The sequence below is a fragment of the Streptomyces fulvoviolaceus genome (assembly GCF_000718165.1).
In the GTDB taxonomy this organism is placed as follows: Bacteria; Actinomycetota; Actinomycetes; order Streptomycetales; family Streptomycetaceae; genus Streptomyces; species Streptomyces fulvoviolaceus.
On the sequence record NZ_JOEY01000035.1, the window covers coordinates 1 to 105,342 of the forward strand.

Sequence of the window (105,342 nt, forward strand, 5' to 3'; positions counted from 1 at the left end):
GTGAGGGACCCCGCCCCCGCATCCCCGGACCACGGACACGATCCGTGCCGCCGGACCGCGGAGCGAACGCGGGCAACCAGAACGCCCAACACCGTTCGGGGCGTTCGGCTGAGCATGAATCCTGGCAACAGGACTCACTCCCGCTCAGTCTCTAGGAACGGTTCGTGACCGCCCCGGGAGTTCGCGAACAGATCGGTGAGCTGCGCGTCGCTCAGGCCCGCGGCGAGGTGGGACAACTCGTCGCCGACGAAGAAGTGTTTGCGGATGTAGGCGGCTTCCCGCGCCGCGTACGTCTGGAGCTGGGCGTCGGGTATCTCACCGAGGCGGCGGACCAGAGAGCCGTCCGTGTCCTGCCGCAGCACGGAGTCCCAGGCCTCGCCCCAAAGGGTTTTCACGACATGCCAGCCCGCACCGCGGAACCGCGCCTCGAGCTCCTGCACGATCTTGGAGTTCGACCGCACCGGACCGTCCAGCCGCTGCAGGTTGCAGTTGACGACGAAGGTGAGGTTGTCGAGACCTTCACGGGCGGCGAGTTCCAGCGCGGCCGTCGACTCGGGTTCGTCCACCTCTCCGTCTCCCAGGAAAGCCCATACCCGTGACCGGGACGTGTCCTTGATGCCCCTGTCGTGCAGGTAGCGGTTGAACCTGGCCTGGTAGACGGCGGCAAGGGGGCCGAGCCCCATCGAGACGGTCGGGAACTCCCACAGCCACGGCAGACGCCGGGGGTGCGGGTAGGACGGCAGGCCGTGACCGTCGGCCTCCCGCCGGAAACCGTCCAACTGCTCCTCGCGCAGCCGGCCCTCCAGGAACACCCGCGCGTAGATGCCGGGCGAGGCATGCCCCTGCAGGTAGAGCTGATCGCCGGAACCTCCCCCACTCTCGGCTCCGCTCGAGCGGGAGGTGCCCCCACCGTCCTTGCCCTTGAAGAAGTGCTGGAACCCGACCTCGTAGAGCCATGCCGCCGAGGCGTAGGTCGAGATGTGGCCGCCCAGACCCAAGCGTGAACCCCGGGTCACCATCGCGGCCGCGTTCCACCGGTTCAGCGCGGTGATACGGGACTCCATGGCGAGGTCGCCCGGGAAGACCGGCTGGGACGACGCCGGGATCGTGTTGATGTAGTCCGAGGACAGCAGCCCCGGGAGGGCCACCCCGGACCTGGCCGCGTACTCGTGCACGCGCCGCAGCAGGTACACGGCGCGATCGGGCCCGGCGTGCCTGATGACGGCGTCGAGCGACGCCTGCCATTCCGCGGTCTCCTCGGCGTCACGGTCGGGCAGTTGGTCGAGTTCGCTCATCGCGGGGAACTCCGCGGGCTGGGCTGGGTCGCTCATGACAGCCTTCTGTGTGGGGCGGGGAGGGGAGAAGGTCGGCTGTCGGTTGGGCTCGCTTCCGACGGCCTGTGACGCGGGGACGTACGCGGGGCCCGGCCGGTCACCCGTGCGTGTGGACAACGGGCTGCGCGAGCCACTCGGTGAACGACATGTGGCCCAGGCGGGCGTTCTCTCCTGGCAGCAGCGTCCGTTCCCGCAACTCGGCACCGAAGTACCGGGCCTGGGCATCGGGGACGACAACTCGCTGGTCACCGCGGGCAGTCAGCACCTCGCCCGCCAGGTCGTCGAGGTGACGCACTTCCGGGCCGGCGACCTCGAGGATGCCGAACAGCGGAAGACCTACGGCGACATGTGCGACGGCGACGGCCACATCCTCCGTCGACACGGGACGGACGAGGACCGGCGGCACGTGGACACGGTCGTAGAAGGTGTTCTTCTCCACCATGATCTCGATGGATTCGAAGAACGGAGTGGCCCGCACGAGCGAGTGAGGAACAGGCGAGTTCCGCACCATGTCCTCCTGGATCAGCTTCGCGCGGAAGTAGTCCGACCACAGCCAGTTGGCTCCCACGGCGGAGAGGACCACGTGGTGCTCGACCCCGGCCGCGACCGCTGCGGTGAGGAGGTTGGTCGTGGCGGTACGGAAGAACTGCAAACCCGCCCCCTCGGTGCGCGCGGGCGCGTCGGTGACGTCCACCAGCACCTCGGCGCCCCGCAGAGCTTCGTCGAGACCGTCCCCCGTGATCACATCCACACCGTGGCGGCGTGAGACGGGCACGACCTCCACACCGTGGTCACGGAGCCTCGCCACCGTCCTGGAGCCGATCCGACCGGTGGCCCCTGCGACAACTACCCTCATCTGGATCCCTTTCCATCGACCCGGGCCGGCGTGCCCCTGGTGTCCTGGTGACGGCGAAGTCACCGCATGCACTACATACGACAGACCACTCACCACTGTTGTGACACCTGTCCGCGCCGCGACCTGAGCTCCGCAGCGCGAGAACTGTCACAGGAGCAGGGCGTGTCCGGTCTCCTCATCGAGGCAGCGTTGAAAAGCCTCGAACGGAAGAGCCGATGGAGGTGCAACAGTGTCAAGCAACGACTCGACGGGCACGACGACCGACGGCAAGCCGCGTTCCGAGGCCTGGAAGACGGCGGCGAGGATGCTCCAGGACGCCGAGCCGCCCCACATCCCCGAGGGCGCCTCGGCGATGACCGTCCTGATCGAGTGGCCGCCCGGTGACCCCGGCACTCCGCCGCACCGTCACTCGGGGCCGGCGTTCGGGTACGTGATCGAGGGCGCGGTGCGCTTCGAGTTGGAGGGAGAGCCGGAGCGTGTGGTCAAGGCCGGGGAGACGTTCTGGGAACCAGGCGGTGACGTCATCCACTACCAGGACGGCAACGCCCTGCCGGACGCGCCCTGCCGGTTCGTCGTGACCATGCTGTGCGCGCCGGGCGAGCCGATGCTCACGCTGGTCGAGGAGGAAGAGCTGGCTGGGCGGGCCCACCTGCGTGCACCGCGTCCTGCGGACTGACCTGCGTCTTCCGGTCCGCGCAGGTCGGCTCTGACCGCAACGGACCCGCTCCGTGGGAGGGCACGAGGAGCATGAGCGCCACTGAGGTTGTATGTGCTCCATGCTGACGTCGCTGTTCGCGGCCGTGACGATCCATGAGCTGCGGCACCGTGTCCTGCCACGGGGTTCAGGGCGGCGCAGGCGGATCGATGGTCTCCCGCACACCGTCATGGCTGTGGCCATGTCCGCGATGGCCTGGATGGCTTGCCCGACGGTGAGTTCGGGCATCCTGGAACGGCCGCGATGCCAAACGGGTCAGCAGATACCTCAGCCGCTCGAGTTCGCCGGGCCGGTTGTGCGCGTGTGACACCGTGTGAGGAGACGCGCTGAGCGTTGGGGGTGACGTCGGCAGTCCGTCTCCCCGCCGTAGGTCGGGGCGGCGTGGAGACGGACCGTGCGCACCTGGCCGGTGAGGGCTAGCCGAACTGGCCGGGCTGGTAGTCCCCGGCAGGCTGCTGGTTGATGACGTTGACGCGGTTGTAGGCGTTGATGACGGCGATGAGGGAAAGCAGGGAGACGAGTTGCTCCTCGTCGAAGTGCTTGGCGGCGTTCGCCCAGGCCTCATCGGTGACACCACCGGCCGCGTCGGCGATGCGGGTGCCCTGCTCGGCCAGTTCCAGTGCGGCGCGCTCGGCTTCGGTGAAGACCTTGGCCTCGCGCCAGGCGGCGACCAGGTTGAGACGCTGCGGGGTCTCTCCCGCCACTGTGGCGTCCTTGGTGTGCATGTCGGTGCAGAAGCCGCAGCCGTTGATCTGGCTCGCGCGAATCTTCACCAACTCCTGGACCGCGGTCGGCAGTGTCGAGTCCGAAACCACCTTGGCGGCCGAGTTGATGTGCTTGAGCACCTTGCCCGCGAGGGGGTGGCCGAAATAGTTGAGACGCGATTCCACGGTGATCTCCTTGCCGCGTTGCGGATACACACTAATGACCGGGATGGCCCGGCAAGGTGTGACAGGAAGTCTGGTGTGACGTGCGTCTCATCGGTTCCGGTCTCGATGGCCCTGGTGCCTCGGACCTGTCTACGGCCTCCTGGTGGCCGGAGCCGCCTGCAGCGGGTTCTTGAACAGCGGGTTCAGGACGATCGTGGCGGCCGCCACGAGCAGCACCGGCGGCCCGGCATGGGGGACCACGATCCGGCCGGGGTCGTCGCAGACGTGCGCGTGCGCGATCGCGGCGCTCCGGATCTCGTCGAGGTACTCGGGCTGGATCGAGCTGGACGTCTCGGTGATCACCACCAGGTCCGGGTTGAGCACGTCGAGCAGCAGCCCGGTCGCCCGGCCCACCGCGTGCGCCCGCTCCCGCAGCAGCGCGTCGGCACGCCGGTCGCCGACCGCCGCCGCGTCCACGAGCAGACCGACGAGGGGTTCGGGGATGATGCCCCGCTCCACCGCGCGCCGGGTGAGACGGGTGTCGGAGACGGTCGCCTCCAGACATCCGGTACGGCCGCACGGGCAGGCCACCGTGCTGTCCGGCACCGGCAGATGCGCGACGTCCCCCGCGCCCGAGCGCGGCCCACTGTGCACCACGCCGGCGATGGCGAGGGCCGCGTCCACCACGTTGCCCACGAACAGGTGCAGCAGGGAACGCCGGGCCGCGGGCCGCCCGAACAGCAGCTCCGACTGCGCCACGGCACGGGCGTGGTTGTCGACCCGCACCGGCAGTCCGGTGCGCCGGTGCAGCTCGGCCGCCAGCGGGTGCTGGTGCCAGCCGAGGGCGTCATGCCGTACGACGGTTCCGGTCTCGGGGTCCACCCAGCCGCCGATCGCCGCGCCCACCCCGAGAAGCCGGCCGCCGTCCGGGGTGTTGTCGGCGATGAAGCGCGCGAGCGCGGGGCCCACGTGGTCCGCGAGTTCGGCGGGGGGAATGCCGTCGTGCCCGAACTCCTGCCGGGCCACCACCGTGCCGCGCAGATCCGTCAGGCCGAAGACCGAGCCGGGCACCCCGATGTGCACGCCCGCGACCAGCGGCCCGCCCGAGCTGCCGGTGCGCAGGTCCACCGGGATCTGCGGCCGGCCCACCCCGCTCGCCGCGACCAGCTCCGGCACCTCGCGCACCAGGCCGAGTCGGGCCAGGTCGGTGCACTGCCGGGAGACGGCAGCCGGGCTCAGCCCCGACAGCCGGGCGATACCGCTGCGGGCGACCGGACCGTGATCGAGGACGGCCCGCAGCACGGACGCGGCATTGGCCTCCCGGCGACCGTCGCCCGAGGCGCGGGCGGCGGGGGGAGCGGTGCTCGACATGAAGGGTCCTTCCGTGCACGTGAGGGGTCCAACATGCCGTGTGCCGGGATGCTTTGGCGACCCAGGAACGACCAGGAACGACCAGGAGCGACCGGGAACGGCCGAGACCACGGCCGGGATGTCGGGGGTGTTGCAGGGCCGTGAAAGGGCTCGGAGAAGTCTTGACCGGCTACGGCCGGGCGCCCAAGCTGAGTGCGGACCACCTCCCCACCATATTCGACTGGCACGGCCTTCACCTGCTCGGATTTCCTTCCGCTCAGAAAGCAACTAATCATCGGCCTCGCGAAGGGACCCTCCCCATGACCTCCATCGCCCCCGCCGCACCCCTCGTCCTCACCGTGGACAAGGTCGGCGGCCGCATCGGCGCCGTGATCTCCGGAGTCCGTCTCGGCGGCGACCTGGACGGGGCCACCGTGGCCGCGATCCGTGCCGCGGTCCTCGAGCACAAGGTCGTCTTCTTCCGCGACCAGCAGCACCTCGACGGCGACCAGCACGAGGCGTTCGGCCGGTTGCTCGGCGAGCCCGTCGCCCACCCGACCGTGCCGTCGGTCGACGGCAAGTACGCCTTCGCCGTCGACAACGACCACGGCGGCCGCGCCAACCAGTGGCACAGCGACGTCACCTTCGTGCCCGCGTTCCCGGCCTTCTCCATCCTGCGCGCCGAGGTCGTCCCGCCGTACGGCGGCAACACCCTGTGGGCCAACACGGCGGCCGCCTACGCCGGACTCCCGCAGCCGCTGAAAGTGCTGGCCGAGAACCTGCGGGCGGTGCACACCAACGACTACGACTACGCGGCCGTGCGGCCGGAGGCGCCGTCCGCGGAACTGCTCCAGCACCGCAAGGTGTTCACCTCGACCAAGTTCGAGACCGAGCACCCCGTGGTGCGGGTCCACCCGGAGACCGGTGAACGGGTGCTGCTGCTCGGCAACTTCGTGAAGAAGCTCGCCGGCCTGCGCGGCAGCGACTCACGTGCCCTCATCAACGTCCTCCAGTCGCACATCGAACGCCCGGAGAACACCGTGCGCTGGCAGTGGCGCACCGGTGACGTCGCCCTCTGGGACAACCGCGCCACCCAGCACTACGGCGTCGACGACTCCGACGCCCACGAGCGCACCCTGCGCAGGGTCACCATCGACGGGGACGTCCCGGTCGGCGTGGACGGCAGCCGCTCGGTCCTGCTGGCACCCCGGACGGTGCCGGATCCGTCGTACGGGATCGCCTCGGGCGCCTCCACCGACGCGACGGTCACACAGGCCTGACCCCTTCCGTGTGCTCACGCAGGGGATGCGGAACAGTCACTGGTCTCCTCCGAGGGAGGCGATCCACGTCCGAACGGCCGCCACCGTGGTCGCCGCGTGCCCCTGCATGAGCGAGAAGTGGTCGCCGGGCACGTCGACGCGCGTGTGCGGCAGCGGCCAGGACGTCGGCCACTCGTCCGGGGCCGCGCTCGCCGCCATCTCAGGGGTGGGCGAGGTGGCCCGTACCAGCAGGGTGGGGGTGTCGACCGGTTCCGGGTCCCAGCCGAGGAACATACGGGTGTACGCGCCCAGCGCCGCCACGCCGCTGTCCTCGTCCCCGCTGAACTCGTTGCCGCCCAGGCGTGGCGCGATGCCCGCCGGCAGGGACAGCAGCCAGTCCTTGTCGCTGTTGCCGTCATGGACGAGGTACGTGTCGAGCAGCACCTGACCGAGGGGAGCGTTCCCCATGGCTTCGAGTCGCCGGGTCACGGCATGGGCGACGACACCTCCGGTGGAGACACCGGCGACCACGAAGGGCCGGTCGCCCACGTGGCGCAGCACCGACTCGGCGTGGGTGAGGGCCAGCGTCTCCCGGTCGGCCGGCACCGCAGCACCCGCACCGATGCCGGGGTGCGGGAACTCCAGAACGTCCAACTCGCCCTGGAAGCAGGCATGGAAGCGGGCGAACTCGCCACCCGGCGCGGCGAAGGGCGGATGGTGTCCGCCGAAGAGGACGAGCACCGGACCCTCGCCGGACCCCTCGGCCCGCCGCAGCGGCGGGAGCGCGTGCCGCCCGCTGTCGGCCGTGTCGAAGGTCGGCACCGCCCAGGACGCCGTGACCAGCATGTGCATCGCGGCGACGACCTGACCGGCCTCGCAGACCCGCCGGTAGAGCGAGGACAGGGTCTGGGCGGGGCGGTCCTCCGGTGCCGTGGGCCGCGGCTCCGGTGCGTCGTGGGGCAGGTCGTCGTCGAGCAGACCGAGGACGTGACGTGCCAGCCCCTCAGAAGTCGGATACTCGAACACCACGGCGGCGGACAGTTGGAGCCGCAGGGCCGTGCTCAGCCGGTTGCGGACCTGAACCGCCATCAGGGAGTCGAAGCCCAGCTCGTCGAAGGCCTTGCCGTCCGGCAGCGCGTCGGCGTCCGGGTAGCCGAGCACCGCCGCCACGTCGGCGCGCATCAACTCCGCGAGCGCGGACTCCCGTTGAGCGTCGGGCAGCGCGGCCAGCACCTTGCGCCACGCTCCCGGCTCCCACGGCTGATCCGCGCCGGGCGGGGAGTCGGCCCCGGCCTCGGACCTCCGCTGCACCAGTCCGCGCAACAGCGGCGGCAAGGGCCCTTGCGCGGCACGGAGGTTGGCCCGGTCCAGCAGGATGGGCGCGAGCACGGGCTCGCCTGTGCGCAGCGCCGCGTCGAACAGTGCCAGGCCCTGTTCGGCGGACACCGCCCGGAGCACCTCACCGGGCCGCCGCGTGTGGGGTGCGGAGGCCATGCCGCCCGCGGACTCCCACGGGCCCCACGCCAGGGAGACCGCGGGAAGTCCCAGCGAGTTGCGGTGGTGGGCCAGGGCGTCCAGGTACGCGTTCGCCGCCGCGTAGTTGCCCTGTCCGGCCCGGCCCAGCAGACCGGACACCGACGAGAACAGGACGAACGCCGACAGGTCCAGGTCCCGGGTCAGCTCGTGCAGATGCCAGGCAGCGTCCGCCTTCGGCCGGAGCACCGCCGCCATCCGCTCGGGCGACAACGAGGCCAGCACGCCGTCGTCCAGCACCCCGGCCGCATGCACTACGGCGGTCAGCGCGGGCGCACAGCCCTTGATCACCTCGGCCAGCGCGCCGCGGTCGCCCGCGTCACAGGCCACGATCCGTACCTCGGCGCCCAACTCCTCGAGCCGACCGCGCAGTTCCTCGGCACCCGGAGCCCGGGAGCCGCGGCGCCCGGTGAGCAGCAGGTGCCGTACGCCGTACGACGTGACGAGATGACGGGCGAGTTCGGCACCCAGCGCACCGGTACCACCGGTGATCAGCACGGTGCCGTCGGGGCCGAAGGCGCCGCCGGCACCGGACGAGGTGTCGAGTGCGGCGACGAGTCGTGGTGCCGTCAACCGCCCGGCGCGAAGGGAGAGTTGGGGCTCACCGGTCGCCACCGCCGTGGGGATCGTCCGCAGCGACTCGGGCCGTCCGTCCACGTCGACCAGCAGGACGCGCCCGGGCAGCTCCGCCTGGGCCGCCCGCACCAGCCCCCACACCGCGGCCCCGGCCGGATCCGGATCCGCAGCGGTGGCGTCCCGCGTCACGACCACCAGGCGCGACCCCGCCGACCGCGGATCGTCCTGCCAGTCCTGCAGCGTGCGGAGCACCTTGGAGGTCAGCAGGTGTACGGCGGTCAGCGGGTCGGCATCCCTCGTCGCGCCGACCGCCGTGACGACGACGGTGTCCGGCTCGGACGTGGCGGAGTCGAACACGTCGGGAAGCGCCCCGCGCAGGCCCAGCTCGTCGTCCAGGAGCACCCAGCTTCCGGTCGCCGGGGCCCCGGTCTGCTCCACGGCGGTCCAGTCGGGGCGGAGGAGGGCCCGGCGCACCAATTCGGCCGTCTCGGTGGGGAGTTCCCGCGTGGTCAGAGAGTCCACCCGAGCCACCAGGCGTCCCGTCGAGTCGGTGAGTGTCACCGTGACCGTGTCCGTCCCGCCGGGGGAGACCCGCACCCGGACCGCCGACGCGCCCACCGCGTCCAGGCGGACACCGTTCCAGGCGAACGGCACCCGGATCGCGTCGGACTCGGGTGCGGAGCCCATGAGCAGCGGAGCGTGCAGGGCCGCGTCCAACAACGCCGGATGGATTCCGAACCGGGCGGCGCCCGCCGACTCCGCTTCGGGCAGGCGGACTTCCGCGAACACCTCGGCACCGCGTCGCCAGAGCCGCCGTACGCCCCGGAAGGCCGGTCCGTAGGCGAGGCCGGTGTCCGCGAGACCGTCGTACGCGTCGGTGAGGTCGATCTCGGTCGCGTCCTGCGGGGGCCACGCGGTTTCCTGCGGCTCCTGCGGTGGGGCGGCCGGGCCGAGCATCCCGGTGGCATGCCGGGTCCAGGCGGGGTCCTCCGCCTCGGGCTCCTCGGGCCGGGCGTAGACGCCGATCGGGCGTCGCCCGGACTCGTCCGACCGGCCCACCACGACCTGGACCCGTACGCCTCCGGCCGGGGGCAGGGTGAGCGGGGCAAGGATCACGAGCTCGTCGAGCGTGCCGCAGCCGACCTCGGCGCCCGCCCGTACGGCCGACTCCACGAACGCCGTCGCGGGGACGAGGACCGTCCCGCCGATCACATGGTCGGCGAGCCACGGCTGGACGGCGGGGGAGAGCACACCGGAGAACACGGTCCGGTCGGTGTCCGGCACGGCGAACCCCGGACCGAGCAAAGGGTGGCCGTGGGGGCTCGCCGCCGGGCCCGGGGTGCGCGGGGCGTCCAGCCAGTACCGCTGCCGCTGGAAGGCGTACGTCGGCAGGTCCACCCGCCGGGCCCCGGTGCCGGCGAACACCGTCGGCCAGTCGACTCGGGCCCCGTGCACATGGAGCCGGGCCAGCGCGGACAGGAGGGTCTCCGGCTCGCGTTCGCCGGCACGGGCGGGGGCGGCGAACAGGGCGCTCTCGGCCAGGCATTCCTTGGCCGCCGCCGTGAGCGCGGGACCCGGGCCGATCTCCAGGAACGCCGAGACGCCGTTGGCCCCGAGCCACCGCACGGTGTCGGCGAACCGCACCGGCAGGCGGGCGTGCCGTACCCAGTACTCGGGCGAACACAGCTCGTCGGCCTCGGCCCGGCGGCCCGACACGGCCGAGACCACCGGGATCCGGGGCGGCCGGAAGGTCAGCCCCTCGGCGACCCGGCGGAAGTCGTCGAGCATCGGTTCCACCAGCGGAGAGTGGAAGGCATGACCGACCCGCAGGCGTACGGTCCTGCGGCCGCGCGTCTCGAACCCGGCCGCGACGGCGAGCACGGCATCTCGCACGCCCGAAATCACCACCGAGCGCGGCCCGTTGACGGAGGCGATCACCACCGGGCGCGGGCCGTCGACGGAACCGGCCGCTTCCTGGTCGCCGAACTCCGCGAGCGCGGCGTGGACTTCCTCCTCCGTCGCGTGCAGTGCCACCATCGCCCCGCCCTCGGGCAGGGCGTGCATCAACCGGCCGCGGGCCGCGACGAGTTCGGCCGCGTCGGGCAGGTCCAGCACTCCGGCGACGTGGGCCGCCGCCAGTTCCCCCACGGAGTGGCCGGCCAGGAAGTCGGGGTGTACTCCCCAGGATTCCAGTAGCCGGAACAGTGCCACCTCGAAGGCGAACAGCCCGGCCTGGGTGAAGTCCGTACGGTCGAGCAGGGCGGCCTCCGGCGAGCCCGGCTCGGCGGACAGCACCAGGCTCAGCGGCCGCTCCAGCCGGTCGTCCAGCTCCCGGCACACCTCGTCGAAGGCGGCGGTGAAGGCGGGGAACGCCGTGCACAACTCCGCTCCCATGCGGGCGCGTTGGGCTCCCTGTCCGGTGAACAGGAAGGCCGTACGCAGACCCGGATCCGCGACCGCCCGTACCGGGTCGATGCCGTCCCTGCCCTCGGCGAGGGCCGTGAGTGCGGCCAGCATCCGCGCCCGGTCGCCGGCCGGCACCACGGCCCGGTGGGCGAGCGCCGACCTCGACACGGCCAGGGTGAGACCGACGTCGGCCGTCAACAGGTCGGGCTGGGCGACGAGATGGTCGGTCAGCCGACGGGCCTGGGCCCGCAAAGCACCCTCGTCGGCGCCGGAGAGCAGCCACGGGACGTTCCCGACGGACCCCGTGGGCGGGCCGGGCGGCGGCGGAGGCTCCTCCAGGATCACGTGCGCGTTCGTCCCGCCGATACCGAAGGCCGACACACCGGCCCGGCGCAGCCTGCCCTCGGCCGTCGGCCACGGCCGGGCCTCGCTCAGCAACTCGACCCGTCCGGCGGACCAGCCGACGTGTGGGGTGGGCGTGTCCGCGTGCAGGGTGCGGGGGAGTTCTTCGTGCCGCATGGCCTGCACCATCTTGATGACCCCGGCGACTCCGGCGGCCGCCTGGGTGTGCCCGAGGTTGGACTTGACCGAGCCCAGCCACAGCGGCGGCCGGTCCTCGGCCCGCTCCCGGCCGTACGTGGCCAGCAGGGCCCGCGCTTCGACGGGGTCGCCGAGCCGGGTGCCCGTGCCGTGCGCCTCCACGACGTCCACGTCCTCCGCGCGGAGCCCGGAGTCGGCCAACGCCCCTGTGATCAGCCGCTGTTGGGCCTGGCCATTGGGGGCCGTCAGACCGTTGGAGGTGCCGTCGGAGTTGACGGCGGAGCCGCGCAGCACGGCCAGGACCGGGTGACCGTGGCGCCGGGCGTCGGACAGCCGCTCCAGCAGCACCAGCCCCGCGCCCTCGCCCCAGGCGGTGCCGTCCGCCGTGGCCGAGAACGACTTGCAGCGGCCGTCGGCCGACAGGCCCCGCTGGCGGCTGAACGCGGTGAACGACCTGGGAGTCGCCATCACCGTGACCCCGCCGGCCAGGGCCAGCGAGCACTCGCCCGAGCGCAGCGCCCTGGCCGCCCAGTGCAGCGCCACCAGCGAGGAGGAGCATGCGGTGTCGAGTGTGATCGACGGCCCGCGCAGGCCGTAGACGTAGGAGATCCGGCCGGAGGCCACGCTGCCCGCCGAGCCCAGGGCCAGATGGGCCTCCAGCTCGTGAGGGGTGGTGAAGCGGGCCGCGTAGTCGTCGTGCATCACGCCGACGAACACGCCGGTGTCGCTCTCGTGCAGCGCGGCCGGGTCGATGCCCGCCCGCTCCCAGACCTCCCACGAGGTCTCCAGGAGCAGCCGCTGCTGCGGGTCCGTGGCCAGCGCCTCGCGCGGCGAGATCCCGAACAGGCCCGCGTCGAACTCCGCGGCCCGGTGCAGGAATCCGCCGCTGCGGGTGTACGAGGTCCCGATCCGGTCCGGGTCGGGATCGTGCAGGGCAGCCAGGTCCCAGCCCCGGTCGGTGGGGAAGTCCGAGATGGCGTCCCGGCCCTGCGACACCAACTGCCACAGGTCCTCGGGGGAGTTGACGTCGCCGGGATAGCGGCAGCCCATGGCGACGATCACGATCGGGTCGTCCGCCGACGCTTCGGCGACGGAGTGCGGCGCGGCCGCGGACTCCGGGGTGAAGAGGGTGTCGTACACATGCCGGGCCAGCGCGGCCGGTGTGGGGTGGTCGAAGACCAGCGTGGAGGGGAGCCGCAGCCCGGTCGCCTCGCCGAGCCGCTCGATCAGCGCGACGGCGCCCGCGGACGTCAGTCCGAGATCGGTGAAGGGGCTGCCCGCGTCGAGCCGCTCGTCCGGACCGCCGCCCCAGACCTCGGCCGTCTCGGCCAACACGGCCTCGAGCAGGGCGCGTTCGCGTCCCTCCGGTGGCAGGGACAGGAGCTGGCGGCGCAGGGAACCGTCGGTCGCCTTGGGGGAGGAGGGCGCCGTGGGGCGGATGTCGACCTTGTGGCGGGCGATCTTGCCGGATGCCGTACGCGGGACGGCGGCGATCTCGTGGATCTCGACGGGCAGCTTGTACTCGGCCAGGCGGGTGCGGCACGCGTCCAGTACCCGCCGCGGGTCGACCCCGTCCGGGCCCGGCACGACGAAGGCCACCGGGACCTCGCCGAGCACGTCGTGCGGCCTGCCCACCACCACCGCGTCCCGCACGCCGGGACAGCGCAGCAGGGCCTCCTCGACCTCCGTGGGGTGGATGTTCTCCCCGCCCCGGATGATCAGTTCGCTGACCCGGCCGGTGAGGACGAGATGGCCGTGCTCGGCGCGCCGGCCGAGGTCTCCGGTGCGGTACCAGCCGTCCCGCAGCGCGGCCGCGGTCTCCTCGGGCCGGTTGTGGTACCCGGTCATGAGGCTCGGCCCGCGCACCCAGATCTCGCCCTCGTCGCCGTCGGCGACATCGTTGCCAGAGCGGGGATCGACGATCCGTACGTCCATCCCCGGCGACGGGGTCCCGCAGGAGCCGTCGACGCGCGGTCCGTCCGGCCGGTTCACCGCGATCATCCCGCAGGTCTCGGTACTGCCGTACGCGTCGAACAGCGGAGCCCCCAGCAGTTCCTCCACCGCCCGACGCAGCGCCGGGGAGCTCGGCGCGCCCGCCACGAAACAGGTCCGCAGACCTGTCGGGGCCGGGGTCTCCTCGGCGAGTGCCACCAGTTGGTGATAGACGGCGGGCACCCCGGCCAGCAGGGTGTAGGGGCCGCCCAGGGCTTCGTGCGGTGTGCTCAGCTCCCTCAACAGCCCACCGGGTGAGAGGAGTTCGCCGGTGATCGTGGCGCTCGCGCCCACGGCGGTGACGCCCAGGATCGCGAGGGAGTGCCCGAAGCTGTGGAACAGCGGGAGCGGCCACAGCAGCCGGTCCTCGGCGGAGAGCCCGAAGACCGGGGCGTAACAGGCCGCCACCGACCACAGCGCGGCACGTTGTGTGGACAGCACGCCCTTGGGGTGGTGGGTGGTGCCGGAGGTGTAGAGCATCCAGGCGGGCTCGTCGAGACCGAGGTCGTCCCGAGGCGGTTCGGGCTGCTCGGCGGCGGCCACGCTCTCGAACAGGACCATGCCGTCGGGGACCGGTCCGTCGCCGGTGAGCACGATGTGCGTACGGCGGTGCTCCGGGCCCAGGCGGTCCAGCCGGGCCGGGTCGGTGACCAGGACCGAAGCGCCGCTGTCCGCGAGGAACCGGGCGAGCTCGTCGTCGGAGGAACGGGGGTTGAGCGGCACGCCGACCGCTCCCGCCCTGACGACGGCGAGCAGGCTCTCCACCATCTCCACGCGGTTGCCCAGGCAGATCGCGACCCGGTCGCCGCGCCGGAGCCCCGTCCGGGCGAGATACGCGGCCAGCCGGCCGGTGCGCCGCTCCAACTCGGCGTAGGTGACGCCGCGCACATCGTCGGCGAACGCCACCCGCGACGGCACGTTCTCGGCGTGCGCCTTCAGCAGCTCGGACAGTGGCCGGATCAGCTCGTGCTGGGTCATGTTCCCGCCCCTCCGGAACGGCCGTACTCAATCTCCGTGCAGATCATCGGTGTTGAGCCTACGGGCACGGTTACCGGGTGATCGAAATATCTCCCCGATCGACGGCAACCCTCGCGGGGCGGGCGGCAACTGGTGGGACAAGGGCATTCCCGGAACATCCCCCGAACCTCCCCGATCTTCGAACGAGAGTCACCACATGGGCACCAGAGCCACCCTGCGCAAGCCGCACCGCAAGAGTTCCAACCGCCGCCGCAGCGTGATCATCGGCGCGCTGACCACCAGCCTGGTGGGCGGCGCCGTCGTCGGCGGTGTGCTGATGTCGGCGTCCGCCTCCGGCCCGGGCGCGGGCACCTACCGGCTGGTGAACGCCGCGGACGGGACCTGCCTGGACGTGCCGTCCGCGAGCACCGCCGACGGTGTGCAGCTGACGCAGACGGACTGCACCGGCTCCGCCGGCCAGACGTGGCAACTCGCCTCCTCCGGCGAGGGGTTCACGCTCAGGGCCGCGCACAGCGCGCTGTGCGCGGGAGTGAAGGGTGACTCGACGTCGGTCGGCAAGGCCGTGCAGCAGCAGACCTGTGACGGCGGCGCCTCGCAGGTGTGGAAGGTCAGCGCGGTGGGAGAGGCGTACCACCTGGTCAACTCAGGCAGCGGCAAGTGCCTGAACGTCAAGGCCGGGCTGTCGCAGCAGAACTCCTGCGACAAGGCGAGCAGCAAGAGCTGGAAGCTGGAGTCGGCGAGCGGCGCGTCCCCGTCGGCCTCCGCTTCCGCCACCAACGCGTCCCCGTCCCCCTCCGCGTCGAAGACGTCGGCCGCCCCGTCCGCCTCGGCCTCGGCGACCAAGAGCGCCACGGCCTCGGCCTCCGCCACTCCGACGGCTACGGCCACGGCGACGTCCGGCACCGGATTCGCCGCCTGGCCCACCGCCACCGGCAAGCAGGCGGTGACCGCCACCATCGAGGTCTCCGGCAGCTACGACGGCAGCCTCAAGCAGTTCTACGGCGCGGGCAGCCTCGGCAGCGACAGCCAGGACGAGGACCAGGGCCCGCTCTTCGAACTCGCCGACGGGGCGACGCTGAAGAACGTGATCCTCGGCTCCCCGGCCGCCGACGGCGTGCACTGCCTCGGCAGCTGCACCCTGCAGAACGTGTGGTGGCAGGACGTCGGCGAGGACGCCGCCACCTTCAAGGGCAAGTCGGCCTCGGCGACCTACCTCGTCGACGGCGGCGGCGCCCAGAAGGCGGACGACAAGGTCTTCCAGCACAACGGCGCCGGAACCCTGACCATCAGGAACTTCCAGGTCTCCGACTTCGGCAAGCTCTACCGCTCGTGCGGCAACTGCAAGACGCAGTACGAACGCCACGTCGTGATCAGCAACGTGAAGGTCACCGCCCCCGGCAAGGCCGTCGCCGGGATCAACTCCAACTACGGTGACACCGCCACGCTTTCCGGCGTGACGATCGTCGGCGACAGCAGCAAGAAGATCGCCGTCTGCGAACGCTTCCAGGGCAACTCGACCGGCGCGGAGCCGTCGTCCCTCGGCAGCGGACCGGACGGCACGCACTGCAAGTACAGCGAGTCGGCCATCACCTACCAGTGACGGCAGCGCCCTCGCCCGGGGAAACCGGGCGAGGGCGGCTGTGTCGCCCCTCAGGGGCGGCTCACCTGGGCGTGTGATTCAGAAGCCGCCGGGGGTGCGGCCGAGGGTGTTGTCGGGGTCGCCGGGGTCGACGCCCTTGACCTGGCCGAAGTACAGCTCGACCTGGGAGCGGAAGCGCTCGACCGACGCGCGGTCGGACATGAACTTCGCGAACGCCTTCGGGTCGGTGTTCTTGTACGACGCCAGCGGCTTGAGGCCGGTCGGCGGAGCGACGTCCTTGCGCACGGACCAGGTCCACGTCGCGATCGCGTTCTCCTGCGTGGCCTCGGAGTTGAGCCAGCTCATGAAGAGCTTGGCGCCCGCCTTGTGCGGGGCCTTGTCGAAGATCGCGCCGCGCTGGGCCCAGGAGTTGAAGCGCTCGGTGTCGGAGAAGACCTGGGTGCCGCTCGGGCGGGTGTCGCCGCCGACGGCGATCGAGGCGAGGTAGTCGCCGCTTGCCACGCCGGCGGCCGCGCCGGGGACTCCGCGGATCAGCTTGGGGTTCTGCTGGACCAGCTTGGCCAGGTAGTTCCAGCCGTACTTGTCGACGATCTGCTTGTAGCCGAACAGCACGGCGTCGTCGTCATTGGGATAGGTCAGGATCAGCTTGTTCTTGTATGCCGGCTCGAGCAGATCGGTGCCCTTGAAATCGCTCTGCTTCGACGGGAGTTGCTCGGTGTTGACGAGGTAGGAGAAGGCGCCGTAGAAGACACCGGTGTAGTAGCCGTCCTTGTCCTTGTCCTTGGCGTTGGTGAACACCTTGTCCCAGCCGACCGGCTTGTACTTGAGCAGGTCGCCGTGGGCCTTCCACCGGTCGAAGTCCTGGGAGGTCTGCAGGATCGCGGCGTCGGCGGTCAGCTTCCCCGTGGCGAGCTGGTTGTCGATGCGGGCGTTGTGGTACTTGCTGAGATCGGTGACCAGGTGGATCTTCATGTCGGGGAACTGCTTCGTGAAGGCGTCGGCCAGCGAGTCCCACTGGCCGGGCGCGTCGCCGCCGATGTAGACGGTGACCTTGCCGCCCTCCGCCTCGGCCGCCTTGTACAGCGCCTGCAGCTGGTCCTGCTCGGAGGCGGGGGCCGCCGGGGAGGTGGTCTGGGCGATCGCGGTGGTGGCGACGGCGGACAGGGCCAGGGCGGCGGCGACGGCCGTACCGAGCCTCTGCTTCTTGCTGAGCTTCATGGGATGTGCTGCCCTTCGTGCTAATGCTTGACAGTTCAAACATCTCGACGAGGGTCGAGACTATCTCTTGTGATTGAAAGTTCAAACGGAATCGGGTAGGGTGTGGCCATGAACACGACGCCGCGCTGGCTGGACGCCGAGGAGCGACGGGCCTGGATGGCCTACATCGACTTCTCCACGCTCCTCGGCGACTACCTGAACCGGCAGCTGCGGCGCGACGCCGGGATGACCCACGCCGACTACACGCTGCTGTCACACCTCTCGTCGGTGCCCGACCACGTCCTGGGCATGTCCGAGCTGGCCCGGCGGCTGAAGATCACCCGCAGCCGGCTCACCCACGCGGTGACCCGGCTGCGTGACGCCGGCCTCGTGGACCGGCGGGAGGATCCCGCGGACGGACGCGGCCAGCTCGCCGTCCTCACGGAGGAGGGGATCGCCGTGCTGGAAGAGGCAGCTCCCGGTCATGTGGACGCCGTACGCCGGGCGGTCTTCGACGCCCTCAGCCGCGAGCAGGTCCGCCAGCTCGCCGAGATCGGCGAGGCGATCGGCGACGCCCTGCACCGCGTCGAGGCCGTCGAGACGGACCCGGCGGTGCTGCCCTGGCGCCGGCGGTAGGGGACGCTAGGCGCTCGGCTCGAAGCGCCGCATGTGCCGTCGTTGCGCTGCGGCGCCGTCGTGGCTGGTCGCTACCCCACTCTCGGCTTCGCTCGAGCGGGGGCCCCATCGCGGCGGAGCCGCATATCGATACGGCCCCGCGCCCCTTCAGGGCGCTGCCGAACCGCACCGGACTTCGCCCGCGCCGCTCAGAACCAGTCGCCTCGACGGGCCGGCTCGGGACGGTGGACGCCCTCGGGCCGGTAACCGAGGTCGTCGGAGAGGCCCAGCAGATCCGCCAGGTACCAGATGATGGCCAGCCACATCTCGGTGCCCTGGAGCCCGGGTTCCGGACCCGGACCGGCGGTGCCCGGACCGAAGCCGAACCCCCGTCCCTCCCGCCAGCGGGGCAACGCCGTGGCCAGCTGCCGTTCCGCCCAGGTGCGTATCTCGGCCGACCGGTAGCCGTCACCGCCCGCGCCCGCCCCGAGCTGCCGGGTGCACAGCCACAGGGGATGGGCGACGTCCAGCACGTTGCAGGCGTTCTCCTGTCCCGCCCCGAAGTGCCGGGAGTCGCGCGCGTGGTCCAGGACCGCGTCCACCACCCGCTCCGGGTACGGCACCGGCACCCCGAACTGGGCGAACGAGCCCCGCGTCAGCCGGTAGTAGCCGTTGACCACCTGGAGCCGGCCCTCCTCGAGTGACGGGCTGCCCCACATCCCGGTCCACGGGTCGGCCCGCGTCAGCAGCCAGCCGAACAGGGCTTCCGGCCCCGCCTGGCCGTCGTGCGCGTGCCGCGGGTTCCAGTGGGCCGCCGTCGCCCAGCTGTCGATCCAGGCGCCGGCGCCCCACGCGTCCTTGCGCCAAGGCAGCCCGTCGAGCCGTGCGACGAGTTGACGAGCCGTCATCTCCCTTACGCCGCGCACCGGATGGGGGAGAGAGCTGCCCAGCAGGTCGAGGGCGTAGCCGACGGACAGGACGTGGTACAGCGCGGCCCCGGTGCCGACGAAGCCGTCGTCGTCCGGCACCGGCAGGGCCTCCCCGAACTCCGGCACCAGGCCGGTGTCCGGGTCCTGAAGCCCGGCCAGCCGCCCGACATGTTCGTTCGCGTCCAGCTGTTCCGGTGCGGCGCCCAGCAGCAGGCCGGCGATCTCCACGGCGTCGCAGTGCGCCCGTACGGTGGGTGCCGCGCCGGGGCGGTCGACGTACCGCTCGCCGTCCCAGCACCGGGCGAGGAGCTCGGTGGCCTGGGCGCGGGCGGTGTCGGCGAAGCCGGCCAGGGTGTCCCTGCCGGACGCCGGTCGTGCCCCCTTCGCCTCCCGCCGGTCCCGAAGACGCCGTGCCGGGTTCCCGGCGGCCACCGACCACGCCGGCAGATCCTTGGTGACCACCGCCCCCGCACCGATCACACAGTGGTCCCCGATGGTCACACCGTCCACCACGACCACGTGCGAGCCGATCCACACGTCGTCCCCGACCTTGATCCCCCGGCTGGTGAGCGGCTGCCGGAACACCGGCAGGTCGGTGGCCATCGTGTGGTTGAAGCCGAGCAGCGAGGTGTGGGCACCGATGCGTACGCCGCTGCCCAGCGCGACGGTGCCCCGCACCGTACTGAACGGGTTCAGCGTGCAGTCCGTGCCGGTGGTCAGCTCCCCGGTGACATAGGCGTGCGCGGCGATGTACGAGTTGTCGCCGAGGCGCAGCCGGTCCGGGAACGCCGCCGCGGACTCGGCGACGTAGCACCGCTCGCCGATCTCGCTGTCGCCGCAGACGGACCGTTGCCGGTCCCGCTGCGCGGCGCGTTGCTCCTCGGTCGCCGCCTCCGCGAACAGCCACGGACAGTGGTCGAAGTGCCGTACGGACTGCTCCTGGTGGTGATCCATGCGCCGAACGCTAGCTAGGGCCTGTCCGGCGGATCATGCCGGCGTCGCGGGGTCTGGCACGCGCTCCCCCACTGCCTCAAAGTCGTGGGGGGACCCCAGCGGCGTTGTCGTCGGTTGCCGCCCCCCCACACGCTCGAACAACCTCGCGCGGGTGGACCCTCATCGCGTCGCCGCCCTCCTCCGCCTTGCAGCTGCACGCACCAGACCCCGCTCGGATTGCCTGACAAGCACCGTTCCTTGCAGCCGGCCTGATCCGCCGGACAGGCCCGGGGCAACCGGTTGGCCACACGGGAAGAGTGCGTGTCGCGACGTCCGGCGGCCCGGGATGGTAGAGAAGCGGGCATGACCAACTTGCTCTTCCCCGCCCGCCCGGCAGGTGTCCGATGACCGCGGGCATCGACACCCCCGACCGCCGGGGCCGCACCGGACTCGACCGCACCGGCCTGGACCTCACCGGCAATCCACGGGTCAAGGTCCGGGACGTGAAACTGCTGTCCAGCCACTGGTACGTCGAGCGCGCCACCACCTTCGACCTCCAGCTGGCCGACGGCACCTGGAGCACCCAGCAACGCGAGACCCACGACCGCGGCAACGGCGCCACCATGCTGCTGTACGACGCGGAACGCGAAACCGTGCTGCTCACCCGCCAGTTCCGCTTCCCGGTGTACGTCAACGGACACCCCGACGGCATGCTGGTCGAGACACCGGGCGGACTGCTCGACGACGATGACGAGCACCCGGAGATCGCCGTACGGCGCGAGGTCGTCGAGGAGACCGGGCACACCATCGGCGAGGTCCGGCACGTCTTCGACGTCTACATGAGCCCCGGCTCGGTCACCGAACGCGTCAGCTTCTACGCCGCCGCCTACGGCCCGTCTACCCGTACCCACGAAGGCGGCGGCCTGGACGAGGAGGGCGAGGACATCGAGATCCTCGAACTGCCCTTCCGCAGAGCCCTGGAGATGATCCGTACCGGGGAGATCGCCGACGCCAAGACGATCATGCTGCTCCAATGGGCCGCACTGGAGGGGCCGTTCGCGCGCCCTTGACTTGAAGTGCGCTTCAAGATGAAGACTCCCGTTCGTGCGCCCCGGACGAGGGCGCGAACGGGAGGACGACCATGAAGTACCGCACCATCGGCACCGATCCGGACCACCGCCGCGAGGTCAGCGTGCTCGCACTCGGCGCGATGCTGTTCGGCTCACGGACCGACGAGGAGACGTCCTTCGCCATCCTCGACCGCTATGTCGAGGCCGGCGGCAACTTCATCGACACGTCCGACAACTACGCCTTCTGGGAGGACGGCGGCCAGGGCGGCCAGAGCGAGGAACTCCTCGGCCGGTGGCGGCGCAGCCGCGGCATCGGCGACGAGATCTTCATCGCCACCAAGCTCGGCGCCCGCCCGCTCGCCCCCGGCACGAGCTACGTCGACAACGCGGAGGGCCTGTCCGCCAAGGCGATCCGCGAGTCGGCCGGGAGCGCCTCGGCGTCGAGAAACTGGACCTGCTCTACGCCCACATCGAGGACCACGAGGTCCCTCTCCGGGAGACCGTCGAGGGATTCGCCGAGCTGGTGGCCGAGGGCACGGTCGGACTCCTCGGCGTCAGCAACCACGCCGCGTGGCGGGTGGAGCGGGCCCGCGCCCTGGCGACCGGCGCAGGCCTGCCCGGTTACGAGGTGCTCCAGTACGAGCACAGCTACCTCAGGCCTCGGACCGACATCCCCGGCGACCTCTTCCCGGACGGCAGTCTGGGCGCCGCGGGACCGGACCTGCTCGGCTATCTGCGGGCCGAGCCCGGCCTGACCCTGGTCGCCTACTCGCCGCTGCTCAAGGGTGCTTACACGAACCCCGACCGACCGCTGCTCACCGGATACGACCATCCGGGAACCCCGCCCCGGCTCCAGGCCCTGCGGGAGATCGCGCGGGAGGCCGGCGCCACCGCCAACCAGGTCGTACTGGCGTGGCAGTTGGGCGGCGAACTCCCGATCGTCCCGCTGGTCGGCACGTCCTCGGTGGCCCAACTGGAGGAGAACCTGGCCGCGGTGGACCTGGAACTCACCCCGGAGCAGCGGGCACGGCTCGACGCGGCCCACTGAGCCCGTCGTTCCGCTTCCCCGGCCGAACATCGGTGGTGAACGACCTGCCGAGGCGGGGAAGAGATTCCCTCCGGGGTTCGGCCGAGGGGGCGGGGCGTGGACTGGAACCAGTGGTCGGCGGTGGCGGGCCTCTCGTCCGCCGGACTGGCCTTGGCGGCTGTCGGCATCGCGATGCAGGCGCACCGGACGGAGCACCGGCGCTCCAGGTTCGAGACGGCCCGGAGCCTGCTCCACGAGCTGACCGCCGGGGAGGGCGCCGCGGCCCGCAACTACATCGCGCGGCTGCACTACGGCCTGTCCTACACCGGTACAAGCCCGGATCTCAGCGCCACGGCCGAGGCGGACCTGTACTTCGCCGCTTACTACATGATGCTGTGGTCCTTCGAACGGGTCGAGGCGGGACGCACCTCACTCCTCGCGGGAGGGCGTGCCGACGGCGGTGACGAGGTGATCCGGTACCTGGACGAGCGGCTGGCCTGGCACGTCGCCGAGTACGCGTGCGCGATTCCGCAGGCGCGGGCACGGCTGGGCATCGTGGCCCATGGAGGAGCGGTCAAGGACCGGGATTCAGTCGCGGGCTTCCTGCGCCTGCTGTCCGCCCTGCAGGCCCGCGGCATCGTCGACCGGGCGTTCCTGCCCGACGCCTGTCCGGGCGGTGCCGTCTGTCCGTGCGAGTGCCACCGGTGAAGCACCGTCACCGGACAACCGGCCTCAGGGTCTGACCAGCAACTGGAAGTCGAACGCGTACCGCGACGCGCGATAGATGTGGGTGCCGTACTCGACCGGCCGCCCCGTGTCGTCGTATGCCGTGCGCTGCATCGTGAGGACCGCGGCGCCCTCCTTCTCGTCGAGGCGGGCCGCCTCCTCGGGGGTGGCGGAGCGGGCGCCGATGGTCTGGCGGGCGCTGTGGAGGGTGATGCCGGCGGTGCGCAGCATGCGGTAGAGGCCGGTCGTCTCCAGGCGGGCGGTGTCGAGGGTGAGGAGGTTCACGGGCAGGTGGTTGCACAGGAGGGCGACGGGCTGGCCGTGGGTGAGGCGCAGCCGTTCCAGGACGGTGACCTGGCTGCCCTCCGCGACACCCAGGGCGGCCGCGACGTCGGCGGAGGCCGGGACGCTCTCGTTGCGCACGACCTGCGTGGCCGGTCCCTGCCCGGCCGCCTCCAGGTCGTCGTAGAGGCTGCTGAGTTCCAGCGGGCGCTTCACCTGGCTGTGCACCACCTGCGTGCCGACCCCGCGCCGCCGGACCAACAGACCTTTCTCCACCAGGGTTTGAATGGCCTGGCGGACCGTCGGCCGGGACAGCCCGAGGCGTACGGAGAGGTCGATCTCGTTCCCCAGGAGGTTGCCCGGGGCGAGGACCCCGTGCTCGATCGCCGCCTCCAGCTGCTGCGCGAGCTGGTAGTACAGGGGCACCGGACTGCCCCGGTCCAGGGTGAAGTCCAGGGAGTTGAGCGCGGGGGCGGTCACGGCACGTGAGTAGTCGCCGGTCTTCGCCATGGACGTACCTCCCTCGGGGGATCGGGGTCGGGGCTTCACAGGTGGTGGCGGCGGGCGGCGACGTCTCGGTCGTACCTCTCGCGTGCTTCTACGGCGGCCTCGCGGGACGCGGTCTCGGCCACCGGCACGTCCCACCAGGCCTCGGCCGGGGGAGCGGTCTCGGTGGCGGTGTCCGTCTCGACGTAGACGCAGGTCGGCCGGTCCGAGGCGCGGGCCGCTGCCAGCGCCTCGCGCAGTTCCCGCACGGTCTTGGCGCGCAGCACGTCCATGCCGAGGCTGGCCGCGTTGGCGGCGAGGTCGACCGGGAGCGGGGCGCCGGAGAAGGTGCCGTCGGCGGCCCGGTAGCGGTAGGCCGTGCCGAAGCGCTCGCCGCCCACCGACTCCGACAGGCCGCCGATGGAGGCGTAGCCGTGGTTCTGGATCAGGATCATGTTGATCGGCAGGCCCTCCTGTACGGCCGTGACGATCTCCGTCGGCATCATCAGGTAGGTGCCGTCGCCGACCAGGGCCCACACGGGAGTGTCGGGCGTGGCCTGCTGGACGCCGATCGCGGCCGGGATCTCGTAGCCCATGCAGGAGTAGCCGTACTCCAGGTGGTACTGGCGGGGGCTGCGGGCCCGCCACAGCTTGTGCAGGTCGCCCGGGAGCGAGCCCGCCGCGTTGATCACCACGTCCTCGTCACCGACGACCGCGTCGAGCGCGCCGAGCAACTGGGTCTGTGTCGGTACGGCGGTCTCGTCGCCGGCGTGGAAGGCCTGCGCCACGACCTGGTCCCAACGCTCCTTGCCGGTGCGGTACTCGGCCTCGTACGCCGCACTCACGCGATGGCCGTCCAGTCCCGCGGTGAGCCCCTCCAGCCCCGCCCGCGCATCGCAGACGAGGGTCCGTGCCGCCAGCTTGTGGGCGTCGAACGCGGTGATGTTGAGGCCCAGGAACCGGACGTCCGGGTTCTGGAAGAGGGTGCCGGAGGCGGTGGTGAAGTCGGAGTACCTCGTCCCCACGCCGACGACCAGATCCGCGGTGCGCGCGAGGTCGTCGGCGACCGCCGTGCCGGTGTGGCCGATGCCGCCCAGGTCGGCGGGGTGGTCGTACCGCAGGGATCCCTTGCCCGCCTGCGTCGAGGCGACCGGGATGCCGGTGGCGTCCACCAGTGCCTTCAGGGCCTGTTCGGCCTCGCTGTGGTGCACTCCGCCGCCGGCGACGATGAGGGGGCGCCGGGCGGCCCTTACGGCGCGTACCGCCTCGGCCAGCTCGACCGGGTCGGGAGCGGGCCGCCGTACGCGCCACACGCGGTCGGCGAAGAACTCCTCGGGCCAGTCGTACGCCTCCGCCTGGACGTCCTGCGGAAGGGCGAGGGTGACGGCGCCGGTCTCGGCAGGGTCGGTCAGGATGCGCATGGCCTGGAGGGCGGACGGGATCAGCGCCTCGGGCCGGTGGATCCGGTCGAAGTACCGCGACACCGGCCGCAGGGTGTCGTTGACCGACACGTCCGCCTCGGTCGGGTGCTCCAGTTGCTGGAGGAGCGGGTCGGCGGCGCGGGTGGCGAAGTAGTCGCCGGGCAGCAGGAGGACCGGCAGGCGGTTGATCGTGGCCAGGGCCGCTCCGGTGACCAGGTTGGTGGCGCCCGGGCCGATGGACGTCGTGACCGCCTGCGCCGACAGCCGGTTCAGCTGGCGGGCGTGGCCCACGGCCGCGTGCACCATCGCCTGCTCGTTGCGGCCCTGGTGGAACGGCATCGCGTCCTCGCCCGCTTCCAGCAGGGCCTGGCCGATGCCCGCGACGTTGCCGTGGCCGAAGATGCCCCAGGCCCCGGCGATCAGCCGGTGCCGTACGCCGTCCCGCTCGGTGTACTGGACGGACAGGAACCTCACCAGTGCCTGGGCGACGGTCAGGCGGACGCTCGGGGACTGGTTCGGGCGGCTCATCGGGATCCTCGCTGGGAAGGGGCGGTGTACTTGGGGTCGTGATATGTCATCGTCAAGGCGAAACCCCGTTGAGGAGGTCGTCGACCTCCGCCTCCGTCGGCATCGCGGACGAGCAGGCGAGGCGGGCGGCGACATGCGCGCCGGCCGCGTTGGCGTAGCGCATGATGCGTTCCAACTCCCAGCCGGCCAGCAGCCCGTGACACAGCGAGCCGCCGAACGCGTCGCCCGCGCCCAGGCCGTTGACCACCTCGACCGGCACGGGCGGGACTTCGGCCGTCGTGCCGTCGCGGTGCACGGCGAGCACGCCCTTCGGCCCCTGCTTCACCACGGCCAGCTCCACACCCGCCGCGAGCAACGCCTCGGCGCACGCGCGGGGTTCGCGGACTCCCGTGGCGACCTCGCACTCGTCGAGATTGCCGACGGCGACGGTCGCGTGACGCAGGGCCTCGGCGTAGTACGGGCGCGCTTCTTCCGGGTCTTTCCAGAACATTGGCCGCCAGTCGAGGTCGAACACCGTCGTGCCCGCCTTGTCCCGCGACTTCAACGCCGCGAGCGTGGCCGAGCGGCTCGGCTCCTCGCTCAGACCGGTGCCGGTGATCCAGAAGATCCGGGCCGCGCGGATGGCGAAGTAGTCCAGCTCGTCCGTGTGGATCTGCAGGTCGGGGGCCTTGGGGCGACGATAGAAGTACAGCGGGAAGTCGTCCGGCGGGAAGATCTCGCAGAACGTGACCGGCGTCGGGTACGCGTCGACGGGGGTCACCCAACGGTCGTCCACCCCGAACTCCTTGAGCGCCTCGTGGAGATAGACGCCGAAGGGGTCGTTGCCGGTGCGGGTGATCACGGCGCTCGCGCGGCCGAGCCGGGCGGCGGCGACCGCCACGTTCGCGGCCGAACCACCGAGGAACTTTCCGAACGTCTCCACACACTCCAGCGCAACTCCGGACTGAAGGGGGTAGAGATCAACTCCGATTCGGCCCATAGTGATCAGGTCGAAGGGCTGGGCTTGCTCGGCCATGCGCGACGCTCCTCGATCTGTGCTGGGGAGGCGGGTCCCAGGGGGCTTGCCGCCTCTCAGGTGTAGGACGCGGAGGGTGACCCTGTCAATAGTTTGTACTTACATTCGGACCTGCTCGTGAAATGATGTCTTAACAAAGTATTGACAGCGGGCGCGCCAAGGGATTGGATCCCGTCCCAGCGCAACTGCCGCGTTTTCGTGGCGCAAGACCCGGAACTGCCGAGGTCCCGGGCCCCTGGATCTCCGTGATCCCGCCCCCTTTCCCGACGTTTCCCCGTCGCACAGTGAGGTGCAAGGAAAGATGGACCGCTCTTCTCTCTCCCGTAGATTCGCTCCCGTCGTGGCCCTGGCCGCGGCAGCGGCCCTGACCCTCGCGGGCTGCTCCAGCAGCTCCGGTGGCAAGAAGTCCGAGGAGAGCGCGGACGGCGCCTCCGCGGGTAAGGCCACAACGCCTCGTATGACGATCGCGTTGGTCACCCACCAGTCGCCCGGCGACACCTTCTGGGACATCGTCCGCAAGGGCGCCACGGCCGCGGCCGCCAAGGACAACGTCAAGCTGATCTACTCCGCCGACCCGAGCGCGGCCACCCAGGCCAACCTCATCCAGAACGCCATCGACCAGAAGGTCGACGGCATCGCGGTCACCCTCGCCAAGCCCGACGCCCTCAAGGACGTCATAGCCAAGGCGAAGGCGGCCGGTATACCCGTGGTCGGCCTCAACTCCGGTGTCAGCGAGTGGCAGAAGCTCGGCCTGATGGAGTTCTTCGGCCAGGACGAGACCGTGGCCGGTGAGGCGCTCGGCAAGCGGCTGAACGAGGCCGGCGCCAAGAACGCCGTCTGTGTCGTCCAGGAGCAGGGCAACATCGGCCTCACCCAGCGCTGCGACGGTGTGGACAAGACCTTCACCGGCAAGCTGCAGACGCTGAACGTCAACGGCACCGACATGCCGTCCGTGAAGTCGACGATCACCGCCAAGCTCACGCAGGACAAGTCCATCGACTACGTCGTCACCCTCGGCGCGCCCTTCGCGCTGACCGCGGTGCAGTCGGCGTCCGACGCGGGCAGCAAGGCCAAGATCGCCACGTTCGACCTCAACAAGGACCTGACGGGCGCCATCAGCAAGGGCACCATCGAGTTCGCGGTCGACCAGCAGCCGTACCTGCAGGGCTACTTGGCGATCGACTCGCTGTGGCTCTACGAGAACAACGGCAACTACATGGGCGGCGGCGAGCAGCCGGTGCTGACCGGTCCGGCCTTCGTCGACAAGACGAACGTCGAGGCCGTCGCCAAGTACGCCGCGAAGGGCACCAGGTGATGGGTATGACCCAGCACGCCGAGCCGGCGGTGACCACACCGCCGGCCTCCGGCCCCGGCAGGGTGAAGGACGGCCGTACCGCTGAACGCCCGCTGGCGCTGCGGCTGTTGGCCCGGCCCGACGTCGGTGTCTTCCTCGGCGCCGTCGCGGTGTGGGTGTTCTTCCTGATCGCCGCGCCCCCGGTGCGCGAGGGCAGCGCGATGGCGACGATCCTGTACCAGTCGTCGACGATCGGGATCATGGCCCTGCCGGTCGCGCTGCTGATGATCGGCGGCGAGTTCGACCTGTCGTCCGGCGTCGCGGTCATCACCTCGGCCCTGACGGCCAGCATGACCGCCTTCCAGCTGACCATGAACGTGTGGGTGGGCGTGTTCGCCGCCCTGGTCGTGTCGCTGGCGGTGGGCTTCTTCAACGGCTGGATGGTGGTCAAGACCGGCCTGCCCAGCTTCCTGGTCACCCTGGGCACCTTCCTGATCCTCCAGGGCGCCAACCTCGCGGTCACCAAGCTCGTCACCGACAACGTCGCCACCGACGACATCAGCGACATGGACGGCTTCGGCCAGGCCAAGAAGGTCTTCGGCTCCTCGTTCGAGGTCGGCGGCGTCCAGCTCAAGATCACCATCGTGTACTGGCTGGTCTTCGCGGCCCTCGCCACCTGGGTGCTGCTGCGCACCAAGTACGGCAACTGGATCTTCGCCGTCGGCGGCAACAAGGACTCCGCGCGAGCCGTCGGTGTGCCGGTGATGTTCACGAAGATCTCGCTGTTCATGCTGGTCGGCCTCGGCGCCTGGTTCGTCGGCATGCACAACCTGTTCTCCTTCAACACCGTGCAGTCCGGCGAGGGCGTGGGCCAGGAGCTGATCTACATCTCCGCGGCCGTGATCGGCGGCTGTCTGCTGACCGGCGGCGCCGGTTCGGCGATCGGTCCGGTCTTCGGCGCGTTCATGTTCGGCATGGTGCAGCAGGGCATCGTCTTCGCCAACTGGAACCCGGACTGGTTCAAGGCCTTCCTCGGCGTGATGCTGCTCGGCGCCGTCCTGATCAATCTGTGGGTCAGCCGCACGGCGACCCGGAGGTGACCCACCCCATGACAGACACCAACGAAGCCGGCACCCACGGCGCCATCCTCGCCGACGCCCCCGACAGCGACGACGGGGTGATCGTCGAACTCCGCAACGCAGGCAAGTCCTACGGCAACATCCGCGCGCTGCACGGAGTCAGCCTCCAGGTGCGCCCCAGCCAGGTCACCTGTGTGCTCGGCGACAACGGCGCCGGCAAGTCCACCCTCATCAAGATCATCTCCGGGCTGCACCAGCACACCGAGGGCGAGTTCCTCGTCGACGGCGAGCCGGTGCGGTTCTCCACTCCACGTGAGGCCCTCGACAAGGGCATCGCCACGGTCTACCAGGACCTCGCGGTGGTCCCGCTGATGCCGGTGTGGCGCAACTTCTTCCTCGGCTCGGAGATGACGAAGGGCCGCTGGCCGGTCCGCCGCCTCGACATCGAGCAGATGAAGAAGACCGCGGACGAGGAACTGCGCAACATGGGCATCGTCCTGGACGACCTGGAGCAGCCCATCGGGACGCTGTCGGGCGGCCAGCGCCAGTGCGTGGCCATCGCCCGCGCGGTCTACTTCGGCGCCCGCGTGCTGATCCTGGACGAGCCGACCGCCGCGCTCGGCGTCAAGCAGTCCGGCGTGGTCCTCAAGTACGTGGCCGCCGCCCGCGACCGGGGCCTGGGCGTCATCTTCATCACCCACAACCCGCACCACGCCTACATGGTCGGCGACCACTTCAGCGTGCTGCGCCTGGGCACCATGGAACTGTCCGCCGCCCGGGATCAGATCACTCTTGAAGAGCTGACCAACCACATGGCGGGCGGCGCCGAACTCGCGGCCCTCAAGCACGAGTTGTCCCAGGTCCGCGGCGTCGACACCGAGGCACTCCCGGAAGAGGGAGACCTCACGGCGCCGGTGGCGACGGTGAAGGACGATGCCTCGTGACCGCCCTGGACCGCATCCGGGTCGGCTCGGCCCCCGACTCCTGGGGCGTCTGGTTCCCGGACGATCCCCAACAGGTGCCCTGGGAACGCTTCCTGGACGAGGTCGCCGAAGCGGGCTACTCCTGGATCGAGTTGGGGCCGTACGGCTATCTGCCGAGCGACCCGGCGAGGCTCACCGACGAGGTGGCCAAGCGCGACCTGAAGGTCTCCGCGGGCACCGTCTTCACCGGCCTGCACCGCGGTCACTCGGTCTGGGAGTCCACCTGGGAGCACGTGAGCCAAGTGGCCGCGCTCACCCAGGCGATGGGCGCCCGGCACCTTGTCGTCATCCCGTCCTTCTGGCGGGACGACAAGACCGCCGAGATCCTGGAGCCGCCGGAGCTGACCGGCGAACAGTGGGCCCACCTCACCAAGGGCATGGAGCGGCTCGGACACGAGGTCAAGGAGACCTACGGCCTCGACATCGTCGTCCACCCGCACGCCGACACCCACATCGACACCGAGGACCACGTCGAGCGCTTCCTCGACTCGACCGACTCGGACCTCGTCAACCTCTGCCTGGACACCGGCCACTACGCCTACTGCGGCGGCGACAGCGTCAAGCTCATCGAGACGTACGGCGAACGCATCGGCTACCTCCACCTCAAGCAGGTCGACCCGGAGATCCTCGCCGACGTCGTCAAGAACGAGGTGCCGTTCGGCCCGGCCGTACAGCGCGGAGTGATGTGCGAACCGCCGTCCGGTGTACCGGAGTTGGAGCCGGTCCTGGTGGCGGCGCAGCAGCTCGGAGTGGAGCTGTTCGCGATCGTCGAGCAGGACATGTACCCGTGCGAGCCGGACAAGCCGCTGCCGATCGCGGTGCGCACCCGCAAGTTCCTGAGGTCCTGCGGCGCCTGACCCTCCCGAAAGGACGACCATGAGCCGGCTCGGAGTGGCTGTCATCGGTACGGGAAAGATGGGCGCCGACCATGTGCGCCGTATCGACGAGGTCACCAGCGGAGCAGGGGTGACCGCCGTCGTGGACGTCGACGCGGAACGCGCCAAGCAGATCGCGGCCCGCGTCGACGGCTGCACCGCCTACACCGACCCGGCCGCCGCGATGGCGGCGGCCGACGTCGACGCCGTCCTGATCGCCTCCCCGGGCCCCGCCCACGAGGCCGCGCTCCTCACGGCCCTCGAACTCGACCTGCCGGTGCTGTGCGAGAAGCCGCTCACTCCCGACGCGGCCTCGGCGCTCCGCGTCCTGGAGGCCGAGCGGAAGCTCGGCCGCCGCCGCGTCCAGGTCGGCTTCATGCGCCGCTACGACGCCGAGTACATGCGCCTCAAGTCCCTGCTGGAGACCGGCCAGTTGGGGCGGCCGCTCATGCTCCACAACCGGCACCGCAATGCCGCGAGCCCGGCCTTCTTCACCAGCTCCATGCTCATCAGCGACTCCGTGGCGCACGAGACGGACGTGACCCGCTGGCTGCTCGGCCACGAGATCACGGCCGTCACCGTGCTGCGCCCGAGACCGACCGCGAGCGCGCCGGAGGCCCTGCAGGACCCGCAGTTCGTCGTCTTCGAGACGGATGGCGGCGCGGTCGTCGACGTCGAGATCTTCGTCAACTGCGGCTTCGGCTACCAGGTCCAGGCCGAGATCGTCTGCGAACGCGGCACCGCCCGCGTCGGCGACGGCCACGCCATGGTCACCAACATGGCCGGCCGCTGGGGCGGCACCATCGCCCAGGACTTCACCGACCGCTTCGCCGACGCCTACGACCGCGAGATCCAGGCCTGGGTCGACGCCACCCGCAGGGGCGAGGTCACCGGCCCGAGCGTGTGGGACGGCTACGCCGCGGCGGCGGTCTGCGAGGCGGGCGTGCGTGCGCTGGAGGAGGGCGGCCGGATGGAGGTTCAGCTGGTGGAACGGCCCACGCTGTACGGGTGACCTCGGTGGAGCCAAGCGCTCCGCTGGAAGCGCGGTGCCGCTGTATCGATATGCGGCTCCGCCGCGGGCGCGGGCCGGTGGGGGCTGGTCGTGCCCCGCGGCGGAGCCGCTGATGTCAGAGCCCCGCGCCCCTTCAGGGCGCTGCCGTACCCACCAGACTTCGCTTGAGCCGCTTGGGCGCCGCCGAAACCGTGCCGGACTTCGTCTACCGACCCGCCGCCGTCCGCGGCCGAGGATCGAACCCCGCAGCCCGATAGCTCGCGTCGATCAGCGTCATCGTCGCCACCGCGTCGTCCGCGTCCAACGGCAGCGGAGCACCCCCGCGGACCCGCGCCGCGAACTCCTCCAACTGGTAGGTGTACGACGACCGCGTACCCAACCGCTCCGTGCGCTCGCCGTCCGCCGTACGCACGACGATCCGGTCGTCCAGCTGCGGCAGCACGAAGTTGGGCGCGGTCGCCTCGCCCCGGGACCCCACGATGCGGCAGCTCATCTCCAGCGTGTCGTACGCCATGTGACAGCGGGCGGAGGCGGTCGCGCCGCCCGGGAACGCCAGCTCGGCGTCCAGCCACTCGTCGAGCCCCGGCGCGCCCGCGCGCTCCCCGCCCCGGGCGGAGACGAGCCGCGGCGCACCGCTCGCCCACGGGGTCAGCGTCCGCAGCGTGTTCTAGCTCGATCGTGTGATCGTCGACTCGCGGGCTTGCGACGCCCTGGGCCGATCGAGGTAACGTCCGTCGTGCGACCTGGGACGCCGGGTGCGGTGTCAGCGTGCGGGGCCCCTGCTCCACCAGCGAGATGGTTCAGGGCCTCCCCGTCGCCTCTGGCCGCATCCACAGGCCAGGTCGTGAGGGACTCCGCCCGCCCGGCTCGGAGCACGGACAGGATCCGTGTCGCCGCCCGGGATGCGAAAGCGGACGACCAGTGCACCCAAGACCGTTCGGGGTGCGCCGGTGCGCGGGCTCACTTTCGCTCACCGCTCAGGGACGGTTGTAGACGACCTCGACTTCGAGGTCGCCCAGCAGGTAGGCCTACAAGCTTGCCACCGGCTCCGCGCCGTGCCCGGCCGCGAAGGCCTCGGCGCGGGATCGGTCACGGGTGGTCACCGCGACAAAGCGGTGGCCACCCAGCCGGGCCGGGTCGACGAGGGAGTTCCCGGTGATCCGCGCGGCTCCCAGCACTCCGATACGCAGTGGTTCCCGGCCCGGTTCGCTCATGCCTCCCGTACCTCCTGGATCGTCACGGGGCGGTGCTCCTTGAGGGACAGTGTGCACGCCTCGGCGATCCAGCCGGCCTCCAGGGCGTCCGCGACCGTGCACGGCGAGGGCCGGGTACCGGCCACGACCTCGGTGAAGGCGGTGAGTTCGGCGCGGTAGGCGGCGGTGAAGCGGTCCATGAAGAAGTCGTGCGGGGTGCCGGCGGGGAAGGTGACCCCCGGCTCGACCGACCGCAGCGGCAGCTTGTCCTCCAGGCCCACGGCGATCGAGTCCGTGAAGCCGTGGATCTCCATGCGGACGTCGTAACCGCGGGCGTTGTGGCGGGAGTTGGACACCACCGCGATCGTGCCGTCGTCCAGGGTGAGGATTGCGCCGGTGGTGTCGGCGTCGCCCGCCTCCTTGATGTAGTCGGCACCCCGGTTGCCGCCGACCGCGTACACCTCGGTCACCTCGCGGCCCGTCACCCAGCGGATGATGTCGAAGTCGTGCACGGAACAGTCCCGGAAGATGCCCCCGGAGGCGGCGACGTACGCGGCCGGCGGCGGCGCCGGGTCCAGCGTGGTCGACCGTACGGTGTGCAGTTTGCCGAGCTCACCGCCCTGCACGGCGGCCCGGGCGGCGACGAAGCCGACGTCGAAGCGGCGGTTGTAGCCGATCTGGATCGGCACGTCGCTGCCCTCGACGGCCTTGAGGACCTGGACGCCGTCGCTCATGTGCTTGGCGACGGGCTTCTCGCAGAAGACGGGGATGCCGGCCTCGACGCCGGCCAGGATCAGCGCGGGGTGGGCGTCGGTCGCGGCCGCGACGACGATGCCGTCCACTCCGGCGGCCAGCAGGGCCTCGGGCGAGTCCACGACCTCGGCGTCGAACCGCTCGGCGGCGGCCTTGGCGGCGTCCGCGAACGGATCGGTGAACACGAGCGACTCGACCGCGTCGAGTCCGGAGAGGGTCTCGGCGTGGAAGGCGCCGATGCGGCCGAGGCCGAGGATTCCGATACGCATGGGGGTTGCAGCTCCTAGAGGGTTCTTACAGGGGGTGCTAGTCGAGTCCGCCGAGCACGTTCTGGTCCCAGTCGATCACCGAACCGGTGACCACGCCGGACCGCTCCGACAGCAGGAAGACGACGAAGTCCGCGATTTCGTCCGGCTGGCCGAGCTTGCCCATCGGCAGCCGGGCCGCGGCCTGCTCGCGCCAGTCGTCCGCGGCGCCGTGGAAGGTCTTCTGGGTCGCGTCCTCGCCCTCGGTCGCGGTCCAGCCGATGTTCAGGCCGTTGATCCGGACCCGGTCGAAGCGGTGCGCGTGCGCGGCGTTGCGGGTCAGGCCGACGAGCCCGGCCTTCGCGGCGACGTACGGCGCGAGGAACGGCTGTCCGCCGTGCGCGGAGGACGTGATGATGTTGACGACCGTGCCCGGGGCCTTGCGCGCCACCATGTCCGCGACCGCGGCCTGCATGGCGAAGAAGGGCGCCTTGAGGTTGATCGCGATGTGCTGGTCGAACAACTCGGGCGTGGTGTCGAGGAGCGTGCCCCGGGAGGTCAGCCCCGCGGAGTTCACCAGGCAGTCGATACGGCCGTACGCCGCGACCACGTCCTTCACAGCGGCCTTAGCCTGCCCGGCGTCGGACAGGTCGGCACGGATGAACATCGCCTTGCCGCCGGCACCGGCCAGCTCCGCCACCAGCGCCTCACCGTGCTCCGGGCGCCGCCCGGTGACGGCAACCTGCGCCCCCTCCCGGACCGCGGCCCGGGCGATGGCGGCGCCCACACCCTGACTGCCGCCGTTGACGAGGACGACCTTGTCGTCGAGAAGTCCCATGTGGTCCAAGCCCCTTCAGCTCTCGCGCCGTGCGGCGCCTGCCCGCAGCTCGTCCCGTAGAGCCCGCGGTGTCCAGTCCTCGTGCAGGGCGCGTCGTACGACGTCCGCCTGCGAGGGCGGGGCCAGCCCGTCCACCGGCGGGTCGCTGTCGAGGTTGGTGGGGAACGGGTAGCCCTCGGCGCTCGCGGCGAGCACGTGCTCCGTCCACTCCTCGCCCACTCCTTCGGCCCGGCGCCTGCGCAGCACGGGGTAGACGGCGTTGGCGACCGCCTCCCGATCCACCGTCTCCATGGCCCGCCCGAAGGCCGAGGACACCTGGAGGAGGTTGGCGACCCGCCGCACGTCCAGCGTGCGGTTGGTGCCGGCCGCGTGGAACACCGCCGGGTTGAAGAAGACGGCATCGCCCTTCGCCAGCGGGAGCTGGACGTGGTGCGCCTTGAAGTACGCCTGGAACTCGGGCAGCCGCCAGGCGAGATAACCGGGTTCGTACGACTGCGAGTACGGCAGGTACAGCGTCGGGCCCGACTCGACGGGCATGTCGCAGTGCGCCACCGCGCCCTGGAGCGTGAGCACGGGGGAGAGGCGGTGCACGTGCGCGGGGTAGGCGGCCGCCGCCTCGTTGGACAGGAACCCCAGGTGGTAGTCGCGGTGCGCCGTCTGGGCCGCGCCACCCGGGTTGACCACGTTGACCTGGGAGGTCACCTGGTAGCCGGGGCCGAGCCAGGCGGCCGAGGCCAGGGCCAGGATGTCGTTGGCGTAGTAGTCGGCGAACACCTCGGGGTTGTAGAGGGCCGCCTTCTCCAGCGCGTTCCACACCCGGTCGTTGGCGCCCGGCTTCGCGAAATGGTCGCCCGCGTCCGCGCCCGAGGCGCGCTGCTCGGTGATCAGGGCGTCGAAGACGCCGGTGAGCCGGTCCACGACCGAGGGATCGGGGAAGGCGCCCCGGAACACCACGACGCCGGGGCCGTCGGCGAAGGCCCGCACCAGCTCGGTGCGCACCTCGCGGCCCGCTCCAGAGGCGCGCAGCCGCTCGCTGTCGTAGACGAGGACGTTCGCCTCGACCGCCGCGGCGTGCGGGTAGTCGGCGAGGTCGGTGGTGCGCCCCACGAGCGAACGGAAGGCATCGAGGTCGCAGTCCTGCTCGGTCAGCCAGGCGTGGTGCTGAGCGGCGATGAGGGACATCGTCGTCCTTCTTTCGGTCACGGGAAGCGACACGGTTCCGCCCCCGGGGAGGGGCGCGGCTCTGTCATTCTTGTCAGTACAAACCCCTCGAACAACCGGCAGCGAGCCATCAAAAACCCCTCAAGGAGCCTTCCGTGGGCCACCCCTTCCCGATCCGCGAGATCGCACGTCAGGCAGGCCTCAGCGAGGCCACCGTCGACCGGGTCCTGAACGGGCGGGGAGGGGTCCGCGAGAGCACCGCCCGGGAGGTCCGGCAGGCGATCACCGACCTGGACCGGCAGCGCACTCAGGTCCGGCTGGTCGGCCGCACGTTCATGATCGACATCGTGATGCAGGCACCGGAACGCTTCACCACCGCCGTACGCGCCGCCCTGGAGGCCGAGCTGCCCTCCCTGCACCCGGCCATCGTGCGCTCCCGCTTCCACTTCCGCGAGACGGGGCCGGTGCAGGAGCTGACCAGGACGCTGGACCGGATCGCCCGGCGCGGCTCGCAGGGGGTCATCCTCAAGGCGCCGGACGTCCCCGAGGTCACCGCCGCCGTCGGCCGGCTCGCGGAGGCGGGCATTCCGGTGGTCACCCTGGTGACCGACCTGCCCGCCACCGCCCGGCTCGCCTACGTCGGCATCGACAACCGGGCGGCCGGGGCGACGGCGGCGTACCTCATGGGCCAGTGGCTCGGCGACCGCCCCGGCAACGTCCTCACCAGCCTCAGCAGCGGATTCTTCCGCAACGAGGAGGAGCGCGAGATGGGCTTCCGCAGCGCGATGCGGGCCCGCCACCCCGAGCGGACCCTCGTGGAGATCGCCGAGGGGCAGGGCCTGGACGCCACCCAGTACGACCTCGTCCGCGCCGCCCTCGAACGCGACCCGGACATCCGCGCCGTCTACTCCATCGGTGGCGGCAACATCGCCACCCTGCGGGCCTTCGAGGACCTGGGCCGGGAGTGCGCGGTGTTCGTCGCACACGACCTCGACCACGACAACACCCGCCTGCTGCGCGAGCACCGCCTGTCCGCCGTGCTCCACCACGACCTGGGCCAGGACATGCGCGAGGCCTGTCACACCGTCATGCGGGCCGACGGCGCCCTGCCGCCCGCGGGACCGACCCTGCCGTCGGCGATCCAGGTGGTGACGCCCTACAACATGCCTACGACGCTTGCGGGTTGACCCATGTGCCGCTCTCCGCGGACCGCACCATCGCATCGAGTACGGCGGCACTGTGCACGGCGTCCGCGAGCGTGGCCCCGTGCGCTGCGCCCTCGGTGACCGAGCGGAGGAAGCGGTAGGCCTCGACCACCTTGAGGTCGTCGTAGCCCATGGCGTTCGCCGCGCCCGGCTGGAAGGCGCCGAACTCGCCGTCGCCCGGACCGACGTACACCGTGCTGACGGGCTGGTCCTGGTAGGTCGTGCCGAGGCTGACGCCGAGCTCGTTCATCCGGCGGAAGTCCCAGAAGAGCGCGCCCTTGGTGCCGTGCACCTCGAAGCCGTAGTTGTTCTGCTCGCCGACCGAGACCCGGCAGGCCTCCAGGACGCCACGGGCGCCGGAGGCGAAGCGCAGCAGGCAGTTGACGTAGTCCTCGTTCTCGACCGGGCCGAGCTCGCCGCCGGAGGCACGGGAGTGGCCGGCGGTGGCGCCGGTCGGGCGGGCCCGCTCGGGCACGAAGATCGCGGTGTCGGCGGTGAGGGAGGCGATGTCGCCGAGCAGGTACCGGGCCAGGTCCGCGCCGTGCGAGGCGAGGTCGCCCAGCACTCCGCTGCCGCCGCGCTCCTTCTCGTACCGCCAGGTCAGCGCACCCTCGGGATGCGCCGCGTAGTCGCTGAACAGGCGGATGCGGACGTGGGTGACCGTGCCGATGTCCCCGGAGGCGATCAGCGCCCGGGCCTTCTCCACGGCAGGCGCGTTGCGGTAGTTGAAGCCGACGGCGCTCTGCACGCCGGCCTCGGCGACCGCGTCCGCCACCGCGCGGGCGTCGTCGGCGCTCAGACCCACGGGCTTCTCGATCCAGATGTGCTTGCCGGCCTCGGCCATCGCGACACCGATCTCGCGGTGCAGGAAGTTCGGGGCGGTGATGCTCACGGCCTGCACGCGCGGGTCGGCGGCCACCTCGCGCCAGTCGCGGGCCGTCGAGGCGAACCCGAACTGCGCGGCGGCCTCCTCGGCCCGGCCCGGCACCTCCTCGGCGACGGTGACGAGCTCCGGTCGCAGGCCCAGCCGGGGGTAGTGGTGCAGGACACGGGCGTACGCCTGGGTGTGCACCCGGCCCATCCAGCCGAACCCGACGACGGCGACCCCGAGCGAATCCACCATGACAGCCCCTCTTTGGACCGGTCCATAATCTGTCCAGGCCACCCTGAGCGGGGTTTCAGCCGGTGTCAACCCTTTGACAACCCGCCGGACGCCATGGAACGGTCCAGGACATGAGACAGCCGACGATCCGGGACGTGGCCGAGCAGGCCGGCGTCTCCAAGTCGCTCGTCTCCCTGGTGCTGCGCGGCTCCGACCAGGTGCGGCCCGAGAAGCGGGAGGCCGTCCTGCGCGCGGTCCAGGAGCTGGGCTATCGGCCGAACGCCGCCGCCCGCAGCCTCAGCGAGCAGCGCACCCGCACGGTCGGCGTGCTCCTGAACGACCTGCGCAACCCCTGGTTCGTCGACCTGCTCGACGGCCTGAACTCGCTGCTGCACGACAACGGCCTGCAGATGCTGCTGGCCGATGCCCGCCTCAACCGCCGCACCGGTCAGGACCTCACCGGCCCGTTCCTGGACCTGCGGGTGGACGGACTGGTCGTCGTCGGCACCCTGCCCGACCAGGCCGCGCTCGGGGCGGTCGCCGAGCGCATCCCGGTCGTCGTCGCGGGCGCCCGCGAGCAGGCCCCGCCGGGTGTGGACGTCGTGGCGGGGGACGACGGGACGGGCGCCCGGCTGGTCACCGAGCACCTCATCGGCCTCGGCCACCGCCGCATCGCGCACATCGCGGGGTACGGCGCCGTCGGCGAGCTGCGCAGGCGGAGCTTCGAGGCGACGATGCGGGCGCACGGACTGGTGGACGAGGAGCTGGTGGAACCCAGCGACATGACAGAAGAGGGCGGCTACCGCACCACCGTGCGTCTGCTCAGCCGCCCGGACCGGCCCACCGCCGTGTTCGCCGTCAACGACATGGCCTCCGTGGGCGCGCTGTCGGCGGTCGAGGAGCTCGGGCTGCGCGTCCCGCACGACGTGTCCGTCGTGGGCTACGACAACACGAACATCTCGCGCCTGCGCCACGTGTGGCTCACCACCGTCGACAACGCGAGCCACGAGGTCGGCCGGCGCGCGGCCCGCCGCCTTCTGGACCGCTTCGAGGGCCGCGGCGGAGCGGGGCAGCTCCACCTGGCCGCGCCCACGCTGGAGATCCGGGGCACGACGGCCCCGCCCCTCACAGATTGATCGTGTACGCCTTCCGCAGCGTCTCGTGCACCGTCCACGTCGTACGGTCGCCCTCGCGCAGCACCGCCATGTCCCCGGGTCCGACCCGAAGCGTCGGCCCGCCCTCGACCTCGACCGTGGCCGACCCGCTGATCACGACGAACAGCTCGTCCGCCTCCGTGTCGGTGACGACGCCGGGCGTGATCTGCCAGATCCCACGGACCTGCCGGCCGTCCTCCGACTCCCAGACCACCTTCCCGGTCACCTCGGGCGTCCCGGAGACGATCTGCTCCGGCGCGAGGGGCTCGGGCTCGAGCTCGGCGTCGGGGATGTGGAGTACGAAGCTGGGGTTCATGGGGCGACCCTAACCGCGGGCGGCGGGGCTCGGGCGTGGACAGGGTGTGGGGTATCCGCCCAGGTGGGAGGACACTTCGTCGCGGCCGCCGTGGACTGGCGGCGTGGCCGGGCCCGGGTGATCGTGGGGGGATGGCGGACACCCAGGCTGTCGTGGACCGGCCGCACCGGCACGACACGCGCGAGGCCGTCCTGTTCGGCGGCGTCTACGGCTCCGTCCTGGCCTGCTCCATGGTCGCCGCGCTCACCCAGTACGGCCACACCTCCCAGGACAGCCGCCGCTACGACGCCGCCTGGCTCCTGGTGACCGCCCTGGCCTCCGCCCTCGCCCACGGCTACGCCCACTACATCGCCGAGCGCACCCCGCACCGACGCGGGGACGCGCTGCGCACCCTCGCCGACGAGTGGCCCCTGGTCGCGGCCGTCCTGCCCACGGTCCTGATCCTGGCCGGCGCGGGCTGGGGCTGGTGGCCGCCCAAGGGCGTGGAGTACGCGGCGTTCACCCTGAACATCGTCCTCCTGTTCACCCTGGGCCTGGTCACGGCCCGCTGGTCGCACCGCACGTGGGCGGTCGCGGTGCTGATCGGCCTGGTGGACGCGCTGCTCGGAGTGGTCGTCGTGGTGGCGAACGCGATCATCAAGTAGGCGGGTGCGCAGCACGAAACGCCGGACGGCCGCCGCCCCCTGGTGGGGACGGCGGCCGTCTCGGGCCCGTGCGCGAAGTGCCCTACGCCTTCGCCCCGGCGACCTCGGCAGCCCCGGCCGGGCTGTCGGCCACGGCCTCCGGCGCGGCCTCACGCCGACGCGGGATGAAGGAGGCGAGGAGGAAGGCCAGCAGGGCCGCTCCTGCACCGATGGCCATGATGACCTTGAAGGCGTTCTCCGCGGGCAGGGCGGTGCCGCCGAAGTCGGTGGTCATCTGGGCCAGGATCACGCCGGCGAGGGCGCTGGCGAAGGAGGTGCCCAGGGACCGCATGAGGGTGTTGAGGCTGTTGGCGGCGCCGGTCTGGGAGGGGTCCACGGCGCCCATGATCAGGGCGGGCAGGGCGCCATAGGTGAAGCCGACGCCGGCGCCGATGATGCAGGAGACCAGGATCAGGTGCCAGACCTCACTCATCAGCAAGATGTTCAGGCCGTAGCCGGAGGCCACGATCAGCGCACCGATCATCAAGGTGACCTTGGGTCCCTTGGCCTGGGTGACCTTCGCGGACACCGCGGACATGGCCATCATGACCAGGCCCTGCGGGGCCAGCACCAGGCCGACGGTCAGCATGGACTTGCCGAGGCCGTAGCCGGTGGCCTCGGGCAGCTGGAGCAGCTGCGGCAGGACCAGGGACATCGCGAACATCGAGAAGCCGAGCGCGATCGAGGCGAGGTTGGTGAACAGGACCTGCGGCTTGACGGTGGTGCGAAGGTCGACCAGCGGCTGCCGGCTGCGCAGCTCCCACCAGCCCCAGGCCAGCAGGATCAGCACGGAGGCGGCGCCCAGGCCCAGGGTGGTGCCACTCGTCCAGCCCCAGTCGCCGCCCTTGGAGACGGCCAGCAGCAGGGACATGAGACCGGCCGAGAGACCGAGCGCGCCGACCAGGTCGAACTGTCCGCCGGTACGCACCTTCGACTCGGGCACGATCACCAGGACGAGAGCGAAGGCGACGGCGCCGAGAGCGGCCGAGACCCAGAAGAGGAGGTGCCAGTCCCAGCGGTCGGCGATGAAGGCGGCGGCGGGCAGACCCAGGGCACCGCCGACGCCGAGCGAGGCGCTCATCAGCGCGGTGGACCCGGCCAGCCGGTCGGCGGGCAGCGCGTCACGCATGATGCTGATGCCGAGCGGGACGACCGCGGCCGCAAGGCCCTGCAGCGCCCGACCGATGATCATCGGTACGAGGGAGTCGGCCAGGGCGCAGACCACCGAACCGGACACCAGCAGCACGATGCTGACCAGCAGCATCCGGCGCTTGCCGAACATGTCGCCGAGTCGCCCGACCACCGGCGTGGCCACGGCGGCCGCGAGCAGGGTGGCGGTGACCGCCCAGGCGGTGTTGGACGACGAGGCGTTCAGGAGCTTCGGCAGCTCGGGAACGATCGGGATGACCAGGGTCTGCATGAGCGAGACGACGATTCCGGCCAGGGCCAGCACCGCCACCACGGCGTTCGGCCGCGGCGGGGCGGATGTCCCCGCTTCGGCGGGTCGGGTAAGGGCGTCGGACATGGCAGGGCCTCCGTCAAATGGTTTTGCTTGACTTACGCAAGTTAATCTCAATTGATTGACTTAAGCAAGTTGACTCAATGTGGGCTGGGTAACAGTGGCTCAGGTGGCCACGGGCTCCTCGACGGGGAGGGGCAGCTCGGCGACGACTTCGAAGCCGCCCTCGGCGCGGTGGCCCATACGGATCCGGCCGCCCACGGAGTGGGCGCGCTCGCGCATGCCGATGAGGCCGTAACCGCTGTGGGGCGTAAGGGAGTTGACCGGTCTCGCGCTGCCGTCGTCGGTGACGGTCACGGTGACGGCCGGCTGATCGGGGGAGTAGACGAGCCGCACCTTCGCCGAGCGCGAGGCGGCGTGCTTGGTGACGTTGGTGAGAGCCTCCTGCACGATGCGGTACGCCGTGAGATCAGCACCGGCGGACAGGGGCTTCGGTTCTCCCTCGACGGTGAGGGCGACCGTGAGCCCGGCGTGCTGGAAGGAGGCGGCGAGCTCCGGCAGCCGGGCGAGCCCGGGGGTGGGCTCCGCGGGCCGGTCCCGGTCGTCGGAGTCCCTCAACAGGCCCACGGTGGACTTGAGTTCACGCAGGGCCGAGGAGGTCGTACCGGACAGCTCGGCGGCGATCTTCTCGGCCTCACCAGGCTTGTCGGGCAGCATCCGGGTGACGGCGCCGGCCTGGATGTTGGCCAGGACGAGATGGTGGGCGACGACGTCGTGCAGGTCGCGGGCGATGCGCATGCGCTCCGCCGTGACCCGGTGCCGTGCCTCCTCCTCCCGGGTGCGCTCCGCGTGCTCGGCGCGGGCCTGCACGGCCTCCAGATAGGCCCCGCGCAGCCGGGTCACGGTGCCGAGGGAAGTCGGTAGCAGCAGCCAGGCTGCGGGGCCGAGGAGCTTGAGGATCAGGGGTTCGTCACGGGGGCCGACGACCAGGGCCGCGGAGACCAGCAGGACGATGCCGGTGATGGTGAAGGTGTTCGCGGTCCTGCGGTCGGTGCGCAGGGCCAGGGAGTGGAGGGCGACCATGAGCGGCCCGAGCAGCAGGACCGTGAGGATGTAGCCGAGCGCGGACACGGCCGTCGCGCACACGATGGCCACGGCAGCCGTGCCGCGGGGGTGGCTGCGGTGCCACAGCAGGGCGGCGCACGACACGCCGGTCAGCAGCACACCCGGCCACCAGGAAACCACCGGCTCGCTCCCCGGCAGCGTGATCAGGCTCCCGGGGAGCGAGCAGGCGAAGAGTGCGAGAGCGAGCGCCGCGTCGGTGGCGCGCGGGCGACTGCCCTGGAGGCCCTGCAGGTTGTCGATCATGGAGTGGGGTCCTTGTTCGATACCGTCCACTGCCGCGCCCCGTGAGGGGCGCGGGGCTGTGTCAACATGCGGCTCCGCCGCGTGGGCGCGACCAGCCCCCACTGGCCCGCAGGCGAATCACCGCGCTACCAGCGAAGCGTTCAGGCCTCGTCGTCGAAGGTGACGACGACCTTCTCCGCGGCGCCCGGCGTCAGAGCGAGCTCGAAGGCCCGGCCGACCTCGCCGAACGGCACCCGGTGGCTGATGAGCTTGGCGAAGCGGTCCTTGTGCTCGGCGAGTTCGGGGGTGACCTCGAAGATCTCGGTGGGGTAGCCCTGCGAGGCGATGAGGGTGAGCTCGCTGCGGAGCATGCCGCCCAGGTCGATGTCCGAGCCCTTCTTCTGCACGGCGACCATGACCAGCTTGGCCTTCCACTTCGCGTTGTCCACGACGGCCTGGAAGACGGCCGGGGCGCCGGCGGCGTCGATGTAGATGTCGGTGCCGACGCGGGGCTGGCCGAGCGCGTTGACACCCGGGCCGTGCAGCTCGGTCAGGCGGGCCGTGACGTCCTCGGTGGCGGAGTTGATGACCGCGTCCGCGCCGACGGCGAGCGCGGTCTCCAGGCGCTCGGGGATGATGTCGACGACCACGACGTGCTCGACCCCGCGCAGCTTGAGCCAGATCGCGGCGCCCAGTCCGATGGGGCCGGCGCCGAAGACGACGACCTTGTCGGCGGGCTTGGCCTCGGAGCGGTTCACACAGTGCCGGGCGACCGCCATCGGCTCGTTCAGGGACGCGACGTCGAAGGGGACGTGGTCCGGGAAGATCGCCACGCTCTTGCCGATCTCGGCGTTCTCGATGAGCAGGTACTCGTCCATGCCCCCGAGCGTGCCGCCGCAGCCGATGATGCCGGTGTGCGCGCCCTGCGGGTTGACGACCACGCGGTTGCCGACCTTGAGGTCGGTGACCTCGGCGCCCACCTCGACGACCTCGCCGGCCGGTTCGTGGCCGAGGGGGATGGCGCGCATCGACCCGTCGGCCCCGGTGGGCATGCCGCCCATGTGGAGGAAGAAGGTGTCGGTGCCGCAGATGCCGCAGGCGCGGATCCGTACGAGTGCGTCCTTGGGGCCGGGTACGGGTCGCTCGACGTCCACCACGTCGACCTTGTCCTTGGCGGTGAGGACGGACTTCATCGTGGCCATGGGGTGTCTCACTTTCTGAGGGTGCTGCTGACAGGTATGTCCGGGTACGGGTGAGCCCGGACGAACGAGGGAGGACAAGGACCCGACTGGAGTTGTTCCGGTGTCGCCGGGCCCGGCGGCGGAGGGGGAGTGTCCCGCCGGCCGGGCCCGGTGACCGCGCCGTTCCCCGTCCCCACGGGTCGGGCGCGAGGGGCCGCTTCCGCTCGGAGCGGCCCCGGTCTGAGTTGGCTTGCTTGACTTAGGCAAGCATAGGGGGGTTACTTAAGTCAAGCAATCAAATGGATATTGCTTAAGTTAGGCAACTACCTCTAAGGTGAAGCCATGTCCCTGCAGCCACCCGCAGCAGTGCCCCTTCCGGCGACCGTGGTCGAGATCGAGAGATCCCTCAGCCGTGTCACCTACCTGGCCGGCCGGGCCCGGCAGCACGAGCGCCTGATGTCCGTGGCCGGACTGCCCCTGGACCGGGCAGCCGTGGCCATCCTGCGGCACATCGCCGAGAGTGAGCCGATGCGCCCCGGGGTGCTCGCGGTCCGGCTGTCCGTCGAGGCCTCCCATGTCACCCGGCAGCTGCGGCAGTTGGAGCAGGGCGGGTACGTGATCCGCATCGCGGACCCGGAGGACCGCCGGGCCCAGCGCATCCAGCTGACGGACCTCGGCATGGTGGCGGTCGAACGGGTACGGGAGGCGAGCCGCCGGGGCCTCGAGACGGCCCTGGTCGACTGGTCGTCCGAGGAGCTGGAACAGCTCGCCGCACTCTTCCGCAGGCTGGTCCACGACTTCGTAGCCCACGCCGAGGATCCGATCGACATCCCGTCCGCCCCCTGATCCAGCCAGGGCCCTCACACGAACGGTCGCGCCATGTACGGGAACCTCATCGAGCAGAAACCGTCGCCGCCCCGCGGGGACGGACAGCACCTCTTGGTCGTCGTCGACGATCCCCGGGAGACCGAACTGCTCGCCACCACCCTGGGGTTGGCGGGCTACCGGGTCGGCACGGCGGGCAGTGGCGCCGAGGGGATGGCGCGCGTAGCGCAGCACCGTTTCGACCTGGTCGTCTGGGACGCGGGCCTGCCGAACGCGGACGCCCTCGCGCGGGGCCGTCGTATGGCACCCGCGGACCGCCCCCCGCTGCTCTTCCTGGCCACCTGCGACTCCCTGCAGACCCTCGTCCCCGAGCTCGGCCCGGAGCGGGCGGACTACGTCACCAAGCCCCTCCGGATCGCCGAGGTCCTGGTCAGGGTCCAGGTGCTGCTGGGGGACAGCCGCCCGGCTCGCCGCACGGACGTGCCCTGCTACGGCGACCTGCTCCTGGACGACGCCGCCTGCCGGGCCCGGCGCGGGCCCAGGCCGCTCGATCTCACCCCCGCCGAGTACCGGCTGCTGCGCCACCTGCTGGCCAACGCGGAGCATGTGCTGTCCAAGGAACAGATCTGCCGGTACGTCTGGGGCGACTTCCGCGGCGACCAGGCCATCGAGAAGCTCGTCTCCCGACTGCGGCGCAAGGTGGACCAGGAGGAGCCCGCCCTGATCCACACCCGCCGCGGCTTCGGCTACTGGCTCGGCTGCGCCGACCGCTGACCCGCCATGTGAAGTGCGGTTCGGCAGCGCCCCCAAGGGGCGCGGGGCTGTGTCAATTTGCTGGCTCCGCCGCGCGGGCGCGACCAGCCACAACGGACCCGCGGTCGATTCACCGGGCTTCCAGCGGAGCGCTCACGTGCGCGAGGAGAGGATGCTCAGCGCGTTCGCGAGCACGACCGCCGTCATTCCCGCCCACTCCGTCCAGTCCAGCGCCTGTCCGAGGACGATCCATCCGACCACGGCGGCCAGTACGGGATTGACGCTCATGAACAGGCCGAACGCCGGGGCCGGAAGCCGTCGCAGGGTGAACAGGTCGGCGAGGTACGGCACCGCCGAGGCCAGCACACCGGCGGCCACGGCACATCCGGCGGCGGTGAGGGTCGGCGGGTGCCGCACCGCGACGACGATCCCGACCGGCAGGAACATCAGGGCGGACACCCCGGCCGCGGCCGCCGACCCCTGCGCGCCCGGGACACGCCGGCCGACCGTGCGGTTGAGGAGGATGTACGACGCCCAGCAGGCGGCGGCGAGCAGGGCCAGGCCCATTCCGAGATAGTCCGTGGAGGGCTGCGGCCGCATCAGGACGACGACTCCGGCCACCGCGATCAGAGCACAACAGGCGTCCACCCGCCGCCGGGTCGCGGCCAGCGCGATGCTCAGCGGACCGAGGAACTCAAGCGTCACAGCGAGACCCAGGCCGACCCGGTCGACGGCGGTGTACAGGGAGAGGTTCATCGTCCCGAACACCACGGCCAGCAGTAGCACCGGCCCCCACTGCCGCCGGGTGAAGGATGCGAGGCGCGGCCTGGCGACGGCGAACAGGACCAGCGCGGCGACGTACTGGCGCACCGCGACCACACCGACCGGCCCGAGCACGGGAAAGGCGAGGGACCCGATCGCGGCACCGGTCTGGTTGGACAGTCCGCTGCCGACCATGGTCGCGACTCCCGCGAGGCGTCCCCGGGGCGGCTGCGGGGCGGACGGGGGAGAGGTGCGCAGGCGGGGGGACGCGGTGGGGCGTGCGGAGGCTCCTGGCATGGTCCGATCGTGCGCCGCTCCGGCGGATACGCAAAATGCATCACTGGGACTATCTATACGCTGTGGTCATGGATGCTTCGGTGGGGCTTTCGGTGGGGCTCAAGCAGCTGCGCTGTCTCGTCGCGATCGTCGACGAGGGCACCTTCACCGACGCGGCCGCCGCCCTCGGTGTCTCCCAGGCCGCTGTCTCGCGCACCCTGGCCTCCCTCGAACAGGCCCTGGGTGTACGGCTGCTCAGGCGGACCTCCCGCGAAGTGACCCCGACGGGCACCGGGCTGCGGGTGGTGGCCCGCGCCCGGCGGGTGCTCGCCGAGGTGGACGACCTGGTCCGGGACGCCCTGTCGGGCCACGCCCAGCTGCGTGTCGGGTACGCCTGGGCGGCGCTCGGCCGGCACACGCTCGCCTTCCAGCGCCGCTGGAGTGCGGCGCACCCGGAGACGGAGCTGCACCTGGTACGGGCCAACTCGGCCTCGGCCGGCCTGGCGGAAGGCGCCTGCGACCTGTCCGTCGTACGCCGTCCCCTGGACGACAGGCGGTTCGAGTCGGCCATCGTCGGGCTCGAGCGGCGGCTGTGCGCGATGGCCGCCGACGATCCGCTGGCCCGCCGCCGCTCGGTCCGGCTGGCCGATCTCACCGGGCGCACCCTGCTGGTCGACCGTCGTACCGGCACCACGACTCCGCAATTGTGGCCGCCGGAGACCCGGCCGGCCGTCGACGAGACCCATGATGTGGACGACTGGCTCACCGTGATCTCCACGGGCCGGTGCGTCGGGATCACCGCGGAGTCGACGGCCAACCAGTATCCGCGGCCCGGCGTCGTCTACCGGCCGGTGCGGGACGCCGAGCCGATCGCCGTACGGCTCGCCTGGTGGCGGGACGATCCGCACCCCGCCGCGCAGGCCGTACTGGAACTGCTCACCTCGCTCTATCGCGAGGGGTGATCGCAGGCATCGCGCCTGCAATACAGCGGACAAAATTGTTGACAATCTTGTTTGGCTAGATTTAGGTTCGACAGGCACTCACTCAGGGAGGGCAACGATGCCGAAAGAAGCCCGTCCGAGCACCGGAGAGCAGGCCAAGCAGCATGCGTTCGCGCAGCTGCGGCAGGCGATCCTGCACGGCGACATGGCACCGGCGCAGCGGCTGGTGGAGAACGAACTCGCCGAGCAGTTCGGTGTGACACGGGCCAGCATCCGTGCGGCACTGATCGATCTGGAGGCCCAGGGCCTCGTCGAGCGGATCCGTAACCGTGGTTCACGGGTGCGGGTGGTGACCGTGGAGGAAGCGGTCGCCATCACCGAGTGCCGCATGGTCCTCGAAGGACTGTGCGCGGCGAAGGCGGCCACCCTGGCCAGCGACGAGCAGCTCGCCGAGCTCACGGAACTGGGCACGGCGATGACCAAGGCCGTGGCCGACGGCGAGCCGATGACCTACTCCGAACTCAACCAGCAACTGCACGCCAAGGTCCGGGAGTTCTCCGGCCAGCAGACGGCCGTGGATCTGCTGGAGCGCCTCAATGCCCAACTGGTGCGCCACCGCTTCCAGTTGGCGCTGCGGCCGGGGCGTCCGCAGCACTCCCTGAACGAGCATCTGGCCATGATCGAGACGATCAGGTCCAGGGACCCGCAGGCAGCCGAGAAGGCCGTCCGCGCCCACCTCACCAGCGTGATCGAGGCGCTGCGCAACTGAGCCGCAGCGCGCCACACGCGGGGGCGGGCGCCCACCTGTCACCAAGGAGAGTTCAGCATGACCCAGGCCAACGCGCCCGCCACCCCACGATCGACTCTCGTCGTCACCGCGCACGCCGGGGATTTCGTGTGGCGCGCGGGCGGCGCCATCGCCCTGGCCGCCTCCCGCGGGGAGAAGGTCACCATCGCCTGTCTGACCTTCGGCGAGCGCGGTGAGTCCGCCAAGGCGTGGCGCGAGGGCAAGAAGCTGGACGAGATCAAGGCGATACGCCGGGACGAGGCCGAGCGTGCCGCGGCCACCCTCGGCGCCGAGGTCCGCTTCTTCGACGCCGGCGACTACCCGCTCGTCCCCAGCGCCGAGTTGACCGACCGGCTCGTCGCCGTCTATCGCGAGACCCAGCCGGACGTCGTGCTCACCCACCCGGTCGAGGACCCGTACAACGGCGACCACCCGGCCGCCAACCGCATGGCCCTGGAGGCCCGCGTCCTCGCCCAGGCCATCGGCTACCCGGGCGAGGGGGAGATCATCGGCGCCCCGCCGGTCTTCTACTTCGAGCCGCACCAGCCCGAGATGAGCGGCTTCAAGCCCGAGGTCCTGCTCGACATCACCGAGGTGTGGGACACCAAGCGCAAGGCGATGGAGTGCCTCGGCGCCCAGCAGCACCTGTGGGACTACTACACCGACCTCGCCGTGCGCCGCGGAGTCCAGCTCAAGCGCAACGCCGGCCCCAACCTGGGCCTGACCCACAAGACCATGGCCGAGGCGTACATGCGCCCCTACCCGCAGATCGCGAAGGAGCTGGCATGAGCGGCGTGATCGTCACCAACCCACCGAAGGCGGAACTGAAGGACGTCGACGCGCTGGCCGGTTACGGCGTGGCGACGGTGAGCGAGGCCATGGGCCGAACCGGCCTGCTCGGCCCGGAAGTTCGGCCCGTCCAGCAGGGCGTACGGGTCGCGGGTACGGCCGTCACCGTGCTCAGCTGGCCCGGCGACAACCTCATGATCCACGCCGCCGTCGAGCAGTGCGGCGAGGGTGACATCCTGGTCGTCACCACCACCTCGCCCTGCACGGACGGCCTGTTCGGCGAGCTGTTCGCGACCGCCCTCCAGCAGCGCGGCGTTCGTGGCGTCGTGATGAACACGGGCATCCGCGACACCCAGGAGCTGCGGGACATGGGCTTCGCCGCCTGGTCCCGGGCCGTCTCCTCGCAGGGCACGGTCAAGGCCACCGGCGGTTCGGTCAACGTGCCGATCGCCATCGACGGCCAGGTGATCCGCCCCGGCGACGTGATCCTCGCCGACGACGACGGAGTCGTGGTCGTCCCGCGTGAGCGCGCCCGCGAGACGGTGGAGAAGTCCGAGGCCCGCGAGGCGAAGGAGGCCGCCACCCGCGCCGCCTTCATCGGCGGCCAACTCGGTCTGGACCGCTACGGGTTGAGGGACACGCTCAAGCGGCTCGGCGTCGAGTACCGGACGTACGAGGAGTACGCGGGGGAGCGGTCGTGACCCCCGTGCCCGAGGAGGTGCGCTGCCTGCTGATGCGGGGCGGCACCTCCAAGGGCGCCTACTTCCTCGCCGACGACCTGCCCGCCGAACCGGCCCTGCGCGACGCGCTGTTGCTGCGCATCATGGGCAGCCCGGACGAGCGGCAGATCGACGGCCTGGGCGGTGCGCACCCGCTGACCAGCAAGGTGGCCGTGGTCTCGCCCTCGGCCGATCCGCGCGCCGACGTCGACTACCTCTTCCTCCAAGTGGTCGTCGACAAGCCCGAGGTGAGCGACCGTCAGAACTGCGGGAACATCCTCGCCGGTATCGGCCCGTTCGCCGTCGAGCGCGGGCTGGTCCCGGCGGGGGAGAGGGAGACCTCGGTCCGTATCCGCATGGTCAACACCGGCGACTACGCGACGGCGACCTTCCCGACCCCCGGCGGCCGCGTCGACTACACGGGAGACGCGGAGATCTCGGGCGTGCCGGGGACGGCCGCGCCGGTGGTCATCGAGTTCCCGCCGAGCGCGAACCCGCTGCTGCCCACCGGCAGCGTCCGGGACGACATCGACGGCGTGCAGGTGACCTGCGTGGACAACGGCATGCCGACGGTCCTCGTCGAGGCCACCGCCCTCAAGGTCACCGGCTACGAGTCGCCCCGCGACCTGGAGGAGGACCTCGCCCTCGCCGACCGGCTCCGCACGATCCGCCTCAAGGCGGGCCGGCTGATGGGCCTCGGCGACGTCTCGGACGCCACCGTGCCCAAGCTCACGCTGCTCGCCGAGCCCCGCGACGGCGGCGCGGTCACCACCCGCACCTTCATCCCGGTGCGCTGCCACACCTCGATCGGCGTGCTGGGCGCGGCCAGCGTGGCCGCCGGCCTGCGGATCGAAGGCAGCGTGGGTGCGGAGCTTGCGCAGATTGATCCCGACAGTGACCGAGTTCGCATAGAACATCCCACCGGATTCCTGGACATCGAAAGCAGCCTCGAACCCGCCGCGGACGGCCTGCCCTCCGCCCGCCGTACCGCCGTGGTCCGTACGGCCCGCAAGATCTTCGACGGCACCGTCTTCCCCCGGTCCGCCGAGACGGCCCCGATCCCCCCGCACCCCCAAGGAGGTCAACGATGACTCCGCCGCTCGGCGACATCGCCCACATCGGCCACGCCCAGCTCTTCACCCCGGACCTGGACGCCAGTGTCGCCTTCTTCACCGACTATCTGGGGCTCACCGTCAACGGGCAGGACGGCGACACGGTCTATCTGCGGACCTTCGACGACTACGAGCACCACAGCCTGGTGCTCACCGCCCGCGAGCAGCCCGGCCTCGGCCGGCTCGCCCTGCGCACCTCCAGCGAGGAGGCCCTGTACCGCCGTATCAAGGCGATCGAGGAGGCGGGCGGCACCGGCAAGTGGGTCGAGGACGAACCCGGCCTCGGCAAGCTGTACCTCACCACCGACCCGGACGGCCACGAGCACGCTCTGTACTGGGAGAGCGAGCACTACCGGGCTCCCGAGGAGCTCAGGCCCGCGTTGAAGAACCAGCCGCAGGCCAAGCCGAACCGGGGCGTGGGCGTTCGGCGCCTGGACCACATCAACTTCCTCGCCGCCGATGTGCTCGCCAACTCCGAGTTCCAGCAGAACGTGTTGGGAGCCCGGCCGACGGAGCAGATCAGGCTGGACACGGGGAAGATCGCGGCGCGCTGGCTGACGTACACGAACAAGTCGTACGACGTCGTCTACACCTCGGACTGGACCGGTGCCGAAGGGCGCCTGCACCACATCGCCTTCGCGACCGACACCCGCGAGGACATCCTGCGCGCGGCCGATCTCGCCATCGACAGCGGTGTGTTCATCGAGACCGGACCGCACAAGCACGCCATCCAGCAGACGTTCTTCCTGTACGTCTACGAGCCCGGTGGCAACCGCATCGAGCTGTGCAACCCGCTCACCCGGCTCGTGCTGGCGCCGGACTGGCCGCTCATCACGTGGACCGAGGAGGAGCGGAAGAAGGGGCAGGCCTGGGGCCTGAAGACCATCGAGTCCTTCCACACGCACGGGACCCCGCCGGTCGGCTGAATCGGCGCAGGAGCCACCCGCCAGCATTGTCGATGAGATTGTTGACAAAAATGTTGACTCTTGATGGGTGGCTCCTTAGCGTCTAGCCCACCAAGCACGAGAGGTAACCAACGATGTCCTCCTCCCCCTCCCCGTCCCTGTCCGCTCGCGGCAGCAGACTGGCCCTTATGGTCGTCGGTCTGTGTTGGCTGGCCGTGCTCTTCGACGGCCTCGACATGTTCATCTACGGCTCGGTGCTGCCGCACCTGCTGGAGACCAAGACCTTCGGTCTCACCGCGGACACCGCCGGCGACCTCGGCAGCTACGCCACCTTCGGCATGCTGATCGGCGCCCTGACCGCCGGTACGGTCGCCGACCGCATAGGCCGCAAGAAGCTGATGGTCGGCTGCGTGGTCCTCTTCTCGCTGGCCTCCGGCCTGTGCGCCATGGCGGGCAGCGTCGAGGTCTTCGGCCTCGGCCGGACCCTGGCCGGTGTCGGCCTCGGCGGGCTGCTGCCCACCGCGATCAGCATGGTCTCCGACTACGCCCCGCGCGGCCGCGCCGCCCTCACCATCGGCCTGCTGATGACCGCCCACCACGCCGGTGGCATCCTCTCCGCCTACGTGGCCAAGTGGCTCATCGACCCGGTCGGCTGGCGCGCCGCGTTCTGGGTCTGCGTCCTCCCGCTGCTCTTCGCCCCGGTGCTCGCCAAGTTCCTGCCCGAGTCGCTGAGCTTCTTGGTCGCCAAGGGCCGCGCCGAGGAGGCCCGCGAGCTGGCCACGCGCTACGACGTCGAGCTGCCCTCCGCGGGGTCCGGCAAGAAGACGGCCGCCGACCGCTGGGACGCACTCACCAACCTGTTCCGCGGCGGCGAGTGGATCCAGACCCTGCTCTACTGGCTGGCCTCCTTCGGCGGCCTGCTCCTGGTCTACGGCGTCGCCACCTGGCTGCCCACCCTGATGCGCGCCGAGGGCTACGAGCTCGCCAACGCCCTGACCTTCGTGGTGGTCTTCAACCTCGGCGGCATCGTGGGCATGCTGGTCGCGGGCCGGGCTGCCGACCGCTTCGGCGCCCCGCGCATCTCGGCGATCTGGTTCGCCCTGACCGCCGCCGGAGTGTTCCTGCTCAGCGTCCACATGCCGATGAGCGTGACGATGATCGTCGTCTTCCTCACGGGTGTGTTCCTGAACAGCGCCCAGACGATGATCTACGCGACGGTGTCGATCCGCTCCAACCCCGACAACCGCGCCACCGCCGTCGGCTGGACCTCCGGCATGGGCCGCTTCGGTGCCGTCTTCGGCCCGTGGCTCGGCGGCCAGCTGCTCGCCGCGGGCAACGGGGACTTCGGCTTCACCGCCTTCGCGCTCGCCGGCCTGTCGTCCATGGTCTTCATCGGCATCGCCGCACTGCGCAGCGCGAAGCAGACGGCACCCAGCGACAGCGGGCAGAACCTGGTCAGCGCCCACTGACCCGCAGGGCCCGCCGCCCGGGGGACAAGGACGAACGCCGGCCACCGCGAGGACGCGGGGCCGGCGTTCGGCGTGGTGCCACGCCTCGTCGTCACCGGACGCTGTCGAAGCCGAGCGTCGTCGCCTGGGCCGCACCGGTCGTGACGTTCACCGCACGGACCTGGATGTCGGCCTCGCCGAACTTCATGAAGACGTCCACGTTGCGCTGCGTCCGCGGCAGGTGCATCGCACCTTCGAGGCCGATCTCCACCGTGCCCACCTGCTCCATGCCCGGATCGGAGACATACCGGCCGTCCTGCTCCTCGGTCGAGTAGAAGTCGAACTGGATGGTGGTCTGCTCCGCCGTCGTCGGGAGCAGACGCTGACGGACCTCCCGGTCCACCGGCACCTTCTCGTCGGCTTCGACGAACCGCAGGAAGCGGTTGTGCGACTTGCGTTCGCCTGTGTCGTCCGTGAAGGCGAGGGCCGGGTCGTCGCCGTCGGTGAAGGGCAGATCGCAGCCACAGCCGTAGGTGTACCTCGCACGACGGGCGCGCAGCAGTGTCGGGTCGTAGCAGTAGTGCACGGCGCCGAACAGCACGGCCCGCTCGGGGCGTGGCGGGGTCCGCAGCGGGATGCGGCCCTGCAGGTGGTCCTCGAGGCGGCGGCGCAGATACGGCGAGCGGGCGAGGCCGCCGACCAGGAAGGCGGCGTCGCCCGCCCCCTCCGGGTCGGGTGGGTGGTCCCAGCGTGCGAGCTGTTCGTCGACCTTCCCCAGGATGGGACCGACGACCGATTCCAGGATGGCGCGCACCTCGCCGACGGGCAGTACGACCGTGTCGCCCTGTCGGGCGTCGGCGGTCCCGCCCAGCGACGCGTACAGCCGGGGCGGGAAGTCGACGACGAGCGGGCTCTGTTGCTCGACCGTGAACGAGTCGCGCCCGCGCTCCCAGGCGGCGGCCAGCTCGGCGAACTGGTCCGCATGGGTCAGATACAGCCCGTCGAAGTCCACCGCGCCGCCGAACCGCAGGGCGAGCGCCTTCCGCAGGAAGCCCCCGCGGCCCTGGGTCGTGTACTCGGCGCCGAACGGGCCCCCGCTCGGCCGGCACAACTGCTCGATGGAGCCGTCCGTCCCGATCCGGTAGCTCACCAGGTCGGCGGTGCCACCCCCGCAGTCCAGGACGAGGAACCGCATCCCGGGGCGCAGCAGCCCCGGGCGGGGCGTGCCCTTGTCGTCCGTCTCGGCCGTGGTGCCGACGACGTCGCAGTAGAGCGCCGCCGCGTCCGGTTCCGGGACCAGCAGCAGCCGGGCCGGGTCCTCAGGCAGTCCGGCCGCCACGGCCGCCCTGCGCATGCGGTCCATCGACCGCTCGCTCCAGATCGCCGGGACGGTCAGACACCAGCGGATGCCGGACGCCGGGTTCTGCCCGTCGCGCGTGATGTCGGCCAGCGCCGCCTTGACCACCTCGGCGAGATAGGCGGAGATCAACTCGGTGGGGTCACCGAGGTCGTCGGTCAGGCCGGTGCGGTTGCGGGCGGGATCGTCCCGCTGACGCAGCGACATCTTCAGCCCGTAGTAGTACCGGTGGCGCGCCCTCTCCCGTTCGGTCGCGCTGGGCCGGTCCTCCTCCATGGCCCGGACGTCCTCGCGGTGCCAGCGCGTCTCCAGCTCGGCGCGGAGCCGGGCCGCGGAATGGCCCCACGCCAGGACCTTCTCGTCGCGCAGGAGCAGCGCGGTGAGCGTCTTCGGGGAGGACGACGCACCGGTCGCGTCGGGCCAGTCGTCCCTGTCGTTGATCGCGCGGTCGGCCTTGTGTCTGATCCGCGGATCGACCACGGCCCACGCGTAGCCGGTGCCGTAGGTACCGAAGTCGATGGCCGCCACTACGCGGTCGATGCTCATCGGAGTCCCCCCAGACGGTCTCTTGAAGGGGACCTCCCCGGGAGAGCGGTGTCGAACGCCTCCTTCCGCCGCGGTCTCGCAGGGGTTCCCTACGGCTCGTCCGACCCCATCTGGTCCTCCGCCGAGAGGTGTTCCACCGTCTTGCCGGTCTCGGTGAACGTCCTTGTCACATGGCCCGAGGAGTACACCCACAGGATGCGCAGCGGGGTGTCCCCGATGTTGCGGAAGAGATGGGGGACGGGGGAGGGGACGTAGGTGGTGTCGAACCGCTCCAGCTTCGTCACCTCTCCGTCGACCCACACCTCCGCCTCGCCCTCGAGGACCGTGACGTGCTCGTCGCAGTTGTGCGAGTGCAACGGCGCTCCGGAGCCGACCGGGTACACGCTCATCCCGCTGGTGATCCTGTTCTCCCCGCCGGCCGACGGCGTGGTGATCAGCGGTGTCGTCACCACGGCGCCGCCGCGGTCGAGCAGCGGTACCGACGCGACCTTGATGATCGTGGTCATCCGGAGTTCCTCTCCACTTCGCACTGTTGCGTCGACTGACGTTAGGTCGCGCGCCCGTGAATGGGTGCCCTCCGGCGTGCAGCTTTACCTTGCATTTCGGGAGGGGTGAGCTTCGCGAACCCGGCTGTACGGTCGGCTCGCACCGCACGGCTTTCGGATCCGTGCCGGAAACGCGCCGGAAAGAAAAGGCAGGTATCGGCCACATGAGGCTCCCCGTTCTCAGCGATGAGGAAATGAACCCGCGCCAGCAGGAGTTGGCCGCCCGTATCGCCGGTCGCCGTGGTGCCGTCCGTGGACCGTTCCGGGTCTGGCTGCACAGCCCCGAGATGTGCGAACGGGCCGAGTCCCTCGGCGCCTTCGCCCGCTTCGACTGCAGCCTCCCCAAGCACCTGCGCGAACTCACGCTGCTGATGGCCGCCCGGAACTGGGACGCCCAGTACTCCTGGAACGCACACGTCCACCAGGCGATCGAGGCCGGCATCCCGGAGGCCGCCGTCAAGGCCATCGCCGAGAAGCGCGAGGCGGTCTTCGAAAGCGAGGCCGACCAGGTCTTCTACCGGTTCTGCCGGGAGATCCTCGACGAGCACTTCGTCACCGACGAGACCTTCGCGGCCGCGCTGGAACACTTCGGCTCCAAGGGTCTGGTCGACACCATCGGAGCCCTCGGCAACTTCACGATGCTCGGCATGTGCCTGAACACCTTCCAGGTGGACCTGCAGGCCGACAAGGAGCCCCCGTTCCCGGACATCCGCGGCTACGGCCGGGTGACTCCCGAGGGGGATCGGCCGTGACTGCGGTCCTGCGCGTCCGGGGCGTCACCAAGAGCTTCGGCGGGGCTGCCGCGCTCAAGGGTGTGGACCTCGACCTGTACCCCGGTGAGATCCACGCGCTGATGGGCATGAACGGCGCCGGCAAGTCGACGCTGGTGCAGGTCCTTTCCGGGGTGCACCAGGCCGACGGCGGCACCGTCGAGGTCAACGGGCGGACCCACTCCGGGCTGACCGTGCGCAAGGCCCGCCGGCTCGGCATCGCCTGCGTGCCGCAGCGCCGGGAGTTGGCGATGGGGCTGACCGTCGCCGAGAACGTCATGCTCGGCGACCTGCCCACCCGGGGCCGTACGGTCCACTGGAAAGCGGTCAAGGAGGGGGCCCGCGCGGCACTTTCCGGCCTCGGCATCGAGATCGACGTGGAGCGCGTCGCCGGTTCCCTCACCGTGGCCGAACAGACCATGGTCGAGGTGGCCCGCGAGGTCCGCCGCGGCGGCCGGATCCTGATCCTCGACGAGCCGACCGCGTGTCTGAGCGCCAAGGACGCCAACCGGATTCGTTCCCTGGTGCGGACCCTGCGGGACGACGGGGTCGCCGTCGTCTACATCTCGCACTACATCGACGAGGTCATGGCCGTCGCCGACCGCCTCACCGTCCTGCGCGACGGGGCGGTGGTGACCAGCGCCCCGGCCACCGAGATGGACCCCGCCTCGCTGGTACGCAGCATGGTCGGCCGGGACGTCGTCTCGCAGCGCCCCGAGCGGCCCGCCCCGAAGGTCGAGAGCGGCCTCACCGTGCGCGGCCTGAGCCACGGCCGGGCCGTCCAGGACTTCACCGTCGAGGTACGCAAGGGCGAGATCGTCGCCGTCCTCGGACCCGCGGGGGACGCCCAGTCGCGCCTGTTCGACCTGCTCTCCGGACGGCAGCGCCCGGACGCCGGCGAGATGGTCGTCGACGCCAGGGCGGTGCCCTTCGGGCGAATCGCCGCCTCGCTCGCCAGCGGTCTGCGCTGCGTCACGGGCGACCGCCGCACCCTCGGCCTCGTTCAGGAGCTCTCGCTGGACGAGAACCTGATGCTGGCCGGCGACCGCTTCGCCCGCCGCCGACTGCACCGCCGTGGTGAACTCGCCCGCCGCGCCGCCCCGTTGCGCAGCAGCTACGGCGTCGTCGCCCTCACCGGCAACCCGCCGGTGGGCGCGCTGTCCGGCGGCAACCAGCAGAAGGTCCTGCTCGGGAAGTGGCTGGAGACCGAGCCGGTCGCCTGCTTCCTCGAGGACCCCACCAACGGGGTGGACGTCGCGGCCATGGCCGACATCCACAGCCTGGTCGACGAGCTCGCCTCGCGCGGCGTGGCCGTCCTGCTCGCCTCCTCCTCCGCCGAGGAGGTCATGCGCCTCGCCGACCGTGTCGTCGTCGTCAGCGCCGGCCGCACGGTCGCCGAACACGACATCACCGCCATCACCCGCGACGAGCTCGTCGCCACCGCACTCGGAGGTCAGCCCCAGTGAGCCTCAAGACCCCCTCCGCCGCGCAGGACGCCGTGGCCCCGCCGTCCGGGCGCACCGCATCCCGTCCCACCCTCCAGAACTTGCTGCGCATCCCGCACGGCGGCCTGATCGTGGTCCTCGTCCTGGTGGCGCTGTTCACCGCCCTCCAGGCGGACTCCTTCACCAGCTCGCAGAACCTGCTCAACGTGCTGCGGCAGATCAGCGTGACCGCCGTCATCGCGGCCGGGCTGACCCTGCTGATGACCGCCGGCGGCATGGACTTCTCGATGGGCAGCAACGCCGCCGTCACCGTGTCGGTGGGCGCGACCCTGCTGCACGACGGCCGGTCCACCCTCGTGACCGTGGTCCTCACCCTCCTGCTGGCCACCCTGATAGGCCTGGTCAACGGCCTGGTCGTGACCTACACCAGGGTCGCCCCCTTCGTCGCCACCCTCGCCTCCGCGATGCTGCTCGACGGTGTCGCCCTGCTCGTCCTCGACGGCGAGTCGATCACCATCGGCCAGCGCATGTGGGCCCTCGGCAACGACAAGGTGCTCGGCATTCCCTACCTGTGCGTCGTCGCGGTCGTCGTGCTCGCCGCGATCGGGCTGGCCATGCGGTTCACCACCTTCGGCCGGGACGCCTTCGCGATGGGCGGCAACGAGCACGTGGCCCGCCTCAGCGGCATCAACGTCTCCGGACGCAAACTCGCCCTGTACGCCCTCGCCGGCGGCCTCGCCGGTCTGGCCGGTCTGATGCTGCTGTCCCGGCTCGGTGCCGCCGCCCCCAACACAGGTGGTCTGCAACTCCAGTTGACCGCCGTCGCCGCGGTCGTCATCGGCGGCACCTCGCTGGCCGGCGGCCACGGCACCGTCGTAGGAACCGTCCTCGGCGTGGTGCTGCTCGGCGTCGTCGCCAACGCGCTCAACCTGCTGCAGGTCAACAGCTACTACCAGTTCGTCGTGACCGGCGGAGTGCTGCTCGTCGCGGCGATCATCAACGAGTTCCAGCGCAAGTCCGCGCCGGGCCATTAGCGCCGTACGCCATGCCGGGTCCCCGGCGCCGTACGCCGCGCCGGGCCGCTGCTGCCGCACGGACACCCGGCGCCCCTCGATCCTCCGCAGCCCCCAGTGCGCCCCCACATCCGCAACCTTCTCTTCAACGATGCAGGAAAGGCCCACCCATGAAGCCCACCGCCCGCTCCCGCCGCGCCGCCGCGGTCTCGCTCGCCGGCGTCGCCGCCCTGGTGCTCTCCGGATGCGGCTCCGAGTCCGACGCCGGGGGCGACGTCGACGGCTCGGTCACCCTCGGGTTCGTCAACGGTGCCAACACGCACTTCCACCAGTGTCTGCTCAAGTCCGTCGAGGAGACGGCCAAGACGGAGAAGGCGACGCTCTACTCCGCCAACTCCAAGCAGGACGCCGGTACGGAGCTGTCCAACATCGAGGACATGATCGCCCGGAACGTGGACGCGCTGATCGTCCAGACCGTCAATGTCGACGCCCTGGAAGGCGACATAGCCAAGGCCAAGAGCGCCGGCATCCCGATCTACCTCACCTCCGTCGCCACCTCGGACCTGTCGGACGTCCTGGGCGTCGCCAAGGTCGACCTGAAGCAGGCCGGCGCGCTGGACGCCGGCTGGATCGAGAAGGACGCCGCCGGCAAGGACGTGAAGGTCGGCATTGTCGCGGGCGCTCCCGGCGCAGCCTCCGACCTGCTGGTGGGCGGCTTCAAGGGAGCCCTGCCGGCGACCGCCAAGGTGGTGGCGAACCAGCCCGGCATGTTCAACCCGGCCAAGGCGCAGGACGTCGCCGAGAACATGATCCAGGCCCAGCCCGACCTGGACTACGCGTTCGTCGCCAACGAGGAGATGGCGTTCGCGGTGCGCAAGGCCTTCGACGCGGCCGGCGCCGAGGACGTCAAGATCGTGACGGTCAACGGCACCGACGAGGGCCTCGCGGCGGTCACGAGCGGCGAGTTCTCCGCCACCGTCGCGAACTCGGCGATGTCCATCGGGCAGACAGCGGTGAAGAACACGATCGGCCTGCTCAACAAGGACAAGACGGTTGACAAAATTGCCAACATTCCTCTTGTCTTGGTCACCAAGGACAACGTGAGCGAAGCACCTCAGTACTGCCCGAAGTAAAGGGCCCCACCGGGAAACGGTGCCTGCCACACCGTGTCCGAGCCGCATTTTGCACCCCCCGCTCCCGGCATGGGCCCGAGCGGGTGGGAGCCCCCGGAGGAATGAAACATGGACCGCTTGCTCCTCATGCACAGCTTCGTCACCGTCGCGCAGGTCGGCAGCTTCAGCGGAGCCGCCAAGAAGCTGGGCTCTTCCGGCTCGCTGGTGTCACGGCACGTCGCCGAACTCGAACGGCAGGTGGGCGTCCGTCTCGTCAACCGCACCGCCCGCTCGGTGAGCCTCACCGAACCGGGCCAGCGGTACGCCGAATTCGCCGCCCGCATCCTCGACGAGATCGAGGCCGAGGACGCGGGCATAGCCCATCTGCACGACCGGGCCGAAGGCACGCTGAGCATCATCTGCCCCAAATGGATAGGCAGCCTGGATCTGGGGGACGCCATCGCTGCCTTTTCCGCGGCGCATCCCAAAATTCAGGTCCGTTTCGAACTCGGCGGGATGTCCGACCGGACCTACGACTTCCTGGACAGCGGATTCGACGTCGCCTTCCACACCCGGGACCTGCGGGACTCCAGCGTCCGTCTGAAGAAGATTTCCTCGCTGCCGTTCGTCCTGTGCGCGTCGAAGGCGTACATCGACAAGCACGGCGCCCTCGCCCACCCGAACGACCTCGCCACGCACGACTGCCTCGTGCACGTGAACGACCCGGTCTGGCGTATCGGTCACGGTCACGCGAGCACCCTGCACAAGATCCGCAACATCGCCTTCTCGTCGAACTCCTACATCGCCCTGCAGAAGGCGGCCGTCCATGGCCGGGGCATCGCCCTGCTCCCACAGCGCCCGGCCTACGACGACCTCGTCTCCGGTGCCCTCCAGGTCCTGCTCCCCGACCTCGCGGTCCCCGACCGTCCCTTGTACGCGATCTACGGCCCCGGACACGACACCCCGCGCAAGGTCAGCGTGTTCCTGGACTTCCTCGCCGAGTGGTTCTCGCAGAACCCGATTCCCGCGATCCGGCCGTAGGGCCTGCCTCATTCGCAAGAAACGATTGCGCAGCTCGTAGAGCTCGGGTCATTGAGGCTCTCGTGCCCCGAAACCTACGCTCACGAGGCGACCCGGAAATGAGGAATCCATGGGAATCCAGAGAATCGAATCGGTCACCTACGGCATCGACGACCTCGGCGAATGCGTCCGGTTCTTCGGCGACTTCGGACTGTTCCTGGTGGAGAAGAGCGACGAGCACGCGGTGTTCGAGACGCTCACCGGCCAGACCCTCCACCTGGACACCGAGCCGAGCCCGTCGCTGCCGGCTCCCGTGGAGGGCGGACCCACGCTCCGCGAGGTGGTGTGGGGCGTCGACACGACCGAGGAGCTGCGGCGGCTGGTGGCCGCGGCCGGCAAGGACCGAGAGGTCCGCGAGAGCGCCGACGGCGTGCACCACACCGTGGACGAGACCGGCTTCGGCGTCGGGCTGACCCTGGCCCGGCCGAAGCCCGCGCCCGTCACCCCGCGCCTCGCCAACGCGCTGGGCAGCGTGGACCGCTGGAACACCGCCCTGGAGCCGCTGGGGCGGGCCTACCCGCTGCGCATGTGCCACGTGGCCCTCAACATCCCCAAGCCGGGCAAGGAGGAGGCCGTCGCGTTCTACACGGAGCGCCTCGGCTTCCGGCCCACCGACGTGGTCGAGCCCATGGGCGTCTTCATGCAGGCCCCGGGCGACGAGGACCAGCACACGATGCTGCTGTGCCACCGCCCCGACCGGGCCGGCGTGAACCACATCGCCTACGAGGTCCCCGGCTTCGACGACGTGATCGAGGGCGGCAACCACATGATCGAGCGGGGCTGGCGGGAGGCCCGCAGGCTCGGCCGCCACACCATCGGCTCGAACGTCTTCCGCTTCCTGCACGCCCCGTGCGGCGGCCGCGTCGAGTACGCCGCCGACATGGACCGGGTCGACGCCTCCTACGAGACCCGCGTCCACGAAACCACTCCGCCCCACCACATCTGGGCCCTGCGCACCCACCGCGACCAGGAAGCCCCGGCCCAGTCCTGACCCTGAGAGGGCACCCACCCATGACCACCGACCACGGCTACCCCGCCGTCCGCATGTACATCGCGGGCGAGTGGTGCCAGGGCGGATCCGGACAGACCGCCCCGATCGTGAACCCGGCCACCGAGGAGGTGATCGGAGCGGTGCCGCTGGCCACCCCGGCCGACCTGGACCGGGCCCTCGGCGCCGCCGAGGGAGGCTTCCGCATCTGGCGCGAGACACCGATAGCCGAGCGCACCGAGATCCTGCACACCGCCGCCGACCTCCTCACCGAGCGCGCCGTCGAGGTGGGCCGGATCATGACCCTGGAGCAGGGCAAGCCGCTCGCGGAGGCGACCGGCGAGGCCCGCCGCGTCGCCGACACCCTGCGCTGGCACATCGAGGACGCCCGCCGCGCGTACGGCCGGATCATCCCCTCGGCCCCGGGCACCGTGCTCACCGTGCGCCGCGAACCCGTAGGCCCCGTCGCCGCGTTCGTCCCCTGGAACTTCCCGGCGGGCGGCCCGATGCGGAAGATCTCCTCCGCGCTGACGGCAGGCTGCTCCATCGTCATCAAGGCCTCCGAGGAGACCCCGGCGACGGCCGCCGCCCTGGTGGCCTGCTTCGCCGACGCGGGCCTGCCCGCCGGTGTCCTGAACCTCGTCTTCGGTGAACCGGCCGAGGTCTCCGCACACCTGATCGCATCCCCGGTGATCCGCCTGATCGCCTTCACCGGCTCGGTCCCCGTGGGCAAGCTCCTCGCCGCCGAGGCCGGCAAGGTCATGAAGCCGTCCCTGATGGAACTGGGCGGCCACGCCCCGGTCATCGTGTGCGCCGACGCCGACCCCGTGCAGGCAGCCCGCAAGGCCGCTCAGGCGAAGTTCGTCAACGCAGGCCAGGTGTGCACCTCGCCGAGCCGCTTCCTCGTCCACGAGAGCCTGGTCGAGGACTTCACCGCCGAGTTCGTGCAGGCCGCCGAGGCGGTCGTCGTCGGCGACGGTCTGGAAGAGGGCACGAAGATGGGCCCCCTCGCCAACGAGCGCCGGCTCAAGGCGATGGAACGGCTCACCGCCGACGCCGTCGCCCGCGGCGCCAAGGTCCTCACCGGCGGCGAACGGCTCGACCGCCCCGGGTACTTCTTCGCGCCGACCGTCCTGACCGACGTACCCGAGGACGCGGAACTGCTGCACGAGGAGCCGTTCGGACCGCTCGCCCCCATCGTCCCGTTCACCGACCTCGACGAGGCACTCGCGACCGCGAACGCGCTGCCGTACGGCCTCGCCGCCTACGGCTTCACGCGGTCCGCCGCGACCGCCGAGAAGCTCTCGGGCGGGCTGGAGGCCGGCATCCTGTCGATCAACCACTGCGGCGGCTCCGTCCACGAGGCCCCTTCGGGCGGAGTGAAGGAGAGCGGGTACGGCCGTGAAGGCGGCCCCGAGGCCCTGGACTCCTACCTGATCACCAAGCGCGTCTCCCATCTGCTGGTGCCATGAGGTACACGCGAGTCTCGGTCGGCGGCCGGGCGGTGTGGGGCCGGGTGGGGGAGGAGGACATCGAGCTGCTGTCCGAGTCCCCGCTGGAGTGCGACCCGGACGTGATCGGCACGGTGGCGCGCGCAACTGCCGTATGGCTGCCGCCTGTTGTGCCGCCCGTGTTCTATGCGGTCGGCTACAACTACCCCCGGCACATCGCGCACGCCGGAGCCACCACGCCGGACCGCCCCGAGGTCGGCTACCGCGCCAACAACGCGCTGACCGGGCACGGTTCGCCCATCGTCAAGCCGGTCGAGGTCGAGGGCCGCTTCGAGGCCGAGCCCGAACTCGTCGCCGTCATCGGCCGTCCGGTCCGGCACGCCACGTACGAGGAGGCGCGCAAGTCCGTCTTCGGCTGGACCATCGGCAACGACGTCAGTGCCCGCACCTGGCAGCACCGGGACCGCACGTTCTGGCGCAGCAAGAACAGCGACACCTTCAAGCCGATGGGGCCCTGGATCGAGACGGACGTCGACGCGCTCGCGCAGACGACCACATTGAGGGTGAACGGCGCGGAGCGGGCCTCATTCCCCACCGGTGACATGGTCTACGACCCCTTCGACCACATCGTCGAGATCACCAGGCACATCACCCTGCACCCCGGCGACGTGCTGTGGATGGGCGCCGAGTCGACCTGCCAGATCGAGCCCGGCGACACCGTGGACGTCGAGATCAGCGGCATCGGTGTGCTGTCCAACCCCGTACAACTCGAAGGGAATCGAGCATGAGCAAGGAACCCCGCTACATCCACCACGTCAACTTCCCGACCACGGACCCGGACCGGACCGCCGAGTGGTACACGAAGGTCTTCGGGATGAAGCGGATCATGCCCAAGTCCAACACCCGTGTGGTGCTGATGACCCGCGGCAACTTCGACCTGCACTTCACCCCGGTCGAGGAGATGGAGCGCATGGCGCCCTATCACTTCGCCGTCGAGGTCGACGACTGGGACGAGTTCCTGGAGCACCTGGGGGAGCTGGGCATCCGGCACACCCGCCCGATCCAGCGCCCCGAGAACCAGTCGAAGTTCTGCTACATCCACGACCCCGACCACACCATGATCGAGCTGGTCTGGCACGGCAAGCGCCCCAACTGAGCCTATACGTACGGGAGTTCACTCATGCCCATTGCCGACTCCGACGGCACCTCCATCTACTACGAGCGCCACGGCAGCGGCCCGGCGATCCTGTTCGTGCACGGCAGCGGCGGCCACCACGCCGCCTGGTGGCAGCAAGTGGCCGCACTGCGCGACGAGTTCACGGTCGTCACGATCGATCTCCGAGGCTTCGGCAAGTCCGACTCGTCGATGCCCGAGTTCGACGGCCAGGACTTCCCCGGTGACGTCGTCGCGGTCCTCGACCAGGAGGACCTGACCGACGCGATGCTGGTGGGCCAGTCCATCGGTTCCGTCGCCGCCCTGCGCGCCGGCCTGCTGCGCCCCGAGCGCGTCGGCTCGGTCGTCCTCGGCCACTCCCTGGGCGGCATCAGCCACCCGGAACTGAAGGAGCTGGCCGCCGCCGACCGTGCCGAGGCAGTCAAACTGCCGGTCATCGACCGCCTGTTGACCAAGCAGTTCCAGCAGGACCGCGCCGATCTGACCTTCCTGTTCCAGCAGATGGGCACCTTCAACGTCGCCAAGATGCAGGACCTGCGCAACCTCGACACCAACGGGCCCTCCCTGGAGGACATCCAGAACTCGGGCGTCAAGATCGCGTTCCTGGCCGGCGAGAAGGACGCGGTGCTCAGCGTGAAGACCGTGACCCGCGCCCACGAACTGCTGCCCGGCTCGCACCTGGAGGTCGTCGAGGGCGCCCCGCACTCCATGTACTGGGAGACGCCCCAGAAGTACAACGCGGCCGTCGCCCACCTGCGCCGCACCCTCACCGCACAGAAGGAAGCCGTATGAGCAGCCTGACCCTGGACGCCGCCGAGGAGATCATCGACGCCGCCCACAAGCGCGCCCAGGCGATCGGGAAGGCGGTGAGTGTGGCCGTGGTGGACGCGGGCGGTTTCCCGATCGCCATCCGCCGCTCGGACGGGGCCCGCCCGCTGACCCCGGACATCGCCCGCGCCAAGGCCTACACCGCGGCGATCATGCAGCGCCCCGGCAAGATGCTGAAGAAGTGGCAGGAGAGCCAGCCCGTCTTCTTCTCCCAGCTCTCCCAACTCCCGGGCGCCGCCATGCCGATCATGGCCACCGAGGGCAGCGTCACCATCAAGAAGGACGGCGAGATCATCGGCGGCCTCGGCGTCGCCGGCGGCACGGCGGACGAGGACCAGCAGATCGCCGAGGAGGTCCTCCAATCCCTCGGCTACGAGCTGGAGTTCGCCGCCTGGGGCGTCGCGGGCAAGCCGGCCTCGTCCGGAAAGGACGCGTGACCCAATGGCGGATACCTTCAACTACCGCATCGACCACCACGGCAGCCTGGTCCGGCCCTCCGACCTCGCCACGATCGGCGTGCAGCAGGCGGTCGAGGACGCGGTGATCTTCCAGCGCAAGCTGCGTTCCACGGTCGTCACGGACGGCGACTTTCCGCGGGAGGACTTCCGCAGCACGGTTCTTGACGGGGTGTCAGGCTTCCGGCGTACGGACGAGGTCGATTCCGACGGCCTGGTGACCTGGGTCGCCGAGTCCCTCCCGAAGACCACCGGCCCGCTGCTCGCCGACTGGGCCGCCAAGCTCACCGATGTGACGGCGATCGCCCCGAAGGCGTCCCTGCCCTCCCCGGCATACCTCGCGGCCACCACCTTCCGGCCCGGCCTCGGTGTCTCCTCCGCCCGCGAGTTGGGCGAGGCCCTCGCGGAGATCATCCAGGCGGAGATCGAGCTGCTGGTGTCGAAGGGGGTACGCCTGGTCCAGCTCAACAACCCGCTTCTGCTGGGCCAGTTGGGTACCGACTCGGGTGTGCTGTCCTTCGAGGACGCCCTGGCGGTCGACGCCCTGGCGGTACGGCTCGACGAGCGCCCCGAGGGCGTCCGTATCGGCGTCTGCCCCGGCTGGGCGGCTCCCGCCGTGGTGGACCGGGCGGCGGTCGAGCGTCTGTACGCCGAGGTCGCGGCGGATCGCTGGATCCTGCCGTTCCACCAGGGCACCGAGGCCGAGCTCGACCTGGTCAGGGCGCTTCCGGAGGACCGGGACGTCTGCCTGGGCGTCGTCGACGCGACCGTGCCCGAACTGGAGGACATCGACACGCTCCTGGCCAGGATCGACGCGGTGGGCGAGATCAAGGACCTGGAGGACGCGGCCTTGTCACCGTCCCGGGGCTTCGCCGACGTGGCGAGCCGCCCGCTGCTGACCGCAGAGGAACAGCGCAAGAAGCTCGTACTGGTAGAGACAGTCGCCCGGTACGTCTGGGGCAACGAGTTCTAAAACCCCGCCAGGGGCGCGGGGCTGTATCGATATGCGGCTACCGCCGCGTGTGCGCGACCAGCCACACACAACCCGCGCCCCAAAAAGGAACACAAGCCCGGCAGACGCTACAGAACCTCGGCAAAAGACACGGAGCGCTCGACCAACAACGGCCACACCGTCCCGACGATCAACTCCTTGAAGTGATCGGCAACTTTGTGCGCCTCGAATCCGTCCCGATCGACGTACCGCTCGTAGAGCAGGAAACCGCCCGGCTGGTCAGCCACCCCGTGCACCTCGTACATCAGGTTGGCCGGCTCCGCACGGGTGCCCTCCCGGGCCTTCAGCAGCGCGGCACGCACGGTCCCCTCGTCGGCGGGCTCGCAGCGGTAGTGGGCGACGACGGCGTAGGACATGTCTGTATCTCCTCAGCGCTTCCGACCTCGTTCAGGCCTCCGGCCTGCTGATTCCAGCACGGATCAGGCTCGCGCCCACCCGCGCGCGGCGCAACCAATGCCTGCTGCCACGGGGCTGGTGGCACCGCCCCGACGTGGTGTGTTGTCACATTCCGCACCGTGGCCGACGAAGGAAGTGACCCGACATGCGAACTGTGGAAACCCTCTCCGGCGGGGAGTGGGTGACGTCCGGAGAGTGGATCGACGTGCACGACCCGGCCGACGTCCGCGCCCCGATCGCCCGTATCCCCGCCCTCGCCGCCAAGGACGTCACCCGCGCCTACGACCACGCCGAGCGCGGCTTCGCCGCCTGGAAGCGCACCAGCCCCTTCGAGCGGGCCCGGATCTTCACCGACGCGGCCCGGCTGATCCGTGAGCGGGTCGAGGGGATCGCCGCCGATGTCACCGCCGAGAACGGCAAGACCCTCGCCGAGGCGACCGGCGAGACCCTCAAGGCCGCCGACTTCCTGGAGTACTACGCCGGTCTCGCCCGCCAGGGCTACGGCACCCTCCTGCACGACGTACGCCCGAACCACCGCACCCACACCCAGCGCGAGCCCATCGGTGTGATCCTGGTGATCAGCCCGTGGAACGACCCGCTGATCACCCCGGCCCGCAAGCTCGCCCCGCTGCTCGCGGCCGGCAACGCGGCCGTGTTCAAGCCGGCCACCGAAACCCCGCTGTCGGGCCTGCACTTCGCCCGCGCCCTGCACGACGCGGGTCTGCCGGCCGGTGTCCTGAACGTCGTAACGGGCCGTACGGCGGAGATCGAGGAGGCCCTCCTCGACGACCCGCGGATCGTCGGCATCACCTTCACCGGCTCCAACTCCGTCGGCAACCGCATCCGCCGCCGCCTCGCCGACCGCAACGTCCGCTTCCAGGGCGAACTCGGCGGCAAGAACGCCTCCGTGGTCCTGCGCGACGCCGACCTGCCCGCCGCCGCGAAGGCCGTCGTCGCCGCCTCCTTCGGCCAGGCGGGCCAGCGCTGCACCGCCACCAGCCGCGTCATCGTCGAGCAGCCGGTGTACGAGGAGTTCGCCCGCCTGCTGGTCGCCGAGGTCGAGACGCTGAAGGTCGGCCCGGGCAGCGACCCGGTGACCACCCTGTGCCCGCTGTCCAGCCCGAAGCAGCGCGACAGCGTCCTCGCGGATGTCGACAAGGCGATCGCACAGGGCGCCACCGTCCTCGTCGGCGGCCGGGCGGACACCGAGGGCGAGCGGGCCCACGGCTGCTTCGTGCAGCCGACCGTGCTCGCCGACGTCACGCCCGAGACGGCGATCTGGCGCGAGGAGGTCTTCGGCCCGGTCCTCGCCGTCCGCGCGGTCGCCGACTTCGACGCGGCCGTCGAGGCGGTCAACGACTCCGACTTCGGCCTCGCCGCCGCCGTCTTCACCCGCGACCTGGCGAGCGCCTACCGCTTCGCCGACGAGGCCGAGTGCGGGCAGGTCGCGGTCAACACCACGACCACCGGCTGGGACGTCCACCTGCCCTTCGGCGGCTTCCGCGACTCCGGCACGGCCTACAAGGAGCAGGGCGACGAGGTCCTGCGCTTCTCCACCCGCGTCAAGACGGTCGCGATCAATCTCGGGGAGCCGGCGCGTGGCTGACGAGACCATCGGCATCGTCGGCGCCGGCATCGTGGGGCTGGCCACGGCCCGCGAGATCGCCCTGAGCCGCCCCGGCACCCGGGTCGTGGTCCTCGAGAAGGAGCGGGAGGTCTCGCTTCACCAGACCGGCCACAACTCGGGCGTCGTCCACGCCGGCATCTACTACACCCCCGGCAGCCTGAAGGCCGACCTGACGGTCCGCGGAGTGTCCCTGCTGCGCGAGTACTGCCAGGACCGCGAGCTGCCGTACAAGGAGATCGGCAAACTGGTCGTGGCCGTCCGTGAGGACGAGCTCGGCCGGATGAACAACCTCTACGAGCGGGCCAAGAACAACCACGTGCCCGACCTGAGGAAGATCTCCAAGGAGGAGATCCGCGAGCTGGAGCCGAACGCCGGCGGCGTCGCGGCCCTGCACTCCCCGCGCACCGCGATCACCGACTACCCGGCGATCGCCCGCGCCTTCGCCAAGGACGTCGTCGACTCCGGCGGCGAGGTGAAACTCGGCTTTCCGGTCACGGGCATCACCAATGTGCCCGGCGGCATCGAGGTGGCCTCGGGACAGGAACGCGTCCGGGTGGACCGGCTGATCCTCTGCGCGGGCCTGCAGTCGGACGCCGTGGCGAAGCTGGCCCAGGACAAGCAGGAGCCGCGGATCATCCCGTTCCGGGGCGAGTACATGCTGCTCAGGCCCGAGAAGACCGGCCTGGTCCGCGGCCTGATCTACCCGGTGCCGGACCCGCGTTACCCCTTCCTCGGCGTGCACTTCACCCCGCGTGTCGACGGCTCGGTGGAGGTCGGCCCCAACGCGGTCCTGGCCCTGGCCAGGGAGGGCTATACACGCGCGAAGGTCTCACCGAAGGACCTCCTGGGTCTCGCCGCCTACCCCGGCACCTGGAAGATGGCCGCCCAGCACTGGCGTACCGGAATCAGGGAGTATCGCGGCTCCTTCTCCATGGCCGCCTTCATGAAGGACGCGGGGCTCTACGTCCCGGGCGTCGGCGCCTCCGACGTGGTGCGCGGCGGTGCAGGCGTCCGCGCCCAGGCCCTGGACCGCGACGGCACCCTCGTGGACGACTTCCGCATCCATCAGGTGGGCCGGATCACCGCCGTCCGCAACGCCCCCTCGCCGGCCGCCACGGCTTCCATGGCGATCGCCGAGCACATCGTCGGTGCCGTATTCGGCAACGTCTTCGGCGACGCTTCCGCAAGCTGAGAATGCCCTGCTCATGGGGCAGTTCCGCGCAACAAGTGCTTGCGCTCCCAGGGGCTCCGCAAGGTCTCGCACCGCGCCTAGCGTTCCACCCACACCACCTCACCCCCCTCCTTCGAAGAGAAAGAGCCCAACGATGTTCGTTGTCGACACGCAGATCCACATCTGGCTGGAAGAGTCCGCGGACCGCCCCTGGGTCCCCGGCGCGCGGGAGCGCATCCGCCTCAACGGCCACCGCGAGGACCCCTTCTCCTACGAGGAGGCGCTGGAGCTGATGGACGAGGCCGGCGTCAACCGGGCGCTGATCCTGCCGCCGTCCTGGGAGGGCGACCGCATCGACTACGCCCTGGAAGCCTGTGAGGCGCACCCGGACCGCTTCGGCATCATGGCCCGCATTCCGCAGAACAAGCCCGAAGAGGGCAAGGCGATGCTGAAGGACTTCGCCCAGAACCCGCACGTGAAGGGCACCCGGCTCACCTTCCACCGGCCGATCGACCGCAACTGGATGATCGACGGCACCAACGACTGGTACTGGCCGATCGCCGAGGAGCTGCGCGTCCCGACCATGGTCCACGCCCCGATCTGGAAGCGTGAGCTCGGCGAGATCGCCGCCAAGCACCCCGAGCTGAAGATCATCATCGATCACATGGGCATCATGGCCCGCTGCGTCGACGACGCGATCGGCTACTGGGTCCAGGAGACCGCCGACCTGGCCGTCCACCCCAACATCTACGTCAAGGTCTCGGCGCTGCCGGGCTACTCGACGCAGCCCTTCCCCAACAACAACATCCAGAAGTACGTGCGCGAGATGGTCGACAAGATGGGCCCGCAGCGCTGCTTCTACGGCACCGACATCACCCGTCTCCTGGGTCACGGCATCACCTACACCGACACGATCGAGCAGTTCACCAAGCACTGGGACTTCACGCCCGAGGAGCTTGAATGGATCATGGGCCGCGGTATCTCCGAGGTCCTGAACTGGCCGATCGAGGGCTGAGGAAGCACGAGAGATGACCGACATCACCAACTCCCCGGGCGCCGACGGCGGCGAGGCTCTCGTCACCGCCTTCAACGCCGTCGGCGCCGACTACCTCTTCTGCTCGTCGGGGTCCGAGTGGGCCCCGGTGTGGGAGTCGCTGGCCCGGCGCCACCGGGACGGGCTGCCCTGCCCCGAGTACCTGGACCTGACGCACGAGACCGTCGCCGTCGGCATGGCCACCGGCTACGGCCTGGTCAGGCGCCGGCCGCAGGGCGTACTGCTGCACGCGGCCCCCGGACTGCTGCAGGGCTCGATGGCCGTGCACGGGGCGCTGCTCGCGGGCGTCCCGATGGTGGTCAGCTCCTCGGAGTCGACCACGTACGGCGACGGTCCCGGCCAGGACCCGGGCGGCCAGTGGTATCGCAACCTGTCCATCGTGGGCGGCCCGCACGGAGTGGCTCAGCCATTCACCAAGTGGTCCAATGAGGCCGCCAGTGTGCACACCCTGCCCACGATGATCGCGCGGGCGGCGGAGCTGTCCTGGCGGGCCCCGGCGGGACCGGCGTACCTGAACATCCCACTGGAGATCCTCCTGGAGGACTGGGACGGCCGCGAGGCCAAGCCCATCGTCCCGCCCGGCTCCACGCACAGCTCTCCGGAAGAAGTCGACCCGGTCGCCCAGATGATCCGCGAGGCCACCAACCCCGTGATCGTGACGGAGACGGCCGGTCGTGAGGCGGGCGGTTTCGAAGCCCTGCTTGCCTTCGCCGAGGCCTGGAACATCCCCGTCGTCGAGCCCGACTCGGCCGTCTGCGGCAACTTCCCGCGCACCCACCCGCTGCACGCCGGCAGCGACATCGGCCCTTGGATGGACGAGGCGGACCTGATCCTCCTGGTCAACTGCCGCGCCCCGTTCTACCCGCCGTCGCGCCGCCCCTCCAAGGCACAGATCGTCGTCATCGACGAGGTCCCGCAGCGCCCGCACGTCGTCTACCAAGTCCTGTTCGCGGACCGGTACTTGGAGGGCAACGTCGCCAACACCCTGCGCCAGCTGGCCAAGCGGGCGAAGGATCTCGACGAGACCGCGGTCGCTCTACGACGCACCGCACAGGAGGAGCGGCACGCCGCCGAACAGGCGACCATCGCCGATGCCGAGGCGAAGGCCTCCTCTCATGCCGAGGGCATCGACCCCGTGCTGCTCGCCGCCACCCTGCGCAAGCTGCTCGACGGCAGGGACGGCATCGTCGTAGACGAGACCATCACGCACAGCCGCGTGGTGAAGCGGCACGTCCAGACCGACGCCCCCGACTCGTACTTCTACGTGCAAGGCGGCCTCGGCCAGGGCATCGCGGTCGCGCTCGGCGTCAAACTCGCCGCCCAGGAGCGGCCGGTGGTGCTCACGATCGGCGACGGCGCGTTCGCCTACAACCCGGTCATCCAGTCGTACGACGCCTCGAAGACGTACGAACTCCCGCTGCTGATCGTGGTGTTCAACAATCGCGTCTACAAGTCGATGAACATGAACCACCGCCGTTTCTACCCCGAGGGCGCGGCCGCCGAGACGGGGGAGTGGCTCGGTACCGATCTGCACCGGCTGCCCCGACTCGCGCAGTTCGCCGAGCCGTTCGGCATGCACACCGAGACCGTCGACGCACCGGACGCGCTCGCGCCCGCCCTGGAGCGCGCCCTCAAGGCCGTGTCCGAGGGCACCACCGCCGTCGTCGACGTCCTCGTCACCCGCTGACCCAGGAGACACCCATGACCAACGCACCTTCCAAGGTCCTGGTGCCCGCAGACGACCTGCGCACCTTCTCCGCCGCCCTCCTGGAGAAGGGCGGCCTGAGCCCCGAGCACGCCCGCACCACCGCCGACGTGTTCGTCTGGGCCGCACTGCGCGGAGTCGACTCCCACGGCATCGCCCGCGTCCCCGCCTACCTGGAGCTGCTCGCCAAGGGCGTGGCCAATGCCGACGCCGAGATGAGGATCGAGTCGACCACAGCGGCCGCCGCCGTCCTGGACGCCGACCGTGCGCCCGGCCCGGTGGCGCTGTCCGCCGCCGCCGACGAGGCCGTGAACAGGGCGAAGAGCACCGGCATCGCCTCCGTCGGCGTGCGGGGCACCGTCCACACCGGTGCCATCGGCTACTACGTCTCGAAGATCGCCGAACGGGGCCTGGTCGGCCTCGGCTTCGTCGCCGGGATGCCCAACATGGGCTACACGGGCGTGCAGGGCGCGGCAGTCGCCACCAGCCCGCTCGCCATCGCCGTACCGGCCGACAACCACCCGCCGCTGCTCCTGGACATGGCCACCGCCACCATCGCGCTCGGCAAGATCCGCCAGGCCAAGGCGAGCGGCACCCCGCTGCCCGAGGGCGCGGCCGCCACCGAGGACGGCACCCCCACCACCGACCCTGCGATGGCGGTCATGCCGCTGCCGCTGGGCGGCGCCAAGGGCTCCGGCATGTCGCTCGCCTTCGAACTGCTCACCAGCGTGCTCGTCGGCGCGCCGATCTTCGCGGCCTTCCACTCGGACGACCCGAAGGGGCGCAAGCACCGTCAGAACGCGCTGCTCATCGCCGTCGACCCGGCCGCGTTCGGCGGCACCGAGGCCTTCACCGCCGGCGTCGACTCCACGCTGAGCACGCTCAAGGGCCTGCCGGTGGCCGACGGCGCCGAGGGTGTCTTCTATCCCGGCGAGCGCAGCGCCGCAGTGGCCGTCGAACGGGCCGAAAAGGGAATCCCGGTGGCACCGAAGGTCTGGCGCGACCTGACCGAGCGAGCCTTGGAGCTGGGGGTAGCGCTCCCCACCTAAGGGGCGCGGGGCTGTATCGATATGCGGCTCCGCCGCGCGGGCGCGACCAGCCCCCACCACCCGCACTCGCGATCCGGCGGCAGGCCTCGAGCTCTCAGGCGTCCCGAGGCTCCGTGGCCTGCCGCACGTGGCGTGCGATCAGGGCGTAAGTCTCCCGCGCCTTCTCGTCGTCCGTGCCGTCGTATCCGTGGTCGGCCCCGGCCACCTCGTGGTGCCCGACCAGGGACCCCGTCTTCCGCAGCCGGTCGGCGTAGCTCTCGCCCTCCGCCCGGAGCAGGTCGTTCTCGGCCGTGACGACGTAGGCCGGGGCGATGCCCGTCAGATCCGCCGTGTCGGAGGGGTGGGCGGGCGAGACCAGCCGGTCGGAGCGCAGCCGTGGGTCCGGGACGTACGACGTGTCGAAGATGTCGGCCATCCAGGGCCGGAGCATCGGCTTCGCGGTCTTGGCCCGCTTGTTCCTGGCGTCGGTCGCCAGGTCCAGCGGGGGATAGTGCAGGACCTGGAGCGCGATCGCGGGGCCGTCCTCCTCCAGGGCCTGGCGTGCCACCGCCGCCGCGAGCCCGCCGCCGGCGCTCTGCCCGCCCACGGTCAGCCGAGTGCCGTCCCAGCCGTGCTCGCCGCCATGCTCGGCGACCCAGCGGACGATCTCGTACGCCTGCTTGGGCGGGGCCGGGAACGGGTGCTGCGGGGCCACGACATAGTCCACGTTGATCACCACCACCCCCGCCTCGGCGGCGAGGAAGCGGCACAGCGGGTCGTCGATCTCCGTGACCGCCATGACGTACCCGCCGCCGTGGAAGTTGACGTGCACCGGCGGGGCCGGCTCTCCGGCGGCGGGCAGGTACACCGTCGCGCGGGCCGGGGCGATCGACGTCGGGATGGTCAACTCCCGGACGGTGCGCGGGAATTCGGGGAAGCGAGCGTGATGGGCCGCCGCGGAGCCGCGCCCGCCGGAGCGGTTCTCCGCGAGCAGGGTGGCGCGTTGCATCGTCTTGGCGGCGAAGGTGGCCACCGCGGGCCGGGCCAGGAGGGACATGCAACCGAACTTACTTGAGTCAGGCAAGAAGTTCTAGATCGTAGCTCTCAGTGTTTGGCGCGGACGCCGTCCAGGGCGATCGACAGCACCCGGTCGCGCTGGGTGTCGTCGTCGAAGGTGGTCGCGGTGATGCACATGGCCCTGCGGAGCAGGTCGGCAAACTCCATGTCCTCGCGCACTCCGCTGATCGACCTGCGCGTCATGCGGCTGCCTGCGGTGTGGACGACCAACACCGCGGCGCTTCCTTTCGGCGCGGCATGTACGCGCTCTGGTTCTTCCTGCCGGGCTTCGTGCAGATGCCCTCGTCGGCCGGGTACGGCTTCGGCGCGAGTGTGACGGCCTCCGGGCTCCTGATGCTGCCGATGCTGTGGGTTTCCTTGCACTCCGGCACGCCGAGCAGTGGCAAGTCGCCCTCGTCGCGGGCCTGTTCGGCCTCGGCATCGGGTTCGCCTTCGCCTCCATGGCCAACCTGATCGTGGGCAGCGTCCCGGCCGACCAGACCGGCGTCGCGACCGGCATGAATGCCAACATCCGCACCATTGGCGGCTCCATCGCCGCCGCCGTCACCAGCGTCGTCCTGGTCACCGGCCGGTTGCAGCCCTCGGGCCTGCCGTACGCCTTCGCCCTGCTCGCGGTGCTGTGCCTGGCGGTGGCGCCGGCGGCGTTGCTCGTACCGGTGCGACGGGTCGCCCGGCTGTCGGCCGCGCCCCTCGCCACCGGTGAGCGCCCCCGCCACCCGGGGCTGACGCCCCGCCAGTCGGACCGGCCGCGCGCGTGCGGTAGGGTTTACCTGCGCGTTCGCACGGGGCGTCCCGTGGGAGGCGCGGCCGGGACGTGGCGCAGCTTGGTAGCGCACTTGACTGGGGGTCAAGGGGTCGCAGGTTCAAATCCTGTCGTCCCGACGGTGTGAAGGGTCTTCGCAGACGAGAGTCTGTGGGGGCCCTTTTCGTATGGGTCGTTTCGGATCTTCGAGGTTGAGCATGCCGCTCATCGGCACCTTTACTCGGAGGCCGGCGAAATGCCGTTGCCGGACCTGGACAAGATCACTGCGGGGCTGTCCAAGACCTGGCTGGCTGCGGGCATCGCGAGACGCTCGCAGTCGGTGACTTTCCGCCGCGCTCCGACGACGCGGTCAGCCGACCTCGACCGCCGTGTGCAGCACGCGCTCGTGACCCACCGTGCGCACGCCGCCCCTGAGGCGAAGCGTGTCCCACAGCCGGATGTCGGTGCTTGAGGCGCCGACCATGACGGTGATCTCGCCGGGTTCGACGATGCGTCGCAGCTCCGGCCCGGTGTACGCGAGCCGGTCGGCGTGCAGTCGGAAGGTGACCTGCCGCTCCTCACCGGGAGCCAGGAAGACACGGGCGAAGCCGGTCAACTGGGTTACTGGGCGTGGGAGTTGAGCAACCGGATCGGCGGTGTAGAGCTGTACCACCTCGGCACCCGGCAAGTCGCCGGTGTTGCGCACCCGGCAGCTGATCTCGACCTCGCCGTCGGTGGGTATCTCCGCGGAGCCGAGGGACAGCTCCGTGTAGGCGAACTCCGTGTAGGACAGGCCATGGCCGAACGGGTAGGCCGGGGTCGGATCGAGGTTGCTCACTCCCTCGCTGTTGCCGCCCAGGGGGGCGTGCAGATACGTGGCGGGTTGGCCGCCCGCCGTCCGCGGGACCTGTACGGGCAGCTTGCCCGAGGGTGTGACCCGGCCGGACAGCACACCGGCCAGGGCCGGCCCGCCCTCCTCGCCGGGGAAGAACGCCTGGACCACGGCCGCGGCCCGGTCGGCGTAGACGCCGAGCGCGTAGGGGCGTCCTGAGACCACGAGCAGTACGACCGGTGTGCCAGTGGCCAGCAGCATCTCGACCAGCTCGCCCTGCACGCCTGGCAAGGCGAGGTCCTCCGCGTCACAGCCCTCGCCGGACGTCCCGAGGCCGAAGAGACCGGCGCGGTCGCCGACGACCGCGATGCAGACATCCGCCTTCCGGGCCTGCTCGACGGCCGCCTCGAAGCCGCTGCGGTCGACGTCCTTGATCGGGCAGCCCTGCTCGAACGCGATCCGCGCGGCGGGCAGTTCGGCGGCGAGTGCCTCCAGAAGCGAGAGAGTCCTGATCCCGTTGTCATAGCCCGGGTGGTGCGGAAGGACGTGATTGGGGAAGGAGTAGCAGCCGAAGAACGCGTTCGGATCGTTCGCGCCCGGGCCGATCAGGGCGATGGACGCCGTGTCCGGGGCCAGCGGCAGAACGCCTTCACGGTTGTCGAGCAACACGATGCTCTGCTCGGCGAGTTCTCGGGCGATCGCGCGGTGGGCCGGCGGGTCGAAGTCGATCGGCTCCTCGACATCGACCTCCGGTGTGAAGTCGGCGTCGAGCAGCCCGAGTTCGGCCTTCTGCCGCAGGACCCGCCGTACGGCGCGGTCGACGAGTTCCTCGGCCACGGCACCGCTGCGCACCAGTTCGGCGAGCGGTTCGCCGTAGGCGAGGGTGTCCGGCAGCTCGACGTCGATGCCGGCCTCGAGGGCTCGGGCGCCCGCCTCGCCGTCGGTGGCCGCGATCCGGTGCATCGTCCGCAGGAACGCCACCGACCAGTAGTCGGAGACGACCGTCCCCTCGAATCCCCAGTCCTCACGCAGGAGTCGGGTGAGCAGTCCGGCGTCCGCTCCGGCCGGTACGCCGTCGACGTCGGCGTACGAGTTCATCACCGAGCGCGCGCCGCCCTCGCGGAGCGCCGCCTCGAACGGCGGCAGGATGACGTCGGCGAACTCGCGCGGCCCCATGGAGACCGGGGCGTGGTTGCGGGCGCCCTTGGAGGCCGAGTAGCCGGCGAAGTGCTTGAGCGTGGCGATGATTCCGGCGCTTTCCAGGCCGCGGACGTAGGCGGTGCCGGTCGTGGCGACGAGGTACGGGTCCTCGCCGAGGGTCTCTTCGACCCGGCCCCAGCGGTAGTCGCGTACGACGTCCAGCACAGGGGAGAGGCCCTGGTGGACGCCGACGCGGCGCATGCTGCTGCCGATGGCGTGGGCCATGCGCTCGACCAGGCCGGGGGAGAAGGCGGCGGCCCACGCGAGGGCGGTGGGGAAGACGGTGGCGCGGTAGGTGGTGAAACCGGTGAGGCATTCCTCGTGGGCGATGGCCGGGATGCCCAGGCGGGTGTTGTCCATCAACTCGCGCTGCATGGAGGCGAGTCGGCGGGCACCGTCGGCCGGGTCGACGGGGCGGGTGCCGAACGGGCGGGTGAGGTGTCCCAGTCCGTTCTTGCTGGCCACGGCGAACTCGGTGTGGCGCGCGAAGACGTCCTGCATCGGCGCGACGTTGCCACTGACGCGTTCGACGCCGGGCCAGGCGCTGCCGAGCTGGGCGAGCTTCTCTTCCAGGGTCATCTCCGCGAGGAGGGCCTCGACCCTGTCGTCGCGCGGGCAGGCCGGATCGGCCCAGGGTGTGGTCATGGTGCGTCCCTTGAGCTGGCGGCGCGGTGCGCCGGGGGCGGGGTTCAGGTACGGCTCGGCGGAGGTGCCGTGGACGCCCGGATCACCAACTGGGTGGCGAGTTCCACCCGGTGGCTGTCCAAGCTCTGGCCCGCGGCGAGTCGGAGCAGGGTGCGCAGCGCGGCCCGGCCGATCTCCGCGAAGGGCTGGCGCACGGTGGTCAGGGGAGGCGCGGAGGTGGCGGCCGCCGCGGTGTCGTCGAAGCCGACGACACTGAGGTCCTCCGGAACTCGCAGTCCGTGTATCCGGGCGGCCTCGATGACGCCGAACGCCTCCAGGTCGTTGCCGGTGAAGACGGCCGTGGGTGGGTCGTCGAGGACGAACAGTTCCAGTGCGGCCTCGTAGGCAGGTTCGAAGCGGAAGGCACCACGCTTGATGAGCGCCGGATCGGGAGTGATCCCTGCGCCGGCGAGCGCGGCCTGGTAGCCGTGCAGGCGGGCGGTGTTGCACACGGCGTCGTGCCGGCCCTCGATCATGGCGATGCGGCGGTGGCCGAGCCGCAGCAGGTGTTCGGTGGCGGCCATGCCGCCGCTGAAGTTGGTGGCGCCGATGCTCGGCACGCTCTCGTCGGGCACGTTCATCGGGTCGATCAGCACCAGCGGGATGCCGTGCTGCGTGAACTGGGCGCGTTGCTTCGGGGTCAGTTCGGACGTCACCAGGATGAGGCCCTCCCGGCCGGCGTTGGCGAACTTCCGGGCCCACGTCGCGCCCAGCGGATCGTCGGGTGCCACACCGATGACCACGTCGACGCCGGCCTCGGCCGCCGCCTCGGTCACCCCCTGGGTGATCACGAGGTTGTTGGGGTTGACCAACTGGTCGAAGGTGAGGTCGATCGTGCGCACGGGGGACTGGACGCCACCCGGCCCGCGGGCCACGTAGTCGTGCTCGACGAGCAGCCGCTCGACGCGTGCCCGGGTCTCGGGCGACACGTCACTGCGGCCGTTGACCACCTTCGACACGGTGGCCACCGACACCCCGGCCGCTTCGGCGATACCGGTCAGCGTGGTCCGGCTCCGCTCGACGGCTCTCTTCGCCATGCTGGTCCTTTCGAAGGCTTACGGGGAAGTTAGCGCAAGCTTTCGCGCTGGTCCAGCGGCTGTTTCGTACCGAATATTAATCGCCCGGACACCTTGACCCGGTCGAAAGCGGCACCTACTTTGTCGGCCATGAAACGCAGAGGTTTCGAAAACTTTCGAGCCGCGAAGCGTGTTCGAGCCTCTGGAGAGCTAAGGAGCTCACGATGGCCACGAGAATCCCCACCCGCATCATGGTCACCGCCGGCGCGGCGGCCCTCGTCCTGACGGTATCGGCCTGCGGCAGCAGCGGTCGCACCAGCGGTGGCGGCTCCGGTGACGGCACCCTGGCGTGGGCTCTGACCCAGGGCTCCGAGGCCACGTTCCGCGCCTCCGCCACGGAGTGGAACAAGGCCCACCCGGACACCAAGATCAACTACCAGTACTTCCAGAACGACCCCTACAAGCAGAAGCTGCGCACGGCCGTCGGCGCCGGCAACGGCCCGGTGCTGTTCGAGAACTGGGGCGGCGGCGCGCTCGCCGATTACGTCGAGGCCGGCAAGGTCGCCGACCTCACGCCCGACCTGGACAAGAACCCGGAGTGGAAGAACCGCATCTTCCCGTCGGTGCTGAAGTCCGCCACGGTCGACGGCAAGGTCTACGGCGTCCCGGTCAACGGTGTGCAGCCGGTGGTCATCTACTACAACAAGGAGTTGTTCCAGAAGGCCGGCGCCGAGCCGCCGAAGACCTGGGACGACCTGCTCGCCCTCGTGAAGAAGTTCAAGGCCGAGGGCATCGCCCCCCTCTCCATGGGCGGCGCCTCCAAGTGGCCCGACCTGATGTGGCTGGAGTACCTCGTCGACCGCGTCGGCGGACCCGAGACCTTCGCGAACATCGCCGCCGGGAAGAAGGGTGCCTGGTCCGACCCGGCCGTCCTCGAGGCCGCCGAGATGATCAAGCAGCTGGTGGACGCGGGCGGCTTCGCCAAGGGATTCACCTCCGTCTCCGCCGACACCGGCCAGGCCGAGGCCCAGCTGTACACCGGCAAGGCCGCGATGATCCTGCAGGGCAGCTGGGCGTACGGCACCATGGCCACCGGCTCGCCGAAGTTCGTCTCCGCGGGAAAGCTCGGCTGGACCGGCTTCCCGGCCGTCGAGGGCGGCAAGGGCGACGCGAGCAACATCGTCGGCAACACCGCCAACTTCTTCTCCGTCTCCGCGCAGGCGAGCGCCAAGGAGAAGAAGACCGCCGTGTCGTACCTCAAGGACGGCGTCTACAACGACACCTACATCGACAACCTCCTCAAGAACGGCGACGTCCCGCCGGTCAAGGACCTGGACGCCAAGCTCAAGGCCTCGGCCAACGCGGACTGGACCACGTATGTGTACAACCTGACCCGCGACGCGAAGAACTTCCAGCTCTCCTGGGACCAGGCGCTCAGCCCCGCACTCGGCAACGAACTGCTCACCCGTCTCGACCAGCTCTTCCTCGGCGAGATCAGCCCGCAGGAGTTCGCCGCCGCGATGGACACAGCGGCGGCGAAGTGACACTGACCAGCGCCTCCAAGGCGCCACCCCGCACCCGCGGCGACGGCCCGCCGTTCCTCATGGCCCTGCCGGCACTGCTGCTGTTCGCTCTGTTCGCCCTCGTGCCGATGGCGATCGTGGTCTACCTGAGCTTCACCAGATGGGACGGCCTGGGTGCCCCCTCCTGGACAGGCTTCGACAACTGGCGTACGGCCCTGACGAGCGACGTCACCCGGCACGCCCTGTGGCTCACCGTCAAGTTGATGGTGGTCTCCTGGGTGGTGCAGACCCCGCTCAGTCTGCTGCTGGGCGTGTTCGTCGCCGGAAAGCAGCGGTACAGGGCCTTGCTGGCGGTGTTCTACTTCGTCCCGCTGCTGATCTCCACGGCGGCGATCGCCGTCATCTTCAAGAACCTGCTCGACCCGAACTTCGGCCTCGGGGCGGTGCTCGACCTGCCGCTGCTGAACCAGAACTGGCTGGGCGATCCCGAACTCGCCTTCTACGCCGTGGTGTTCGTCATCTCCTGGCAGTTCCTGCCCTTCCACACCCTGCTCTACCAGGCCGGAGCCCGGCAGATCCCCGCCTCGCTGTACGAGGCCGCCGCGATCGACGGAGCGGGCCGGCTCAAGCAGTTCTGGCACATCACCCTGCCCCAGCTGCGCTACACGATCGTCACCTCCTCCACGCTGATGACCGTCGGCTCCCTCACCTACTTCGACCTGGTCTTCGTCCTCACCGGCGGCGGCCCCGGCTACGCGACCCGCATCCTGCCGCTCGACATGTACATCACCGGCTTCCAGAGCAACGAGATGGGCCTCGCCAGCGCCATCTCCGTGGTGCTCGTGCTGGCCGGACTGGTCCTCTCCCTCGCCCTCGTCCGGTTCTCCGGCTTCAGCCGGATGCGCAGCCAGCAGGCAGGTATGTGATGTCCGCGCTCTCCCACGCCCCGTCCACCGAGCCTCCCGGCGCACCATCGCGCCCGCTCTCACCCGCGCCACCATCAGGCCGCGCCCGCCTCAGGCGGCTGGGCCGCAGCAACCCCCTCGGTGCGCTGGGCGGCCTGGTCTGGCTCGTGATCGTGCTCGTTCCCGTGTACTGGGTCGTCGTCACCAGCCTGCGCACCCGCGAGGGCTACTTCGAGGCCAATCCCCTCTCCGTCCCGACCGACCCGACCCTGGAGAACTACCGCCAGGTCCTCGACAACGGCTTCACCCACTACCTGCTCAACAGCCTGGTGGTCACGACCGGCGCCACCCTGCTGACCCTCGCGGTGTCCTTCCTCGCCGCCTACGCCATCGTGCGCGGCACCAGCCGGGCACTGCGCTGGGCGTTCAGTGTGTTCCTGCTCGGGCTCGCCATCCCGCTGCAGGCCACGATCATCCCGGTGTACTACCTGATCGCCAAGGCGCAGATGTACGACACCCTGCTCGCGATCGTGCTGCCCTCGGCGGCGTTCGCCATCCCGCTCACCGTGATCATCCTGGTCAACTTCCTGCGGGACATCCCCGACGAGCTGTACGAGTCCATGCGCGCCGAGGGCGCCGGGCACTGGCGCATGCTGTGGAGCCTGGCACTCCCGCTGTCCCGCCCCGCGCTGATCACGGTCACGATCTACGACGCGCTCAACGTCTGGAACGGCTTCCTCTTCCCGCTGATCCTGACCCAGAGCCCGGACAAGCGGGTCCTGCCCCTGTTCGTGTGGAGTTTCCAGGGCGAGTTCACGATCAATGTCCCCGCGATCCTCGCCGCTGTCGTCCTCTCCACCCTCCCGATCGTCGCCCTCTACATCCTCGGGCGCCGACAGCTCGTCAGCGGACTCACCGCCGGCTTCGGCAAGTGAGCCACTGACAATCCACCGGACCGCGGCCTCCCGGTGACGGTTGGCCCGGACGCCGTCCGCGACCACATCGGCGTCCGCTGTCCCGCATTCCGCTGCCTCGTTGCCACAAGGAAGTGATGCAATGCCGCACGCACACAGACAAGGGAAAAAAGCAGGAGGAAGAATCCGTACCCTCGGCGGGCTCGCCCTCGCCTCCCTGCTCGTCGCACTGACCGGTGTCACCCCGGTCGGCGCCGCGGAGCGGGCCCCGGCCGGCCAACCATGGCGCGACCCGCACCAACCCGCCTCGACGCGCGCCGATGAACTGCTCGCGGTACTGACCCAGGACGAGAAGATCGCAGTGGCACTGGACGATCTCGCACCCCTGGCGCGATACGGGATCCCTCTCCTGAACTCGCACGACGGCCCCAGCGGGATCGGCCTGAGCGGGACCACCGCCTTCCCGTCCTCCCAGGCTCTCGCCGCCACCTTCAGTACCACCCATGCGAAGGCGGTCGGCACCTCCATCGCCGACGAACTACGGGGTAAGGGACGCAACGTCTGGCTCGGCCCGGCCGCCGATGTCACCCGCACCCCGCTGGCAGGACGGCAACCGGAGAACCTCGGCGAGGACCCCTACCTGACCGGAAAGCTGGCCTCGGCCGAGGCCGCCGCGGCGAAGGCACAGAACGTGCTGGTCACGGCCAAGCACTACACAGCGAACAGCCAGGAGTACAACCGCCTGGGCCTGACCGGATCAACCGCGTCGACCGGGGGAATCGACGTCAAGGTCTCCGAGCGGGCCCTGCGCGAGATCTACGGCGCGCCGTTCCACGAACTGGTCACCGCAGGCGGAGCGGACGCCGTGATGTGCTCGTACAACCGCGTCAACGGCACGCAGGCCTGCGAGAACAAGACGCTGCTCGACCCGCTGAAGTCCGCGTTCGACGGGGTCGTCACCCCCGACTACATGTTCGCCGTGCGCGACCAGGCCGCGGCAGCCAACGCGGGCGTCGACATTCCGCAGTACGACCAGGGCAGCGGCGGACGCACCGCGGACATCTTCACGTCTGGGGCTGTTCCCCAGGCACGGCTCGACGACATCGTGCGCCGCACGCTGTTCGCGATCTTCGACTCCGGTGTCTTCGACCACCCGGTGGGCACGGCCAGGGACGTCGTGAGCACAGCCGAGCACCGCCGACTGGCTGCCGCCGTGGCCGCGGACAGCATGGTCCTGCTGCGGAACAAGGGCAACACCCTCCCGTTGACCGGCCGGCAAGGCCGCTCGATCGCCGTCATCGGCCCGGCCGGTGAGGATGCCATCTACACGGGCGGTGGCTCCGCGGCGGTCCCGACGACCGTCGGCAGCAACGTGACCCCGCTGGAAGGGATTACCGCCCGCGCCGGTACGGGCGTCACGGTGACCGCGGCGCAGGGATCCGCGGGCGACACCGCGGCGAAGACCGCCGTACCGACCGAGGCCCTCACGACCAGGGACGGCACCACTCCAGGCCTGACCGCCACCTACTGGAACAACGCGGACTTCAGCGGCAGCCCGGCGCTGACCCGCACCGAGGCCGGCCCGGGCCTCACCACACCACCGACCGGCATGACGTCACCGTATTCGGTGCGCTGGAAGGGCACCCTCACCCCGCCCGAGACCGGCCTGTACCGGTTCACCATGCTCGGCCGGGGCGTCGCCTCCCTGTACATCGACGGCAAGCAGGTGAGCACGGGCTACCGGGAGGGAGCCAACTTCTACAGGGGGCTGGAGTACCCCATCCAGGGCAGCGTCCGGCTCACCGCAGGCCGCCCCGTCGACATCCGCGTCGACTACGCCGACACCCTCGGGTACGGCGGACTCCCCGGTGGCCTCACCGTCGGCTGGCAGACCCCCGCGCAGTCACAGATCCCCGCCGCCGTCACCGCCGCCCGCGCGGCCGACGTAGCCGTCGTGTTCGCCCAGGCTGCCTCCGGCGAGGGCATGGACCGCTCGAGCCTCGCACTGCCTGGCGACCAGAACCAGCTCATTGAAGCCGTCGCGAAGGCCAACCCCCGTACGGTCGTGGTGCTCAACACGGGCGGCCCCGTGCTGATGCCCTGGCTGAACGACGTCGACTCCGTCGTTCAGGCCTGGTACCCCGGACAGGAGTTCGGCACAGCCCTCGCACGGATCCTCTTCGGGGACACGAATCCCAGCGGCCGGCTCCCGGTCACCTTCCCCGCGTCGGACACCCAGGGGCCCGCTGCGGCGAACACACCACTGACCTATCCCGGGGTCGTCGAGGCAGGGAACGCGTCCCAGTCGTACAGCGAAGGCGTCTACGTCGGCTACCGCTGGTATCAGAAGACGGGCCAGAAACCGTTGTTCCCCTTCGGATTCGGCCTCTCCTACGGACACTTCACGACCCGTGCCAAGGTCGTCACGGGCGGGACGGGGGACACTGTCGGGAAGGTCCAGGTCGAGATCGGCAGCACAGGCCGGTACGCGGGCCGGGCCACTGTGCAGGCATACGTCGGCCACCTGCCCACTGACGTCGACACTCCTTCGCGTCAGTTGGCAGGCTTCGACGGCGTCCGGCTGAGTCCCGGCCGGAACGGGCACGTCACGCTCATGATCAAACGGCGGTCGGTGTCGTACTTCGACGAGGCGCGTGACACCTGGGTCACCCCGAAGGGGCGGGTTCCGGTGTACGTCGGAACATCCTCTGCCGACGCGCACTTCGCGGGCTGGGTGGACGTCCGGTAGCGGTGAGCGGTTGAGGGGCCGGGCGGGTCCGTCGCCGCCCGGCCCCTCAACCGGTGGGTGACGGGCGGTGTGCAGGGTCGGCGTGGCCCCCGCTGGGATCAAGCTCGTCTTCGACGAGACCAAGGGGCCGTCGGAAAGGGACCTGGCCACAGACACATCGCCGGCGGCCCACCCAACGCACGCACGGTGCGAAGCGGCGGGGACGGGAAACGGAGCGAGAGCCACCGCGTCGGTCACCGGCCCTCCTCGGATCCGATCGCTGTCAGCCAGCCAGTAATCACACCACGGCGGAGTCAGCCAGTGGCTCCGGTGAGCCTACGACTGGCCGTAGCGGCTGGCGGGGGTCGGGCTGTTGCCGTCCAGGAGCGCGGTTTCGGCGGCCAGAAGGGCATCGAGTGCGGCGTCCTGGTCCTCCAGACCGGGGATGCATATCGTCTCGCCCAACTGCAGACCGGCCAGGCTGGCCTGGGCCACGCCTTCCGCGGTCATGGCGTAGGGCAGGTCGCGCGCGTGGCCACCGTTGAACTCCGTTGCCACCACACCCGGGCAGACGACCTGGGTGCGGATGGCGGTGTCGACGAGTTCGAGGGCGAGGGTCCGCGTGAAGGCCACCGTGGAGGCCTTCGCGGCCGCGTACAGAGTGCGGGGCGGCATGTGCGGGTTGGCCAGTCCGGCACTGAAGGCGAGCAGCGAGGCGACGGTGATGATGGTGCCCTCGTCGGCGGCCAGCATGCCCGGAAGAGCGGCATGGACGAGCTGGATGGACGCGCCGGCGTTCAGGGTGATCAGCTTGCCGATCTCGTCCGCGTCGACGCGAGCCAGCGGGGCGTAGCCACCGGCTCCTGCATTGCTGATCAGCATTCGGACGTCGCCGGCAGCCAATCGTTTGGTCACCGCATCGAGGCCTTCGCGCGTCCCGAGGTCCGCGGGAAGCACCTCGACTGCGGCACCGGCCGCGCGGACCTCGTCCGCCAGCTCGGAGAGGCGATCGGCCCCCCGAGCGACCAGGACGAAGTCATGGTCAGTCGCGAGACGGCGGGTGTATGCGGCACCGATGCCGGACGAGGCACCGGTGATGAGAGCAAGTGTGCGAGACATGAGACCAGAGTCAATCAAACGCATGTTAACTGTCAAGCGCTTGATATGAATCCAGTGGCGTACTCTCGCGGCGTGAGACACGATGACGAGGAGCCGGTCGGAGCCGACGCACTGGACCGGGTGAGCTGGGCGCTGCGTCAGGCGGACTGGGCCGTGCAGGGCCTGAAGGAGCAGCGGCTGCGGTCGCTGGGCATGGCGGCGGCGCACTACGCCCTGCTGATCTGCATCCACTTTGATCCCGGCCTGACCGGCGCGGAGCTCGCCCGGCGCCTGAACGTCACCCCGCAAGCGGTGGCATCCCTGGTGGCCCGCCTGGAGGGCCGTGGCCAACTGGAACGCCGACCGCACCCGCGCCACCGTCACGTACAGGAGCTCCATCTCACCGATGCCGGGCGCGAGGCCCTGCGTGAGGCCGATGCCCTGGTGGTGGAAGTCGAACGACAGGCAACAGAAAAGCTGGGCCCGGAGGGCACCGCACTGCTGACGGCGCTGCTCCGCCAGGTGACCGAAGCGGCCCGGGAGGCCTGACCAGTGCGGCAGTACAGCACGTTCCGTTGCTGTCGCGACCGGTGCCCACCTTCGCGGAGACCTTGGCCAGAGAGCCCACAGCGAATGTGTCCTTGCGGTAGCTGGAGAGCTTGACCTCGATCGGATCTGAGAGGCCTTCGGCTTTCTGCGCAGAGGGCTTGATCTGTCGAAATAGGGTTCCTGTTCGTGTGATCCCGTGGTGGTCGGGGCTAAACGGGTGTTGGCGATCGCGGTCTCGTTGGCCGAGAACATCGCGGCGGCGCCAGCTCTGGAGTGGAAGCCGGTGCTCGCCGCGGGATGGCCTCCGGTCGCCTTGCTCCTGTCGGTCGAGCTGCTGGTGCACAGGCCGGCCGATGGGGCGGCTGATATGTCTGAGAGCAATGGTCTGGCGACGAGTGAGCGTCCATGGGGCGATCGCCCGCCGACCCTCGATGGTGATCAGCGACGGCTCGAGGCTGAGCGGACCGGCTCGTCAGTCGAAGCGGCGGAGGAGGTATTCGTGTCCCGCTCCGCGTTACACCGCATGGTGGACGAGAGCGAGGTAGCAGAAGCGGTCGTGGCCATGCTGCGCATGCCGGGCCTCTGCGCCGGCGGAGATCGACCTCTCCGCCGGCGTGGTCGGACGGTGACACATGAGTGTCATCGCTGGCCGTGCTCTTCAGCCGCTCTTCAGCCGATCCGGTTCTCCAGCCGCCCGATGCCATCGATCTCGGCGACGACAACGTCCCCCGGCTCCAGATAGAGGCCACCGTGGGCGCCCGCTGTGCCCGCCGGTGTGCCAGTGAGGACGAGATCGCCTGGCTGCAGCGGCGTGAGAGCGCTAAGCGCGGCGATCTGTTGCGCGACTGAGAAGATCATCTGGCCGGTCGTGCTGTCCTGACGCGTGGTTTCGTTCACACTCAGCCGCAAGCTGAGCGCCAAGGGGTCGGGAACGAATCGCGCTGGAACTATAGATGGGCCAACCGGGGTGAGCGCGCGGCGGCCCTTGTGCGCCATCCAATCGATTCCGAACATCGGCGACCGAAATCGCTCGTCGCGACACGACAGGTCGTTGGCTACGGTGTACCCGGCAACATAGTCGAGTGCCCGTTCGGCGTCGACGTCGTCGGCAGTGCGGCCGATGACGGCGACCAGCTCGGCCTCCCAGTCGAGCTTACGGACGTCAGGGGGCTTGGGGACCGTAGCGCCGTGCCCGCTGAGAGATGTGGGGGGGACCAGGAAATGGAACGGCCTGTCGGTCGCTGGGTCCGGCGGCGTCGCGCCCATCTCCTCGACGTGGTCACGGTAGTTGGCGCCCGCGCAGTAGACGGCGGATGGCGCGGGTAGCGGTGGCAGGAATACGGTCTCGGCCGCAGACCGTGACCGTGGCCTGATGCTGCTGGCGAGCACCTTTTCCACGGCATCGGTCCAACTGTCCCACTCGACGAGCAGTCCGTGCAGATCGTCGGGGACAGCGGCGGGACAGCTGTCGATGGGCACGAGGTCGGCCAGCGGCCAGACATCCTCGCCACAGGTGATGGCCGGGACGGAACGGCCAGCATGCTCGATCGTGGCAAAGCCGAAAAGCATTGGCCCTCCAGTGGGCGCGCAAGGTGTGGAATCGGTCAGGGCCATCCCGCGCCCGGTGCGGACGCGACAGTCACGTGGATTCTTCCGCTGCTGACGCCGCGGGCGAGCCGTTCCATGGTGGTGTCGGCCGAGCACAGAAACAGGTGTAAGCGGTTCTCCCCGCCCAGGACGCACGCCACCGCCAGGCGTCCTTCCGCATCAATCGCGTGCGTCTGCCGCGCGTCGGCGTCGAACCGGATGAACTCACTGCCTCGCAGCAGGGCGACCCAGACGCCATCGTCTCCGTCCAGGCACAGCCCGTCGGGTTCGGTATCGAGTTGGACGAAAAGCCGCCTGTCGGTAAGCGTCCCGTCCTGGGCGATGCCAAAGGTGCTGACCCGGTGAGCGGCGGTCTCGGCCAAGAACAGCCGATCGCCGGCAGCGCTGACCGCGATACCGTTGGGAAACATTACATCGTCCGCCACTACGACGGGTGGCTCTTTCATCTCGACCTTGATGACCTGTCCAGGCTTGGGTGATTCGCCGGCCATCAGGTTGAATCCGGTGGCACCGACGTAGGCGCGGCCATTGCCGTCCACCACCATGTCGTTGAGCAAGCCCGAAGACAGGGTTGACAAGTCCGCGAGCAGGTTCAGCCTTCCTGCCGTCACCGTCCATATGCAACGGTCGAAGGCCGTGGCCACGACCAGCTGACCATCAGGCATGAACCCGATTCCGGCCGGCCGGTTCGGCACGTCGGCAAGCACCGTGATGTTGCCGTCGAGGTCGACGCATTTGACCTTGTAGTCGTGGACGTCGGAAAAGAAGAGCCTCCCCTGTCGCCACCGTGGGGACTCCGCGTACAAGACCTGGTCGGTCACCAGCTTTTGATCACCCATGCCGGGCAAATCGTTGAACACGGCACCACTCCAAGCTAGCTCGACCGGCCGGGCCCTAACTGCGCCAGCAGCCACCGTCCTGAATCGCGTGCGCGCCCGAGGACATCGCCGATGTCGATCCGGACGAGCTTTCCGTTCTGTTTGAGAATTTACCGGCGATCAGGACTGTATCCACGTTGCCGGCATGGCCGGCGGCGACGAGTGACCCGGCAGGGTCGTTGAACGGCGCGAGATTAAGGTCGTTCCGACGGATCAGGACGATATCCGCCTGCTTACCGACGGTCAGCGCTTTGTCCTCGAGACCACAGGCGGCCGCCCCGCGGAGCGTCGCGAACTCCAACAGGTCGTGCGGGGTCAATGTCGTGCCTGGCAACACAGTGCCGAGCTTGTCCGGTAGGAGTTGCGACCGTACGCGGCGCGCGTCATCGGGAATATCGCTTCCCTCGGCCGGCATCCGCGGGAAACTCTTGCCGGAGGCGAATACCGCCCGTAGGCCGGAATCCTGCAGCGCCTGCAACCGCGGCTTCGCTGTGCTCGGGGGATGATTCCGCCGCTGATCAGCAGCTTTTTCTGCGCCGTCATGGTTCAGGATGCTCCTGTGCCGAAGTTGCCACGGAAGTACAAGAGCGGCGCGCCGGCATCTCGGACAGTCAGGCCCATGACTTCTCCGATGACGACGAGGTGGTCCCCGCCATCATGGATGGTGCTGATCCGGCAGTTGATCGTGGCCAGGGCGCCCTCGATGTGCACGGCTCCGTCAGCGGAAGCGTGCCAGTCAATAGAGCCGAACTTGTCCCCACCGCTTCGGCCGATTGCGGCGCATATCTCCTGCTGCTCCTCGGCGAGGATGCTGACACCGAACCGGCCGGTGGGCTCGATACGAGCCCAGCTCGACGATCTCCGCCCGATACAGACCAAGATCAATGGCGGTTCCAGCGACAGCGAGGAGAATGACTGACAGGTCAGGCCAGCCGGGTTACCCATCTCGTCCAGCGCTGCGACGACGGTCAGGCCTGAGGCGTAGCAGCCCACGGCGGCACGGAACTCGTGCTCTCGGATCGCGCGTCCGGAGTCGAGATCGGCAATACGGCTCATCAAGGTCTCTTCCCCTGCGGGTATCGAGACCGTTCCATTCCCTTGCGGTGTCATAACATCGGGTCCGCTGACGTCGAAATCGGGTCCGAAGACGTCGAAATCGGATCCGCTGACGTCGAAGCCGAATGCATCCCGGCCGAATAGCGTAAGTGCCTTCTCAGGGAGAAGCATAAGTGCCTTCTTAGGGTCGTTGGCCGTGTGGCCCCGACCAGTGTGGCGCGGGACAAGCACTGGCCGCCATCTCGCTTTCCAGGACGGTTGGGCATCCGGGGACCTGACCTGCATGGCGCGTCAAGTCAGCCAATGCATATGTACAGCGTGGGTATCGCTAATTGATTCCCGGCAGCGATTCGAGGAGGAACACCGGGCAACTGCCGACCCCGATTCTGACAGCGACATCGCAACTGTCGGCTCCGGGCTCCGCTTCAGCGAGTGGACGTAACCTCACACCGCGCGTTGAAATGTCGAGTCAGAGTGGGGACGGAGTCCACACACCCTTGTCGGGGTCGTTGTGCATGGCCGCAAGCATCGGTTCGAACGGTCCGGCAGTTCCCCATTGATCCTTTTGCTCAGGACCGGAGATAAAAGTGCGAGGCCGCCAGGCCGCATCGTCGTCGATGCGCTCGAGTTCGGTCGTGTACTCGACGACGTTGCCCACCGGGTCGGTGAAGTAGGAGAACGTGTTGTCGCCGGCGCTGTGCCGCCCCGGGCCCCAGATCAGGTTCTGGCCACCGCGAACCAGCCGCCCGGTTCCGCGCATGAACTCGTCGATCCCGCGCATCTCGAACGACACGTGATTCAGCGAGGTATGGGGCCCTTGGGCGATTGCCAGGATATGATGGTCCTGCCGGACCCGCATGAAACACATCTTGTCTTCGAGCCAGTCCGAGAGCCGGAATCCCAGGTGCTCTTCGTAGAACTTTTTGGTAGCGGCGACGTTCGTGGAATTGATCACTACGTGGCTGAGCTTCCGCGGGATCGACTCACGTTGTTCCAAGGGCCGCCACGGCCGCTCCTGGACATTGGAGGAAATCTCGATGAGGCGACCATCCGGATCGAAAAATCGGAAGCCGTAGCCTCCGCCCGGGGTGCCGAGTGTGTCTGGTTCTCGCACGAGCTGGACTCCAGCCGAGCCGAGGCGCTGCGCCAACTGGTCGACCTCGGCGGCGCTGTTCGCGGCGAACGCGATCAGGTCCAACCGCTTGTCGGCGTCCTTGCGAACCCGGAGCACGTAGTGCTCCGGGTCGGCCGGCGTGCCGAAGAACACGACGTCGGAGTCCTCGTCGACCACTTGCAGGCCCCACAGAGTGCGGTAGAACTCGATGGCTTCCTGGAAGTCGGGCACCGCGAAACCGACGTGCCGAAGATGGGTGAGCGGAGAGTTTCCAGGCTGTGTCATGTTTCTCCTCGCCTCGTCCAGCTTCCTATCGGGCGGATTGCCCGTTCAAGGTTGGAATCTTGCGATAGCAGCGACACTACGGGCCGCATCGCCAATGCTGTTAGCTACGGTTTTCGATGACAGTGATCGATGGTGTCAATGCTGCGTCCCCCGGTCCGCTCCTGCCGTCGTGTGGCGGAACGGAGCGCGATCGACGCTGCAACGCCGAAGGCCAGCGGGAGACCGACCGAACACGCCTATGACGATGCCGGCTTCAGTCGCGGTCAAGCCCTGCTGGCTGACCATCAGCGAGCAGCGTTAGAAGCCGTATCTCAACCGACCGTGGAACGTGTAGGTCGAACAGGGTTCCTGGTTGGGTGATCTTCCAGTTGTCCGTGCATGAAGGCAGACACCTTGGTAGGTCGGTGATGCAAATCAGTACGAGCAGTACCAGGAGGCCCTGTTGTCGTATGTGTACGTGGTGACACCTGTTGACTTCAACTCCTCGGCCGTGTCGTGCGATTGCCTCGCGCACGTGTACGGCGGCCAGGACGTGGGTGGAGTCGGTGCGCTGCGTGGTGCGTTCGCGCACCAGTCCGGCCTCCTTGAGACGGGCCAGCGCGAGGTCGAGGAGGCGGCCGGCGCGGTCGTCTTCGGCGAGACGGCTGCGGAGGTCGGCGAGCACGCTGTGGTGGAAGCCGGGGTCGTCCAGCTCCATGGCCATGGCGTATTTGAAGTCGATCCGGCAGCGGACCGCCTCGGCGGCCTGCCGGTCCGACAGGCCAGGAACTGCAGTACGCATACGGTGGCCAGCTGAGCAGGCGAAAGTCCCGGACGTCCGTCCCGCGGGTACCAGTCGGCGAAGTCCTTGTCGCACCACAGCCCGTCCAGCCGGTCACGCACCCATATCGCCGTCGTGCCACCCGGGTTGCTCGCCCACGCAATCTGCGCGGTCAGAGGCGGGACTTGCTCACCGGAACGGGGGCGAAGGGACACCAGGCACCTCGACAGCTTCGTCGGTCGGCGGAACTAACCGAGCATGCCCGTTGATCAAGCTATCGCACCGAGAAACTCCAAGATCCCCGACGGAATCAAGCTCAGGTGAAAGCTCCTCAACTGCGACCGCGCGTTGATCTCTTATCATTGAATCGTCGATGCTGCTATCGCTCCATCTTCGCGGCCGCGTGCTGGACCCGCTCGCGTAGCCAGCGGTGCGCCGGATCGGCGTCGGTGCGAGATGACCAGTACATCGCCTCCGTCAACGGCTCGAGCCGGTAGGGCGGTTCGAGCAGGCGGAGACCGAGGTGGGCGGCGAAGTGGTTCGCCAGCCGTTCGGGCAGCAGTGTGATGAAGCGGGTGCCGGGCAGCATCAGCGGCTGGATGACCCAGCTCTGGGTGTACACGTCCACCGGCCGCTGGATGCCTAACGCCCGGAACCGCAATTCGCTGATCGTCGGATCGCCACCGTTGTAGTAGGTCACGTACGGCAGCGTGCGGAACTGCTCCTCGGTGATCCGATCTCCGATGTCGGGATGGTTGCGGTCAACCACGCACATCAGTCGATCGCTGAACAGTCGCGTCGTTCGCGACTCGATCCCACCTGTGGCCCGCTCGGTCGGGCAGACAAGGAGATCCAGCTGTGACCGGTTGAGCCGGTCGGCGAAGTCCCCGGTGGTCGGTTGGACGTTCAGCTGCAGGTTCGGTGCCTCGTCCTCGAGTTCGGCCAACAGCGGACAGAGCAAGATCAGCAGCGCGTAGTCGCTGGCCATCACGGTGAACGTACGCTGGTCGGAGCGCGGGTTGAACTCTGACGTGGCGCGGACTGCCGACTCGATCGAGTCCAGCGCCGCGCGGATCGGTACGGCGAGTTCCAGCGCGGTGTGAGTCGGGCGCAGACCGCGCCCCTCGCGGACCAGGAGTGGATCCCCGAAGAACTTCCGCAGTCGCGCCAATGATGCGCTCATCGCCGGCTGCCCGACCGCCAATCGCGCGGCCGCCCGGGTCACGTTGCACTCTGTGATCAACGCATCGAACGCGAGGAGCAGGTTCAGATCGAGGCGCTGCAGCTGCCGGTCCGAATCCATTGGCTCACCGCCCCTTTGCAGCTCTGCGCTGACGGTACCCCACGCCGATGGCATCGCACGTGATCAGGATCGAGCGGGCCGCGGAAATGATGTCCGCGCTGCTGGGCGCCGAGGTGTCGACGGGCTACGTCTCGGCCTGTCTGATACACCGCGATACAGGGCGATTTCAAAGTCGGGGTGATCTCGTAGGTGTGCAGGCCACGAGGGTGTGACGATGTCCGGTGGGGCCGCGTCGCACGCAACGAGGCTCCGTTGTGCAGGTGACCTTCCCAAGTCGCCTTCGCCCAACGGAGCTTCGATGTGCCGCCAGTCTGCCACCGTCTGTCTGACCAAGTCGCCCCCGCGTCAGCATCGGTCCCTTCCCTCACTCGCCGAACGGCTCGGGACACTGCCCGACCCGCGAAAGCGGCGCGGAGTGCGTCACCCGTTCGTGGCGGTACTGCTGATCGCGGCGTGCGCGGTGACAGCCGGCGCCCGTTCCTGGACGGCAATTGGACAGTGGGCACGCTCGGCACCGCATACGCCCTGGCCCGTCTCGGCGCCCGCACCGTCGGTGCCCTCGCTGTCCGCACGGCTCCCTCACCGGCCACCATCCGGCGCGTGATCGGTGCCGTGTGTCCCGGCGGCCTGGCCGATCTGACCGGCGCCGATCCTGCCGGTGCGGCCAGTGTGGCGGTGGACGGCAAGACCGCCCGTGGCTCGCGCCACCGCGAGGTGCCGGCCGTGCACCTGCTGGCCGCGATGACCGGTGACGGCCGGACCGTCACGCAGCTCCCGGTCCCGGGCAAGACCAACGAGATCACCTGCTTCGCCGCCTTGCTTGCCCCCTTTGACCTGGCCGGTGTCACGGTCACGGCCGATGCCCTGCACACCCAGCAGGCGCACGTCCGTTTCCTCGTCGAGGACAAGAAGGCGCACTTCCTGCTGCTGGTCAAGGCCAACCAGCCCGAACTGTTCGCCGCCCTGCGCGCGTTGCCGTGGAAGGAGGTCACCGCCCGCCGCTACGACCGAGAGGCAGGTCACGGCCGCAGGGAGACCCGGGCCACCCGCGTGCTGACCGTCACCGGCCTGGGCCTGGACTTCCCCCATGTCGTCCAGGCCGCCCGTATCCTGCGCTACCGCGTCGATGTCACGAGCGGGAAGTGCACGCGTGAAACCGTCTACGCGATCACCGATCTCGCCTCGGCCGAGGCGTCCCCGCAGAAGATCGCCCGGCTGGCCCGCTCCATGGGGTCTCCCCTGCCCGAAGAGCTTGGGGAAGGACGATCGAGAACCGGCTCCACCACGTCCGGGACACCACCTTCGCCGAGGACGCTCGAAGATCCGTACCGGGCACGGGTCGGCCAACATGGCCACCCTCCGCAACCTCGCGATCAACGCCCTTCGCGCGGCGGGCCACCGCAACATCGCCGCCGGACTCCGCGAAGCCTCCTACGAACCCTTTACCCGCCCGTTCCTGGACATCAGCTGACCAGCACCACAGCAAGATCAGAACGACTTTGAATCAGCCCTGCACCGCGATAGCCATCGACCCGGTTGATGAGTGCTATCAAAAACAGGTGCTATCAGCATGGACGACACAGCATCTAGACAGCATCTAGTGTGAAGCGAACCACACGCGGCATAGCCGAATCGGACAGAGGCATGCGACGTAATCGTGACCAGATGTGGGAGGTCGGATTGAATGATAAAAAATCAACGCGTGGTCGCAGTTGAGGAGCATTTCACCACCGCCGCCTATCTCGAAGTGGCGCACGGTCTCTCGGTCTGGCCGGACGACAAGACAGAGATGACCTTTATGCGCGGCTTGGAGAACGATGCCGCGTTGCGTACGAAACTCGTCGACTTCGAGAAACGCCTGCAAGAAATGGATCTCAATGGCACAGACATGGCGGTGTTGAGCCTCAATCCACCCGGCGTTCAGCCATACGAGACGGAGTCGGCAGTGCCGCTGGCCCGCGACTTCAACGACCAGTTGGCCGAGGTCATCAAGCGATGGCCAACGCGCTTCGCCGGCCTCGGTACGGTCGCACCACAGGATCCGAAGCAAGCCGCATTGGAAATTGAACGAATCATGGGCCCGCTCGGCCTCGGCGGAGTAATGATATATTCCCATACGTTCGGGCGCTATCTGGACGAGCCCGATTTCGAGCTCTTGCTCGAGGCAGCAGAGTCACACAACGCGCCCATCTACCTGCATCCTCGTGCCCCGAGCCCGCAAATGCTCGCACCGTACCAGAAGTACGGCATGGTGGCCGCGCTTTGGGGATATCAGGCCGAAGCTGGAACGCATGCCATGCGGCTCATCCTCAGTGGCGCATTCGACCGCCATCCGAACTTGAAGGTGATCCTCGGGCATCTCGGCGAGGGCTTGCCGTTCTGGACGACGCGACTGGACAACAGGTATGCATTCACGTATCGCGCGGCCGGCCAGGCCTTGGGCATGGTCAAGCTTGAGCTGACGCCCAGCGAGTACCTGCGCCGCAACTTTGCTGTGACGACCAGCGGTATGCACGACCCGGAGGCGCTCGCCTTCTGCATCAATCGACTTGGCGAGGACAACGTCATGTTCGCCATCGACCATCCGTACGAGGACAGCACGGCCGCAACCGCATTTCTTCAGGATGCCGACCTGACCGAGACCCAGCGCGCCAAGATCAGCCACATCAATGCCGAGCGCCTGTTTCACATCTCTCGCTGATTGGACAGCGATCCGACCGCCCAGGATGGCGCCGCCCAAATCGTGTCCGTACCCACGGACGAGAAACGGATATAACCATGGACTCAACGTCGAGCCCGTCTGTCTCCGATCTTGTCATTCGCGCCCGTTCCTTTCGAAAAGAGCTACTGGAAGCCGGTGCGCGCACCGAAGCCGATCGCCGCGTTTCAGTGAACACCATGACCCGTCTGGCCGACGCTGGTCTCACGGACCTATCCCGTTCAGCTCTCTATGGCGGATTCAGCTATGGACCGAGTGTGCTTGTCCACATCGGCTATGAGTTGGGTCAAGGCTGTGGCAGCACCGCATGGTGTGCGATGCTGGCCAATTGCAACAGTTGGTTCGCCTCCTACTGGTCCAAGCAGGCGCAGGATGACGTCTGGCTGGAGGAACCAGGCAATCTGCTTGCAGTAGCTGTCGTGCCGACGGGCAGTTGCGAAGCGGTCCAGGGCGGTTTCAATGTCTGGGGCCGTTGGCCGTTTTCGAGCAATTGCGAAAATTCGCAATGGGCGGTCGTATCCGCAGTCCTGCCGGAAACAAATGGCCGGCCGACAAGCACGGTCTGGCTCCTGATGCCAATGAGTGAGCTGACTATAGACCAGAATAGCTGGTTCGTCAGTGGCATGCAGGGCACCGGCAGCAAGACGATGTACGTCGACAAGCCGGTGTTCGTGCCCGCGCATCGCCTCATATATTTCGACGACATAGGGCCGCGCAAGGTACCGGGGTGCGCGATACCGGGCAACCTTCCTGCCAACTTTTCATTCCTCTTTGGCGGCGCGGCGCTCGCAGCGCCGGTGCTCGGTATGGCGCAGGGCGCTCTCAACCTGTTCGTCGACGCGATGAAGGTCAAGCTACAGAAGGCGATGAAGCCGGGCATGAAGATGGGGGCTGAGCAAAATCCCTTCGTGCAGGAACGCATTGGTCGCGCTCAGGCGATGATCCATGCGGCCTTTGTCTCGCTGGTCGCAACTCTGGAACAGGTCGAGGAGACGATATTCGCTGGTGAAATGCCGAGCGTGGAAGACAGCATCACCGTTCGCAGCAGCATCGTAATGAGCGTGCGCCTGGCGACAGATGCCACGAACCAGGTAATGGAATTGGCGGGCGCTTCGTCCGCCGATAGCAATCTGCCGTTGCAACGCTTCTGGCGTGATATCAACGCGGCGTCGCGCCATCTCAACTTCGATGCGCCGCGCGTCTTTTCGGCGGCCGGACAGCATATGCTCGGTCTCGAGCCAGCGGGGCCTAAGTGATCCTCGCCATCATCGAGGGCTACGGGGCGCGTGGAGCACTGCACGGCAAAGTCGGCGCAGCCTTTACCGCCGTCGAGTCACGCAAACCGTCAAAACAGTTTCAATCGAACCAGTGGGGGCTAGAGACGTGAGAAGCGAATTTCCCGTAATTGTTGTTGGTGGCGGCCCCGTAGGATTGACGGCAGCGATAGAGCTACAGTGGCGTGGGATCGAGGTTCTCGTCATTGAACGGAACCCTTCAACCACGGGCCATCCTAAGATGGATATAACCAATGGCCGTAGCATGGAGCTATTCAGGCGCCTTGGCCTTTCTGAACGCATTCGGGATCATGCCGTTCCGCGAGAGAATTGCATGGATGTTTCATATGTGACCAGATTGTCCGAATGGGAACTGGCTCGGTTCAAATACCCTAACGTCCATGAGGTCCGCGAACGCATACGCCAGAATAATGACGGTTCGCAGCCGCTTGAACCGAACATGCGGCTGTCGCAAGTCGTTTTGGAACCCGTCTTCCGAGAGATACTCGACGCGTCACCTTTGGTTGACATTCGATTCGGCTGGGCTTTTGAGGGCTTTGCCGAAGATGACGAAGGGGTTACCGTCACTGCCCTGGAAGTCGAGACCGGCATACGTCATACACTTCGGTGCCAGTTGCTAGCCGGCTGTGATGGTGGAGGTAGTCTAGTACGCAAGGGATTGGGCCTTGAACTTGAAGGAGAGTTCGACTTCGCTCGCTTTTATATGGTTCACTTCCGATCCCAGGACAAGCAGTTCCTGCAAAAGTTTGGTCTGGCTTGGCACTACCATAGCCCAACGGGGGCAACACTGATCGCGCAAGATGATAAGGAAATGTGGACAGTTCAACATTTCCTCCGTCCGGGCACCGATGAGCAGTCAATTGACCCCAAGCAGCTTGTCTATAGAGGTCTTGGCCGAGAATTCGATATGGAGATCTTGCAGGCCAATCCCTGGTCGCCGCATGCCGTGGTCGCTACCGGCTGCGGACGCGGTCGAGTGTGGCTTGCAGGCGATTCGGTTCATCAGGTCATTCTCACAGGTGGATACGGCATGAACACAGGCATAGGTGACGCCGTAGATCTTGGATGGAAATTCGCTGCCGTGCTGCAAGGATGGGGTGGGCCCGGACTTCTGGAATCAATCGAAGCGGAGCGTCGCCCCATTGCCAAATTTGCTGCCGACTATTCGCGAAAGAACATGGAAGTTGGCCGACGCGTTAGCCAAAATTACGACCCGGCGATTCACGAAGACAGCGAGGCCGGGGCTGAGGCCCGGGCCAAGCTGTCGAAGCTCATTTACAGTGTTGGTAATGCAAAAAATGAAGCTCTCGGCGTGGAGCTGGGCGGTCGGTACCGTGAATCTCCCATAATTTTCCATGAACCAAACGAGCCGGATTGGGATCACGTTAGGTTCGTTCCAAGCACATGGCCAGGAGTTCGATCTCCTCACGTGTTTCTCGAAAATGGCGATGCAATATTCGATCTCTTGGGTTCAGGTTTTACATTGGTTCGGTTCACGGACGCCGATGTTGATGGATTTCTGAAAGCGGCGGAAGCGCGCGGTCTCCCGCTCAAGCTACTTGATGTCCGAGATTCAAACGCGCACAGGATTTACGAGCGCGATTTGGTCCTAATCAGGCCCGACCACTATGTCGCCTGGCGCGGGAACAGTATGCCGAGCGATCCTCTAGCTGTCATCGACCAAGTTCGCGGGGCCGGGCGTGGTGCCAGCATCGACACCGAGACAACGTGAAGGGCCACACCGACGGCCAGGGCGCGTGCGAATCCCGCAAGCACGCCCACAACTGCAGCGCCGGCCGCACACCGCCCCTCTACCTGCGTCCCGGCCAGACCCTGGTCAGCCAGGTCGAGGGCATCGGACAGCTCACCCAAACCTTCACCGAGAAGGGATGACCACCATGGCCGAACCGGCTGACCAACAGATCCACGACCTGCTCATCATCGGCACTGGCTCCGTCGGCCTGACGATGGCAGCCACTTGGGCGCGCCTGGGACGCTCGGCCGTCATCGCGGACAAGCAGGAAAAGTTGTACGGACTGCCTCGCGTCGGTCACATCGACCACGAGATCATGCGGGTCCTCCAGCGGCTCGAAGCAGAAGGCCCCACCCTCGAGGACGCCTTCCCGACCGAGCAATACACCTGGATCAACGCCGAGGGCGAGAAGCTCCTGGAGTTCCCCTGGGGCGAGGAGGGCATATCCGGCTGGCACTCGGCCTACTTGCTGAACTCCGCCATCCTCGAACGGAGCCTCCTCGAGTGCGTGGAGGCCAGCCCGATGATCACTCGCCTGCCCGGGTGGCAGGCCGTCGGGCTGACCCAGCATGCTGACCACGTCGAGGTGGTCTTCGAACGGACCCGGACCGCCGAGGGGTCATCCGTGCCGGAGCTGATCGGCGAACAACGTGTCCTGCGCGGACGCTACGTGGTCGCCGCCGACGGCGCGAACAGCCTGGTCCGGCGGTTGCTCGGCGTGGATCGCGAGGATCTGGGGTTCAACGAACGCTGGCTGGTCGTCGATGCACGGCTCAAGCGGCCGCTGCGGCTTGCCTTCGACTGCGGGCAGATCTGCGACCCCCGGCGCCCCACCACCGTCCTTCCGCTGGGCCTTTCGCACCGCCGCTGGGAGTGGCACCTGCGTCCCGAGGAGGATGCCGCCGATTTCACGCCCGAGGCCAAGGCGTGGGAACTGCTCGGCGCGTTGGGTGTGGCCTCTGAGGACGTCGAGCTGGTTCGCCAGCTGGTCTACACCTTCGAGGCACGGCTCGCGCACCAGTGGCGCGTCGGCAGGGTCTTCCTCGCCGGTGACGCCGCGCACACAATGCCGCCGTTCATGGGACAGGGCATGTGCTCGGGCATGCGCGATGCCCTGAACCTGGCATGGAAGCTCGACCTGGTGCTGGCGGGCACGGCCCCCGACAGCCTCTTGGACACCTATCAGCTCGAGCGCCACCCGCATGTGCGGGACTGGACCCTGATCTCGATCGAGAGTGGGAAGGTCCCCTGCATCATCGACCCCGAGGCGGCCCGCGAGCGCGATGAGATGTTCCGCGCCGGCTACCGCCCGCCGATGCCTGACTTCCCCCAGCTCGTGGAGGGCATCGTGCACCGGGTCAACGACACGCTCGCCGCACCCGCTGGAGAACTCGGACTGCAGGCCCGCGTCGCGGCCGCTGATGGTCGGGTCGACCTCCTCGACCGCTTTATGCCCGCCGACGGGTTCACCCTGCTGAGTCTCGCGGCGGATCCGGCCACAGTGCTCGACGACATCCAACTGCGGGACCTCCAGCGCCTCGGAACGACCTTCATCCAGTTGGCGCCCCAGGGGACCCCGCCCGCACCGGGCCGGCTCGTCGACGTCGAAGGCACCTACGCCCGCTACCTGAAGCAGTACACCGCCGATGCGGTCCTCGTGCGTCCCGACTTCTACGTCTTCGGCGCCAGCCAGCTGGCCGAACTCCCCATCCTCGTCGACGACCTGCTCAGGCAGGTCCTCATCGGCTCTCTCAACCCAGCCTGACGCGTCGAGATCCGCTACGACGTCCGTACCGGCTGAGGGACCTTCAGGACGGAGATCAGCGCCAAGGCCATCCACGAGCCGGCACCACGAAAACCATGCGTGCGGGGACAAGGACTCGGCCTTCCCAACGCGGATCCAGCCAACAGTGAACGTGTCTCTCTGAGGTTCCCCCGGTGTGTGGGAGGTGCTGATCAGCTGGCAAGGGCGGCTTGACGGGTGTTCAGGTTCGCTTGTTTGGCCGCTGCCCGGTTGGCGTAGTGCTTCTCCTCGAACTCGATGGGGCTGAGGAAGCCGAGCCGCTTCTGGATGCGCCGGCTGTTATAGAAGCCGTCGATGTACTCGAAGAGCGCCAGGTTCGCCTCGGCCCGCGTGGCGAAGACGCGGCCGCGGACGCACTCGGTCTTGATGATCATCCAGAGAATCTAGCGAAGGCATGTCCGACATAGTGCGCAGGGGCAACACCGAGCATGGGGCGCGGCAGGATGCGACTGGTCAGCTACCGAAAGCCCGACGATGGAGCGACGTCCTGCGGGGTCGTCACCGACGACGGTCGGAGCATCGTCGACGCCGCCGAGGCGCTCGGCACGCCGCTCGCGGGCCTGCGCGAGCTCCTGACCACCGGCCGGATCGCCGAGCTCGCCGGCGCGGTGACAGGGCAGGCACCGACTTGCGCCGTCGCGGACGTGCAGCTGCTCCCGCCGATCCCGGACCCGCGAAAGATCCTCTGCGTCGGGCTGAACTACCGCACGCACCTGGTCGAGACGGGGCGACCGGAGCCGCAGTACCCGACGCTGTTCTCCCGGTACGCCGACACGCAGATCGGGCATCGCGCCTGCGTCCGGATCCCGGCGGAGAGCACGTCGCTCGACTACGAGGGCGAGCTCGCGGTCGTGATCGGCGCGCCGGCCCACCGCGTGTCCGTGGCCGACGCGGCTGCGGTCGTGGCGGGCTACTCGGTCTACAACGACTTCAGCGTGCGCGACTGGCAGCGGCACACCAGCCAGTTCCTGCCCGGCAAAAACTTCCCCGCAACGGGCGCGTTCGGCCCGTGGCTCGTGACCGTCGACGACGCCGACCGCATCGGCGACTGGGTCCTGACCACCCGGGTGAACGGGGAGGTGCGGCAGACGGCCCCCATCGACGACCTGCTGTTCGACATCCCGCACCTCATCGCCTACATCTCCACGTTCACCGCGCTCGCGCCCGGCGACGTCATCGTGACCGGCACACCGGGCGGCGTCGGGCTCTTCCGTGATCCGCCCGAGTTCCTGCGGCCCGACGACGTCGTCGAGGTCGACATCACCGGGATCGGCACGCTCACCAACGTCGTCGCGGGCACCTGAACCCCGCCCTTCACCTCTCGGCACCTCTCGGAGCATCGGAGCTTCCATGGAACTCGATCCGCGCCGCACCACCGTCCTCGCCATCCACTGTCAGGGCGACATCGTCGGTCCCGACGGCGCCTACGCCTCCTTCTTCCGCGAGCAGATCGACGCCCACAACACCCTCGGCGTGATCGGCTCGGTGATCCGCGCGGCACGGGCTGCCGCGGTGCCGGTGATCTTCACGCGCGTTGCGTTCGCCGCCGACTACGCGAACCTGAACCCCTCCAACGCGCTGCTCGCCTCCGCCTCGGAGATGGGGTGCCTGCTCGACGGGTCACCGCAGGCCGAGATCGTCGAGGAGCTGGGCGTGGAGTCTGGCGACGAGATGCTCACCCACCAACGGGTCGGCGCCTTCGCCGGCACCGACCTGCACGAGCGACTGCAGGCCCGCGGGATCGACACCCTCGTCCTCACCGGAGTCGCGACCAACATGTCCGTCGAGACCACGGCGCGGTACGCGAGCGAGCTGGGCTACCGGACGATCCTGGTTGGCGACGCGATGACGGCGACCACTCAGGCCGCGCACGACGCGACCCTGGCATCGATGGCGATGCTCGCGGAGGTCGCCGCGTCCGACGACGTGATCACCGCGCTCCGGTCGGTCACCGCCGAGCCGGTGTAGACCGTCACGGACTTCGGCATCGGCCTGCTGGGCTGGAGGTGCTGGTCTGGGTTTTGGTAGCGACGGTGGCGTTCCGGTCGCCGGTGCGCCCGGGCTGACCCATTGCTGGCACGGGCCCTGGCGCTTGACGCCTGGCACCGGGATGTGCGCCAGCGGCCCATTTCTGCTGAGACCTTGCGGAAGGAGCTGCGCGTCGGCGCACGGCGATCACGACAGCTGACTGCTCTTGTCCGGAAGAACCGTAGCGGTGCCATAGGCCTTGGCGACTCTCGTGATCGGGTGGATGGAGCAGACTGACGGCATCACGGCGTCCCACTCGTGTACAGCTGATCGGCCATCCTTCTGGCCGCTGTGGGTACCGCCGAAGTGGGTCGTTGGCAACGAGGTCGTCCGCGCAGGCCAGCACGGTCCGGGCCCGTTGGGCTGTCTCGTCCTTGTGAGGCGGAGGGCGCCGTGACGGCCGTAGAAGCTACTTCACCGGCTCCGGGGCGTTCTCTGTCTCCGTCTCGCCCGCCGGGGGCTCGTCCGCCGCCGGGGTCTTCACGGACTCCAGGAGCAGCTGGGCGACGTCGACGACCGTGATGGACTCCTTGGCCTTGCCGTCGTTCTTCTTGCCGTTCATCGAGTCCGTGAGCATGACCAGGCAGAACGGGCAGGCCGTCGACACGATGTCGGGGTTCAGCGACAGTGCCTCGTCGACGCGTTCGTTGTTGATGCGTTTGCCGATGCGCTCTTCCATCCACATCCGTGCGCCGCCGGCGCCGCAGCAGAAGCCGCGTTCCTTGTGGCGGTGCATCTCCTGCTGGCGCAGGCCCGGGACGGCCGACATGATCTCGCGCGGGGGCGTGTAGATCTTGTTGTGGCGGCCCAGGTAGCAGGGGTCGTGGTACGTGATGATGCCGTCGACCGGGGTGACCGGGAGCAGCTTGCCGTCGTCCACCAGGTGCTGGAGCAGCTGGGTGTGGTGGATGGTCTCGTAGTTGCCGCCGAGCTGCGGGTACTCGTTGCCGATGGTGTTGAGGCAGTGCGGGCAGGTGGCGACGATCTTCTTCGCCGACTTGGGCTTCTTGGTCGACTCGTCTTTGTCGTCCTCGCCGAACGCCATGTTCAGCGCCGCCACGTTCTCCATGCCGAGCTCCTGGAACAACGGCTCGTTGCCCAGTCGACGCGCCGAGTCACCAGTGCACTTCTCGTCGCCGCCCATGATCGCGAACTTGACGCCCGCGATGTGGAGCAGCTCCGCGAAGGCCTTCGTGGTCTTCTTCGCGCGGTCTTCGAGGGCACCCGCGCAGCCGACCCAGTACAGGTACTCGACCTCGGACAGGTCCTCGATGTCCTTG

At 69.5% G+C, this 105,342-nt stretch carries 89 protein-coding genes, 1 tRNA gene and 8 pseudogenes; 59 read left to right on the forward strand and 39 right to left on the reverse strand.

Annotated features, from left to right (window positions below):
* Nucleotides 1-155, forward strand: a pseudogene (locus IG08_RS61665) (transposase); the annotation flags it as partial.
* 3 nt (nt 156-158) lie between these two features.
* Here the strand turns inward: IG08_RS61665 and IG08_RS0133445 are convergent.
* Together IG08_RS0133445 and IG08_RS0133450 are read right to left on the reverse strand one after the other, a co-directional pair.
* Nucleotides 159-1,331: pseudogene (locus tag IG08_RS0133445) on the reverse strand (pyruvate dehydrogenase (acetyl-transferring), homodimeric type); the annotation flags it as partial.
* Between the two features lie 100 nt (nt 1,332-1,431).
* Entirely contained in the window at nt 1,432-2,190 is a 759-nt protein-coding gene (locus IG08_RS0133450) for an SDR family oxidoreductase (protein ID WP_030611264.1), read from the reverse strand.
* A gap of 304 nt (nt 2,191-2,494) precedes the next feature.
* Here IG08_RS0133450 and IG08_RS0133455 point away from each other — a divergent pair, with 304 nt between their 5' ends.
* Nucleotides 2,495-2,866 (forward strand): cupin domain-containing protein, encoded by a 372-nt coding sequence (locus IG08_RS0133455; RefSeq protein ID WP_078655853.1) that lies wholly within the window; start codon nt 2,495-2,497, stop codon nt 2,864-2,866.
* A 455-nt stretch (nt 2,867-3,321) separates the two neighbouring features.
* Here the strand turns inward: IG08_RS0133455 and IG08_RS0133465 are convergent, their stop codons facing one another.
* Nucleotides 3,322-3,795, reverse strand: a complete 474-nt coding sequence (locus tag IG08_RS0133465; RefSeq protein WP_030611273.1) for a carboxymuconolactone decarboxylase family protein — start codon at nt 3,793-3,795, stop codon at nt 3,322-3,324.
* A 129-nt stretch (nt 3,796-3,924) separates the two neighbouring features.
* A complete protein-coding gene (locus tag IG08_RS0133470; RefSeq protein WP_030611276.1) occupies nt 3,925-5,145 on the reverse strand; it encodes an ROK family transcriptional regulator in 1,221 nt (406 codons plus the stop codon).
* Nucleotides 5,146-5,444: 299 nt separating this feature from the next.
* Here IG08_RS0133470 and IG08_RS0133475 point away from each other — a divergent pair, with 299 nt between their 5' ends.
* On the forward strand, nt 5,445-6,404 hold the full coding sequence (locus IG08_RS0133475) for a TauD/TfdA dioxygenase family protein (protein ID WP_030611278.1): 960 nt from the start codon (nt 5,445-5,447) through the stop codon (nt 6,402-6,404).
* A gap of 36 nt (nt 6,405-6,440) precedes the next feature.
* Here the strand turns inward: IG08_RS0133475 and IG08_RS0133480 are convergent, their stop codons facing one another.
* Nucleotides 6,441-14,408: a type I polyketide synthase gene (locus tag IG08_RS0133480; protein WP_030611280.1), complete on the reverse strand. Its 7,968-nt coding sequence runs from the start codon at nt 14,406-14,408 to the stop codon at nt 6,441-6,443.
* A 316-nt stretch (nt 14,409-14,724) separates the two neighbouring features.
* Here IG08_RS0133480 and IG08_RS61670 point away from each other — a divergent pair.
* A pseudogene (locus IG08_RS61670) lies at nt 14,725-15,108 on the forward strand (RICIN domain-containing protein); the annotation flags it as partial.
* Between the two features lie 27 nt (nt 15,109-15,135).
* Complete coding sequence (locus tag IG08_RS61675; protein WP_420823303.1) at nt 15,136-16,008, forward strand: pectate lyase; 873 nt, start codon at nt 15,136-15,138, stop codon at nt 16,006-16,008.
* Between the two features lie 78 nt (nt 16,009-16,086).
* On the opposite strand, the gene IG08_RS0133490 is transcribed toward IG08_RS61675, so the two are convergent.
* Nucleotides 16,087-17,226, reverse strand: a complete 1,140-nt coding sequence (locus IG08_RS0133490; protein WP_030611286.1) for an ABC transporter substrate-binding protein — start codon at nt 17,224-17,226, stop codon at nt 16,087-16,089.
* Nucleotides 17,227-17,334: 108 nt separating this feature from the next.
* On the opposite strand from IG08_RS0133490, the gene IG08_RS0133495 reads away from it, so the two are divergent.
* On the forward strand, nt 17,335-17,841 hold the full coding sequence (locus IG08_RS0133495) for a MarR family winged helix-turn-helix transcriptional regulator (protein ID WP_030611289.1): 507 nt from the start codon (nt 17,335-17,337) through the stop codon (nt 17,839-17,841).
* 188 nt (nt 17,842-18,029) lie between these two features.
* Here IG08_RS0133495 and IG08_RS0133500 read toward each other — a convergent pair whose 3' ends face one another.
* Nucleotides 18,030-19,703, reverse strand: a complete 1,674-nt coding sequence (locus tag IG08_RS0133500; protein ID WP_030611292.1) for an acyltransferase — start codon at nt 19,701-19,703, stop codon at nt 18,030-18,032.
* Between the two features lie 383 nt (nt 19,704-20,086).
* Here IG08_RS0133500 and IG08_RS0133505 point away from each other — a divergent pair, with 383 nt between their 5' ends.
* On the forward strand, nt 20,087-20,752 hold the full coding sequence (locus IG08_RS0133505) for an NUDIX domain-containing protein (protein ID WP_030611296.1): 666 nt from the start codon (nt 20,087-20,089) through the stop codon (nt 20,750-20,752).
* 13 nt (nt 20,753-20,765) lie between these two features.
* Here the strand turns inward: IG08_RS0133505 and IG08_RS61680 are convergent, their stop codons facing one another.
* Nucleotides 20,766-20,936 carry a hypothetical protein gene (locus IG08_RS61680; RefSeq protein WP_234343035.1) on the reverse strand — a complete coding sequence of 57 codons (171 nt, stop codon included), beginning with the start codon at nt 20,934-20,936 and terminating at the stop codon, nt 20,766-20,768.
* Here IG08_RS61680 and IG08_RS54655 point away from each other — a divergent pair.
* Both IG08_RS54655 and IG08_RS0133515 read left to right on the forward strand, forming a co-directional pair.
* Nucleotides 20,893-21,800, forward strand: a pseudogene (locus IG08_RS54655) (aldo/keto reductase). The gene IG08_RS61680 and the pseudogene IG08_RS54655 sit on opposite strands and share 44 nt — an antisense overlap.
* 96 nt (nt 21,801-21,896) lie before the next feature.
* The gene (locus IG08_RS0133515) at nt 21,897-22,487 is read left to right on the forward strand and encodes a hypothetical protein (protein WP_030611299.1); all 591 of its coding nucleotides are present in this window, start codon (nt 21,897-21,899) and stop codon (nt 22,485-22,487) included.
* Nucleotides 22,488-22,511: 24 nt separating this feature from the next.
* On the opposite strand, the gene IG08_RS0133520 is transcribed toward IG08_RS0133515, so the two are convergent.
* The 3 genes from IG08_RS0133520 to iolC are packed head-to-tail and all read right to left on the reverse strand — an operon-like array spanning nt 22,512 to nt 26,237.
* Nucleotides 22,512-23,297 carry a GntR family transcriptional regulator gene (locus IG08_RS0133520; protein ID WP_030611302.1) on the reverse strand — a complete coding sequence of 262 codons (786 nt, stop codon included), beginning with the start codon at nt 23,295-23,297 and terminating at the stop codon, nt 22,512-22,514.
* 35 nt (nt 23,298-23,332) lie between these two features.
* The gene (gene iolD / locus IG08_RS0133525; RefSeq protein ID WP_030611305.1) at nt 23,333-25,222 is read right to left on the reverse strand and encodes a 3D-(3,5/4)-trihydroxycyclohexane-1,2-dione acylhydrolase (decyclizing); all 1,890 of its coding nucleotides are present in this window, start codon (nt 25,220-25,222) and stop codon (nt 23,333-23,335) included.
* A gap of 52 nt (nt 25,223-25,274) precedes the next feature.
* Nucleotides 25,275-26,237 (reverse strand): 5-dehydro-2-deoxygluconokinase, encoded by a 963-nt coding sequence (iolC, locus tag IG08_RS0133530; RefSeq protein WP_030611308.1) that lies wholly within the window; start codon nt 26,235-26,237, stop codon nt 25,275-25,277.
* Nucleotides 26,238-26,538: 301 nt separating this feature from the next.
* Here iolC and IG08_RS0133535 point away from each other — a divergent pair, with 301 nt between their 5' ends.
* From IG08_RS0133535 to IG08_RS0133555, 5 genes are read left to right on the forward strand one after another with little or no spacing between them, the layout of a single operon-like run.
* Nucleotides 26,539-27,552, forward strand: a complete 1,014-nt coding sequence (locus IG08_RS0133535) for a sugar ABC transporter substrate-binding protein (RefSeq protein WP_030611311.1) — start codon at nt 26,539-26,541, stop codon at nt 27,550-27,552.
* Nucleotides 27,552-28,631 carry an ABC transporter permease gene (locus IG08_RS0133540; protein ID WP_030611314.1) on the forward strand — a complete coding sequence of 360 codons (1,080 nt, stop codon included), beginning with the start codon at nt 27,552-27,554 and terminating at the stop codon, nt 28,629-28,631. The genes IG08_RS0133535 and IG08_RS0133540 overlap by 1 nt, the downstream gene beginning before the upstream one ends.
* Nucleotides 28,632-28,639: 8 nt before the next feature.
* Nucleotides 28,640-29,554 (forward strand): ATP-binding cassette domain-containing protein, encoded by a 915-nt coding sequence (locus tag IG08_RS0133545; protein ID WP_030611316.1) that lies wholly within the window; start codon nt 28,640-28,642, stop codon nt 29,552-29,554.
* Entirely contained in the window at nt 29,551-30,450 is a 900-nt protein-coding gene (locus tag IG08_RS0133550) for a sugar phosphate isomerase/epimerase family protein (protein ID WP_030611319.1), read from the forward strand. The genes IG08_RS0133545 and IG08_RS0133550 overlap by 4 nt, the downstream gene beginning before the upstream one ends.
* Nucleotides 30,451-30,469: 19 nt before the next feature.
* Entirely contained in the window at nt 30,470-31,480 is a 1,011-nt protein-coding gene (locus IG08_RS0133555; RefSeq protein WP_030611322.1) for a Gfo/Idh/MocA family protein, read from the forward strand.
* 205 nt (nt 31,481-31,685) lie between these two features.
* Here the strand turns inward: IG08_RS0133555 and IG08_RS54660 are convergent.
* The 5 genes and pseudogenes from IG08_RS54660 to IG08_RS0133580 form a co-directional block, all read right to left on the reverse strand.
* Nucleotides 31,686-32,145, reverse strand: a pseudogene (locus IG08_RS54660) (Gfo/Idh/MocA family oxidoreductase); the annotation flags it as partial.
* A 366-nt stretch (nt 32,146-32,511) separates the two neighbouring features.
* Nucleotides 32,512-32,694 (reverse strand): annotated as a pseudogene (locus IG08_RS0133565) (Gfo/Idh/MocA family protein); the annotation flags it as partial.
* A complete protein-coding gene (locus IG08_RS0133570; protein WP_030611328.1) occupies nt 32,691-33,695 on the reverse strand; it encodes a Gfo/Idh/MocA family protein in 1,005 nt (334 codons plus the stop codon). The gene IG08_RS0133570 and the pseudogene IG08_RS0133565, both read right to left, overlap by 4 nt.
* 37 nt (nt 33,696-33,732) lie before the next feature.
* Nucleotides 33,733-34,509, reverse strand: coding sequence for an SDR family oxidoreductase (locus IG08_RS0133575; protein WP_030611331.1), 777 nt, complete (start codon nt 34,507-34,509; stop codon nt 33,733-33,735).
* Between the two features lie 15 nt (nt 34,510-34,524).
* Nucleotides 34,525-35,691, reverse strand: coding sequence for a phytanoyl-CoA dioxygenase family protein (locus IG08_RS0133580; protein ID WP_030611333.1), 1,167 nt, complete (start codon nt 35,689-35,691; stop codon nt 34,525-34,527).
* 134 nt (nt 35,692-35,825) lie between these two features.
* On the opposite strand from IG08_RS0133580, the gene IG08_RS0133585 reads away from it, so the two are divergent.
* Entirely contained in the window at nt 35,826-36,857 is a 1,032-nt protein-coding gene (locus IG08_RS0133585) for a LacI family DNA-binding transcriptional regulator (protein ID WP_030611336.1), read from the forward strand.
* Here the strand turns inward: IG08_RS0133585 and IG08_RS0133590 are convergent.
* On the reverse strand, nt 36,838-37,998 hold the full coding sequence (locus tag IG08_RS0133590) for a Gfo/Idh/MocA family protein (RefSeq protein ID WP_030611340.1): 1,161 nt from the start codon (nt 37,996-37,998) through the stop codon (nt 36,838-36,840). The genes IG08_RS0133585 and IG08_RS0133590 overlap by 20 nt on opposite strands.
* 110 nt (nt 37,999-38,108) lie before the next feature.
* Between IG08_RS0133590 and IG08_RS0133595 the strand changes: the two genes are divergently transcribed.
* Complete coding sequence (locus IG08_RS0133595) at nt 38,109-39,113, forward strand: LacI family DNA-binding transcriptional regulator (RefSeq protein ID WP_030611343.1); 1,005 nt, start codon at nt 38,109-38,111, stop codon at nt 39,111-39,113.
* Here IG08_RS0133595 and IG08_RS0133600 read toward each other — a convergent pair.
* Nucleotides 39,103-39,447, reverse strand: coding sequence for a cupin domain-containing protein (locus IG08_RS0133600; RefSeq protein ID WP_030611347.1), 345 nt, complete (start codon nt 39,445-39,447; stop codon nt 39,103-39,105). The two genes, IG08_RS0133595 and IG08_RS0133600, sit on opposite strands and share 11 nt — an antisense overlap.
* A 131-nt stretch (nt 39,448-39,578) precedes the next feature.
* Here IG08_RS0133600 and IG08_RS0133605 point away from each other — a divergent pair, with 131 nt between their 5' ends.
* Entirely contained in the window at nt 39,579-40,091 is a 513-nt protein-coding gene (locus IG08_RS0133605) for a hypothetical protein (RefSeq protein WP_030611349.1), read from the forward strand.
* Between the two features lie 82 nt (nt 40,092-40,173).
* Here IG08_RS0133605 and IG08_RS0133610 read toward each other — a convergent pair whose 3' ends face one another.
* The 3 genes from IG08_RS0133610 to IG08_RS0133620 form a co-directional block, all read right to left on the reverse strand.
* A complete protein-coding gene (locus IG08_RS0133610; protein ID WP_030611351.1) occupies nt 40,174-41,655 on the reverse strand; it encodes an MFS transporter in 1,482 nt (493 codons plus the stop codon).
* 99 nt (nt 41,656-41,754) lie between these two features.
* On the reverse strand, nt 41,755-42,957 hold the full coding sequence (locus IG08_RS0133615; RefSeq protein WP_030611354.1) for a sensor histidine kinase: 1,203 nt from the start codon (nt 42,955-42,957) through the stop codon (nt 41,755-41,757).
* A gap of 140 nt (nt 42,958-43,097) precedes the next feature.
* Complete coding sequence (locus IG08_RS0133620; protein ID WP_043455895.1) at nt 43,098-44,138, reverse strand: zinc-dependent alcohol dehydrogenase; 1,041 nt, start codon at nt 44,136-44,138, stop codon at nt 43,098-43,100.
* Between the two features lie 321 nt (nt 44,139-44,459).
* Here IG08_RS0133620 and IG08_RS0133625 point away from each other — a divergent pair, with 321 nt between their 5' ends.
* Both IG08_RS0133625 and IG08_RS0133630 read left to right on the forward strand, forming a co-directional pair.
* Nucleotides 44,460-44,963 (forward strand): MarR family winged helix-turn-helix transcriptional regulator, encoded by a 504-nt coding sequence (locus IG08_RS0133625; RefSeq protein WP_030611359.1) that lies wholly within the window; start codon nt 44,460-44,462, stop codon nt 44,961-44,963.
* 33 nt (nt 44,964-44,996) lie between these two features.
* Nucleotides 44,997-45,716, forward strand: a complete 720-nt coding sequence (locus IG08_RS0133630; RefSeq protein WP_030611361.1) for a response regulator transcription factor — start codon at nt 44,997-44,999, stop codon at nt 45,714-45,716.
* Nucleotides 45,717-45,848: 132 nt separating this feature from the next.
* Here the strand turns inward: IG08_RS0133630 and IG08_RS0133635 are convergent, their stop codons facing one another.
* Nucleotides 45,849-46,754 carry an EamA family transporter gene (locus tag IG08_RS0133635; protein WP_078655846.1) on the reverse strand — a complete coding sequence of 302 codons (906 nt, stop codon included), beginning with the start codon at nt 46,752-46,754 and terminating at the stop codon, nt 45,849-45,851.
* Between the two features lie 68 nt (nt 46,755-46,822).
* Between IG08_RS0133635 and IG08_RS0133640 the strand changes: the two genes are divergently transcribed.
* The 7 genes from IG08_RS0133640 (at nt 46,823) to IG08_RS0133670 (ending at nt 53,455) form a co-directional block, all read left to right on the forward strand.
* Nucleotides 46,823-47,695: a LysR family transcriptional regulator gene (locus tag IG08_RS0133640; RefSeq protein WP_030611367.1), complete on the forward strand. Its 873-nt coding sequence runs from the start codon at nt 46,823-46,825 to the stop codon at nt 47,693-47,695.
* 97 nt (nt 47,696-47,792) lie between these two features.
* On the forward strand, nt 47,793-48,443 hold the full coding sequence (locus tag IG08_RS0133645; RefSeq protein WP_030611370.1) for a GntR family transcriptional regulator: 651 nt from the start codon (nt 47,793-47,795) through the stop codon (nt 48,441-48,443).
* 57 nt (nt 48,444-48,500) lie between these two features.
* Entirely contained in the window at nt 48,501-49,250 is a 750-nt protein-coding gene (locus tag IG08_RS0133650; protein ID WP_030611374.1) for a PIG-L deacetylase family protein, read from the forward strand.
* Nucleotides 49,247-49,951 carry a 4-carboxy-4-hydroxy-2-oxoadipate aldolase/oxaloacetate decarboxylase gene (locus IG08_RS0133655; RefSeq protein ID WP_030611375.1) on the forward strand — a complete coding sequence of 235 codons (705 nt, stop codon included), beginning with the start codon at nt 49,247-49,249 and terminating at the stop codon, nt 49,949-49,951. The genes IG08_RS0133650 and IG08_RS0133655 overlap by 4 nt, the downstream gene beginning before the upstream one ends.
* A 32-nt stretch (nt 49,952-49,983) precedes the next feature.
* Entirely contained in the window at nt 49,984-51,060 is a 1,077-nt protein-coding gene (locus tag IG08_RS0133660; RefSeq protein WP_052424976.1) for a 4-oxalomesaconate tautomerase, read from the forward strand.
* A complete protein-coding gene (locus IG08_RS0133665) occupies nt 51,057-52,007 on the forward strand; it encodes a catechol 2,3-dioxygenase (RefSeq protein WP_030611382.1) in 951 nt (316 codons plus the stop codon). Before IG08_RS0133660 ends, IG08_RS0133665 begins: the two co-directional genes overlap by 4 nt.
* A gap of 113 nt (nt 52,008-52,120) precedes the next feature.
* On the forward strand, nt 52,121-53,455 hold the full coding sequence (locus IG08_RS0133670) for an MFS transporter (RefSeq protein WP_030611385.1): 1,335 nt from the start codon (nt 52,121-52,123) through the stop codon (nt 53,453-53,455).
* 91 nt (nt 53,456-53,546) lie between these two features.
* Here IG08_RS0133670 and IG08_RS0133675 read toward each other — a convergent pair whose 3' ends face one another.
* Together IG08_RS0133675 and IG08_RS0133680 are read right to left on the reverse strand one after the other, a co-directional pair.
* On the reverse strand, nt 53,547-55,337 hold the full coding sequence (locus tag IG08_RS0133675; protein WP_030611388.1) for an acetate and sugar kinases/Hsc70/actin family protein: 1,791 nt from the start codon (nt 55,335-55,337) through the stop codon (nt 53,547-53,549).
* Nucleotides 55,338-55,426: 89 nt separating this feature from the next.
* Complete coding sequence (locus IG08_RS0133680) at nt 55,427-55,843, reverse strand: cupin domain-containing protein (RefSeq protein WP_030611391.1); 417 nt, start codon at nt 55,841-55,843, stop codon at nt 55,427-55,429.
* A 233-nt stretch (nt 55,844-56,076) separates the two neighbouring features.
* Here IG08_RS0133680 and IG08_RS0133685 point away from each other — a divergent pair, with 233 nt between their 5' ends.
* From IG08_RS0133685 to IG08_RS0133740, 12 genes are all read left to right on the forward strand, one after another.
* A complete protein-coding gene (locus tag IG08_RS0133685) occupies nt 56,077-56,634 on the forward strand; it encodes a carboxymuconolactone decarboxylase family protein (protein ID WP_078655847.1) in 558 nt (185 codons plus the stop codon).
* On the forward strand, nt 56,631-58,118 hold the full coding sequence (locus IG08_RS0133690; protein ID WP_043455898.1) for a sugar ABC transporter ATP-binding protein: 1,488 nt from the start codon (nt 56,631-56,633) through the stop codon (nt 58,116-58,118). The genes IG08_RS0133685 and IG08_RS0133690 overlap by 4 nt, the downstream gene beginning before the upstream one ends.
* Nucleotides 58,115-59,131, forward strand: coding sequence for an ABC transporter permease (locus IG08_RS0133695; protein ID WP_030611401.1), 1,017 nt, complete (start codon nt 58,115-58,117; stop codon nt 59,129-59,131). Before IG08_RS0133690 ends, IG08_RS0133695 begins: the two co-directional genes overlap by 4 nt.
* 149 nt (nt 59,132-59,280) lie before the next feature.
* Nucleotides 59,281-60,243, forward strand: coding sequence for a sugar ABC transporter substrate-binding protein (locus IG08_RS0133700; protein WP_030611404.1), 963 nt, complete (start codon nt 59,281-59,283; stop codon nt 60,241-60,243).
* Between the two features lie 108 nt (nt 60,244-60,351).
* Entirely contained in the window at nt 60,352-61,263 is a 912-nt protein-coding gene (locus tag IG08_RS0133705; RefSeq protein WP_030611418.1) for a LysR family transcriptional regulator, read from the forward strand.
* 109 nt (nt 61,264-61,372) lie between these two features.
* Nucleotides 61,373-62,293, forward strand: coding sequence for a VOC family protein (locus IG08_RS0133710; protein WP_030611421.1), 921 nt, complete (start codon nt 61,373-61,375; stop codon nt 62,291-62,293).
* 20 nt (nt 62,294-62,313) lie between these two features.
* Nucleotides 62,314-63,762 (forward strand): NAD-dependent succinate-semialdehyde dehydrogenase, encoded by a 1,449-nt coding sequence (locus tag IG08_RS0133715; RefSeq protein ID WP_030611424.1) that lies wholly within the window; start codon nt 62,314-62,316, stop codon nt 63,760-63,762.
* Nucleotides 63,759-64,529: a fumarylacetoacetate hydrolase family protein gene (locus tag IG08_RS0133720; RefSeq protein WP_030611426.1), complete on the forward strand. Its 771-nt coding sequence runs from the start codon at nt 63,759-63,761 to the stop codon at nt 64,527-64,529. Before IG08_RS0133715 ends, IG08_RS0133720 begins: the two co-directional genes overlap by 4 nt.
* Complete coding sequence (locus IG08_RS0133725; RefSeq protein WP_030611429.1) at nt 64,526-64,897, forward strand: VOC family protein; 372 nt, start codon at nt 64,526-64,528, stop codon at nt 64,895-64,897. Before IG08_RS0133720 ends, IG08_RS0133725 begins: the two co-directional genes overlap by 4 nt.
* Before the next feature lie 24 nt (nt 64,898-64,921).
* Nucleotides 64,922-65,707 (forward strand): alpha/beta fold hydrolase, encoded by a 786-nt coding sequence (locus IG08_RS0133730; protein WP_030611432.1) that lies wholly within the window; start codon nt 64,922-64,924, stop codon nt 65,705-65,707.
* Entirely contained in the window at nt 65,704-66,180 is a 477-nt protein-coding gene (locus tag IG08_RS0133735) for a GlcG/HbpS family heme-binding protein (protein ID WP_030611434.1), read from the forward strand. Before IG08_RS0133730 ends, IG08_RS0133735 begins: the two co-directional genes overlap by 4 nt.
* A 4-nt stretch (nt 66,181-66,184) precedes the next feature.
* Nucleotides 66,185-67,171, forward strand: coding sequence for a uroporphyrinogen decarboxylase/cobalamine-independent methonine synthase family protein (locus IG08_RS0133740; RefSeq protein ID WP_030611436.1), 987 nt, complete (start codon nt 66,185-66,187; stop codon nt 67,169-67,171).
* Between the two features lie 107 nt (nt 67,172-67,278).
* Here IG08_RS0133740 and IG08_RS0133745 read toward each other — a convergent pair whose 3' ends face one another.
* Nucleotides 67,279-67,566, reverse strand: coding sequence for a putative quinol monooxygenase (locus IG08_RS0133745; protein WP_030611438.1), 288 nt, complete (start codon nt 67,564-67,566; stop codon nt 67,279-67,281).
* A gap of 185 nt (nt 67,567-67,751) precedes the next feature.
* Between IG08_RS0133745 and IG08_RS0133750 the strand changes: the two genes are divergently transcribed.
* The 5 genes from IG08_RS0133750 (at nt 67,752) to IG08_RS0133770 (ending at nt 74,212) form a co-directional block, all read left to right on the forward strand.
* Nucleotides 67,752-69,212, forward strand: a complete 1,461-nt coding sequence (locus tag IG08_RS0133750; RefSeq protein WP_030611440.1) for an aldehyde dehydrogenase family protein — start codon at nt 67,752-67,754, stop codon at nt 69,210-69,212.
* On the forward strand, nt 69,205-70,425 hold the full coding sequence (gene lhgO, locus IG08_RS0133755) for an L-2-hydroxyglutarate oxidase (protein ID WP_030611442.1): 1,221 nt from the start codon (nt 69,205-69,207) through the stop codon (nt 70,423-70,425). Before IG08_RS0133750 ends, lhgO begins: the two co-directional genes overlap by 8 nt.
* A 133-nt stretch (nt 70,426-70,558) precedes the next feature.
* Nucleotides 70,559-71,419, forward strand: a complete 861-nt coding sequence (locus tag IG08_RS0133760; protein ID WP_030611444.1) for an amidohydrolase family protein — start codon at nt 70,559-70,561, stop codon at nt 71,417-71,419.
* Nucleotides 71,420-71,432: 13 nt separating this feature from the next.
* A complete protein-coding gene (locus IG08_RS0133765) occupies nt 71,433-73,145 on the forward strand; it encodes a thiamine pyrophosphate-dependent enzyme (RefSeq protein WP_030611447.1) in 1,713 nt (570 codons plus the stop codon).
* A 14-nt stretch (nt 73,146-73,159) separates the two neighbouring features.
* Nucleotides 73,160-74,212, forward strand: a complete 1,053-nt coding sequence (locus IG08_RS0133770) for an Ldh family oxidoreductase (RefSeq protein WP_030611450.1) — start codon at nt 73,160-73,162, stop codon at nt 74,210-74,212.
* 94 nt (nt 74,213-74,306) lie between these two features.
* Here IG08_RS0133770 and IG08_RS0133775 read toward each other — a convergent pair whose 3' ends face one another.
* Complete coding sequence (locus IG08_RS0133775; RefSeq protein ID WP_030611454.1) at nt 74,307-75,248, reverse strand: alpha/beta hydrolase fold domain-containing protein; 942 nt, start codon at nt 75,246-75,248, stop codon at nt 74,307-74,309.
* A gap of 47 nt (nt 75,249-75,295) precedes the next feature.
* A pseudogene (locus tag IG08_RS54665) lies at nt 75,296-75,424 on the reverse strand (TetR/AcrR family transcriptional regulator); the annotation flags it as partial.
* Between IG08_RS54665 and IG08_RS61685 the strand changes: the two are divergent.
* Both IG08_RS61685 and IG08_RS0133785 read left to right on the forward strand, forming a co-directional pair.
* Nucleotides 75,420-75,957 (forward strand): annotated as a pseudogene (locus tag IG08_RS61685) (MFS transporter); the annotation flags it as partial. The pseudogenes IG08_RS54665 and IG08_RS61685 overlap by 5 nt on opposite strands.
* Before the next feature lie 119 nt (nt 75,958-76,076).
* A tRNA-Pro gene (locus IG08_RS0133785) sits at nt 76,077-76,150 on the forward strand.
* A gap of 230 nt (nt 76,151-76,380) precedes the next feature.
* On the opposite strand, the gene IG08_RS0133790 is transcribed toward IG08_RS0133785, so the two are convergent.
* A complete protein-coding gene (locus IG08_RS0133790) occupies nt 76,381-78,687 on the reverse strand; it encodes a beta-xylosidase/alpha-l-arabinosidase (RefSeq protein WP_030611460.1) in 2,307 nt (768 codons plus the stop codon).
* A 44-nt stretch (nt 78,688-78,731) separates the two neighbouring features.
* Nucleotides 78,732-79,763: a LacI family DNA-binding transcriptional regulator gene (locus tag IG08_RS0133795; RefSeq protein ID WP_030611461.1), complete on the reverse strand. Its 1,032-nt coding sequence runs from the start codon at nt 79,761-79,763 to the stop codon at nt 78,732-78,734.
* Between the two features lie 203 nt (nt 79,764-79,966).
* Between IG08_RS0133795 and IG08_RS0133800 the strand changes: the two genes are divergently transcribed.
* The 4 genes from IG08_RS0133800 (at nt 79,967) to IG08_RS54670 (ending at nt 85,833) form a co-directional block, all read left to right on the forward strand.
* The gene (locus IG08_RS0133800) at nt 79,967-81,286 is read left to right on the forward strand and encodes an extracellular solute-binding protein (protein WP_030611464.1); all 1,320 of its coding nucleotides are present in this window, start codon (nt 79,967-79,969) and stop codon (nt 81,284-81,286) included.
* Between the two features lie 59 nt (nt 81,287-81,345).
* Nucleotides 81,346-82,191, forward strand: a complete 846-nt coding sequence (locus IG08_RS0133805) for a carbohydrate ABC transporter permease (RefSeq protein ID WP_106981076.1) — start codon at nt 81,346-81,348, stop codon at nt 82,189-82,191.
* Nucleotides 82,191-83,105, forward strand: a complete 915-nt coding sequence (locus IG08_RS0133810; protein ID WP_030611470.1) for a carbohydrate ABC transporter permease — start codon at nt 82,191-82,193, stop codon at nt 83,103-83,105. The genes IG08_RS0133805 and IG08_RS0133810 overlap by 1 nt, the downstream gene beginning before the upstream one ends.
* A 121-nt stretch (nt 83,106-83,226) precedes the next feature.
* Nucleotides 83,227-85,833 (forward strand): beta-glucosidase, encoded by a 2,607-nt coding sequence (locus IG08_RS54670; protein WP_052424972.1) that lies wholly within the window; start codon nt 83,227-83,229, stop codon nt 85,831-85,833.
* Between the two features lie 315 nt (nt 85,834-86,148).
* On the opposite strand, the gene IG08_RS0133820 is transcribed toward IG08_RS54670, so the two are convergent.
* A complete protein-coding gene (locus tag IG08_RS0133820) occupies nt 86,149-86,931 on the reverse strand; it encodes an SDR family NAD(P)-dependent oxidoreductase (RefSeq protein WP_030611475.1) in 783 nt (260 codons plus the stop codon).
* Nucleotides 86,932-87,003: 72 nt separating this feature from the next.
* Here IG08_RS0133820 and IG08_RS0133825 point away from each other — a divergent pair, with 72 nt between their 5' ends.
* The gene (locus IG08_RS0133825; RefSeq protein WP_030611477.1) at nt 87,004-87,459 is read left to right on the forward strand and encodes a MarR family winged helix-turn-helix transcriptional regulator; all 456 of its coding nucleotides are present in this window, start codon (nt 87,004-87,006) and stop codon (nt 87,457-87,459) included.
* A gap of 669 nt (nt 87,460-88,128) precedes the next feature.
* Here IG08_RS0133825 and IG08_RS0133835 read toward each other — a convergent pair.
* The 7 genes from IG08_RS0133835 to IG08_RS0133865 all read right to left on the reverse strand — a co-directional run bounded on the left by IG08_RS0133835 (nt 88,129) and on the right by IG08_RS0133865 (nt 94,463).
* On the reverse strand, nt 88,129-89,028 hold the full coding sequence (locus tag IG08_RS0133835; RefSeq protein WP_052424974.1) for a fumarylacetoacetate hydrolase family protein: 900 nt from the start codon (nt 89,026-89,028) through the stop codon (nt 88,129-88,131).
* Nucleotides 89,029-89,063: 35 nt separating this feature from the next.
* Entirely contained in the window at nt 89,064-89,927 is an 864-nt protein-coding gene (locus IG08_RS0133840; protein WP_030611483.1) for an SMP-30/gluconolactonase/LRE family protein, read from the reverse strand.
* Between the two features lie 34 nt (nt 89,928-89,961).
* The gene (locus IG08_RS0133845; protein ID WP_030611487.1) at nt 89,962-90,423 is read right to left on the reverse strand and encodes an amidohydrolase family protein; all 462 of its coding nucleotides are present in this window, start codon (nt 90,421-90,423) and stop codon (nt 89,962-89,964) included.
* A 68-nt stretch (nt 90,424-90,491) separates the two neighbouring features.
* Nucleotides 90,492-91,172, reverse strand: a complete 681-nt coding sequence (locus tag IG08_RS0133850) for a flavin reductase family protein (protein WP_234343032.1) — start codon at nt 91,170-91,172, stop codon at nt 90,492-90,494.
* Nucleotides 91,173-91,470: 298 nt separating this feature from the next.
* Nucleotides 91,471-92,400: a VOC family protein gene (locus IG08_RS0133855; protein ID WP_030611493.1), complete on the reverse strand. Its 930-nt coding sequence runs from the start codon at nt 92,398-92,400 to the stop codon at nt 91,471-91,473.
* Between the two features lie 253 nt (nt 92,401-92,653).
* On the reverse strand, nt 92,654-93,181 hold the full coding sequence (locus IG08_RS61690; RefSeq protein ID WP_338060173.1) for a transposase: 528 nt from the start codon (nt 93,179-93,181) through the stop codon (nt 92,654-92,656).
* A 358-nt stretch (nt 93,182-93,539) separates the two neighbouring features.
* Complete coding sequence (locus tag IG08_RS0133865; RefSeq protein WP_030611495.1) at nt 93,540-94,463, reverse strand: LysR family transcriptional regulator; 924 nt, start codon at nt 94,461-94,463, stop codon at nt 93,540-93,542.
* Nucleotides 94,464-94,761: 298 nt separating this feature from the next.
* Between IG08_RS0133865 and IG08_RS63125 the strand changes: the two genes are divergently transcribed.
* The 7 genes from IG08_RS63125 to mhpA all read left to right on the forward strand — a co-directional run bounded on the left by IG08_RS63125 (nt 94,762) and on the right by mhpA (nt 101,995).
* On the forward strand, nt 94,762-95,067 hold the full coding sequence (locus tag IG08_RS63125) for a transposase family protein (RefSeq protein ID WP_420823302.1): 306 nt from the start codon (nt 94,762-94,764) through the stop codon (nt 95,065-95,067).
* Between the two features lie 110 nt (nt 95,068-95,177).
* Nucleotides 95,178-95,966 carry an ISAs1 family transposase gene (locus IG08_RS54680; protein ID WP_420823304.1) on the forward strand — a complete coding sequence of 263 codons (789 nt, stop codon included), beginning with the start codon at nt 95,178-95,180 and terminating at the stop codon, nt 95,964-95,966.
* Nucleotides 95,967-96,165: 199 nt separating this feature from the next.
* Entirely contained in the window at nt 96,166-97,164 is a 999-nt protein-coding gene (locus IG08_RS0133875; RefSeq protein ID WP_234343034.1) for an amidohydrolase family protein, read from the forward strand.
* A 77-nt stretch (nt 97,165-97,241) separates the two neighbouring features.
* The gene (locus IG08_RS57640; RefSeq protein ID WP_078655850.1) at nt 97,242-98,438 is read left to right on the forward strand and encodes an acyl-CoA dehydrogenase family protein; all 1,197 of its coding nucleotides are present in this window, start codon (nt 97,242-97,244) and stop codon (nt 98,436-98,438) included.
* Entirely contained in the window at nt 98,371-100,209 is a 1,839-nt protein-coding gene (locus tag IG08_RS57645; RefSeq protein WP_078655851.1) for an FAD-dependent monooxygenase, read from the forward strand. The genes IG08_RS57640 and IG08_RS57645 overlap by 68 nt, the downstream gene beginning before the upstream one ends.
* Nucleotides 100,206-100,370 (forward strand): hypothetical protein, encoded by a 165-nt coding sequence (locus IG08_RS60800; RefSeq protein WP_199820948.1) that lies wholly within the window; start codon nt 100,206-100,208, stop codon nt 100,368-100,370. Before IG08_RS57645 ends, IG08_RS60800 begins: the two co-directional genes overlap by 4 nt.
* A 5-nt stretch (nt 100,371-100,375) precedes the next feature.
* Entirely contained in the window at nt 100,376-101,995 is a 1,620-nt protein-coding gene (gene mhpA, locus IG08_RS0133890; protein WP_030611501.1) for a bifunctional 3-(3-hydroxy-phenyl)propionate/3-hydroxycinnamic acid hydroxylase MhpA, read from the forward strand.
* 191 nt (nt 101,996-102,186) lie between these two features.
* On the opposite strand, the gene IG08_RS63130 is transcribed toward mhpA, so the two are convergent.
* A complete protein-coding gene (locus IG08_RS63130; RefSeq protein ID WP_043455902.1) occupies nt 102,187-102,408 on the reverse strand; it encodes an IS3 family transposase in 222 nt (73 codons plus the stop codon).
* Between the two features lie 69 nt (nt 102,409-102,477).
* On the opposite strand from IG08_RS63130, the gene IG08_RS0133900 reads away from it, so the two are divergent.
* Nucleotides 102,478-103,338: a fumarylacetoacetate hydrolase family protein gene (locus IG08_RS0133900; RefSeq protein WP_030611502.1), complete on the forward strand. Its 861-nt coding sequence runs from the start codon at nt 102,478-102,480 to the stop codon at nt 103,336-103,338.
* Between the two features lie 46 nt (nt 103,339-103,384).
* A complete protein-coding gene (locus IG08_RS0133905; protein WP_030611505.1) occupies nt 103,385-104,002 on the forward strand; it encodes a cysteine hydrolase family protein in 618 nt (205 codons plus the stop codon).
* A 469-nt stretch (nt 104,003-104,471) separates the two neighbouring features.
* Here the strand turns inward: IG08_RS0133905 and IG08_RS0133910 are convergent.
* The coding region (locus tag IG08_RS0133910) for a (Fe-S)-binding protein (protein WP_030611508.1) at nt 104,472-105,342 on the reverse strand (871 nt) is incomplete at its 5' end.

Coding starts and splice junctions, on each gene's coding strand:
- IG08_RS0133820 (WP_030611475.1), bottom strand. CDS start 86,931: ATGTCTCGCACACTTGCTCTCATCACCGGTGCCTCGTCCGGCATCGGT.
- IG08_RS0133745 (WP_030611438.1), bottom strand. CDS start 67,566: ATGTCCTACGCCGTCGTCGCCCACTACCGCTGCGAGCCCGCCGACGAG.
- IG08_RS0133670 (WP_030611385.1), top strand. CDS start 52,121: ATGTCCTCCTCCCCCTCCCCGTCCCTGTCCGCTCGCGGCAGCAGACTG.
- IG08_RS0133775 (WP_030611454.1), bottom strand. CDS start 75,248: ATGTCCCTCCTGGCCCGGCCCGCGGTGGCCACCTTCGCCGCCAAGACG.
- IG08_RS0133500 (WP_030611292.1), bottom strand. CDS start 19,703: ATGGATCACCACCAGGAGCAGTCCGTACGGCACTTCGACCACTGTCCG.
- IG08_RS0133455 (WP_078655853.1), top strand. CDS start 2,495: ATGCTCCAGGACGCCGAGCCGCCCCACATCCCCGAGGGCGCCTCGGCG.
- IG08_RS0133625 (WP_030611359.1), top strand. CDS start 44,460: ATGTCCCTGCAGCCACCCGCAGCAGTGCCCCTTCCGGCGACCGTGGTC.
- IG08_RS0133650 (WP_030611374.1), top strand. CDS start 48,501: ATGACCCAGGCCAACGCGCCCGCCACCCCACGATCGACTCTCGTCGTC.
- IG08_RS0133605 (WP_030611349.1), top strand. CDS start 39,579: ATGGCGGACACCCAGGCTGTCGTGGACCGGCCGCACCGGCACGACACG.
- IG08_RS0133730 (WP_030611432.1), top strand. CDS start 64,922: ATGCCCATTGCCGACTCCGACGGCACCTCCATCTACTACGAGCGCCAC.
- IG08_RS63125 (WP_420823302.1), top strand. CDS start 94,762: ATGTGCCGCCAGTCTGCCACCGTCTGTCTGACCAAGTCGCCCCCGCGT.
- IG08_RS61680 (WP_234343035.1), bottom strand. CDS start 20,936: ATGGCGAAGGACGTCTCCTCGTCGGTCCGTGAGCCGAACAGCATCGCG.
- IG08_RS54670 (WP_052424972.1), top strand. CDS start 83,227: ATGCCGCACGCACACAGACAAGGGAAAAAAGCAGGAGGAAGAATCCGT.
- IG08_RS0133700 (WP_030611404.1), top strand. CDS start 59,281: ATGAAGCCCACCGCCCGCTCCCGCCGCGCCGCCGCGGTCTCGCTCGCC.
- IG08_RS0133645 (WP_030611370.1), top strand. CDS start 47,793: ATGCCGAAAGAAGCCCGTCCGAGCACCGGAGAGCAGGCCAAGCAGCAT.
- IG08_RS0133725 (WP_030611429.1), top strand. CDS start 64,526: ATGAGCAAGGAACCCCGCTACATCCACCACGTCAACTTCCCGACCACG.
- IG08_RS0133720 (WP_030611426.1), top strand. CDS start 63,759: ATGAGGTACACGCGAGTCTCGGTCGGCGGCCGGGCGGTGTGGGGCCGG.
- IG08_RS0133680 (WP_030611391.1), bottom strand. CDS start 55,843: ATGACCACGATCATCAAGGTCGCGTCGGTACCGCTGCTCGACCGCGGC.
- IG08_RS0133520 (WP_030611302.1), bottom strand. CDS start 23,297: ATGGCGAAGACCGGCGACTACTCACGTGCCGTGACCGCCCCCGCGCTC.
- IG08_RS0133705 (WP_030611418.1), top strand. CDS start 60,352: ATGGACCGCTTGCTCCTCATGCACAGCTTCGTCACCGTCGCGCAGGTC.
- IG08_RS0133810 (WP_030611470.1), top strand. CDS start 82,191: ATGTCCGCGCTCTCCCACGCCCCGTCCACCGAGCCTCCCGGCGCACCA.
- IG08_RS0133795 (WP_030611461.1), bottom strand. CDS start 79,763: ATGGCGAAGAGAGCCGTCGAGCGGAGCCGGACCACGCTGACCGGTATC.
- IG08_RS0133800 (WP_030611464.1), top strand. CDS start 79,967: ATGGCCACGAGAATCCCCACCCGCATCATGGTCACCGCCGGCGCGGCG.
- IG08_RS0133540 (WP_030611314.1), top strand. CDS start 27,552: ATGGGTATGACCCAGCACGCCGAGCCGGCGGTGACCACACCGCCGGCC.
- IG08_RS0133750 (WP_030611440.1), top strand. CDS start 67,752: ATGCGAACTGTGGAAACCCTCTCCGGCGGGGAGTGGGTGACGTCCGGA.
- IG08_RS0133835 (WP_052424974.1), bottom strand. CDS start 89,028: ATGCTTTTCGGCTTTGCCACGATCGAGCATGCTGGCCGTTCCGTCCCG.
- IG08_RS0133805 (WP_106981076.1), top strand. CDS start 81,346: ATGGCCCTGCCGGCACTGCTGCTGTTCGCTCTGTTCGCCCTCGTGCCG.
- IG08_RS0133535 (WP_030611311.1), top strand. CDS start 26,539: ATGGACCGCTCTTCTCTCTCCCGTAGATTCGCTCCCGTCGTGGCCCTG.
- IG08_RS0133660 (WP_052424976.1), top strand. CDS start 49,984: ATGCGGGGCGGCACCTCCAAGGGCGCCTACTTCCTCGCCGACGACCTG.
- IG08_RS0133765 (WP_030611447.1), top strand. CDS start 71,433: ATGACCGACATCACCAACTCCCCGGGCGCCGACGGCGGCGAGGCTCTC.
- IG08_RS0133505 (WP_030611296.1), top strand. CDS start 20,087: ATGACCGCGGGCATCGACACCCCCGACCGCCGGGGCCGCACCGGACTC.
- IG08_RS0133735 (WP_030611434.1), top strand. CDS start 65,704: ATGAGCAGCCTGACCCTGGACGCCGCCGAGGAGATCATCGACGCCGCC.
- IG08_RS0133545 (WP_030611316.1), top strand. CDS start 28,640: ATGACAGACACCAACGAAGCCGGCACCCACGGCGCCATCCTCGCCGAC.
- IG08_RS0133635 (WP_078655846.1), bottom strand. CDS start 46,754: ATGCCAGGAGCCTCCGCACGCCCCACCGCGTCCCCCCGCCTGCGCACC.
- IG08_RS0133865 (WP_030611495.1), bottom strand. CDS start 94,463: ATGGATTCGGACCGGCAGCTGCAGCGCCTCGATCTGAACCTGCTCCTC.
- IG08_RS0133850 (WP_234343032.1), bottom strand. CDS start 91,172: ATGCTTCTCCCTGAGAAGGCACTTACGCTATTCGGCCGGGATGCATTC.
- IG08_RS0133450 (WP_030611264.1), bottom strand. CDS start 2,190: ATGAGGGTAGTTGTCGCAGGGGCCACCGGTCGGATCGGCTCCAGGACG.
- iolC (WP_030611308.1), bottom strand. CDS start 26,237: ATGGCCGAGCAAGCCCAGCCCTTCGACCTGATCACTATGGGCCGAATC.
- IG08_RS0133610 (WP_030611351.1), bottom strand. CDS start 41,655: ATGTCCGACGCCCTTACCCGACCCGCCGAAGCGGGGACATCCGCCCCG.
- IG08_RS0133655 (WP_030611375.1), top strand. CDS start 49,247: ATGAGCGGCGTGATCGTCACCAACCCACCGAAGGCGGAACTGAAGGAC.
- IG08_RS0133575 (WP_030611331.1), bottom strand. CDS start 34,509: ATGGGACTTCTCGACGACAAGGTCGTCCTCGTCAACGGCGGCAGTCAG.
- IG08_RS0133570 (WP_030611328.1), bottom strand. CDS start 33,695: ATGCGTATCGGAATCCTCGGCCTCGGCCGCATCGGCGCCTTCCACGCC.
- IG08_RS0133615 (WP_030611354.1), bottom strand. CDS start 42,957: ATGATCGACAACCTGCAGGGCCTCCAGGGCAGTCGCCCGCGCGCCACC.
- IG08_RS0133685 (WP_078655847.1), top strand. CDS start 56,077: ATGAACCCGCGCCAGCAGGAGTTGGCCGCCCGTATCGCCGGTCGCCGT.
- IG08_RS0133855 (WP_030611493.1), bottom strand. CDS start 92,400: ATGACACAGCCTGGAAACTCTCCGCTCACCCATCTTCGGCACGTCGGT.
- IG08_RS0133490 (WP_030611286.1), bottom strand. CDS start 17,226: ATGAAGCTCAGCAAGAAGCAGAGGCTCGGTACGGCCGTCGCCGCCGCC.
- IG08_RS0133495 (WP_030611289.1), top strand. CDS start 17,335: ATGAACACGACGCCGCGCTGGCTGGACGCCGAGGAGCGACGGGCCTGG.
- IG08_RS0133475 (WP_030611278.1), top strand. CDS start 5,445: ATGACCTCCATCGCCCCCGCCGCACCCCTCGTCCTCACCGTGGACAAG.
- IG08_RS0133480 (WP_030611280.1), bottom strand. CDS start 14,408: ATGACCCAGCACGAGCTGATCCGGCCACTGTCCGAGCTGCTGAAGGCG.
- IG08_RS63130 (WP_043455902.1), bottom strand. CDS start 102,408: ATGATCATCAAGACCGAGTGCGTCCGCGGCCGCGTCTTCGCCACGCGG.
- IG08_RS0133790 (WP_030611460.1), bottom strand. CDS start 78,687: ATGACCACACCCTGGGCCGATCCGGCCTGCCCGCGCGACGACAGGGTC.
- iolD (WP_030611305.1), bottom strand. CDS start 25,222: ATGAGCCGCCCGAACCAGTCCCCGAGCGTCCGCCTGACCGTCGCCCAG.
- IG08_RS0133905 (WP_030611505.1), top strand. CDS start 103,385: ATGGAACTCGATCCGCGCCGCACCACCGTCCTCGCCATCCACTGTCAG.
- IG08_RS0133665 (WP_030611382.1), top strand. CDS start 51,057: ATGACTCCGCCGCTCGGCGACATCGCCCACATCGGCCACGCCCAGCTC.
- IG08_RS0133675 (WP_030611388.1), bottom strand. CDS start 55,337: ATGAGCATCGACCGCGTAGTGGCGGCCATCGACTTCGGTACCTACGGC.
- IG08_RS0133760 (WP_030611444.1), top strand. CDS start 70,559: ATGTTCGTTGTCGACACGCAGATCCACATCTGGCTGGAAGAGTCCGCG.
- IG08_RS57645 (WP_078655851.1), top strand. CDS start 98,371: ATGCGCCGCGCGTCTTTTCGGCGGCCGGACAGCATATGCTCGGTCTCG.
- IG08_RS0133900 (WP_030611502.1), top strand. CDS start 102,478: ATGCGACTGGTCAGCTACCGAAAGCCCGACGATGGAGCGACGTCCTGC.
- IG08_RS0133580 (WP_030611333.1), bottom strand. CDS start 35,691: ATGTCCCTCATCGCCGCTCAGCACCACGCCTGGCTGACCGAGCAGGAC.
- IG08_RS0133640 (WP_030611367.1), top strand. CDS start 46,823: ATGGATGCTTCGGTGGGGCTTTCGGTGGGGCTCAAGCAGCTGCGCTGT.
- IG08_RS0133555 (WP_030611322.1), top strand. CDS start 30,470: ATGAGCCGGCTCGGAGTGGCTGTCATCGGTACGGGAAAGATGGGCGCC.
- IG08_RS0133595 (WP_030611343.1), top strand. CDS start 38,109: ATGAGACAGCCGACGATCCGGGACGTGGCCGAGCAGGCCGGCGTCTCC.
- IG08_RS0133590 (WP_030611340.1), bottom strand. CDS start 37,998: ATGGTGGATTCGCTCGGGGTCGCCGTCGTCGGGTTCGGCTGGATGGGC.
- IG08_RS0133770 (WP_030611450.1), top strand. CDS start 73,160: ATGACCAACGCACCTTCCAAGGTCCTGGTGCCCGCAGACGACCTGCGC.
- IG08_RS0133715 (WP_030611424.1), top strand. CDS start 62,314: ATGACCACCGACCACGGCTACCCCGCCGTCCGCATGTACATCGCGGGC.
- IG08_RS57640 (WP_078655850.1), top strand. CDS start 97,242: ATGGACTCAACGTCGAGCCCGTCTGTCTCCGATCTTGTCATTCGCGCC.
- IG08_RS0133710 (WP_030611421.1), top strand. CDS start 61,373: ATGGGAATCCAGAGAATCGAATCGGTCACCTACGGCATCGACGACCTC.
- IG08_RS0133740 (WP_030611436.1), top strand. CDS start 66,185: ATGGCGGATACCTTCAACTACCGCATCGACCACCACGGCAGCCTGGTC.
- IG08_RS0133470 (WP_030611276.1), bottom strand. CDS start 5,145: ATGTCGAGCACCGCTCCCCCCGCCGCCCGCGCCTCGGGCGACGGTCGC.
- IG08_RS0133620 (WP_043455895.1), bottom strand. CDS start 44,138: ATGGCCACGATGAAGTCCGTCCTCACCGCCAAGGACAAGGTCGACGTG.
- IG08_RS0133600 (WP_030611347.1), bottom strand. CDS start 39,447: ATGAACCCCAGCTTCGTACTCCACATCCCCGACGCCGAGCTCGAGCCC.
- mhpA (WP_030611501.1), top strand. CDS start 100,376: ATGGCCGAACCGGCTGACCAACAGATCCACGACCTGCTCATCATCGGC.
- IG08_RS61690 (WP_338060173.1), bottom strand. CDS start 93,181: ATGCGTACTGCAGTTCCTGGCCTGTCGGACCGGCAGGCCGCCGAGGCG.
- IG08_RS0133630 (WP_030611361.1), top strand. CDS start 44,997: ATGTACGGGAACCTCATCGAGCAGAAACCGTCGCCGCCCCGCGGGGAC.